110 protein-coding genes (2 of these 110 running past the window's edge) are annotated in these 115,343 nt (G+C 44.5%); 49 read left to right on the top strand and 61 right to left on the bottom strand.

Annotation, left to right across the window (positions count from 1 at the left end):
• Both mlaE and mlaF read right to left on the bottom strand, forming a co-directional pair.
• A protein-coding gene (gene mlaE, locus H0913_RS15600) for a lipid asymmetry maintenance ABC transporter permease subunit MlaE (protein ID WP_036956115.1) crosses the window boundary here: on the bottom strand, positions 1 to 76 show its 5' end (the start). 707 nt of this gene lie to the left of the window's left edge; only the first 76 of its 783 coding nucleotides appear in the window; the start codon lies at positions 74 to 76; its stop codon lies beyond the left edge, outside the window.
• 6 nt (positions 77 to 82) lie between these two features.
• Positions 83 to 886 carry a phospholipid ABC transporter ATP-binding protein MlaF gene (gene mlaF / locus H0913_RS15605; RefSeq protein WP_006659099.1) on the bottom strand — a complete coding sequence of 268 codons (804 nt, stop codon included), beginning with the start codon at positions 884 to 886 and terminating at the stop codon, positions 83 to 85.
• Positions 887 to 1,286: 400 nt separating this feature from the next.
• Here mlaF and kdsD point away from each other — a divergent pair, with 400 nt between their 5' ends.
• The 11 genes from kdsD to rnk all read left to right on the top strand — a co-directional run bounded on the left by kdsD (position 1,287) and on the right by rnk (position 9,052).
• A complete protein-coding gene (kdsD, locus tag H0913_RS15610) occupies positions 1,287 to 2,255 on the top strand; it encodes an arabinose-5-phosphate isomerase KdsD (RefSeq protein WP_269749695.1) in 969 nt (322 codons plus the stop codon).
• Positions 2,256 to 2,283: 28 nt separating this feature from the next.
• Positions 2,284 to 2,844, top strand: a complete 561-nt coding sequence (gene kdsC / locus H0913_RS15615; protein ID WP_036956113.1) for a 3-deoxy-manno-octulosonate-8-phosphatase KdsC — start codon at positions 2,284 to 2,286, stop codon at positions 2,842 to 2,844.
• Between the two features lie 16 nt (positions 2,845 to 2,860).
• Entirely contained in the window at positions 2,861 to 3,454 is a 594-nt protein-coding gene (gene lptC, locus H0913_RS15620) for an LPS export ABC transporter periplasmic protein LptC (RefSeq protein ID WP_154603452.1), read from the top strand.
• Positions 3,438 to 3,995 carry a lipopolysaccharide ABC transporter substrate-binding protein LptA gene (lptA, locus tag H0913_RS15625; RefSeq protein ID WP_154603453.1) on the top strand — a complete coding sequence of 186 codons (558 nt, stop codon included), beginning with the start codon at positions 3,438 to 3,440 and terminating at the stop codon, positions 3,993 to 3,995. Before lptC ends, lptA begins: the two co-directional genes overlap by 17 nt.
• Before the next feature lie 5 nt (positions 3,996 to 4,000).
• Positions 4,001 to 4,726, top strand: a complete 726-nt coding sequence (gene lptB / locus H0913_RS15630) for an LPS export ABC transporter ATP-binding protein (protein ID WP_036956110.1) — start codon at positions 4,001 to 4,003, stop codon at positions 4,724 to 4,726.
• A gap of 84 nt (positions 4,727 to 4,810) precedes the next feature.
• Positions 4,811 to 6,256 (top strand): RNA polymerase factor sigma-54, encoded by a 1,446-nt coding sequence (rpoN, locus tag H0913_RS15635; RefSeq protein ID WP_154603454.1) that lies wholly within the window; start codon positions 4,811 to 4,813, stop codon positions 6,254 to 6,256.
• Between the two features lie 23 nt (positions 6,257 to 6,279).
• Positions 6,280 to 6,567: a ribosome hibernation promoting factor gene (gene hpf / locus H0913_RS15640; protein WP_006659090.1), complete on the top strand. Its 288-nt coding sequence runs from the start codon at positions 6,280 to 6,282 to the stop codon at positions 6,565 to 6,567.
• 103 nt (positions 6,568 to 6,670) lie between these two features.
• Positions 6,671 to 7,138 (top strand): PTS IIA-like nitrogen regulatory protein PtsN, encoded by a 468-nt coding sequence (gene ptsN / locus H0913_RS15645; protein WP_154603455.1) that lies wholly within the window; start codon positions 6,671 to 6,673, stop codon positions 7,136 to 7,138.
• Between the two features lie 180 nt (positions 7,139 to 7,318).
• Entirely contained in the window at positions 7,319 to 8,173 is an 855-nt protein-coding gene (rapZ, locus tag H0913_RS15650) for an RNase adapter RapZ (RefSeq protein WP_036956106.1), read from the top strand.
• Complete coding sequence (gene npr, locus H0913_RS15655; protein WP_036956105.1) at positions 8,170 to 8,442, top strand: PTS phosphocarrier protein NPr; 273 nt, start codon at positions 8,170 to 8,172, stop codon at positions 8,440 to 8,442. The genes rapZ and npr overlap by 4 nt, the downstream gene beginning before the upstream one ends.
• A 199-nt stretch (positions 8,443 to 8,641) precedes the next feature.
• Entirely contained in the window at positions 8,642 to 9,052 is a 411-nt protein-coding gene (gene rnk / locus H0913_RS15660; protein ID WP_006659086.1) for a nucleoside diphosphate kinase regulator, read from the top strand.
• A 134-nt stretch (positions 9,053 to 9,186) separates the two neighbouring features.
• Here rnk and pmbA read toward each other — a convergent pair whose 3' ends face one another.
• Positions 9,187 to 10,527 carry a metalloprotease PmbA gene (gene pmbA, locus H0913_RS15665; RefSeq protein WP_154603456.1) on the bottom strand — a complete coding sequence of 447 codons (1,341 nt, stop codon included), beginning with the start codon at positions 10,525 to 10,527 and terminating at the stop codon, positions 9,187 to 9,189.
• Between the two features lie 183 nt (positions 10,528 to 10,710).
• Here pmbA and yjgA point away from each other — a divergent pair, with 183 nt between their 5' ends.
• From yjgA to H0913_RS15680, 3 genes are all read left to right on the top strand, one after another.
• A complete protein-coding gene (gene yjgA / locus H0913_RS15670) occupies positions 10,711 to 11,256 on the top strand; it encodes a ribosome biogenesis factor YjgA (protein WP_154603457.1) in 546 nt (181 codons plus the stop codon).
• A gap of 156 nt (positions 11,257 to 11,412) precedes the next feature.
• Complete coding sequence (locus H0913_RS18935; RefSeq protein WP_154603458.1) at positions 11,413 to 11,646, top strand: hypothetical protein; 234 nt, start codon at positions 11,413 to 11,415, stop codon at positions 11,644 to 11,646.
• Entirely contained in the window at positions 11,643 to 11,963 is a 321-nt protein-coding gene (locus tag H0913_RS15680; protein WP_181477568.1) for a low molecular weight protein tyrosine phosphatase family protein, read from the top strand. The genes H0913_RS18935 and H0913_RS15680 overlap by 4 nt, the downstream gene beginning before the upstream one ends.
• A 70-nt stretch (positions 11,964 to 12,033) precedes the next feature.
• On the opposite strand, the gene H0913_RS15685 is transcribed toward H0913_RS15680, so the two are convergent.
• The 11 genes from H0913_RS15685 to H0913_RS15735 all read right to left on the bottom strand — a co-directional run bounded on the left by H0913_RS15685 (position 12,034) and on the right by H0913_RS15735 (position 24,447).
• On the bottom strand, positions 12,034 to 12,597 hold the full coding sequence (locus H0913_RS15685) for an RBBP9/YdeN family alpha/beta hydrolase (protein ID WP_181477569.1): 564 nt from the start codon (positions 12,595 to 12,597) through the stop codon (positions 12,034 to 12,036).
• A 62-nt stretch (positions 12,598 to 12,659) separates the two neighbouring features.
• Entirely contained in the window at positions 12,660 to 12,968 is a 309-nt protein-coding gene (locus H0913_RS15690) for a barstar family protein (RefSeq protein WP_181477570.1), read from the bottom strand.
• A gap of 12 nt (positions 12,969 to 12,980) precedes the next feature.
• On the bottom strand, positions 12,981 to 13,493 hold the full coding sequence (locus H0913_RS15695) for a ribonuclease domain-containing protein (RefSeq protein ID WP_154603461.1): 513 nt from the start codon (positions 13,491 to 13,493) through the stop codon (positions 12,981 to 12,983).
• Positions 13,494 to 13,586: 93 nt separating this feature from the next.
• Positions 13,587 to 15,032: a metalloprotease TldD gene (tldD, locus tag H0913_RS15700; protein ID WP_154603462.1), complete on the bottom strand. Its 1,446-nt coding sequence runs from the start codon at positions 15,030 to 15,032 to the stop codon at positions 13,587 to 13,589.
• A gap of 20 nt (positions 15,033 to 15,052) precedes the next feature.
• Complete coding sequence (gene nit1, locus H0913_RS15705; protein WP_154603463.1) at positions 15,053 to 15,892, bottom strand: deaminated glutathione amidase; 840 nt, start codon at positions 15,890 to 15,892, stop codon at positions 15,053 to 15,055.
• Positions 15,892 to 19,689, bottom strand: a complete 3,798-nt coding sequence (gene yhdP / locus H0913_RS15710; RefSeq protein ID WP_181477571.1) for an AsmA2 domain-containing protein YhdP — start codon at positions 19,687 to 19,689, stop codon at positions 15,892 to 15,894. Before yhdP ends, nit1 begins: the two co-directional genes overlap by 1 nt.
• Before the next feature lie 23 nt (positions 19,690 to 19,712).
• A complete protein-coding gene (gene rng / locus H0913_RS15715) occupies positions 19,713 to 21,182 on the bottom strand; it encodes a ribonuclease G (protein WP_154603465.1) in 1,470 nt (489 codons plus the stop codon).
• Positions 21,179 to 21,766 carry a Maf family protein gene (locus H0913_RS15720; protein WP_181477572.1) on the bottom strand — a complete coding sequence of 196 codons (588 nt, stop codon included), beginning with the start codon at positions 21,764 to 21,766 and terminating at the stop codon, positions 21,179 to 21,181. Before H0913_RS15720 ends, rng begins: the two co-directional genes overlap by 4 nt.
• A gap of 36 nt (positions 21,767 to 21,802) precedes the next feature.
• The gene (mreD, locus tag H0913_RS15725) at positions 21,803 to 22,291 is read right to left on the bottom strand and encodes a rod shape-determining protein MreD (protein ID WP_154603467.1); all 489 of its coding nucleotides are present in this window, start codon (positions 22,289 to 22,291) and stop codon (positions 21,803 to 21,805) included.
• A gap of 48 nt (positions 22,292 to 22,339) precedes the next feature.
• Entirely contained in the window at positions 22,340 to 23,317 is a 978-nt protein-coding gene (mreC, locus tag H0913_RS15730; protein ID WP_154603468.1) for a rod shape-determining protein MreC, read from the bottom strand.
• Between the two features lie 86 nt (positions 23,318 to 23,403).
• The gene (locus H0913_RS15735; protein WP_006662897.1) at positions 23,404 to 24,447 is read right to left on the bottom strand and encodes a rod shape-determining protein; all 1,044 of its coding nucleotides are present in this window, start codon (positions 24,445 to 24,447) and stop codon (positions 23,404 to 23,406) included.
• A 614-nt stretch (positions 24,448 to 25,061) separates the two neighbouring features.
• On the opposite strand from H0913_RS15735, the gene H0913_RS15740 reads away from it, so the two are divergent.
• From H0913_RS15740 to fis, 9 genes are all read left to right on the top strand, one after another.
• Positions 25,062 to 26,042, top strand: coding sequence for an oxidoreductase (locus H0913_RS15740; RefSeq protein ID WP_154638803.1), 981 nt, complete (start codon positions 25,062 to 25,064; stop codon positions 26,040 to 26,042).
• Between the two features lie 234 nt (positions 26,043 to 26,276).
• Positions 26,277 to 26,741, top strand: a complete 465-nt coding sequence (gene aroQ, locus H0913_RS15745; protein WP_154603470.1) for a type II 3-dehydroquinate dehydratase — start codon at positions 26,277 to 26,279, stop codon at positions 26,739 to 26,741.
• Between the two features lie 18 nt (positions 26,742 to 26,759).
• Positions 26,760 to 27,230, top strand: coding sequence for an acetyl-CoA carboxylase biotin carboxyl carrier protein (gene accB, locus H0913_RS15750; protein WP_006659070.1), 471 nt, complete (start codon positions 26,760 to 26,762; stop codon positions 27,228 to 27,230).
• A 12-nt stretch (positions 27,231 to 27,242) separates the two neighbouring features.
• Positions 27,243 to 28,589 (top strand): acetyl-CoA carboxylase biotin carboxylase subunit, encoded by a 1,347-nt coding sequence (accC, locus tag H0913_RS15755; protein ID WP_036956076.1) that lies wholly within the window; start codon positions 27,243 to 27,245, stop codon positions 28,587 to 28,589.
• 176 nt (positions 28,590 to 28,765) lie between these two features.
• Complete coding sequence (locus tag H0913_RS15760; protein ID WP_108478429.1) at positions 28,766 to 29,008, top strand: DUF997 family protein; 243 nt, start codon at positions 28,766 to 28,768, stop codon at positions 29,006 to 29,008.
• Positions 28,998 to 30,452: a sodium/pantothenate symporter gene (gene panF, locus H0913_RS15765; RefSeq protein ID WP_181477573.1), complete on the top strand. Its 1,455-nt coding sequence runs from the start codon at positions 28,998 to 29,000 to the stop codon at positions 30,450 to 30,452. Before H0913_RS15760 ends, panF begins: the two co-directional genes overlap by 11 nt.
• Positions 30,453 to 30,475: 23 nt before the next feature.
• Complete coding sequence (prmA, locus tag H0913_RS15770; RefSeq protein ID WP_181477574.1) at positions 30,476 to 31,360, top strand: 50S ribosomal protein L11 methyltransferase; 885 nt, start codon at positions 30,476 to 30,478, stop codon at positions 31,358 to 31,360.
• A 329-nt stretch (positions 31,361 to 31,689) separates the two neighbouring features.
• Complete coding sequence (gene dusB, locus H0913_RS15775) at positions 31,690 to 32,667, top strand: tRNA dihydrouridine synthase DusB (protein WP_036956067.1); 978 nt, start codon at positions 31,690 to 31,692, stop codon at positions 32,665 to 32,667.
• 14 nt (positions 32,668 to 32,681) lie between these two features.
• The gene (gene fis / locus H0913_RS15780; protein WP_004258438.1) at positions 32,682 to 32,978 is read left to right on the top strand and encodes a DNA-binding transcriptional regulator Fis; all 297 of its coding nucleotides are present in this window, start codon (positions 32,682 to 32,684) and stop codon (positions 32,976 to 32,978) included.
• Positions 32,979 to 33,322: 344 nt separating this feature from the next.
• Here the strand turns inward: fis and H0913_RS15785 are convergent, their stop codons facing one another.
• On the bottom strand, positions 33,323 to 34,909 hold the full coding sequence (locus H0913_RS15785; protein ID WP_181477575.1) for a methyl-accepting chemotaxis protein: 1,587 nt from the start codon (positions 34,907 to 34,909) through the stop codon (positions 33,323 to 33,325).
• A 447-nt stretch (positions 34,910 to 35,356) separates the two neighbouring features.
• Here H0913_RS15785 and H0913_RS15790 point away from each other — a divergent pair, with 447 nt between their 5' ends.
• The gene (locus H0913_RS15790) at positions 35,357 to 35,794 is read left to right on the top strand and encodes a DUF411 domain-containing protein (RefSeq protein WP_181477576.1); all 438 of its coding nucleotides are present in this window, start codon (positions 35,357 to 35,359) and stop codon (positions 35,792 to 35,794) included.
• 72 nt (positions 35,795 to 35,866) lie between these two features.
• On the opposite strand, the gene H0913_RS15795 is transcribed toward H0913_RS15790, so the two are convergent.
• The 3 genes from H0913_RS15795 to H0913_RS15805 form a co-directional block, all read right to left on the bottom strand.
• Complete coding sequence (locus tag H0913_RS15795) at positions 35,867 to 37,114, bottom strand: aromatic amino acid transporter (RefSeq protein ID WP_154603474.1); 1,248 nt, start codon at positions 37,112 to 37,114, stop codon at positions 35,867 to 35,869.
• Between the two features lie 64 nt (positions 37,115 to 37,178).
• On the bottom strand, positions 37,179 to 38,582 hold the full coding sequence (locus tag H0913_RS15800; RefSeq protein ID WP_036956054.1) for a tryptophanase: 1,404 nt from the start codon (positions 38,580 to 38,582) through the stop codon (positions 37,179 to 37,181).
• Positions 38,583 to 39,119: 537 nt separating this feature from the next.
• Positions 39,120 to 39,476, bottom strand: coding sequence for a YcgJ family protein (locus tag H0913_RS15805; RefSeq protein ID WP_154603475.1), 357 nt, complete (start codon positions 39,474 to 39,476; stop codon positions 39,120 to 39,122).
• A 257-nt stretch (positions 39,477 to 39,733) separates the two neighbouring features.
• On the opposite strand from H0913_RS15805, the gene H0913_RS15810 reads away from it, so the two are divergent.
• On the top strand, positions 39,734 to 41,026 hold the full coding sequence (locus tag H0913_RS15810; RefSeq protein ID WP_181477577.1) for an MFS transporter: 1,293 nt from the start codon (positions 39,734 to 39,736) through the stop codon (positions 41,024 to 41,026).
• A gap of 84 nt (positions 41,027 to 41,110) precedes the next feature.
• On the opposite strand, the gene H0913_RS15815 is transcribed toward H0913_RS15810, so the two are convergent.
• Both H0913_RS15815 and H0913_RS15820 read right to left on the bottom strand, forming a co-directional pair.
• Positions 41,111 to 42,241 (bottom strand): hypothetical protein, encoded by a 1,131-nt coding sequence (locus tag H0913_RS15815; RefSeq protein WP_181477578.1) that lies wholly within the window; start codon positions 42,239 to 42,241, stop codon positions 41,111 to 41,113.
• Positions 42,241 to 43,344, bottom strand: coding sequence for a hypothetical protein (locus tag H0913_RS15820; RefSeq protein ID WP_232368797.1), 1,104 nt, complete (start codon positions 43,342 to 43,344; stop codon positions 42,241 to 42,243). The genes H0913_RS15815 and H0913_RS15820 overlap by 1 nt, the downstream gene beginning before the upstream one ends.
• 430 nt (positions 43,345 to 43,774) lie before the next feature.
• Here H0913_RS15820 and H0913_RS15825 point away from each other — a divergent pair, with 430 nt between their 5' ends.
• The gene (locus tag H0913_RS15825; RefSeq protein ID WP_154603479.1) at positions 43,775 to 44,488 is read left to right on the top strand and encodes a UTRA domain-containing protein; all 714 of its coding nucleotides are present in this window, start codon (positions 43,775 to 43,777) and stop codon (positions 44,486 to 44,488) included.
• A 189-nt stretch (positions 44,489 to 44,677) separates the two neighbouring features.
• On the opposite strand, the gene H0913_RS15830 is transcribed toward H0913_RS15825, so the two are convergent.
• The 12 genes from H0913_RS15830 to H0913_RS15885 form a co-directional block, all read right to left on the bottom strand.
• Positions 44,678 to 46,360, bottom strand: coding sequence for an electron transfer flavoprotein-ubiquinone oxidoreductase (locus tag H0913_RS15830; protein WP_181477580.1), 1,683 nt, complete (start codon positions 46,358 to 46,360; stop codon positions 44,678 to 44,680).
• A gap of 11 nt (positions 46,361 to 46,371) precedes the next feature.
• On the bottom strand, positions 46,372 to 47,322 hold the full coding sequence (locus tag H0913_RS15835; protein WP_154638810.1) for an electron transfer flavoprotein subunit alpha/FixB family protein: 951 nt from the start codon (positions 47,320 to 47,322) through the stop codon (positions 46,372 to 46,374).
• Positions 47,323 to 47,336: 14 nt separating this feature from the next.
• The gene (locus H0913_RS15840; RefSeq protein WP_181477581.1) at positions 47,337 to 48,092 is read right to left on the bottom strand and encodes an electron transfer flavoprotein subunit beta/FixA family protein; all 756 of its coding nucleotides are present in this window, start codon (positions 48,090 to 48,092) and stop codon (positions 47,337 to 47,339) included.
• A gap of 138 nt (positions 48,093 to 48,230) precedes the next feature.
• Positions 48,231 to 49,670, bottom strand: a complete 1,440-nt coding sequence (locus tag H0913_RS15845) for a purine-cytosine permease family protein (RefSeq protein WP_154603483.1) — start codon at positions 49,668 to 49,670, stop codon at positions 48,231 to 48,233.
• A gap of 282 nt (positions 49,671 to 49,952) precedes the next feature.
• Entirely contained in the window at positions 49,953 to 51,089 is a 1,137-nt protein-coding gene (locus H0913_RS15850; RefSeq protein WP_132496621.1) for an acyl-CoA dehydrogenase family protein, read from the bottom strand.
• Positions 51,086 to 52,276: a CaiB/BaiF CoA transferase family protein gene (locus H0913_RS15855; protein ID WP_181477582.1), complete on the bottom strand. Its 1,191-nt coding sequence runs from the start codon at positions 52,274 to 52,276 to the stop codon at positions 51,086 to 51,088. Before H0913_RS15855 ends, H0913_RS15850 begins: the two co-directional genes overlap by 4 nt.
• A 57-nt stretch (positions 52,277 to 52,333) precedes the next feature.
• On the bottom strand, positions 52,334 to 54,001 hold the full coding sequence (gene hutU / locus H0913_RS15860) for a urocanate hydratase (RefSeq protein ID WP_154599763.1): 1,668 nt from the start codon (positions 53,999 to 54,001) through the stop codon (positions 52,334 to 52,336).
• Between the two features lie 548 nt (positions 54,002 to 54,549).
• Positions 54,550 to 55,251, bottom strand: a complete 702-nt coding sequence (livF, locus tag H0913_RS15865) for a high-affinity branched-chain amino acid ABC transporter ATP-binding protein LivF (protein ID WP_154638812.1) — start codon at positions 55,249 to 55,251, stop codon at positions 54,550 to 54,552.
• Positions 55,251 to 56,027, bottom strand: a complete 777-nt coding sequence (gene livG / locus H0913_RS15870) for a high-affinity branched-chain amino acid ABC transporter ATP-binding protein LivG (protein WP_154638813.1) — start codon at positions 56,025 to 56,027, stop codon at positions 55,251 to 55,253. Before livG ends, livF begins: the two co-directional genes overlap by 1 nt.
• On the bottom strand, positions 56,024 to 57,292 hold the full coding sequence (locus H0913_RS15875) for a high-affinity branched-chain amino acid ABC transporter permease LivM (RefSeq protein WP_154603488.1): 1,269 nt from the start codon (positions 57,290 to 57,292) through the stop codon (positions 56,024 to 56,026). The genes livG and H0913_RS15875 overlap by 4 nt, the downstream gene beginning before the upstream one ends.
• A complete protein-coding gene (gene livH, locus H0913_RS15880) occupies positions 57,289 to 58,215 on the bottom strand; it encodes a high-affinity branched-chain amino acid ABC transporter permease LivH (RefSeq protein WP_036956017.1) in 927 nt (308 codons plus the stop codon). Before livH ends, H0913_RS15875 begins: the two co-directional genes overlap by 4 nt.
• A 107-nt stretch (positions 58,216 to 58,322) precedes the next feature.
• Positions 58,323 to 59,432: a branched-chain amino acid ABC transporter substrate-binding protein gene (locus tag H0913_RS15885; protein WP_132496626.1), complete on the bottom strand. Its 1,110-nt coding sequence runs from the start codon at positions 59,430 to 59,432 to the stop codon at positions 58,323 to 58,325.
• A gap of 390 nt (positions 59,433 to 59,822) precedes the next feature.
• Here H0913_RS15885 and panM point away from each other — a divergent pair, with 390 nt between their 5' ends.
• Together panM and H0913_RS15895 are read left to right on the top strand one after the other, a co-directional pair.
• Complete coding sequence (gene panM, locus H0913_RS15890; RefSeq protein ID WP_154603489.1) at positions 59,823 to 60,239, top strand: aspartate 1-decarboxylase autocleavage activator PanM; 417 nt, start codon at positions 59,823 to 59,825, stop codon at positions 60,237 to 60,239.
• On the top strand, positions 60,236 to 60,622 hold the full coding sequence (locus H0913_RS15895; protein WP_154603490.1) for a VOC family protein: 387 nt from the start codon (positions 60,236 to 60,238) through the stop codon (positions 60,620 to 60,622). Before panM ends, H0913_RS15895 begins: the two co-directional genes overlap by 4 nt.
• An 84-nt stretch (positions 60,623 to 60,706) precedes the next feature.
• Here H0913_RS15895 and rpoH read toward each other — a convergent pair whose 3' ends face one another.
• The 4 genes from rpoH to ftsY all read right to left on the bottom strand — a co-directional run bounded on the left by rpoH (position 60,707) and on the right by ftsY (position 65,475).
• Positions 60,707 to 61,582, bottom strand: coding sequence for an RNA polymerase sigma factor RpoH (gene rpoH, locus H0913_RS15900; protein ID WP_108478418.1), 876 nt, complete (start codon positions 61,580 to 61,582; stop codon positions 60,707 to 60,709).
• A 202-nt stretch (positions 61,583 to 61,784) separates the two neighbouring features.
• Positions 61,785 to 62,762, bottom strand: a complete 978-nt coding sequence (gene ftsX, locus H0913_RS15905) for a permease-like cell division protein FtsX (protein ID WP_132496629.1) — start codon at positions 62,760 to 62,762, stop codon at positions 61,785 to 61,787.
• On the bottom strand, positions 62,755 to 63,420 hold the full coding sequence (gene ftsE, locus H0913_RS15910; protein ID WP_036956008.1) for a cell division ATP-binding protein FtsE: 666 nt from the start codon (positions 63,418 to 63,420) through the stop codon (positions 62,755 to 62,757). Before ftsE ends, ftsX begins: the two co-directional genes overlap by 8 nt.
• 6 nt (positions 63,421 to 63,426) lie before the next feature.
• The gene (ftsY, locus tag H0913_RS15915) at positions 63,427 to 65,475 is read right to left on the bottom strand and encodes a signal recognition particle-docking protein FtsY (RefSeq protein ID WP_181477583.1); all 2,049 of its coding nucleotides are present in this window, start codon (positions 65,473 to 65,475) and stop codon (positions 63,427 to 63,429) included.
• 217 nt (positions 65,476 to 65,692) lie between these two features.
• On the opposite strand from ftsY, the gene rsmD reads away from it, so the two are divergent.
• Both rsmD and H0913_RS15925 read left to right on the top strand, forming a co-directional pair.
• Positions 65,693 to 66,310 (top strand): 16S rRNA (guanine(966)-N(2))-methyltransferase, encoded by a 618-nt coding sequence (gene rsmD / locus H0913_RS15920; protein WP_154603492.1) that lies wholly within the window; start codon positions 65,693 to 65,695, stop codon positions 66,308 to 66,310.
• Positions 66,300 to 66,584, top strand: a complete 285-nt coding sequence (locus H0913_RS15925; protein ID WP_036956002.1) for a DUF1145 family protein — start codon at positions 66,300 to 66,302, stop codon at positions 66,582 to 66,584. Before rsmD ends, H0913_RS15925 begins: the two co-directional genes overlap by 11 nt.
• Before the next feature lie 4 nt (positions 66,585 to 66,588).
• Here the strand turns inward: H0913_RS15925 and H0913_RS15930 are convergent, their stop codons facing one another.
• On the bottom strand, positions 66,589 to 66,942 hold the full coding sequence (locus tag H0913_RS15930; RefSeq protein WP_036956001.1) for a DUF2500 family protein: 354 nt from the start codon (positions 66,940 to 66,942) through the stop codon (positions 66,589 to 66,591).
• A gap of 158 nt (positions 66,943 to 67,100) precedes the next feature.
• On the opposite strand from H0913_RS15930, the gene H0913_RS15935 reads away from it, so the two are divergent.
• The 3 genes from H0913_RS15935 to H0913_RS15945 all read left to right on the top strand — a co-directional run bounded on the left by H0913_RS15935 (position 67,101) and on the right by H0913_RS15945 (position 71,322).
• Positions 67,101 to 67,730: a lysoplasmalogenase gene (locus H0913_RS15935; protein WP_181477584.1), complete on the top strand. Its 630-nt coding sequence runs from the start codon at positions 67,101 to 67,103 to the stop codon at positions 67,728 to 67,730.
• 148 nt (positions 67,731 to 67,878) lie between these two features.
• Complete coding sequence (locus tag H0913_RS15940; protein WP_181477585.1) at positions 67,879 to 70,221, top strand: zinc/cadmium/mercury/lead-transporting ATPase; 2,343 nt, start codon at positions 67,879 to 67,881, stop codon at positions 70,219 to 70,221.
• 198 nt (positions 70,222 to 70,419) lie between these two features.
• Positions 70,420 to 71,322 carry an Rpn family recombination-promoting nuclease/putative transposase gene (locus tag H0913_RS15945; protein ID WP_154603495.1) on the top strand — a complete coding sequence of 301 codons (903 nt, stop codon included), beginning with the start codon at positions 70,420 to 70,422 and terminating at the stop codon, positions 71,320 to 71,322.
• A 68-nt stretch (positions 71,323 to 71,390) separates the two neighbouring features.
• Here H0913_RS15945 and tusA read toward each other — a convergent pair whose 3' ends face one another.
• Complete coding sequence (gene tusA, locus H0913_RS15950) at positions 71,391 to 71,645, bottom strand: sulfurtransferase TusA (protein ID WP_154603496.1); 255 nt, start codon at positions 71,643 to 71,645, stop codon at positions 71,391 to 71,393.
• Between the two features lie 161 nt (positions 71,646 to 71,806).
• Here tusA and H0913_RS15955 point away from each other — a divergent pair, with 161 nt between their 5' ends.
• Entirely contained in the window at positions 71,807 to 72,475 is a 669-nt protein-coding gene (locus H0913_RS15955; protein WP_181477586.1) for a 7-cyano-7-deazaguanine/7-aminomethyl-7-deazaguanine transporter, read from the top strand.
• A 93-nt stretch (positions 72,476 to 72,568) separates the two neighbouring features.
• Here H0913_RS15955 and glpC read toward each other — a convergent pair whose 3' ends face one another.
• Genes glpC through glpA form a run of 3 tightly spaced genes read right to left on the bottom strand, consistent with a single transcriptional unit; the run spans position 72,569 to position 76,702 of the window.
• Complete coding sequence (gene glpC / locus H0913_RS15960; RefSeq protein ID WP_006659019.1) at positions 72,569 to 73,765, bottom strand: anaerobic glycerol-3-phosphate dehydrogenase subunit GlpC; 1,197 nt, start codon at positions 73,763 to 73,765, stop codon at positions 72,569 to 72,571.
• Positions 73,762 to 75,057: a glycerol-3-phosphate dehydrogenase subunit GlpB gene (gene glpB, locus H0913_RS15965; RefSeq protein WP_181477587.1), complete on the bottom strand. Its 1,296-nt coding sequence runs from the start codon at positions 75,055 to 75,057 to the stop codon at positions 73,762 to 73,764. The genes glpC and glpB overlap by 4 nt, the downstream gene beginning before the upstream one ends.
• A complete protein-coding gene (glpA, locus tag H0913_RS15970; protein WP_181477588.1) occupies positions 75,047 to 76,702 on the bottom strand; it encodes an anaerobic glycerol-3-phosphate dehydrogenase subunit A in 1,656 nt (551 codons plus the stop codon). Before glpA ends, glpB begins: the two co-directional genes overlap by 11 nt.
• 434 nt (positions 76,703 to 77,136) lie before the next feature.
• On the opposite strand from glpA, the gene glpT reads away from it, so the two are divergent.
• Both glpT and glpQ read left to right on the top strand, forming a co-directional pair.
• On the top strand, positions 77,137 to 78,486 hold the full coding sequence (gene glpT / locus H0913_RS15975; protein ID WP_006662870.1) for a glycerol-3-phosphate transporter: 1,350 nt from the start codon (positions 77,137 to 77,139) through the stop codon (positions 78,484 to 78,486).
• A 214-nt stretch (positions 78,487 to 78,700) separates the two neighbouring features.
• On the top strand, positions 78,701 to 79,774 hold the full coding sequence (glpQ, locus tag H0913_RS15980) for a glycerophosphodiester phosphodiesterase (RefSeq protein ID WP_006659015.1): 1,074 nt from the start codon (positions 78,701 to 78,703) through the stop codon (positions 79,772 to 79,774).
• 85 nt (positions 79,775 to 79,859) lie between these two features.
• Here glpQ and H0913_RS15985 read toward each other — a convergent pair whose 3' ends face one another.
• From H0913_RS15985 to epmA, 8 genes are all read right to left on the bottom strand, one after another.
• Positions 79,860 to 80,984 carry a hypothetical protein gene (locus H0913_RS15985; RefSeq protein ID WP_154603500.1) on the bottom strand — a complete coding sequence of 375 codons (1,125 nt, stop codon included), beginning with the start codon at positions 80,982 to 80,984 and terminating at the stop codon, positions 79,860 to 79,862.
• Positions 80,981 to 81,244 (bottom strand): PAAR domain-containing protein, encoded by a 264-nt coding sequence (locus H0913_RS15990; protein ID WP_181477589.1) that lies wholly within the window; start codon positions 81,242 to 81,244, stop codon positions 80,981 to 80,983. The genes H0913_RS15985 and H0913_RS15990 overlap by 4 nt, the downstream gene beginning before the upstream one ends.
• Positions 81,245 to 81,267: 23 nt before the next feature.
• On the bottom strand, positions 81,268 to 82,686 hold the full coding sequence (locus H0913_RS15995) for a hypothetical protein (RefSeq protein WP_181477590.1): 1,419 nt from the start codon (positions 82,684 to 82,686) through the stop codon (positions 81,268 to 81,270).
• A 152-nt stretch (positions 82,687 to 82,838) separates the two neighbouring features.
• Positions 82,839 to 83,843 (bottom strand): DUF6396 domain-containing protein, encoded by a 1,005-nt coding sequence (locus tag H0913_RS16000; protein ID WP_232368798.1) that lies wholly within the window; start codon positions 83,841 to 83,843, stop codon positions 82,839 to 82,841.
• A 5-nt stretch (positions 83,844 to 83,848) separates the two neighbouring features.
• Complete coding sequence (locus H0913_RS16005; protein ID WP_154639348.1) at positions 83,849 to 84,811, bottom strand: DUF6396 domain-containing protein; 963 nt, start codon at positions 84,809 to 84,811, stop codon at positions 83,849 to 83,851.
• Positions 84,812 to 84,814: 3 nt separating this feature from the next.
• Positions 84,815 to 86,764 (bottom strand): phospholipase D-like domain-containing protein, encoded by a 1,950-nt coding sequence (locus tag H0913_RS16010; protein WP_181477591.1) that lies wholly within the window; start codon positions 86,762 to 86,764, stop codon positions 84,815 to 84,817.
• A gap of 1 nt (position 86,765) precedes the next feature.
• Positions 86,766 to 89,474 carry a DUF2345 domain-containing protein gene (locus H0913_RS16015; RefSeq protein ID WP_181478819.1) on the bottom strand — a complete coding sequence of 903 codons (2,709 nt, stop codon included), beginning with the start codon at positions 89,472 to 89,474 and terminating at the stop codon, positions 86,766 to 86,768.
• A gap of 280 nt (positions 89,475 to 89,754) precedes the next feature.
• A complete protein-coding gene (gene epmA, locus H0913_RS16020) occupies positions 89,755 to 90,732 on the bottom strand; it encodes an elongation factor P--(R)-beta-lysine ligase (RefSeq protein WP_036955971.1) in 978 nt (325 codons plus the stop codon).
• Between the two features lie 786 nt (positions 90,733 to 91,518).
• On the opposite strand from epmA, the gene frdA reads away from it, so the two are divergent.
• Genes frdA through frdD form a run of 4 tightly spaced genes read left to right on the top strand, consistent with a single transcriptional unit; the run spans position 91,519 to position 94,821 of the window.
• Positions 91,519 to 93,315: a fumarate reductase (quinol) flavoprotein subunit gene (gene frdA, locus H0913_RS16025; RefSeq protein ID WP_036955970.1), complete on the top strand. Its 1,797-nt coding sequence runs from the start codon at positions 91,519 to 91,521 to the stop codon at positions 93,313 to 93,315.
• Entirely contained in the window at positions 93,308 to 94,042 is a 735-nt protein-coding gene (locus H0913_RS16030) for a succinate dehydrogenase/fumarate reductase iron-sulfur subunit (RefSeq protein WP_006659011.1), read from the top strand. The genes frdA and H0913_RS16030 overlap by 8 nt, the downstream gene beginning before the upstream one ends.
• Before the next feature lie 14 nt (positions 94,043 to 94,056).
• On the top strand, positions 94,057 to 94,452 hold the full coding sequence (gene frdC, locus H0913_RS16035; RefSeq protein WP_006659010.1) for a fumarate reductase subunit FrdC: 396 nt from the start codon (positions 94,057 to 94,059) through the stop codon (positions 94,450 to 94,452).
• Positions 94,453 to 94,467: 15 nt separating this feature from the next.
• The gene (frdD, locus tag H0913_RS16040; protein ID WP_006659009.1) at positions 94,468 to 94,821 is read left to right on the top strand and encodes a fumarate reductase subunit FrdD; all 354 of its coding nucleotides are present in this window, start codon (positions 94,468 to 94,470) and stop codon (positions 94,819 to 94,821) included.
• Between the two features lie 71 nt (positions 94,822 to 94,892).
• Here frdD and tetR read toward each other — a convergent pair whose 3' ends face one another.
• A complete protein-coding gene (gene tetR, locus H0913_RS16045; RefSeq protein WP_154639350.1) occupies positions 94,893 to 95,498 on the bottom strand; it encodes a tetracycline resistance transcriptional repressor TetR in 606 nt (201 codons plus the stop codon).
• A gap of 83 nt (positions 95,499 to 95,581) precedes the next feature.
• Between tetR and tet the strand changes: the two genes are divergently transcribed.
• A complete protein-coding gene (gene tet, locus H0913_RS16050; protein WP_181477592.1) occupies positions 95,582 to 96,793 on the top strand; it encodes a Tet(A)/Tet(B)/Tet(C) family tetracycline efflux MFS transporter in 1,212 nt (403 codons plus the stop codon).
• 36 nt (positions 96,794 to 96,829) lie between these two features.
• Positions 96,830 to 97,411 carry a TetR/AcrR family transcriptional regulator gene (locus H0913_RS16055; protein WP_181477593.1) on the top strand — a complete coding sequence of 194 codons (582 nt, stop codon included), beginning with the start codon at positions 96,830 to 96,832 and terminating at the stop codon, positions 97,409 to 97,411.
• A gap of 43 nt (positions 97,412 to 97,454) precedes the next feature.
• Here the strand turns inward: H0913_RS16055 and H0913_RS16060 are convergent, their stop codons facing one another.
• Complete coding sequence (locus tag H0913_RS16060; RefSeq protein ID WP_181477594.1) at positions 97,455 to 97,904, bottom strand: winged helix-turn-helix transcriptional regulator; 450 nt, start codon at positions 97,902 to 97,904, stop codon at positions 97,455 to 97,457.
• 132 nt (positions 97,905 to 98,036) lie between these two features.
• Between H0913_RS16060 and H0913_RS16065 the strand changes: the two genes are divergently transcribed.
• Positions 98,037 to 99,254: an MFS transporter gene (locus H0913_RS16065; protein WP_181477595.1), complete on the top strand. Its 1,218-nt coding sequence runs from the start codon at positions 98,037 to 98,039 to the stop codon at positions 99,252 to 99,254.
• 55 nt (positions 99,255 to 99,309) lie between these two features.
• On the opposite strand, the gene sugE is transcribed toward H0913_RS16065, so the two are convergent.
• Positions 99,310 to 99,624: a quaternary ammonium compound efflux SMR transporter SugE gene (gene sugE / locus H0913_RS16070; protein ID WP_154603508.1), complete on the bottom strand. Its 315-nt coding sequence runs from the start codon at positions 99,622 to 99,624 to the stop codon at positions 99,310 to 99,312.
• A 268-nt stretch (positions 99,625 to 99,892) separates the two neighbouring features.
• Here sugE and H0913_RS16075 point away from each other — a divergent pair, with 268 nt between their 5' ends.
• The 3 genes from H0913_RS16075 (at position 99,893) to H0913_RS16085 (ending at position 103,656) form a co-directional block, all read left to right on the top strand.
• Positions 99,893 to 100,798, top strand: coding sequence for an EamA family transporter (locus tag H0913_RS16075; protein WP_181477596.1), 906 nt, complete (start codon positions 99,893 to 99,895; stop codon positions 100,796 to 100,798).
• A 349-nt stretch (positions 100,799 to 101,147) separates the two neighbouring features.
• Complete coding sequence (gene cstA, locus H0913_RS16080) at positions 101,148 to 103,241, top strand: pyruvate/proton symporter CstA (protein WP_036955955.1); 2,094 nt, start codon at positions 101,148 to 101,150, stop codon at positions 103,239 to 103,241.
• A gap of 211 nt (positions 103,242 to 103,452) precedes the next feature.
• On the top strand, positions 103,453 to 103,656 hold the full coding sequence (locus H0913_RS16085) for a YbdD/YjiX family protein (RefSeq protein ID WP_181477597.1): 204 nt from the start codon (positions 103,453 to 103,455) through the stop codon (positions 103,654 to 103,656).
• A gap of 117 nt (positions 103,657 to 103,773) precedes the next feature.
• On the opposite strand, the gene efp is transcribed toward H0913_RS16085, so the two are convergent.
• On the bottom strand, positions 103,774 to 104,340 hold the full coding sequence (gene efp / locus H0913_RS16090) for an elongation factor P (protein WP_154603511.1): 567 nt from the start codon (positions 104,338 to 104,340) through the stop codon (positions 103,774 to 103,776).
• A 42-nt stretch (positions 104,341 to 104,382) separates the two neighbouring features.
• Here efp and epmB point away from each other — a divergent pair, with 42 nt between their 5' ends.
• On the top strand, positions 104,383 to 105,411 hold the full coding sequence (gene epmB / locus H0913_RS16095; protein ID WP_154639356.1) for an EF-P beta-lysylation protein EpmB: 1,029 nt from the start codon (positions 104,383 to 104,385) through the stop codon (positions 105,409 to 105,411).
• Between the two features lie 78 nt (positions 105,412 to 105,489).
• On the opposite strand, the gene H0913_RS16100 is transcribed toward epmB, so the two are convergent.
• From H0913_RS16100 to H0913_RS16115, 4 genes are all read right to left on the bottom strand, one after another.
• Positions 105,490 to 105,834: a DUF4156 domain-containing protein gene (locus H0913_RS16100; protein WP_036955950.1), complete on the bottom strand. Its 345-nt coding sequence runs from the start codon at positions 105,832 to 105,834 to the stop codon at positions 105,490 to 105,492.
• A 396-nt stretch (positions 105,835 to 106,230) separates the two neighbouring features.
• Complete coding sequence (gene groL / locus H0913_RS16105) at positions 106,231 to 107,874, bottom strand: chaperonin GroEL (protein WP_036955948.1); 1,644 nt, start codon at positions 107,872 to 107,874, stop codon at positions 106,231 to 106,233.
• A gap of 53 nt (positions 107,875 to 107,927) precedes the next feature.
• Entirely contained in the window at positions 107,928 to 108,218 is a 291-nt protein-coding gene (locus H0913_RS16110; RefSeq protein WP_108478399.1) for a co-chaperone GroES, read from the bottom strand.
• A 159-nt stretch (positions 108,219 to 108,377) separates the two neighbouring features.
• A complete protein-coding gene (locus H0913_RS16115) occupies positions 108,378 to 108,938 on the bottom strand; it encodes an FxsA family protein (protein WP_181477598.1) in 561 nt (186 codons plus the stop codon).
• A 402-nt stretch (positions 108,939 to 109,340) separates the two neighbouring features.
• Between H0913_RS16115 and aspA the strand changes: the two genes are divergently transcribed.
• Positions 109,341 to 110,765 carry an aspartate ammonia-lyase gene (gene aspA, locus H0913_RS16120; protein ID WP_154603513.1) on the top strand — a complete coding sequence of 475 codons (1,425 nt, stop codon included), beginning with the start codon at positions 109,341 to 109,343 and terminating at the stop codon, positions 110,763 to 110,765.
• A 140-nt stretch (positions 110,766 to 110,905) separates the two neighbouring features.
• Entirely contained in the window at positions 110,906 to 112,228 is a 1,323-nt protein-coding gene (locus tag H0913_RS16125) for an anaerobic C4-dicarboxylate transporter (RefSeq protein ID WP_181477599.1), read from the top strand.
• A gap of 105 nt (positions 112,229 to 112,333) precedes the next feature.
• On the opposite strand, the gene H0913_RS16130 is transcribed toward H0913_RS16125, so the two are convergent.
• The 4 genes in view from H0913_RS16130 to H0913_RS16145 are tightly spaced (each overlapping or abutting the next) and all read right to left on the bottom strand, a layout consistent with a single transcriptional unit that may run on beyond the window.
• Positions 112,334 to 113,440: a fatty acid desaturase family protein gene (locus H0913_RS16130; RefSeq protein ID WP_154603515.1), complete on the bottom strand. Its 1,107-nt coding sequence runs from the start codon at positions 113,438 to 113,440 to the stop codon at positions 112,334 to 112,336.
• Positions 113,427 to 114,551, bottom strand: coding sequence for a sterol desaturase family protein (locus H0913_RS16135; RefSeq protein WP_154603516.1), 1,125 nt, complete (start codon positions 114,549 to 114,551; stop codon positions 113,427 to 113,429). Before H0913_RS16135 ends, H0913_RS16130 begins: the two co-directional genes overlap by 14 nt.
• Entirely contained in the window at positions 114,548 to 115,177 is a 630-nt protein-coding gene (locus tag H0913_RS16140) for a phosphatase PAP2 family protein (RefSeq protein WP_154603517.1), read from the bottom strand. Before H0913_RS16140 ends, H0913_RS16135 begins: the two co-directional genes overlap by 4 nt.
• Positions 115,174 to 115,343 carry the final stretch of a F390 synthetase-related protein gene (locus tag H0913_RS16145; protein ID WP_181477600.1) on the bottom strand. Its footprint extends 1,108 nt past the window's final position, so the window shows 170 of its 1,278 coding nt (coding positions 1,109–1,278); its start codon lies beyond the right edge, outside the window; it ends in the stop codon at positions 115,174 to 115,176. The genes H0913_RS16140 and H0913_RS16145 overlap by 4 nt, the downstream gene beginning before the upstream one ends.

Consider the following 115,343-nt stretch of genomic DNA (forward strand, 5'->3'; position numbering starts at 1 on the left):
AGTAGCCTGCTCGACCAAAAGCCGCAAATGTTTCAATCCATCGACGTCCGAAGGCAGCAATCGCCTTAATTATCATGTTCATTTACCCTAATAAATCAGCCGAATAGTCATTAGCCGGAAAGCGGAATGGCACAGGACCATCGGCAATACCATCCATAAACTGTCTGACGCGCGGATCTTGGTTTTCGCGTAACTCTTCCCCAGTTCCTTTCGCGATAACATGTTGCTGCGCCACAATATACGCTTTATCGGCAATACTTAGCACTTCAGGAACGTCATGGGAAACCACTACGCAGGTCACCCCTAACGCTTGGTTGAGTTCATCAATCAGTTTGACCAAAACGCCCATCGTGATTGGGTCTTGCCCCACAAAAGGCTCATCAAACATAATCAGGTCAGGATCCAGAGCGATAGCCCTTGCTAACGCCGCACGGCGTGCCATTCCCCCTGAAAGTTCTGATGGCATTAATTTTGCGGCTCCGCGTAACCCCACCGCCTCTAATTTCATCATCACCGTCGTATGAATCAATGACTCCGGTAAATTTGTGTGCTCACGCAAAGGGAAAGCTACATTATTAAAAACGTCCATATCGGTAAACAAGGCACCGGATTGGAATAACATGCTCATTTTTTTACGCGATTGGTATAACTTAGAACGAGACAGCGCAGGAATATTATCGCCATCAAACCAGATTTCTCCTTCTTCTGGGCGCAGTTGTCCGCCAATCAGTCTGAGTAATGTAGTTTTACCAATCCCTGAAGGCCCCATAATCGCAGTAATTTTACCACGAGGCACAGTTAGGTTAATATTTTCAAATATTTTCCTATTTCCCCGTGTAAATGACATGTTTTTGACTTCGATTAAGTTCTCTGTCTGTGCTTGCATCGTTTAATAGCTCGTTATAGGTCAAACTATGATTCTACCTAAATAAATTCAGGGTTTTACAGAAACATAAACCAAATAGTATTAACTAATATTTTACCTAATTAATAGAAGATAGCTCTTAGAAATTTATATATCCAACCATAAGGTTAAGAGAATTAAAAAAATTTTTTTTGGGCATCGGTGCGGTTAAACCCTAAAAGGCGCTTTTGAGCTCAAATCGCTAATAGAGACTCATAACTATCACATTCATAATAACCATGACATTCATAAAAGCTTAGAGACAAAATACTTACTGATACTAAGTATTCGTTATACAATCCGATTTCTCTTTTTTGATCTAACCGAAACTTTGAACCAACCGACACTTTTGATTCACCCGAAAACATCCATGGAATTAGACATGTCAAATATCGATTTTCAGAAAGTAGGTAAAGAAGTTCTCCATATCGAACGCGAAGGTCTGAAAAACCTAGAACAATATATTAATCATGACTTTGACCTTGCTTGTCAGCAAATCTTTTCTTGTCAGGGAAAAGTGGTCGTTATGGGAATGGGGAAATCAGGGCATATTGGACGGAAAATTGCGGCGACGCTTGCCAGCACAGGAACGCCTTCATTTTTCGTGCATCCCGGAGAAGCCAGCCATGGCGATTTAGGGATGATCTCCAATAAAGACGTTGTATTAGCGATTTCGAATTCGGGTGAATCGGGGGAAATTTTAGCCCTACTGCCCGTATTAAAGCGTATCAAAGTCCCACTGATCTGCATGACCAATAATCCAGACAGCAATATGGGCAAATATGCAGATATACACTTATGCATAAAAGTACCGCAAGAAGCCTGCCCGCTTGGTTTGGCACCAACAACAAGTACCACAGCAACATTAGTGATGGGTGATGCGTTAGCCATTGCATTGTTAACCGCCCGCGGCTTCACAGCAGATGATTTTGCGCTGTCTCATCCCGGGGGCGCACTTGGGCGCAAACTTTTACTCTTAGTTCGTGATTTAATGAGTACCGGTGACGATGTTCCTCATATTCCGAAAAGTGCCACTTTACGGGAAGCCCTTGTGGAAATAACCCGTAAAAAACTGGGTATGACCGTCATTTGTGATGACGACATGAATATTCAAGGGATTTTCACGGATGGAGATTTACGCCGCATTTTTGATATGGGCATCGACCTCAACAATGCCAAAATCGCCGATTTAATGACGCCGGGCGGTATTCGAGTCGCACCGGGCATGCTAGCGGTTGAAGCGCTGAACCTGATGCAATCTCGCCATGTCACGTCGTTATTAGTGGCAGATGGCGACCAATTAGTGGGTGTTCTCCATATGCACGACCTACTGCAAGCGGGTGTGGTATAAGTCGAAAAGTATACATAAAGGAAATAGAATGAACCCTAATTATCAGAATACTTGCTATGGGTCTGTAGCGAATTCTGTGATAGAAAAAGCGACCAAAATTAAACTGCTTATCTGTGATGTCGATGGCGTGATGTCCGACGGTTTAATTTACATGGGGAATAACGGCGAAGAATTAAAAGCCTTTAATGTCCGCGATGGGTATGGCATTCGCTGCCTATTAACCTCAGGAATTGAAGTCGCTATTATCACCGGGCGCAAAGCTAAATTGCTGGAAGACAGAGCCCAAACGTTAGGTATTACATATCTTTACCAAGGACAAAGCGATAAGCTTTTGGCGTATCGCGAACTGTTAGATAAACTACAACTAACAGAAGAGCAAACAGCTTACATTGGTGATGACCTCATTGACTGGCCTGTGATGGCAAAAGTTGGGTTATCTGTTGCGGTGGCTGATGCACACCCATTGTTATTACCTAAAGCAGACTATGTAACGCATATTGGTGGCGGAAAAGGTGCAGTACGTGAACTCTGCGACCTTATTCTGTTATCCCAAAATAAACTGGAAGAAGCTAAAGGCTTGTCGATTTAAAGAACAGATATCATTCATGAGCAACGCAAAAAAGTGGTTAATCATTGTTTTATCCCTCATTGTACTGGGGCTAATTGGTTGGAACTTTTCGGTTTACGACGACTCCAAACCATTAACAACAGAAATCAATGATGGGAAACCTAATTATCAAACTGATGATTCGGTAACTTTCGTCTATAATCCTGCGGGCGATTTAGCCTATAAACTCGCCGCGAGCAAAGTTGATAATTATACCGATGGAAAAATCACATGGTTTACCAATCCGGTATTAACCACTTATAACGATGCGGGTACGCCGACTTGGACGGTGAAATCCATTAAAGCAAGATTAACCAAAGAACGCGTGCTCTATCTGTATAGCGATGTTCAAGTTGACAGTTTGACCCCAGAGCCTCAAATCCAGCGTATTACCACAGATAATGCGGTGGTCAATCTAGTCACACAAGATGTTTCATCTGACGATAAAGTTACCATTATCGGACACGGGCTAAATTCAACGGGCTTAAAAATGAAGGGGAACCTTCGTACAAGAACCGCTGAATTAATTGAAGATGTTAAAACTCACTATGAGTTACAACCAAAAGAGCAACACAATGAATCAAGTAACTAAGAAAAGTTTTATTCAAGGGGCTGTTGCAAGTGCAATTTTGGCTCTTAGCCTGCCGGCAATGGCACTGAAAACAGATACTCAACAGCCGATGACCATTAACTCGGTTAAGCAATCTCTTGATTTAGAAAAAAATATCACCACATTTACTGATGACGTTGTTATCAAACAAGGTTCCATTGATATTCGTGCCAACAAAGTTGTTGTGACGCGTCCAAGCAGCGATTCCGATAAAATCGTCATTGAAGCATTTGGTACGCCAGTGACTTTCTTCCAGTTACAAGACGATGGCAAACCAATTAAAGGTCACGCATCCAAAGCACGTTATGAAGTTGATCAGCAGTTGGTTACATTAACTGGTGATGCCTACCTTGAACAGCTCGATAGCAATATCAAAGGCGATAAGATTACTTACGTCGTTCCAACGCAAAAAATGGAAGCGTTCAGTGATAAAGGCAAGCGCGTAACGACTGTCTTATTACCAGCCCAGTTACAAGAGAAAGGCCCAGCAGCGCAGGGTTCATCAACAAGTAAGAGTAAATAATTGTTATGGCAACACTAACCGCAGAGAATCTGGCGAAATCCTATAAAAAACGCAGCGTAGTCACTGACGTCAGCCTTGAAGTGAAATCAGGGGAAATCGTTGGTCTCTTAGGCCCTAACGGTGCGGGTAAAACGACCACTTTTTATATGGTAGTCGGCATTGTTCAGCGGGATGCTGGTAAAATTTTAATTGATGGGGAAGATATTAGCTTACTGCCTCTGCATGAGCGCGCTCGTCGTGGCATTGGCTACCTTCCTCAAGAAGCGTCTATTTTCCGCCGTCTCAGTGTGTATGACAACCTGATGGCGGTGTTAGAAATTCGCCCAGACTTAACCTCAGAACAGCGCAAAGAGCGCGCTGAAGAACTGATGGAAGAGTTCAGTATTACTCACTTGCGTGATAGCGTAGGCCAGTCACTGTCTGGTGGTGAGCGTCGTCGTGTGGAAATTGCACGCGCCCTCGCCGCTAATCCAAAATTTATCCTGTTAGATGAGCCGTTTGCAGGGGTTGACCCGATTTCCGTTTTGGATATCAAAAAAATCATCCAACACTTGCGCGACTACGGGCTCGGCGTGTTAATCACCGACCATAACGTCCGTGAAACTCTCGATGTTTGCGAACGTGCTTACATTGTTAGTCAAGGGCACTTGATTGCTCACGGCTCGCCAGAGATGATCCTTGAAAACGAGCAAGTGAAACGCGTTTATTTGGGTGAAGGCTTTAGACTGTAGTTTGTAAATTGTAGACTGTAGTTTTGCCTTGTTGGTTGTCATGGCATTGGTTGTGTAAGTGGTAATGGAGAATAAAGCACATTCATGAAGCAAAGTTTGCAGCTCAGAATCAGTCAACAACTTGCAATGACGCCTCAATTGCAACAGGCCATCCGCCTGTTGCAATTATCCACACTTGAGCTTCAACAAGAAATTCAACTCGCCCTTGAAACCAACCCTCTGCTCGAACAAGAAGAATCATCCTCTGAGCAAGAAAATTTAGATAGTCTAAGCAACGACACTGACAGCAGCGAAATCGATACTAAAGATGCCCTCGAAAAAGCAGATATGCCCGATGAGCTTCCGCTAGATGCTGATTGGGATGAAATCTATACGGCAGGCACCCCGTCAGGAACGAGCAACGACTATAGCTTCGATGAACTTCCTGTTTACCAAGGGGAAACCACCCAAACACTGCAAGATTATCTAATCTGGCAAGCGGATCTCACCCCGTTTACCGATACCGACCGCGCGATTGCAACCTCGATTATCGATTCGATTGATGATTCAGGCTATCTCACAAGTTCAATCAGTGAGATCCACGAAGGGATTGATGACCCCGATATCACTTTAGAAGAAGTGGTTGCCGTTTTAAAACGCATTCAGCATTTCGACCCATTAGGGGTGGCGGCGCAGGATCTCAAAGAGTGTTTACTGATCCAGCTCTCTTTATACCCCAAAGAGACAATTGGCCTGCAAGAAGCTAGACTGATTATTAGCAATCATATTGATTTACTGGCAAATCGTGACTTTCGTCAACTGAGTAAACTGACCCGTTTAAAAGAAGATGCGCTGAAAACAGCAATTGACCTGATCCTTACGCTGAATCCCAAGCCAGGGCAGTCAATCAATACGGGTGAATCGGAATATGTTATTCCCGATGTGCTGGTGAAAAAAGTCGGTGGACACTGGCAAGTTGAGTTAAATACAGATAGCATCCCTAAGTTAAGCATCAATAATCATTATGCTTCAATGGCAAATAATTCAGCCAGCGAAAGTGACACGCAATATATTCGCAGTCACTTGCAGGATGCGAAATGGCTGATTAAAAGCTTAGAGAGCCGCCATGAAACATTACTGAAAGTGGCGACCTGTATTGTTGAGCAACAACAAGAATTTTTTGAGTTAGGCGAAGAGTATATGAAACCGATGATTTTGGCAGACATTGCCTATCAGGTGGACATGCATGAATCGACTATCTCCCGTGTGACAACCCAAAAATTCCTGCATAGTCCACGAGGCATTTTTGAGTTGAAGTATTTTTTCTCCAGTCACGTCAGTACGGACACCGGAGGAGAAGCCTCCTCCACTGCGATTCGTGCACTGGTGAAGAAGCTGGTTGCTGCGGAAAACCCAGCAAAACCATTGAGTGACAGTAAATTGACGAGTATGCTGGCAGAGCAAGGTATACAAGTTGCTCGTCGAACTGTTGCTAAGTATCGTGAGTCATTATCTATTCCGCCATCAAATCAACGTAAACAGTTGGTTTAACCCAATAATATAAGGAAGATTGTATGGAATTTCAGATTACTGGACACAATATTGAAGTTACACCGGCATTGCGCGAAACGGTTGAGAAAAAACTCAAAAAATTAGAGCAATTGTTTGATCGTATTAACAGTATCCAAGTTGTTCTGAAAGTGGAAAAAGTTCAGCAAATTGCTGAAGCCACCCTGCAACTCAACGGCGCAGAACTTCACGCATCAGCGGAAGACGACGATATGTACGCGGCACTTGATTTACTCCTTGATAAGCTGTCACGCCAATTAACCAAACATAAAGAAAAACTGAGACAACACTAATACATTTAGCCAGTCGTTGACTGATTAGTCTTTGGCTGATGAATGTTCTGAACCAGATGGTGGCATACATCATCTGGTTTTGTAGTCCTAAGTGAATAATAAAATGAATAGTGATATAGAAATCCAATTAAGCGATGTTTTATCTGCCAGTTGCACACGTAATAATTTAGTTTGCACCAGTAAGAAGAGAGCATTAGAAATTATTAGTGAGTTAGCGGCCGCCGAGTTGGGATTACCGGAAAATACGGTATTTGAAGCGTTACTAACCAGAGAAAAAGTGGGTACCACGGGTATTGGTGGTGGAATTGCAATCCCTCATGGCAAACTTAGTGAAGGCGAAAGTGCACGCGCCGCTGGCGTGTTTTTGCATTTAGAAGAGCCCATTGCGTTTGATGCGATTGATAACCAACCTGTTGATCTGCTTTTTGCATTACTTGTTCCATCGGATCAATGTAAAACTCACTTACATACTTTATCTCTTATCGCTAAAAAATTAGCGGATAAAGCATTCTGTAAGCGTCTACGCAGTGCGCAAAGTGACGAAGAGTTATATCAGATCATCATTGAGTAAGTAATAACTAATATGTGTTGATGCCAGCCTAATGATATTGTTATGATTTCTTTCATTCGGCATCGTAAAACACCGCAAAATGCAAAATAGTCAGACGTGTTTGATCAATTAGAAATGTGTGATCAGTCAGAAATCGATCATTAAGATATAAATCCTTAAGAGACAGAAGGGAGTTAGCTCATGGTGCTGATGATTGTCAGCGGCCGTTCCGGTTCGGGAAAATCCGTTGCCCTACGCGCGCTGGAAGATATGGGTTTCTATTGTGTGGATAACCTTCCGGTAGTCTTACTGCCGGAATTAGCTAATTCACTTGCCGATCGCAATATTTCTGCGGCCGTGAGCATTGACGTGCGTAATATGCCCGACAATCCAGAAGTGTTCGAAGAAGCGATTGATAAACTGCCATCAACCTTCTCACCACAACTGCTATTTCTGGATGCGGATCGCAACACATTAATTCGTCGTTATAGTGATACCCGTCGATTACACCCGCTTTCAAGTAAAAACTTGTCCTTAGAAAGTGCCATCGATGAAGAAAACGAGCTATTAGAGCCGCTGCGCTCCCGCGCTGACTTGGTCATTGATACCTCAGAAATGTCAGTGCACGAATTAGCGGAAATGCTCAGAACTCGCTTAATGGGCAAACGCGAGCGTGAACTGACGATGGTGTTTGAGTCCTTCGGTTTCAAACACGGCATCCCTATTGATGCTGACTACGTTTTCGATGTGCGCTTTTTACCAAACCCACACTGGGATCCTAAACTGCGTCCAATGACCGGTTTAGATCGTCCTGTTGCGGCCTTCTTGGACAGACACACAGAGGTTCATAACTTCATTTACCAGACTCGCAGTTACTTAGAGTTATGGTTGCCAATGTTAGAAACCAATAACCGCAGCTATCTCACCGTCGCCATCGGCTGTACGGGAGGAAAACACCGTTCGGTGTATGTGGCAGAACAGCTGGCTGATTATTTCCGCTCCCGTGGGAAAAACGTCCAGTCACGCCACAGAACGTTGGAAAAACGCAAGCAATGACCGTCAAAGCGACGATTACGCTGAAAAACCGTCTTGGTATGCATGCCAGACCAGCAATGCTTCTCTATGATTTAGTTAAACAATTTAACTCTAGAGTCATTTTAAAAAATGACAGTCAAATTGAGGCCGAGGCGGATAGCGTTATTGCGATGTTGATGTTAGACTCGGAACAAGGCAGTAAAATTGATATCGAGGTTAGCGGACCCGATGAAGATTTGGCGTTATCCGCAATCATTAAACTGTTTGAAAGTGGATTTGACGAAGAGTAGCCCAACTCATTGCGTCTTACATCTTAGCGAACAGAGCGATATACACGGTTTTACACGCATAGGCACCGAGTTCGTGATCCCGATCTCTTCCCTTTAACGCCTATAGCGCCTAATATTTTACATAATCTATTTTCTAGCAAACACCCCCTGCCTTCTGGGTGGGGGGTGTTTGCTTTGTACGTCCCTATTGGAGTGTGGTATGACAAAGCCAACAATTATTATCAATGATTTAGATGCAGAACGCTTAGATGCCCTGATGGAGCAAGCCGCTTATGCGGGTACGCCTGTTGCTGAAGCACTAAACGACGAATTAGACCGCGCAGATATCGTCTCTCCACAAGAGATCCCTGCGGATGTGGTCACGATGAACAGTACTGTTCGTTTCTTAGATTTAATCAGTAACGAAGAGCGCACACGCACATTGGTTTACCCTGCCTCTCTTAAAGATAGTGCAGAACAACTGTCCGTAATGGCGCCAATCGGTGCAGCGTTATTAGGTTTGCATGTTAACGACGAAATTAGCTGGGCACTGCCAAACGGCGTAGAAACCCGTGTTCGTGTGTTAGAGATTGTTTATCAACCTGAAGCGGCTGGCGAGTTCCATCGCTAGTGGCGATGCTCAACAAGAGAAAGAAGACTAGCCGAAAAAAGTTTCCATCAAGAAACTGTCGTTAGTCTTCAGGCGGTATTCAGGCACTCATTGAGTGCCTTTTTGCTATTTAGCGCTTATTGAACAATGATAACTTACTGCCCTGCAATACTCATTTCAGGGATCAACACAGAGCCACACTGAATATTACTGCGCGTTTCGATATCATCGGCAATAGTCACCATATTCATCCACATATCCTTTAAATTACCCGCAATAGTAATTTCGCTCACCGGATACTGAATTTCGCCATTTTCTACCCAAAAACCGGATGCACCACGGGAATAATCCCCCGTAATTCCACTCACACCCTGTCCCATCAGCTCAGTGACCACTAAGCCAGTACCCATTTGCTTCAACAAAGCGTCAAATGATAAGCCTTGTCCCTCAATGCGCCAGTTATGGATCCCCCCCGCATGACCCGTGCTTTGCAGACCCAGTTTACGCGCAGAATAACTGGTCATCAGCCAGGTTTGCAGAACGCCATTTTCCACAATATTGCGCTCAGTGGTACGCACACCTTCACTGTCAAATGGGGATGAGGCTAATCCGCCCATTAAATGTGGCTGCTCATTGATAGTTAACCAACTTGGTAAAATTTGTTTGCCAAGGCTATCCATTAAGAATGATGATTTACGATAAATGCTGCTGCCGCTGATAGCACCGACTAAATGACCAAATAACCCCGTCGCCACTTCTGAGGCAAAAATCACTGGGGCTTTCATGGTTGGCAATTTACGCGGCGATAAGCGAGATAATGTACGACGAGCACACTCTTGCCCTACCCACTCAGGGGATTTCAATGCCTGCATGCTGCGTGCGATGGTATACGCATAATCGCGCTCCATTTCGCCATTTTGCTCGGCGATTACGCAGCTCGACATCGAATAACGGCTAGAACTGTAACTCTTTAATAAGCCAAGAGAGTTACCAAAGACACGGATACCATAGTGCCCATTGAAGCTACCGCCTTCCGTATTCACAATGCGTGAATCTGCATTTAATGCGGTCATTTCCGCAATCGAGGCCAGCTTAATGGCTTCCTCGGGGGAAAGCTCTGTAGCTTGGAACAAGTTTAAATCCGGTGCATCGAATGCCAGTAATGATTTTTCAGCAGGACCTGCGCATGGGTCTTCAGAGGTATAATTCGCAATATCAATCGCGGCTTGAACTGTACGCTCAATGGCTTCTTCGCTTAAATCCGTTGAAGATGCACTACCTTTGCGTTGTTTATGGTAAACCGTGATCCCGAGCGCCCCATCACTGTTAAATTCCACATTCTCCACGTCACCTTGGCGAGTGCTCACGCTAATGCCAGTGCTTTTATTGACTGCAACTTCAGCGCCATCACAACGGCTTTTGGCGAATTCCAATGCGTGGGCGACGGCTTGTTCTAATTGTTTACGTTGTTCGGCAACTTGTTCAGTAACACTCATGCATTTTGTCCAATAAAGAGGGGAAAAGTGATTTTCTACCTAGACTCGTCATTGTCAGGTAGTCATAAGGGGGTTTTCCCAGTTACAATAGAGTTAATCTATAAATGTTAACACTCACAACGCCGTAAATCATGCTAATTACTCGTAATTACACGGCGGCGTTTAGTAAAAAGGAAAATCCCTATGGCCAAACAGCCTGAAGATTGGCTGGATGATATCCCAGCGCCCCAAGATGATGAGGACGATGAGATTATTTGGGTCAGCAAAAGCGAAATTAAACGCGATGCCGAGATCCTCAAAAAACTGGGGGCTGAACTTGTTGATTTAAGTAAAAGCGAGCTTGAGCGCATCCCATTAGACACTCAATTACTTGAGGCTATCGAATTAGCGCAAAAAATTAAGCGTGAAGGCCGTCGTCGTCAATTGCAGCTTATTGGTAAACTGCTACGTTCCCGTGAGGTTGAACCAATCACTGACGCCCTCGATAAGCTGAAAAACCGCCATAACCAGCAAGTTGTCATTATGCACAAGCTGGAAGATTTACGTAACCGTTTATTGGCTGATGGCGATGAAGTCATTGAAGAAGTCGTTGCGCTGTTCCCACAAACTGATCGCCAGCAACTGCGTGCATTAGTCCGTAATGCGAAGAAAGAGCGTGATGGAAATAAGCCACCAAAAGCATTCCGCCAGATTTTCCAATATCTGAAAGAGCTTTCTGATAGCAACTAATCATCGATTCCCCTATACCCACAGTGGTTTAGGGGAGTATTCTTAAAAACCCACCGCATTGTTGCTTGCGATACCAAATCGCACTATCATCTTCAACGTCATATTTTGACCCGTATTATCGCGGCTGCTGAACCACGATAAATTAATGAGGCAAATATGGATAACACCCGAAATAGAGCTTGGCGTCGAGCCAAAGATCGTATTAATAAATCACGCGACAATTTAAATTCACAAGAAATCCAATGTTTTACTCCAGAAAAAAACTGGAAGCATTTGTACCTTCGAAGTGAAAAATTGGCTCGTGCCGCACAACTAGGCATTGATTATCCTCAAGTGAGTAACGCACTACTTGCGCGACGTAGCCTTGAAGATATGCAAAATGACAAATGAACCTTTTATTCATCTGCAGTCGAAATCAATGGCGTAGCCCTACCGCTGAACAGATCTGGCGCAATCACCCGCGCTGGGTCACCCGTTCAGCGGGAACTAGCCGTAATGCCAAACGTCCCATCAATGTCGATCTCATTCGCTGGGCGGATGTTATTTTTGTGATGGAGCAGAAACACAAAAATCGGCTGATGGCCGACTTTTCACGTTTGCTCGAATATAAACCCATCCATGTATTGGATATTCCCGATGACTACCTATATATGGATCCTGAGCTGATTCAACTATTTGAATCCTCTGTACCGAATTATCTAAAGTAAGTAAATTCAAAATATTCACATCCCCCTATGCGGTAAAACTCAAGCTAGTTCAAACATAAGGGGGAATATTTTAATACCAAAATCGTAAAAGATTGAGTAACGCAGGAAGTCGCGTATAGCCTTCTCTATCAAGGAAATGTCCCGCACTTTCTACCATCGTGACAGAGGTTTTTAATGCTTTTGCTAACTCAATTGAAGCATCAGGATCCACGACCCAATCATTGGAAGAGATAATCGAAGCTCGCTTATCTGTTATGCCAATCAATTTATTATAATCCAATGAAAACTGAGTATGATCAGTCAACTCAGACAACGAATCCAGCGAGCGGTCAAACCCAGAAACCAGCACATAGCCACCAATTTTAGCCCCTTCCGGCGCATTATTTTCCAGAAAACGTAATGCCGTAATACACCCTAAACTGTGCCCAACTAAAATAGTATTTTCATCAAACTGAATATTGGCATCAAGTAAACATTGCTGCCATTTTTGCGGATCAGGAGAGTTGGATTCCGGTAATGCAGGCACATCAACCGTCGCCCCTACCGCTTCTAATTCATCTTTTAACCAGTTAAACCAATTATCATTCGGTGATGCGGTATAACCATGAACAATGACAACTTTTTTACCGTCCACTTAATCGCCCTCAATATTAATTGCCATAAAAATATGGCTAAACGCAGAATCATTGCGCAAATTTAGCATGGGGTTTGAGAAGCTTCATTCTCATTATTCGTGATATCTATAAGAAAAATAAATGCTTCATCCAGCTCTTCTTCTGCTTCATTCATCAATTCAATCACCGATGAAAATTGCGTACGCTGGGCAGCCTTTAAATGGCTAAAAATCAGCGTCACGGGTAACTCTATTTCCCCAGTAATCACATCCCATAACCCATCGAGATTATGTCCAAACCATTTAGGAAGCGAGAATTTTTGCTGAAATTGCTGATAAAATGCCTCAAGGCTATCTATTTCACGAAAATCAAAAACGACGGTCTTGCTCATCGCTGCCCCCAATTATTTAACTTGTTGGAACGTTTTATAATGGTCTGTACTGACGAAGATCATCCCGTCAGAGGAATAGAGTAGACGGTCTGCACCACGGTGCCCACAACGATAATTTATATCAGCTTCAAACCACTGACGCCCCTGTGCAATAGGCAAACCTTTTTCACGGTTAGAAAAGCGGTCGCCACCGATGGCTCTACCGGGTAAAACTTCACATAAATTCCCTTTTTTAGCATCCCAACCCGCTTCTCTTGCCTGTTTTTTCGTCATATAAAATGCCGGAAGCTTTTGATATTTTTCCATAAAACTGACCACATTGTTCTGAGCGGTCAGTTGGTCAATAGTTTTTGGCGTTTCATGCGGAGTTATCGCTTCGCGGGAAGGCGGTGTACTTGATATAGTTTGCGTGGTTGATGATGTACCAGAAGATGGTTCCGGTGCGCCCTGCTCACCACCTTTAAAATACAGGCTAATCGCAATCAAAATTGCCATTAACACTAAGGAAATAATACGTTTATTCATAACGCCTCAATTATTTTTACTGTGCAGATAAATAATCGCCCCAGTCACATTCGTAACTAGGGCGAATAAATAAAAGACTATCTTAACGTGTGATTACGCGGTGCCACCCACGGTCATTTTATCGAGTTTCAGTGTTGGTTGCCCCACACCCACTGGCACGCTTTGCCCTTCTTTACCACAAACGCCCACGCCTTTATCCAGCGCAAGGTCATTACCTACCATGGAAATCTGCTGCATAGCTTCAACACCAGAACCAATTAAGGTCGCACCCTTCACTGGTGAGGTAATTTTACCATTTTCAATTAAGTAAGCTTCAGAGGTTGAAAACACAAATTTACCCGATGTGATATCCACCTGACCACCACCGAAATTCGGTGCATACAACCCTTTTTCAACACTGGCAATAATCTCTTCCGGTGTTGACTCACCCGCTAACATATAAGTATTTGTCATGCGAGGCATTGGTAAATGAGCGTAAGATTCACGACGCGCATTCCCAGTTGGCGCCACACCCATTAAACGCGCATTATGCTTATCTTGAATGTAATTACGTAGAATTCCATTCTCAATCAACACATTGTATTGGCCCGGAACCCCTTCATCATCAATGGCTAATGAACCGCGACGCCCCGCAATGGTTCCATCATCCACCACCGTACACAGGGAAGATGCGACTTGTTCGCCCATTTTTCCTGAGAAAACGGAGGTACCACGACGGTTAAAGTCACCTTCTAAACCATGGCCCACCGCTTCGTGGAGCAGAACTCCCGGCCAACCGGCACCTAATACTACAGGCATCATGCCTGCAGGAGCGGCAACTGCCGATAAATTCACTAACGCCATGCGTACCGCTTCACGGGCATACTGCTCCGCGACTACTTGCCCTTGATGGATTTCGAGGAAATATTCATAACCATAACGACCGCCGCCACCGCTTGCTCCGCGTTCACGTTTGCCATCATGTTCCACCAGTACACTCACCGATAAACGTACCAAAGGGCGAATATCTGCCGCTAATGTGCCATCGGTTGCAGCAACTAACACTTGTTCGTACACACCAGTTAAGCTGGCATTCACTTCAATCACGCGAGGATCTTCAGCGCGCGCCACTTGGTCAACGCGATGCAGCAATTCAATTTTCTGCTCACGCGGTAAGCTACGCAAAGGATCCGCTTCAGAATAGAGTTTTTTGTAGTCTACGTTGGTTAAAATCTGCGACTTTCCAGCGCCTTGTTCAGTGACGATACTACGGGCAGCTGTGGCACTTTGGGTGAGTGCCAGTAGTGAAATTTGGTCTGCATAGGCAAAACCTGTTTTTTCACCCGTAATCGCTCGAACCCCAACACCTTGGTCAATATTGTAGGAGCCATCTTTAATAATTCGGTCTTCTAAAACCCATGATTCATGGTAGCTAGACTGAAAAAACAGATCCCCATAATCAACACGGCGCTCAGATAGCAGCCCTAAAATATCATACAGATTATCTTGACCAAGACCGTTGGCAGCCAGCAAATGTTCGCTGACAGAAGCTAAACTCATATTCGTTACTCTTATTTAGTTTATTTTTTAATCAATGATGTTAATTGTGGTCTAAAGCGGTTATGTTTCACCACTCGGATCTGTTCACGCATCACTTTTAAGCTGTCTGGCTGGACATTCACAACCAACGCAGAAACAGCATCCACATTCTTTTTCATCACTTTACCCCAGCCATCTACGGCGAGAGTGTGTCCCCATGTACGACGCGTACCATGCACCCCAACTTGCGCTGGTGCTAAAACATAGCACTGATTTTCTATCGCACGGGCTCTTAACAGTGGCTCCCAGTGAGCTTGTCCAGTATAACGAGTAAACGCCGCAGGGACGGAAATAATCTCTGCGCCTTGTTCACGTAAAGCCTGAAATAAACCAGGGAAACGTAAATCATAACAAATGGTCAAACCTAAGCGACCTACTGGTGTATCCACCACAGTGAGGTGCTCACCACGTTGATAAATAACCGATTCGTTATACTCGCCTTGTTCATCTTCGATATTCACATCAAACATATGAATTTTATCGTAACGCGCAGTGATATTTCCTTTCGCATCAAACAGTAAGCTACTGCTGGTAATACGTTCAGGATCTTCACGGCTAATCAATGGCATTGACCCAATCAGGATCCACACATTGTAACGGATAGCCATCGCGCGGATAGCGTCTTGTAATGGGCCACGACCTTCTGTTTCAGCCTGTTTACGATAGGTTGCAGCATCAGCAAATAGCAATGCATTTTCAGGAGTAAGAACTAACTGCACGGTATCAGGCAACTGTTTAATTTGCTGCTCTATCTGTGCCAAGTTGTGTTTTGTATTCTTACCACTACATAACTGCAAAAGTGCAACATTACCCGTTTTCATTACTCTTGAGTCTCCTTAAGCTGACGTAGTACTTCATCAATTTTAGGTTCATCCAGACTACCGCTTACGCGATAGCGAATAACCGAAATTTTACTCCACAACGGACCAAGGACTTTCGATGCCGCAAATACTGCCGCGCCCGCAAAAGGGTTAATCACAAATGCGGTGGCTACACCTACTGTAGCAGAAATTTCAGGGGTAATGACCGCTTCAGCATTAATTTGACGCTTAACCAGGTCAATATCGCCATTCAAGGCAATATCCGCGACTAATCCATCAATATAAAGATCCTTCGAGGTTAGAATACCTTGATTGATGACCGCATTGCCTTTAATCGAATCAAAGTCAAAGTCATTACTGAACGTATCCCGGAAATCTAACTGAAGTTTGCGCAATAATGCATCAAAACTAACTAAACGTAGTAACTGTCCAGCACGACCCCCTCCCATATGGGCAATCGCACCTTTCCCTAATTTTGCTGACATTTTCCCATTCAGTGTGGCGACATCCGGTTCCCAAGGAACCTGCGCCCAATTCAGATCAAATTCAATCGAATATGGGGAGTCGATGATCGGCACCAAGACACCAAAATATGCAGCGGTTTCATCGAACGCCTCGCCGGTAAGCGAGCCTGCAATCTCCGTCTTATTACCATCATTACTGCGCCATAGAGCATCCAGCTTTAACTCACTAGCACTATTTTTCAGTGAACCTGCGGTTAATTTTAAGGTGTGCTGTCCCACCGGCGTGACTTTCGCCGTGATTTCGCCAAGTTTTTGCCCACTCACCCAACATTCGGCGCAATGGATATTCACTTTAGGCCACTGGCTAAAGTTGAATACTTCCGATGACGTGGTCTTTTCACTTGAAACTAGCGAGCCTTCAGGATTGTAATACAGATACTCAATATTCAACGCCCATGGCTGCTGCTTCCAAATCTGTAGCTGTCCTTTTAGGTTTGCGCTTTCTACGTTGATTTGTTGTTCATCACGGTATAAATCGTAAGAGAAGCTCAAATCTTTCCAACGCTGTCCCGCCAAATAAACGGATGGCGCTTTAACTTCAAGGGTATCTGGGTAGCCAATTTGCCCCACATGCTCACTGGCTGAAGACGATAAAAAGCCACTCGCTAATTTCTCCCAATTGACATCTTCTACGGCAGGTAAATCCACCAAGATGGTCGAGCCGTTTGGTAACGCAGGAACCTGATTATTCCATGGGGCAATGTGCGCTTTCTGTAGTTTCAATGGCGAGCTGGTGAGCGACCACTGAGAGTTAAAACCAAGGCGTTGACCAATATCACCACCTACCGTTAATTGCTCCGTCGTGCCTTTCGCTTGAACATTCATCTTGCCAAGCTGTCGCAGTAGTTCAGTATTCAGCGCAGGTAACTGGCTTTTTAGCTTATTTAATCCAGCCGTAATCTCAATCTGTAAGCCTGTCGCTTGCTTGGATGATTCTGGTAACGTGATATGAATTTGGCTTTTCCAATCACTCACACCAGAGACTTTCCCTTTGATATCACTTGGCAGCATAGGAACTTTATTCAGCTCCCAATTTCCACCAAGGTTAATATCCACCAAATAATCTTTCGGCCGTGTAGACGTCGTGAAATCCAAAGAAACTGGCTGTTCTAACCATTGCCCCGTGATGTTATCACTGACTAAATCCCCATTGGTAAACTTGAAGCTTCCTGTCAATCCGTGCAATGTACTATCGATTGGGCGTACAAACACATCATTTTTATTAAGATTAACTTGCCCTTTCGCGACAACGTCTTTTCCAGCCGATAATGGAATAGCGAGATTAAGCTTACCGGTTACGGTACCATCGATTTGTAGCTCATCCAGCGTGTCGCCAAGGGAATGTTTGAGTGGTGTATGGGTGAAATATTGTTGGATCTGTTTGCCCGTTCCACTCACTCCCGCATCGATATATAACATTTCATCGAAGTAATCATGGATCACCGCATCGAGATTTTCTGCCGTTGCATCCCCTAATTTCACCGAGTCCGTATGCATCGCTAAACTTGCACGGCTAAAGTCTAAATCGAGGTTTAAATCCAATAATGCAGGCCATTGGTCATCGTATTCGAATGTACCATCACGCAGCGGCACATACACTTGGAACTGCCCGTCATTTTTATAGTAAGGATAATGTGCGGGGTCGCCTTTATACACCAACGTCGCATTGTCTACATGTCCGGCAATAATCGCTTTGGTCAGATAATCCGCGAGCTCCTGCCCCATGAGTTTTTGCGGGAAATAGCGCCAAGCTTCTCCTGCATCATCGGTGCTGATCCCCGCTAAAATAGCCAAATCGGCAATATCATGCTGTTTCGCTTTTGCGTAGCTAAAATCACCATTGGCTTTGACGGCCTTAGCTTGCAAATTCACACCTGAACTCCACAATTTGAATTCGCTGCTGTTATTGATCCAATTTAATTTGCCGCTGGCGTTACTAATCTCAAAAGGTGCTTTAAATTCATCGCGATAATCCACGATACTATCTTTAAGCGAAAATGAGAGAACGCCTTGTTGAGCTCCGCCAATAAGTACCCCGGAGAAATGGTTTACAGAAGGAAGCTCTTTCCATTTTTTCCAGCTAACATCCTGCCAATCCATGCTGATTTGCGTATGATCTTCAGTGTCTTGCGTTAGATCGAGGGCAAACTCCGAGACTAATCCCGTCGGCTGACGATGCTGCCAATCTTGCACTAATTCTGGCGTAATAAACGAGAATGTCGGCAACACTTCACTTAAACGTTCTAGCTCAATATTTTTAGCACGAATGCGCCAGTGATCTTTATTTTGATATTTTGCCGATGAAGGCAAATACAGAACGGAGACACTCCCTTGCGGCCAGATGTATTCATTGGTTTTCAGAGTATCTAGCTCAGGAATATTAAACAGCCAACCGTTGCCTTGGCGCTTCATTCGCACCAGTAAATCATTCACTTGAAGATTTTGCGTGAGAGGCTCTTCCCCCCAGTTCGCTTCACCTTGGCGTAGCTGGATCAGACCATTATCTATACGATTATTCTTGAGGGTGATCCACGATGATAAACTGAAGTTGGCGTCCCGTAACCCCGTATTATCGCGTAGCCACTTGCTGAGCCAAGGCTGCATATCAATGTTATCGGCCTGCAAATAGAACATGCCGTCACTGAGTACGCCATTTTTATCCGACACATCCAGCTTCACTTGCAGATAACTATTTTGCTTATTTAGCGTTTCAAGGCTAACGAAACCTTGGGCGCGGTGACGGGCATCTTGGTTAAGCCATGAAAGTTCTGGCAGCAGTAACGTCATCTTTTGGTCTGATGGCGTCAAAAATGTCACTTGGCTATCTTTTAAAATAAAATGGTCAAACTGCCTTAAAAACAGGTCATCCACGCCATCATAGTTCGTCGTTTCATCTTCCGTCCCATCAAAACTAAGTGGGACTTTATAATCCACATTCAGTTGATAAAACGTCAAATCACGAAAACGCCAACGCAAAGATAATAGCGAATTCCAAATATCTAATTCGATGGTGACTTTGTTGACTTGTATATCGGTGATTGGGTTTTTGATAACAACATCGGAGATGATAAGCTCGGGGCCATAATAGCGCCAAGCTCCTTCAATCTGACCAATATCCAGTGAGATATCACTGTGACTTTCAACGTAAGTGATAATTTCTTGGCGATAATTATCGATATTGGGTAATAGAAAACGCAAACTGGTGAGTACCAACGCACACAGCAACAATACAGCAGCGGTTGTCACGAGTACGATACGTGGCAGTCGTTTCACCAGTTTCTCCTTCAAGCAGAATGCTACATCATGACAACATCAAAGCGTTCTTGGCTATATAACGGCTCAATCTGCACTTTAACTTGTTTCCCTACAAAGATTTCAACTTCCGCTAATGCGTGAGATTCATCCCCGGTCAACACATCCACTACCGCTTTTGATGCGTAAACTAAGAATCTATCAGCATCGATTGTGCGGTGAACTCTCACGATTTCACGCAAAATTTCATAGCACACAGTTTCAACTGATTTCACCGTACCACGACCTTGGCAAGTTGGGCAGGTATCACACAGCACATGCTCCAAACTTTCACGGGTTCTTTTACGTGTCATCTCAACTAATCCTAGTTGAGAGAACCCATTAATGGTGGTTTTTACCTTATCTTTACTTAAAGCTTGTTCAAGTGAGGCTAACACACGGCGGCGATGTTCAACATCAGACATATCGATAAAGTCGATGATAATAATACCACCGAGATTTCTTAATCGTAATTGGCGCGCAATGGCTTGAGTCGCTTCAACGTTGGTATTAAAGATAGTTTCTTCTAAATTACGGTGACCAACAAATGCGCCCGTGTTGATATCGATGGTGGTCATCGCTTCAGTTTGGTCAATGATCAGATACCCGCCCGACTTCAATTCAACCTTTCTGTCCATCGCACGTTGAATTTCATTTTCCACATCGAACAAGTCAAAAATAGGTTGATTGCCTTGGTAAAGCTCAAGCTTCGCCGTCATTTCCGGCACATATTCCGCAATAAACTCTTCCAACTGCGTGTAGGTTAAACGAGAATCCACACGAATACGGTCGAGGGATGCGCCTGCAAAATCGCGAATAATGCGGTATGCCAGTGAAAGCTCACCGTAAATTTTAGTGCGCGTGACATTACGTTTTTTACGTTCAATCACTTTCGCCCATAAGCGTTTTAAAAATGCGGCATCTTGTTTGACGTCATCTTCAGCCACACCTTCTGCGGCAGTACGAATGATAAACCCGCCGTTTTCATCGCAATATTGTGCGACGCACTCTTTTAAACGCTCTCTTTCTTCTTCACTATCAATACGCTGAGACACGCCAACATGGGAAGCCCCCGGCATGAAAACCAAGTAACGAGAAGGCAGTGTAATGTCTGTGGTGAGCCTTGCGCCTTTGGTGCCTAGTGGGTCTTTAACCACTTGGACAATTAAATCTTGCCCTTGCTTTACCAACTCAGCGATATCTCTGACATGAAAGTTTTTCTGCTCATCACCTGCAATGCATTCAGTGTGAGGCATAATGTCTGAGGCGTGTAAAAAGGCTGCTTTGTCCAGACCAATATCAACAAAGGCCGCCTGCATACCGGGTAAAACGCGGCTCACACGACCTTTGTAGATATTCCCTACTAGCCCTCTTTTCGCCTCTCTTTCAACATGTATTTCTTGTAAGATCCCACCATCAATATAAGCTACGCGCGTTTCAGATGGTGTTACGTTTACTAATAGTTCCGTAGTCATGAATTCCCCTTCCCATCACCTAACGCTAAAAATCGTTGTATTAATTCTTCTGTTTCGACCAATGGTAAGCCCACCACGGCATGATAGCTGCCATTAATGCATCGAATAAAACGTCCACCGAGACCTTGGATACCGTAAGCACCGGCTTTATCCATTGGCTCGCCAGATTGTATATAATCCTGTATTTCCAGCAAAGATAACTCGCGGAATGTCACATCTGTCGTAATCAATGAGGTTAACGTCTCATGGGAGTTTGATACGGCAATGGCGGTCATTACCTGATGTGTTTTACCGGAAAGGTCACTGAGGATTTGCTGAGCATGGGCCGCATCTCGCGGTTTTTCTAATATTTTACCGTCAAGAACCACAATAGTGTCTGCACCCAAAACAGGATGATCCGCAGGGGCAATTGCTACACCTGCACGGGATTTATCTCGAGCCAAGCGCTGTACATACACCTGAGGCGATTCCCCTTCTTGCCATTTTTCTTCCACTTCGGGACGCAAGATTTCAAAGGAATAACCTAGCAGTTGGACTAATTCACGTCGTCTCGGTGAACCTGATGCAAGATAAATTAAGCTCATAAATTGTCATTCCAGTTATCATCAACGGCCACAATCTTAACATACTGAAAATTGACGGCGAATTTTTCGTAACAGTAAAAATAACCATGGCCACAGAATACCATTCACCAAACTATTCCAGAATACTTGCGGGTGGAATAAGACTTGTGATGAAAGAAATTCACCCCAGAAAACGGCAAGGTCTTGCACCACCGTTAATGCAACAATAATCAAAGCTTGCTGCCACAGTGCCATGTTACGTAAAAGCTGATGCTTGTATGCCACGAGATAACAAATGATGCTGAAGGAGAGCGCATGTACGCCCAGCGCTGATCCTTGAATAGAATCGACAATAATTCCTAAGATAAAGCTGGTGCCCACACTGACGCGATGCGGTAATGCCATTACCCAGTATATTAAAATGAGCAGTAACCACGATGGTCGGTAAAATGCCAATTGTTCAGGCCAAGGCATTACCTGCAAAATCAGTGCAATAAAAAAAGATAGCCAGATAATGATGCGCCCATTGCCGCGATACTCATCCATTATGATTTCCTCTCCATCCTTTCATCATACCGTTTCCCTCACTCTATCTTATGGTTGAGGTTGAGGCTGTGCAGGTTGCATGGACGGCGGTAATGGTGGCCCTTGAATTTCGCTCGGCGTTGGTAACACCTGCGGCAACACTTTCATTAAACGCTCATTTGCAGCACGGTAAACATCGGATGGCTGTAATGGGGTTTTCGGATCACTTTCATTGCCCCACAGCAGGAGTAAATAACGTAGACGTTGTAACTCAGCGCTTGGTCTTGCAGAAATAATGGTATAGGCACGTTGAGTATCATGTTTCACTGCTGAAACAACCGCGACAGGATACCCTTCAGGGAATCGTCCACCTAACCCCGAAGTCACTAACACATCACCAACACGAATATCCGTATTTCCAGGAAGTGGCTCTAATTGCAGATCATCCGCACAACCTGAACCCGCAGCAATAACACGAATGTCATTACGCAAGACTTGCACAGGCAATGCATGGGCAGTATCGCAAATTAATAAAACGCGGCTATTAAAATTACTGGTACCAACGACCTGGCCTACCACACCTTTATCACTGATAACTGGCTGGCCTTCATAAACACCGTCATTACTGCCTTTATCGATCACGACTTGGTCGCGATAAGGCGTATTCGCACCTGAAATGACTTGCGTCACCATCATGTGTTCATCTTGGCGTAATGGGGAACCTAACAATTCACGTAAACGGGCATTTTCTTGTTTGAGTTGCTCAAGCAGCAAGTTATCCGCTTTTTTTAATAATAGCTCTTGGCGCAGGGCTTTATTCTCAAACTGGAGTTGATCCCGCGTTGAAAGGGTGTCAGAGATATTATCGAGGAATTGGCGTGGTCCGTTAGCTAAAAAATAGAATGGGCTAACCGCCGTGTCTAAATAATTACGGATTTTATTGAAAGGCTCAAATCGATGGTCAATCACCACCAGCACCAATGCAATTATCACTGCAATAAAAATGCGTAACTGTAGGGAAGGACCTCGCCTAAAAATTGGCTTCATGTATGGCTAAGTTTCGCTAATGGTCGGAGAATAAAAAAATAGTCAAAGCAACTGGAGCTAAAAACTCCAGTTGCTTATGGCGTGATTTAGTCTTCGCTAAACAGGTCACCGCCGTGCATGTCAATCATCTCTAACGCTTTACCGCCGCCACGAGCCACGCAGGTTAAAGGATCTTCAGCAACGATGACCGGAATGCCAGTCTCTTCCATTAATAAACGATCTAAATTACGCAGAAGAGCACCACCACCCGTTAATACCATACCGCGCTCTGAGATATCAGACGCTAATTCTGGTGGGCACTGTTCTAACGCTAACATTACCGCACTTACGATACCGGTCAGTGGCTCTTGTAATGCTTCTAAAATTTCGTTGGAGTTCATTTTGAATCCGCGTGGCACACCTTCCGCCAAGTTACGACCGCGAACTTCAATTTCATAAACTTCATCAGTTGGGAAAGCAGAACCGATACCGTGTTTGATACGCTCAGCCGTTGCTTCACCAATTAAGGAACCATAATTACGACGCACATAGTTGATGATTGACTCGTCAAAACGGTCACCACCAATGCGAACAGAAGAAGAGTAAACCACCCCGTTCAGGGAGATAACAGCCACTTCAGTGGTACCACCACCGATATCGACAACCATAGAACCTGTCGCTTCAGAAACAGGTAAACCAGCACCGATTGCCGCTGCCATTGGCTCTTCAATTAAGAATACTTCGCGGGCACCTGCACTTAATGCAGATTCACGGATAGCTTTACGCTCAACTTGAGTTGCACCAACAGGTACACAGACTAAAACACGAGGGCTTGGACGCAGGAAACTGTTGCTATGAACTTGCTTGATAAAGTGTTGTAACATTTTTTCAGTTAAGAAAAAGTCAGCAATCACGCCATCTTTCATTGGTCGAATTGCAGAAATGTTACCCGGTGTACGCCCCAGCATCTGTTTCGCTTCGCCACCAACCGCTGCCACGCTTTTTGGCGAGCCTGCGCGATCCTGACGAATTGCAACTACAGAGGGTTCATTTAATTTGACGCCTTGTCCTTTGACATAAATGAGGGTATTGGCCGTACCCAAGTCAATTGACAGGTCATTAGAAAACATGCCACGAAATTTTTTAAACATAACGAAAGGATTATCCTGCAAGCTGGGGACGAATAAAAACCCGTCTACTCTACCAACCACTTGAAGCTGCCTCAAGGCGTAAATCAATCACTTCATAAATATGGTTAATTCATCTATTTTCACATACTAAAATCGTACATGCTTCTATAACAAAACGAAGCAGATAAAAACCTCGCAAATTGCCCTTAATTCATATGCATCGAAAATAACCCATCATTCGCGCACAATAAACAGACAACCTCTGGTTGTTATATACTCCATCTTTGCGTTCTTCCCAGTGTGACAAGCGATTATGTCTACAAGTTCAAATAAAATTTTTATATTTTAATTATTGCTATACATCTAGCTTTTTAACAACAAAATAAGTGAACTTAAATTCACCTAATTCTATTATCAACTTAAAATTAAGCCATAACCATGTCGACACGCTGATGTATTAGTCAGAGTAGGACATTTTGCATGATAAAAGACTAGTTATGCCAGAAAAAAATGCATTTTTACAAATTAATTACATAAGTAATAGCGTGAATACCATTCTGGCGTCAATGAAAACGATTTTACCTGTGTGTAAATTAAAAAAAACACTTATTTAATCATAAAATTAGGGGTGGATCATGAAAGCGCTCGTTTTACAGCAACAAGACGATAAAATCGTCCCAGAAATCCTCAATGTACCTACTGAGTCATTACCCGCTGGCGATGTCATCGTCGATATTCATTGGTCGACAATTAACTATAAAGATGCGCTAGCTATTAATGGAAAAGCAGGCGTTGTCCGTCAATATCCAATGGTGCCCGGAATTGACTTCTCAGGCATCGTTCATCACAGTGAAGATCCCCGCTTTCATATTGGCCAACACGTACTATTAACAGGATGGGGAGTTGGCGAAACACATTGGGGTGGACTCGCCACACAAGCAAAAGTCCCCGCCGATTATTTAACCCCTCTTCCTGAAGCATTATCACTGAAGCATGCCATGACCATCGGCACCGCAGGATTTACCGCCATGTTATGCGTAAATGCCCTTGAAGATGCGGGGATCACCCCTGAAAGTGGCGAAATTGTAGTAAGTGGTGCCAGTGGCGGTGTCGGTAGTGTCGCCACCCAATTACTTTCTTTATTAGGCTATCACGTTGTGGCGATCTCAGGTCGCGCAGAAAATCACGATTATTTACTGAAAATTGGCGCGAAAAGCGTGCTACCTCGCAGCGAGTTTACTCATCCAGCCAAACCGCTTGATAAACAACGCTGGGCTGGCGCTATCGACACGGTTGGTGGTGACGTGCTGGCCAATATCTTGGCGCAAGTGAATTATAATGGTGCGGTTGCGGCCTGCGGACTGGCTGGCGGGTTCTCACTGCCAACAACCGTCATGCCATTTATTTTGCGTAATATCCGTCTACAAGGGGTCGATTCTGTTTACTACCCTGCGGCAAAACGCCAAAAAGTGTGGGAACGCTTAGCGCAACTCTTACCTGATGCGTTTTATGAGCAAGTTAGCTGCGAAATTTCATTAGAAGAGTGTGTCGAGCACGCAAAAAAACTCTTAAAAAACGAAGTCACTGGGCGTACCCTAGTAAATCTTCAAAATTAAATCATCAACACTCGTAATTGTGTCGCCACAATGTGGATTACGGCACAATTTATAAAATAAATTCGGGTAATTTCTCTGATAAGACCAGTATTTTGCTGCTATATGCAACGAAATAATTATAATGCTCTTCCTTGTCAGTGGAAAATCTATTTATTTTTATGATAAAAGATGACAAACCGTCGACATCGCGTTATGTTGTCAGATTATTGACATATCGTCGGAGTTAGCAACACAATGACAGAAGATATTCATATTTTGCTCCTGAACGGGCCGAACCTAAACATGCTAGGTTCTAGAGAACCGGATAAATACGGGCCTCGCCCTCTAACTGAAATTGTATCGAACCTGATGCAAGAAGCAGAAAACTTAGGCGTGAAGTTGAGCCATTTTCAGTCAAATGCAGAGCATGAACTTATCGATAGAATTCATGCAGCACAAGGTAACGTTGATTATATAATAATCAACCCAGCCGCATTCACGCATACTAGTGTTGCTTTGCGAGATGCACTATTGGCAGTTTGTATCCCGTTTATCGAGATCCACCTGTCTAATATTTATGCGAGAGAACCCTTTCGTCATCACTCTTATTTCTCCGATATGTCTAATGGAGTTATTTGTGGTCTTGGCGCAGATGGTTACAGTTTTGCATTACAAGCCGCGGTTAACCGTGTGCGACTAATTAATTCAATCCAAATATAAGAGTACGGAATCATATCCATGGATATTCGTAAAATTAAAAAGCTGATCGAGCTTGTTGAAGAGTCTGGCATTTCTGAACTGGAAATTTCTGAAGGTGAAGAGTCAGTACGTATCAGTCGTGTATCACCAGCATCTCAAATGATGGCTGCACCTCAACAGTTCTACTCAGCACCAGTTGCTCAACAACCTGCATTAGCTAACGCAGTTGCTCCAGCACAAGAAGCAGCAGCTCCAGCAGCACCTGCGGCAGTTTCTGGTCACCAAGTTCGCTCACCAATGGTTGGTACTTTCTACCGCTCACCAAGCCCAGAAGCAAAACCATTCGTTGAAGTTGGTCAAACTGTCAAAGTTGGCGATCCTCTTTGCATCGTTGAAGCGATGAAAATGATGAACCAAATCGAAGCAGATAAAGCTGGTGTTGTTAAAGCTATTTTGTTGCAAAACGGTGATGCAATAGAATTTGACGAGCCATTAGTTGTCATCGAATAACGGGGCGTTTCCATGCTGGAAAAAATTGTTATCGCTAACCGTGGGGAAATTGCACTGCGTATTCTGCGTGCATGTAAAGAACTCGGCATCAAAACTGTTGCGGTTCACTCCACGGCAGATAGAGATTTAAAACACGTGTTGCTGGCAGACGAAACTATTTGTATTGGTCCAGCAGCATCGGCAAAAAGCTACTTGAATATCCCTGCAATCATTGCAGCGGCTGAAATCTCAGGCGCACAGGCGATTCACCCAGGATACGGTTTCCTGTCTGAAAACGCTGACTTTGCAGAGCAAGTAGAACAATCAGGCTTCATTTTTATCGGCCCAAAAGCTGAAACCATCCGCCTAATGGGCGACAAGGTTTCTGCGATTAGCGCGATGAAAAAAGCAGGCGTTCCATGTGTACCAGGTTCTGATGGTCCACTGGGTAACGACACTGAAAAGAACAAAGCGATTGCTAAACGCATCGGCTTCCCAGTTATCATCAAAGCATCTGGTGGTGGTGGTGGTCGTGGTATGCGAGTGGTTCGTAATGAGAAAGATTTAGAATCTTCCATTAACCTGACCCGTGCAGAAGCAAAAGCCGCATTCAACAACGACATGGTTTACATGGAGAAATTCCTTGAAAACCCACGTCACGTTGAAATCCAAGTGATGGCAGATGGTCAAGGTCATGCTGTTTATTTAGCTGAACGTGACTGTTCAATGCAGCGCCGCCACCAAAAAGTGGTTGAAGAAGCACCAGCACCGGGGATCACCCCAGAAATTCGTCGTAATATCGGTGAACGCTGTGCGAAAGCCTGTATCGAAATCGGCTATCGTGGCGCAGGTACTTTTGAGTTCTTATTTGAAAACGGCGAATTCTATTTCATCGAAATGAACACCCGTATTCAGGTTGAGCACCCAGTGACCGAAATGATCACCGGCGTTGACTTAATCAAAGAACAGCTGCGTGTCGCTTCTGGTTTACCATTATCTGTGACTCAGGATCAGATCAATGTTCACGGTCATGCGATTGAGTGTCGTATCAACGCAGAAGACCCGCACACATTCCTGCCTAGCCCAGGTAAAATCACTCGTTTCCACTCTCCGGGTGGCTTCGGTGTTCGTTGGGAATCTCATATTTACGCAGGCTACTCTGTTCCTCCGTTCTATGACTCAATGATCGGTAAATTAATCACTTACGGTGAAACTCGTGAAATCGCGATTGCTCGTATGAAGAACGCGCTGAACGAACTGATCATCGATGGGATTAAAACCAACATCGAATTACAACAGATGATCATGAATGATGAAAACTTTGCCAAAGGTGGAACCAACATCCACTATTTGGAGAAAAAACTCGGTATTCAAGAATAATCCCCTGAATAATCGACATTTTCATCATTAAAAACAAATACCGGAAAGCCAATTTCCGGTATTTTTTTGCCTATAAATGGCAGGATTATCGGTTTTATTACGCTATTTTTCACACTCCCCCTTCAGATTGTCGTACAATCCCCGATTATTTTTGTCAACATGAGGAGGAAAAGCGGATGGACAAACGTTTTCTTCAATCAAACAGGGAAGCTCGTTGGGCGCTATATCTGACTATTGCCTACATGATAGGTTGGGTACTTTGTGCTTATCTACCCAGTAACACACTTGGTGTTACCGGATTACCGTTATGGTTTGAATGGTCATGTCTGATTCTCCCTATCATCTTTATTTTGCTATGCATCATGATGGTTAAACTCGTATTCAAAGATATCTCGTTGGAGGAGAAAGATGCAGACTGAAGTTCTTCTGCCCTTAATCGGCTATCTGCTCCTCGTTTTTCTCCTTTCGCTCTACGCTTATAAAAAACGCACGAAAGGCGAATTTCTTAATGAGTATTTTCTAGGTAATCGCTCGATGGGCGGCTTTGTTTTAGCCATGACCATCACCGCAACCTACATCAGCGCCAGCTCCTTCATCGGTGGTCCCGGTGCCGCCTACAAATACGGGTTAGGCTGGGTACTCCTCGCCATGATCCAACTGCCGGCTATCTGGCTCTCTCTGGGCGTACTGGGCAAAAAATTTGCCATCTTAGCTCGCCGCTACAATGCAGTTACCCTTAACGACATGCTCTACGCCCGTTACCAAAGTCGTTTTCTCGTTTGGTTTGCTAGCGTAAGTTTATTAGTCGCTTTCTTTGGGGCGATGACGGTGCAGTTTATCGGTGGTGCGCGACTACTCGAAACGGCGGCCGGCATTCCTTATACCTACGGATTAATGATTTTTGGCGTATCAATCGCGCTGTATACCGCGATTGGAGGCTTCCGAGCCAGTGTCCTTAACGATGCTTTACAAGGGCTGGTCATGTTACTGGGTACGATTATTTTGCTGGTTGCCATTATCTACCATGCAGGTGGTTTACCAGCTGCCGTGGAAAAAATGCACGCCATCGACCCGAAATTAGTCTCTCCTGAAGGTGCCAACGATATCCTCAGCGGACCATTTATGGCTTCATTCTGGGTGTTAGTCTGTTTTGGGGTTATCGGGTTACCACATACCGCAGTGCGTTGTATTTCTTACAAAGACAGTAAAGCCGTCCACAAAGGTATCATTCTGGGTACCATTGTGATGGCAATCTTGATGTTTGGTATGCACTTCGCGGGCGCCTTAGGGCGTGCCATACTGCCGGATTTAACCATTCCAGACCAAGTGATCCCGACTTTGATGGTTCAGGTTCTTCCACCATTTGCCGCAGGGATTTTCCTAGCAGCACCAATGGCCGCAATTATGTCCACCATTAACGCCCAATTACTGCAATCTTCGGCGACGATCGTGAAAGATATCTACCTTAACGCGGCACCTGAACAAATTAAAAATGAGAAAAAACTGGCACGAATCTCCAGCTTCTCAACGTTGATTTTAGGCGCGTTATTGCTGGTTGCAGCATGGAACCCACCTCAAATGATTATCTGGTTGAATTTACTCGCATTTGGTGGATTAGAAGCGGTATTCCTGTGGCCACTGGTTCTTGGATTATATTGGGAAAAAGCCAATGGTACTGGCGCTCTGAGCGGCATGATTGTTGGCGGTGTTTGCTACGCCATTTTCGCCTCATTCAAAATTGAAATTATGGGCTTTCACGCCATTGTGCCATCACTGATCCTGAGCCTGATTGCCTTTTTGATCGGTAATCTTTTTGGCAAAAATCCAGTACAATCGGCACCAAATGAACTATCAACGAATTAGAATTTAAGACAAGAGAAACGAAAATGCCTTGGATACAAATCAGAATAAACTCCACTGGAAAAAACGCAGAAGCCCTTGGCGATGAACTCATGGAAACGGGCTCCGTGTCCGTCACCTTCCAAGACAGCCATGATACCCCTGTTTTCGAGCCGCTTCCGGGAGAAACTCGCCTGTGGGGCGATACCGACGTTATTGGTCTGTATGACGCTGAAACCGATATGAAATGGGTGGTCGCTCAGTTAGAAAATAGCCCATTACTCGGCGCTGGCTTCGTTCATAAAATCGAACAAATCGAAGATAAAGATTGGGAACGTGAATGGATGGATAACTTCCACCCAATGCGCTTTGGCCAACGTTTATGGATCTGCCCTAGCTGGCGCGATGTGCCAGATCCTACCGCGGTTAACGTAATGCTAGATCCCGGCTTAGCATTCGGTACGGGAACCCATCCGACGACTTCATTATGCCTTGAATGGCTCGATGGGTTGGATCTTGAAGGCAAAACCGTTATCGATTTTGGTTGCGGATCAGGGATCTTAGCTATCGCGGCATTGAAACTCGGTGCAGCGCAGGCGATCGGGATCGATATCGATCCACAAGCTATCCTCGCGAGCCGCGATAATGCAGAACGTAATGGCGTCTCAGAGCGTCTGTCGCTCTATTTACCCAAAGACCAACCCCAAGACCTTCAGGCTGATGTCGTTGTCGCTAACATCCTTGCAGGCCCATTGCGTGAGCTTGCACCGATGATCAGTGTACTGCCGCGTGCTGGTGGTCATTTAGGTCTGTCTGGCGTGTTAGCCAGCCAAGCTGAAGGGGTTGCTGATGCTTATCGTGCCGACTTCAATATTGACCCTGTTGCAGAGAAAGATGAGTGGTGCCGTATCACTGGTGTCAAGCATTTTTAATGGGTTTGCGGTAAAAATCAAAGAATAATTTCTTTGAAATTAATTGCAGAATGGATTATCTTACAGCTCAAATATTGCTCAATGACTGATGATAATCTGTTCTGCTCGAGAAGTGAGTCTTGGATATTCAACGTAATCGTTATTTTTAGCTCCTGTTGTTAAAAAACACCTAACAACTTGTTAAATAACACTAATTTTATTATTTTATAAAAAGCAAGATAAAAAAGTTAGTGATAAATAACCGTTTGCTCAAAGTTTGTCCTTTCATATCTCGTAAAAAATGCGTAATATACGCGCCCTTGCAGTCACAGTATGGCCCCCATTTAGTTATGCGAATCGGACAATATCAGTTGAGAAACTGTCTTATTGCTGCCCCCATGGCAGGTATCACAGATAAACCGTTTAGGTCTCTGTGTTATGCGATGGGTGCTGGAATGACGGTATCGGAGATGCTTTCTTCTAACCCACAAGTTTGGAAGACAGATAAATCGAGACTCAGGATGGTTCACCGCGATGAACTCGGGGTACGTTCCGTTCAAATAGCTGGCAATGATCCCGATGAAATGGCCGCAGCAGCTCAAATTAACGTTGAGAGCGGCGCTCAAATCATTGATATCAATATGGGCTGCCCAGCTAAGAAAGTGAATCGTAAGCTTGCAGGCTCAGCCTTACTGCGTTATCCGGAGATTGTAAAATCAATCCTGGAAACCGTTGTAAACGCTGTGGATGTGCCAGTCACACTGAAAATCCGCACAGGCTGGTCACCTGAAGAGCGTAACTGCATAGAGATTGCCCAATTGGCCGAAGATTGTGGTATTCAAGCCCTGACCATTCATGGCAGAACCAGAGCCTGTCTGTTCAACGGTGAAGCTGAATATGACAACATTCGGGCAGTTAAGCAGACTGTTTCCATTCCGGTTATTGCCAATGGCGACATTACTGACCCGCTAAAAGCCAGGGCTGTTTTAGACTACACAGGGGCGGATGCCTTGATGGTAGGACGAGCAGCTCAGGGAAGACCTTGGATCTTTCGGGAAATCCAACATTATCTGGACACAGGTGAGATATTGCCACCGATGCCTATGGCAGACGTGAAAAGCATTATGCTAGGGCATGTACGGGAACTGCACGACTTTTATGGTCAAGGCAAGGGAGCCCGTATAGCGCGCAAACATGTTTCTTGGTATTTACAAGAACATGCACCTGATGACCAGTTTCGGCGCTCCTTCAACGCCATTGAGGATGCCAGCGAACAGCTGGAGGTGTTGGAAGCATTTTTTGAAAATTTTTGCGTAAATAAAAGATAAGAGCTGACAGAACTATGTTCGAACAACGCGTAAATTCTGACGTACTAACCGTTGCAACTGTAAATTCACAAGATCAAGTAACTCAAAAACCGTTACGTGACTCAGTTAAGCAAGCACTGAAGAACTATTTTGCTCAATTAAATAATCAAGATGTTAACGATTTATATGAGCTGGTATTGGCTGAGGTAGAACAGCCTTTGTTGGACATGGTTATGCAATATACCCGTGGAAACCAGACCCGTGCAGCCCTGATGATGGGTATCAACCGCGGAACTCTGCGTAAGAAACTGAAAAAATACGGCATGAACTAATCCTAGTCGGTTAATGCAGTGTTTTTAGAAGCCCTTTCTGATTTTAGAAAGGGCTTTTTTTGTCCCTTTCGATCTGAACACTATCCCCCTCCTTTCTAATACTTAGTTAAGTGCCCCTCTGCTGTTTAATTTTGTTCCCACTCCGGTACATGTTACTACCTTGAAAGATAGCTACAGTCGACTGGGTTACGCGATAACAACCGCATCTGAGTGGCATTTAGCGGGGATGAAAGCCGAGAATTGGCTTAGCCATGTAAAACTTCCTCTATAAATAAAAAAACCCAGTACAAACGCAAATTCATACTGGGTTCAACCTACTAAGTTTTCTTGGTAATTAACATCTATTATGCAATCGCAACCTTGGAATCAGTGAATGTATGTCCATCACTGGTTAACTGAAACTTACTGACCGATTCCTGCAACTCTTCAGTTTGATGTTCTAATGAACTTGCCGCTGTTGCCACTTGCTCAACTAAAGACGCATTTTGCTGTGTCACACTGTCCATTTGGGTGATGGCAACACCCACCTGTGCGATACCTTTACTCTGCTCCTCCGAAGCTGTCGTGATTTGTTTCATAATCGCGGTTACTTCATTGATCCCTTGTAGAATATTGCCCATTGTCGAGCCCATCTCATGCACCAAATGCGTGCCTTTTTCCACACACGAACTCGATTCTGCAATCAGCTTTTCAATTTCCATTGCCGCATCAGCGCTGTGGCTGGCAAGCTTGCGAACTTCGGCAGCAACCACCATAAACCCACGACCATGGACCCCTGCTCGCGCTGCTTCAATGGAAGCATTCAATGCCAAAATATTGGTCTGGAAGCTGATGTCATTCATCATACTGATGATGTCAGAGATTTTTTTGGCACTCTGGGAGATCTCATCCATCGTGCTCACCACTGACTCAACAATCGCATCCCCTTGATTAGCAACTACAAAGGCTTCAGCAGCCAATTGGTTGGCTTGGTGGGTATTTTCCACATTCAACTGCACTGCTGCTGTGATTTGCTCCATGCTGGCCGCGGTTTCTTCCAAGGCTGCGGCTTGCTCTTCCGTTCGTGATGAAAGGTCACTATTGCCGTTAGATATTTCTGTCGCACCGCGATAAATACTTTCGCTACCATTGCGGATCGTCAACACCGCATCACGTAAACTGTTCTGCATCTCTTCTAATAATGGGAAAAGCTTACCGACACAGTTACGACCAAATGGCTCGATTGGCTGGCTTAAATCCCCCTTCGCAATCTTATCGAAATATTGGCGGATCAGCTCCAGCGGTCGTTGCATCATCTTAGCCAAATAGCGGTCAGTGAAGATCAAAATTAGCAAACCAAAAATGGTCGCGATGATAATCACTACTCGCGTCATATTCATGTGCTCATCAACCGCTTCCCGCGTGTGCTCAATCATCACATCCGCAGTTTGGTTAAACTGTGTGATAGCTGCGCCGAATGTGCGGCTCAATGCTGGCGTGACATTATGGGCATGCGCCAAATAAGCCGCCTTATCATCCCCCATGGAAATGGCTAATTGTGGTTTCACGCCTTCATCGAGCAGCGCTTGCCAGCTATTAATCACTTGGTCGGAAATGGCTTTATCCATCGGCCCCGGAGAAATGGACTTCATCTCCTCAAGATAACGCTCCATATTCACGAGTGCGTCTTTGACCAAGGCGTAATCCCCTTCCTTGCCCTCATTTTTGGTTTCCATCACGCGGGTTAAGCGAGTGACAAAACGAAAATACTGGTCATTGCCCTGACTCAGTACCGTCATCTGTTTCACCAGTTGTCGGTCAACATGGATACCGTCAGAAATACGCGATAAGGACCAACCGCTATACAGGCTTATGCCCCCAAGGTTTAGGCATAAAATGCCAAGTAGTACGAGCATCACAGCACGTATTGAATAATTTCGAAGTTTCTGCATGGAATTTCTCTTTTGATAAAATAAAATGATCTTTGTTTAATTTATCGGCGGTAAAAGAGAAAAATTTAATTATTTTCAATTGCTTTCTGACTTTTAGACATCAAAAAAAGCGCAAAATAATCCGATTAAAAATTAGCTTAATGATTGATTTTAGAGACATAATGCCTGTTTTTTATCCACAAACGTTCCATTTTTATACAATCACCCTATCTTCCAGTTTGTGATTGACCTCCCAAAGTATTGCTCTGTTTCTGTAAGAAAACACCATCATCAGGTTCTGTAAATATAAGCAAAAATCTGTTTTATCTCTTGAGCTTCCCCCTACGGGAAGCTTTATGGTTCAGAAGTTCCATAAGAACTCGAATAAGAGAAATACAAACCTGCTTAAATTTCGCACCCTTATTTTTTATTTAAATAACAATATCTTATTTTTGGAGTAATACTGACATGAAAAAATTGTTATTCACTGCACTATTGGTGGCGTCATTTTCCTCTGTTGCAGCAAGCCAAGTTGTTGACCTGTACAAAGAAGAAAGTTGCGGTTGCTGCCATCTTTGGGGCGAAGCAGTAAAAGCAGCAGGTTATGACGTGAAAATTCACGATGTCACCTATCAAGAGATCGATAAAATCAATCAAGAAGCCAATTTACCTAACTCACTACGCAGCTGCCATACCGCCAAAATTAATGGCAAATTGGTTGTTGGTCACGTTCCTCTCGATAGCTTAGCGAAAATCAATACACTACCTGATGACGTTGCAGGTATTGTTGTCGGAGGTATGCCAGCGGGCAGTTTAGGCATGGAGCAACCAAGCGGATTTAAACAAGCCTATTCAGTGATGAGTTTTAAAAAGAATGGTAGCCAATCCGTATTTGCTCGTTATTAGTTTTCTATAAAAAAGGTACAGCAAACCCTCGCTGTACCTTTGGCAGTGATTACTACATCTTAATTTGAAAAATTAACGGTATATCGGTAATACATTAAACTGCGCTAACAACTGACAAATAATACCAACAACACCAAAGGCTATAACTGCATAGATTAGCCCTTTGCCTCCCCACACTTTAAACGTCGAGTTAGGGAAACGCTCTCTCACTTTTAATGCCATGACTGCCGGGCAAATAATTGCCCAGATACACGCCGCCATCCCCGCATAAGCAATCGCAATTAAGAAACCATTTGGGAATAACATACATAAAACTAGAGGAGGTATAAAACATAACAGTGCCGCTTTCATTCTGCCTGAAGAATTATCATTAAAGTTTAGTGACGCCAGAATGTAGTCGAATAAACCAATCGCAACCCCTAAGAATGAACAAAATACAGCACTAATCGAAAACCATAATAAGAATGTCGCAATATGTGGGCTGCTTAATACCGCATACAGTGACTCAATAAACGCATCGAGGTTTCCGCCTTTATTAATTATGGTTAGGAATTCTGTTCGAGGTAAATTCCCCATGGTGCCCAATATCCAAAGGAAATAGAGTATTAAAGCCAGTACACAACCAATCACACAGCTTTTAACCACTTTACGTTCATTTTCATGATACAGCTTATACAAACTACAGACGTTACCGTGATAACCAAACGAAGTGATGGCATAAGGAATAATAATAAAGACAAATGGCAGTAAAGATAACTGACTATCGCCTACTGGAGACGTTAATAATAAGTCAGTTTTGACAATTAAGAATAACCCTGAGAAAGCGAGAATAAATAAAACAATTTTAATAAATAAAAATAATGATGTTAATCGACTTGCCGCAATACCACTCCACCAAATACTTGCACCTAACAGTAAAGTGAAGATAACAAATATCACTCTTAAGTTAACATCAAATCCATATATTGCCGACGCTTCTTTGATAACAGATCCGGCCGCAGAAATATAAGCATATATCAATATATATAAAACAAATATTAATGCTGCATTGGCAATATAACAGGCCCATTTTGGTAATAATTCTTTTGAAATATAAAAATAGTTAGTGCCGGCTCCATATTTGGATATACATTCTAAAATATAGATCCCTGAGTGAAACATAAAGAAACAAACAATCAGTAATATTACTATCGAGTTAATAAACCAAGCTCCAGCCATAATGGTTGGCAAGCTAAACATACCTGCCCCGATCATGGCTCCGCCTAGCACAAAACCCCCTACCATTATGGAGGGTTCTTTCTTGGCTGCCGAATTGTTCATGTTGGTCACCTTAAAAATAAGGGATAAGGTTCCCGCATTGCACGGGAACCCGCAGAACTACCTATTATTTGATGGGTTTTAATCTTGCAGTGAAGTGTCTTAATACTGGTGGCTCATATTCGAAATCTAAACCTTTCAGCGTTGCGAATTTATCTTTCAAGCCAATCAGAGCATCTGCAATGTAATCCATATGGTCGTTGGTATAAACACGTCGTGCAATAGTTAAACGCATGAATTCCATATCAGCATGTTTTTGTTTGCCCGTTTCAGGATCACGACCTAATAGGAATGAACCAATTTCAACAGCACGAACACCTGACTCTAAATACAGCGCGTTAATCACAGCTTGCGCAGGGAATTGGTCACCTGGGATCTGTGGAACCAGTTTTTTACAGTCCACGAACACAGCGTGTCCACCAGTAGGATACTGAATTGGGATACCGCCTTCACGTAAACGGTCACCCAGATATTTCACCTGACCGATACGATAATGCAGGTAATCTTCCCCAGCCCCTTCTTCTAAGCCTTGTACCATTGCAGCCATATCACGACCCGCTAAACCACCGTAAGTCACGAAGCCTTCCATTGGTACGCAGCGCTGTCTTGCCAACGTAAATATTTTCTCGTCATTCTTAATACAGACCAGACCACCAATGTTTAACAGTGGATCTTTTTTCGCTGACATAGTGAGCGCATCAGCGTATTTGTACATATCCAGAATGATTTCTTTAATTGTGGAATTTTTATATTTTGGATCACGCTCTTTGATGAAATATGCGTTTTCACAGAAACGTGCAGAGTCCATTACCACAAAGATATTATGCTGTTTTGCGATTTCATAAACTTCTTTCAAGTTATCCATCGCAACTGGCTGACCACCCGCACTGTTACAGGTGATGGTAGAAACAATCGCTACCACGTTTTCAGCACCATGTTTTGCAATATTATCTTTTAATTTTTGAATATCGAAATTGCCTTTCCAATCATCATAAGTTTCTGAGTCATAGGCTTTTTCGGTAACAATGTTAATCGCTTTACAGCCATTTAATTCAACGTGGGCAGCGGTAGTATCAAAGTGGAAGTTAGAAATAAATACCGGCTTTTTCGCGCCGCCTTGTTCTTGTTTCACTTTCAGTAAAACAGGGAATAACATGTTCTCAGCACCACGACCTTGGTGAGCAGGGATCACATAGTCGTAGTCAAACATCTCTTTAACTTTATCTTTTAAATCATAATAGTTACGAGAACCCGCGTACGCTTCATCACCCGTGATCATCGCGGCCCATTGGTGGTCGCTCATTGCGTTAGTACCGGAGTCCGTTAACAAGTCAATATAAACAGCACTACTCGGTAATAAGAATGGGTTATAACCCGCCTCTTTTAATGCCGCTTCGCGTTCTTCTCTTGATGGAATACGGATATTTTCTACCATTTTAATACGGAACGGTTCAACGATTCTTTTAGCCATGATAATACCTTTAATTTTTCATTAAATAATAAAAACAAAAATTCGAACTTATAAAAATAAGCGAATAGATCTTGAGAGAGAGAAAAAAGAAAGGTTATTTATGCGGAAAGAAAAAGGCCAAAGAAATATCAATATTGAACCATTTCTTCAAATAGAAGAAGCGCCTCGACATTAACAACTCACTTAAAAGAAACATACTATGACTCCCATTTGCAAGGAATTAGTACAACCTTGAGTATGGTATATAACAATTCTTAGATAAAGATAATAGCAATTGTCTATTATTTTTACCTGCATCACAAAAAGCGTTAAATCCCACTCCGCACTATGATTAGGGTCACAATATTATTTATCTTAATAACCATTAAATAAAGGTTAATAAATTGAGGTTATTTTATAATTAAATAATAGATAGTAATTTTAAACTTAATTTTCTAACGTTAAAAAGTCATTTAAAATCGAATTTATTTTAATTAAGTAAAGCCTTATACAAAGGCTTTACTTTTAGTAAGGATTTTAACAATCTAAATATAACTATTATTTTCCAAACAGTTTTTGAGTGTACTCTTTAGATACTGCGCTTCGCTTACCATCCGCCTCAAAGTAACGATCCACATGGCATTTTTGCTCGTTAATATCGCAAAAAATTCCATTGGCAAACGTCATCGCCGTTTTATCAAAATCGCCACCTTGCTCAATTGCTTTCGCGCGTTTATCACCTAAGTATTTTTTCGTTAGTGCAACAGAAACGCCCTCTTTGGCGCTAACGCACACATATTTATCGCATAACACATTCTTTTCTGGGGATTTTAAGGCTGAAGTCGATTTTGCTGACGCCAACATTGGTAATGCCGCGATCGCAAGCCCTACGAGACACACTGCTTTTAAGTTCATATAACGCCTTTTTTTGAGTAATAACACAACTGCAATATCACATTAGAGTTTTATTTTGTGGATAAATTCCCAGTCGTCACCACTATTTAATGTTTACTGCTAACTCTATCCACTTAGTGCATGATTTAAACTTTTCATTAACACTTTCAATTGTTATTTATTGCAGAAAAGATGAGTGTATAAGCGGCAATTTAAATAATAAAAATACCTGCAACTCTGCATTCAACCCAACTAAGCACCCCATAAGAGAGTGATGTATGACAACAGAGACAGTCGCGATTAAATCTTTTGGCACCACAAAAACCACCTCGAAAGTGTTATTTATCTGCTGGATGAGCATTTTATTTGAAGGCTATGATGTTGGCGTGATGGGCGCTGTTCTTCCCACTCTCGCAGAATATAAACAGTGGAATCTCACCCCTTTAGAACTTGGCGCTCTTAGCAGCTACGCTTTAGTCGGCATGTTTTTTGGGGCATTTATTATCGGTACGCTGAGTGAACTCTACGGGCGCCGCCGTATGCTTTTAGCCTGCGTCACGCTCTTTTCATTGACGATGCTTGCCGCTGCCCTTGCCCCAACACCTTGGATGTTTGGGTTGATGCGTTTTATTGGTGGCGTTGGACTCGGGGGTGTTATTCCCGTAGCAGCCGCGTTGACCATCGAATATTCCCCTGCTGAAAAACGTTCTTTTAACTACGGCATTATGTATTCCGGCTACTCATTGGGGATCCTCAGCGCCGCACTGGTCGCTATGTGGTTGCTAGAACAATTTGGATGGCGCAGTGTGATTGGCTTTGGTGCATTACCGCTTTTGTTAATTTGGCCGATGGCACGTATCTTGCCTGAATCCCTTGAATTTCTAACTCACAAAGGGCGCCACACCGAAGCACAATCTCTGGCACAGAAATTAGACGTTGAATATCAAGCTCCACCCGCACAGCAAAAACAGCAACCTCAACGTTTGAAAGAGATAGTCTCCGTGGTTTTTGCGTGGACACATTTGCGCGCAACCGCGTGTTTCTGGATAGCCCTATTCTGCGGCATGTTGCTGGTGTATGGCTTAAATACCTGGCTACCGTCGATTATGCGCAAAGAAGGCTATAACTTAGGTTCCAGCCTAACTTTCCTTGTGGTATTTAGCTTAGCATCCGCATTAGGGGGCTTATTCTTAGGAAAAATTGCAGATAAACGCGGCGTTCGCGGCTCGGTTGCCTTTTTCTTCTTGCTCGGCGCGATAGGCATTGGCTGCATGGTTTTCAAACAAAATATCTATATTAACTATTTACTTGTGGCGTTTGCTGGGGTCGGCAGTATTTCCGCAGCGCTGATTTTAACTGGCTACATCGCCAATTATTACCCATCAAAAGCCCGTGCTTCAGCGACTGGCTGGGCATTAAGTTTCTCACGAATTGGTGCGATGACGGGGCCTATGTTTGGTGCGTATATCGCCAGTTTGGGGATAGCGACCAGCTGGAACTTTATCGCCTTCTCGGTGGTGGCGGTGATAGCGGCAACAGCCGTGATTTTACTACCACGAAAATGCCCATAGATAGCGGGTTAGCCAGTAAATAGAGGTAAATTGGCAAATAGGGGCATATCGCCCCTATTCAATTTTGAAACTAATACTTTGAAATTAATACGCGAGACGATAATGTACCTTCTCACCTGCGGTTAACGCTGGCAAATCACTGTAATTACTTGATAATTCAATAAACCCACGTAATTCAGGAATATATAATTTTTGATACCATTCTAGCTCTGAGCGGCGATGCAATTGATTGCTAGCAAAATCGAGGATCAAACATTTCTGTCCGCTTCTCGCTGATTCCATCACCAACAAGCCATCGTCCCAGATAACCATATCTTGCAGATGGTTATAACCCGCTTCCTTGATTAGCTTAAAATTCCCATCTTGATACTGATAAAGGGAAAATAATCGGCGGGAAGGCTCTTGAGCCGCCAAATAAATATCCCCTTTCTGATTCTGAACCGCCTCATTAATACGAATAGGCAACCATCGATGGCTCACTACGTTTTTCTGCGCGATGTTCACCACCACTTCAAGAGAGCCCATTTCGTTACCGTAGCTGTACCACACAATCACATTGCCATCATGAACCGCATAAGAAAATGTCGAATTATCCGCGATTTCTTCAGGATAAAAACGCTTCACAAGCTCACGTGGATCCATCAAATATTGCCACGTAAGCCCTTTATCCGTGCTGGTGAAGATCTTTTGGTTGTCGATCAAGACATAAGGCTCCCCCTGACCACTTTGGTACATTTTCCCGGTAATTGCCGCATAAATGTATTCACCATACCCATCTTTCCAAGGTGTTAGAGGCGTAATCGAATTATCCGCTAAATTCACAGTACGATACCCATCGCGCACCATTAAAAGGCACTGAGACTCTTCACACACCGCGTTATAAAAACTGTCGCTAAATTGCGTGATAAAACGCACGCCATCTTTATTGGCAAATAACACCTGATAACTATCTTCCTGTGCAGGCGAAAACAAATCTGACCGATTGTAATAGTAGGATGAGCGGCCATTTTTCTGGGCAATGATCAGCGTGCCGTCTTTCGCAGGATACGTTTTGGCATAATCATAATCCGCAATATAAGCATTGCTCTCTTGGCTATTCTCTTTCCACTGCCATGGCGTATCATTCCCACCAAATACCAGTATCAATGTTGATCCAATACACACCAAGAAAACGGCACCCGTCACCAGAAAACGCCAACTTAGAAATGGATTCATTAGCGTACCTCCATAACATAAGTGTCTTTACCTTGTTGGCGTCGTAATGCGCTCAAGACAGCTTGGGTTTGGTAATAGCCATTACCCCGTTTCGAAAATCGATAATAAGCCGCCATACCAAGGGCAATTAAGAAACAGATACCCAATGTTATCGAGCTGGCAAAACCAATAAATATCAGGTCATTATCGAGCAAATACAGCCAATCCCAATAATCCCAGTGATTTCCCCTGTCAACAATATCGCTAATTGCTGTCGCGCCAAAAATCGCCAAGAATAATGCCAAAATAATGCCCGTGATCCCCCATAACGCCAGATACAGTCCGCGTTCTTGCGCCATACCTCGGGCAGACAACGTGTAAGCTAAATTATCTTGGTGGTTATACAGACCAAATACGACGCTATCAGGAAACCCATCTTCGACTTTGGAGTGATAGACTTCTACCTCATCCCCTTGAGCGAGAAAAAAGCTGTGGTTATTAAAGAAGGGTTTTGAGCCATCTAACTTGAGGTTTAAATGGCTTTTATTCACTTGAAGCTCTACTTCATTGCGGGTGTATGTTCCCCCACGATAATAATATTCAATCGTCTTGATACTCTTAATATTCACTTTGCCTTTTGTCACCTGTAACGCGGTTTCAGGGATAGGCTTTTGCTTTCGAGAATTTATTTTGAGTGGTTTGGATTTCGGGTTTTTAATTCCTTCAATCTGAATCAGACTTTCGCCAGAAATTACCTGAAACTTGCCCGCTATCACTAAATCTAATGCGCGTAAGATGGTTTTTCGTTTTCGGCTAAAAATAGTGAAGGTTTGTGAAATGCACATAGACAGCAGAACAGCCCCCACAAAAGCCGCCATGCCTAATAATGACCCTAAAACAATTAACCATGTGCTCTCTTCATCATTAAACACGCAAAAAAATGCGGGGATAAAGAGTGCAGCAAGCCCAAAAGAAAGCAGGTACTGCTTTACTAACCCTTTGTCAAATTTAAGGTTTCTATCAGGTTCCAAACGGCCATGTTCTGGGTGATACACCCAATTGAGCCAATAGCTCCCATCATTCAGTTGTTCAGCAGAAATAATCAACGTGTCGTCTTTATTCAATCGTTCCAAAAATATTTGACTGTTTTCAAAATCTTCAGCATTGAAAAAAAACACTTTATCCGAAGTTATTAGTCTCACCATGCCCTCTGGTGAAACCTGTTTATAATCGCACTGAATTAGCTTAACGTGAAAATATTGAACACCCATCAATGATGCCTATTTGTTATAGTTAATTTAACATTATGATAATAAATAAAGGTATATTGCCCTAGTTAAACTTGCCCTATACTAGAACAATTCAGATAATTACAGGCTCAAAGGCAATCAGTTAAAAGCTGATAAATGCCTGTTTTACTCTTAAAATGCAACCAGACTCTAGTAAAGGAAATAATTACTGCTAGACTGGCGCAGATGAGTTATTTTGAATACATTACATCCCAAGAAACCGTTATTTTATCCCTACCGTTAACGACAAATTTGAATAAACGCGATGACATCAAAACCGGCCTACAAGCAAATTCAATCTTACATCCTACGGAGTATTGATTTAGGGATTTTCAAACCCGAAACTCAGATCCCCACTGAACTTGAGTTATGTGCCCAATTTAATGTTAGCCGTATGACGGTAAATAAAGCGATTTCTGAACTCAGCCAGAAAGGTATCTTAAATCGGATTGCAGGAAAAGGGACTTTTGTTGCTACTCAAAAGCATGAACTCCCCGTCACCAAAGCCTTTGATATTTTTGATGAAATTTCAGTTAGTGGGAATAAATATGCAGGCCACCAGCTACAGCTAAAAATCATCCCTGCCACTGCAGAAATTGCCCTACAACTTGGTGTCACGGAAGGCAGCGATATTGGCTACTGCAAAATGCTGCATTTTGAAAATGACATTCCACTGATGCTAGAGGAACGCTATGTGAATCATAGTATTGCCCCTGAATTTGTTCAGCAGCATTTTGGCAATAGTGAAACTCCAAGCGGCTATTTACAGCGCCATTTCCCTGTCAGTGAAATGGAGCACACCATTGAAGCAATTTTGGCCACTAAGCCTATCGCTCAAGCCTTATCCATCAAAGAACATGCCCCTTGTTTGCAGCTAAGCCGCCGTACATGGACAGGCAGCACGTTGATCAGCTACGTCAATATGATCAGCGCAGGCTCCCGCTATAAATTGAAATTACATTCCCGCATTGAAAGTTAATCTTTGGTAATAAACATTCATCAAATAAAGCTGTTACCAAATAAAACAAGCATAAAAAATGGGGCACTCTGGCCCCAAAACGACTGATAAACAACGAAAATACCGTTCGATAATCTCCACATCACAGACATTACGTCAGGTATCAACACATCAACATCACAACAAATCATTTTCTCACAACAAAGATAACTACATGCCTTGATAAATAGGTCCTTCTCCCCCTTGCGGTGCTGTCCACGTAATATTTTGCAGAGGGTCTTTGATATCACACGCTTTGCAATGCAGGCAGTTCTGCGCATTTATTTGCAGTTTTTCCTGCGCCTGATCATTCACTATTTCATACACACCCGCAGGGCAATATCGCGTTTCCGGTGAAGCATAAGTGGATAAATTCACGCGAATAGGAATTTCATTATCTTTTAAACGTAAGTGGCAAGGCTGCTCTTCTGCATGGTTTGTATTGGATAAAAACACCGATGAGGGTTTATCAAATGACAGTTTGCCATCCGGTTTTGGATAATGGATCGGCTGAAATTCACTGGCAGGCCTAAGCCCTTGGTGATCATCCCGTTTGAGTTTAAGCGTCCAAGGGCTACGCCCCTTTAATAACCATTGCTCAGCCCCGAACATTAACGACCCCATCACTAACCCTTTTTTCATATACGGCTTGAAATTACGGGTCTGATAAAGTTCGTCATACAACCAGCTTTGTTCGAACTTTTGCTGAAATTGGCGGGTAAATTCTGCGTAATCGACGCTATCTTCGACGAACGATTCAAATAAAGCCTCTGCCGCTAACATGCCGCTTTTCACCGCGCAGTGGCTACCTTTAATGCGCGCTGCATTCAAAAAACCTGCATCATCGCCAATTAATGCACCGCCGGGGAAGCTTAGCTCTGGTAATGCGGATAACCCCCCCGCCACCATGGTACGCGCCCCATAACTCACGCGCTCACCTCCTTGCAAAAAAGCACTGAAGGCAGGATGAGTTTTTAAACGCTGAAATTCATCGAATGGGGATAAATAAGGATTTTCATAATTCAGCCCTACCACCAGCCCCACAGCGACTAAGTTTTCCCCATAGTGGTACGCGAATCCGCCCCCATAGGTTTGGTTATCCAACGGCCAGCCGATTGAATGCACCACGAGCCCCGCTTGATGCTGCTCTTTAGGAATTTGCCAAATCTCTTTAAGGCCCAGTCCATAAGTCTGTTTACCGCGGTTTGCCGCTAAATCAAAATGAGCAATTAACTGTTTACCCAGTTGCCCTCGGCACCCTTCAGCGAAAAAAGTCATTTTGGCTAACAGGTTCATACCGGCTTGATACATGGCTGTCGGGTTGCCCTGTTTGTCTAGCCCCATGTCGCCAGTGGTGACGCCAATAACCTGTCCTGCATCATCAAAAAGGATTTCGGTAGCCGCAAACCCCGGGAAAATATCGACACCGAGTTGCTCCGCTTCTACTGCAAGTGCTGCGCTGACTTGCCCAAGGCTGCCAATCACATTACCGTGGTTTTTCAGGCAAGCAGGTAACAAAGATAATGGCAATTTGCTGGCTTTGTTCTCTTTGAGCCATAAAAAACGATCTTCACTGACGGCGGTGAGTGAGGCAGAAATGGTTTGCTGCCAGTCGGGTAATAACTCATTCAGTCCACGCGGATCGATCACTGCGCCCGATAAAATATGAGCCCCAACTTCGGCGCCTTTATCAATTAAGCAGACGCTAAGCTCCCGACCGGTTTGTAACGAGAGCTGTTTAATGCGAATTGCCGCCGATAATCCTGCGGGCCCACCACCGACAATCAGGACATCAAACTCCATGGATTCTCGCGCACAAGACGCCGAAACATTCGCGCTATTGTCGATAGTCATTTTGCTCTCTCCTACGCCAGCGCTTTATCAAATTCAGGTAAGATCTCAAACAGATCCCCCACAATGCCGTAGTCTGCCACTTGGAAAATCGGCGCTTCCGGATCGCTGTTAATCGCCACGATCACTTTGCTCTCTTTCATGCCCGCGATATGTTGAATGGCGCCGGAGATCCCAACTGCAATATACAGATCTGGCGCGACGATCTTGCCCGTTTGTCCGACTTGATAATCATTTGGCACATACCCCGCATCCACTGCCGCACGGGAAGCCCCCACCGCAGCCCCTAATTTGTCGGCAATGGTTTCCAGCAAAGCAAAATTCTCACCGGAACTTAAACCGCGCCCCCCTGAAATCACCACTTTGGCAGAGCTTAATTCCGCACGGCTCATCTGGGTTAATGACTGGCTAGTGAGCGCCGAAAGTTGGGTGAACTGTGCAACAGACACAGGTTCGATTCCTACAGGGGACTGGGTTGCAGCCGCTCCTGAAAATGCTGAGCTGCGTACGGTGATCACCACCTGATTGCCATTGTTTTGCACCGTCGCCAACGCATTTCCGGCATAAATTGGGCGGACAAACGTTTGTGCATCCACCACTTGGGTAATATCCGAAATCTGGGAAATACCCAGCGTGGCAGCGACGCGAGGGGCAATGTTTTTACCAAATGTGGTCGCAGGAAAGATAATGTGGCTATAGCCCTGCGCCACGGCAACCACCGCGCTCGTCATGGATTCCGCCAGCGCATTTTTGAGCGGTTCGGCATCGACGGTTATGACTTTTTCGACGCCGAGAATGGATGCCGCGGATTGTGCCACCGCAGCCACTTGGCTTCCCGACACCAGCACATGCAAGCTTCCGCCCTGTGCAATGATTTCGCGTGCCGCCGTTATGCTGTTATAGGTTGAAGATTTAATGGTTTGGTTATCGTGCTCAACAACGACTAAAACGGATAATTGGCTCATGTTCAGGCTCCCTGTTAAATCACTTCTTTGGCTTGCAGTTCAGTCACTAACGTGGCGGCATCATTCAACATGGTGCACTGCCCAGAACGCTTTTTCGGTTCCATCACGTTGACGATTTTTACTTGCTCTAATGGGCTAAAATTCAGTGTGGAAATATCAATGATGTCTAATGGTTTTTTCTTTGCCTTCATGATGTTAGGCAATGTGGCATAGCGAGGTTCATTTAAACGCAAGTCGGTAGTCACAATCGCAGGCAATCCCATGGATAAGGTTTCTAAGCCGCCATCGATTTCACGCGTGACTTGCAACGTTTCGCCCTCGACCACAATCTGCGAAGCAAATGTCGCTTGTGCACAACCCAATAGCGCCGAAAGCATTTGCCCAGTTTGGTTGCAATCATCATCAATAGCTTGCTTGCCGAGTAAAATTAAATCCGGTTGCTCTTGACTCACCACTTGCTGCAAAAGGCGGGCAATATCCAGCGGCTCTAACACCATTTCTACTGGCTTTTGAATCAAAATGGCTCGGTCAGCCCCAATCGCCATTGCACTACGCAGCGTATCTTGCGCCGTGGCTTCACCAATGGAGACTGCAACTACTTCGGTAGCTTTGCCCGCTTCTTTCAAGCGTACCGCCTCTTCTACCGCAATCTCATCAAACGGGTTCATCGCCATTTTGACATTCGCCAGCTCAACTCCAGAGCCATCGGCTTTAACCCGTACTTTGACGTTATGGTCAATGACCCGTTTTACTGCGACTAAAATTTTCATAACCACTCCTATCGCGCACTTTGTTACTGCTATTTTTGAGTTGAGGGAGCCCATAGCAGTGAATATTTTCACTGCTAGGACGCCGTCACTGACTATTTTTATCGTTGGAAAATTAAGATGTTACCTAAGAAATAAACCTTATTTGGTTTCTGGCAATATCAGGCTTGGCGCCACTGACATTGGCCAAATTTTTACCGCGACATAGTAGATGATACTGGTGGCCACTAAACCGACAATCCACGAAATATCCACGCCGCCTAGGCTATCGACCAACGGGCCTGTATAGAATCCGGTGGCAATAAATGGCATTTGGATCAATACGCCAACCACGTAGGTGATGATCCCCACTTTGTTCCAGCGACCATAACGGCCATTCGGGTTGGATAATTGCGGAACATCGTAGCGACCTTTCGTCACCCAGTAGTAATCCACTAAGTTAATCGCACTCCATGGCGTAAAGAACGCTAATAAAAACAGCAAGAAAGCCGAGAACAGTTTTAAGAATGAATGTTGCCCAGCCAGACCTAAAGCCGTCGAAAAGCTCACCATGAGGATAATAAAGAACAGACGCTGCCCACGGGAAATCTGGTGTTTACCACGGAAACCACACCAAATCGCCGCCATCGACATAAAGCTACCGTAAGCATTCAGCGCGGTAATCGTCACTTTGCCAAAGAAAATGCTGATATACAGCAGCGCTGCAATTAAGCCCGTGCTGCCTAAGCCAACAATGTAGGAAACTTCATGACCCGCAAATTGATTGCCAGCAAGCGCTGCCGCAAACACCCCTAGGATCATCGAGGCTTGAGTCCCGATCACCGTACCTGAACCCACCGCTAAAAACGCTTTAATGGTTGGGGTTTTGGTTGGCAAATAACGGGAGTAATCCGCCACATAAGGGCCAAATGCAATCTGCCAAGAAGCCGATAGCGACATCGCTAATAGGAAATTTGTCCAATCGAAATGACGATTTGATAATAATACCGAGACGTCATTCATATAGAACAGACGGAAGAACAGGTAGAAGAAGGCGATAACGCCGACGACACTCGCCACTTTACCGAGAATGTGGATGATGCGGTAACCGCAGATAGTGATACCGATGATCACAATCCCAAAAATCACGATCCCCATCCAATCACTGACATTCAGTAATTGCCCCACAGCCTGCCCCGCCAATACTGTCCCACTGGCCGAGAATCCGACGTACATCATGCAGACTAATAAAATCGGGATGACCGCACCATAAACCCCAAACTGCACGCGGCTGGAGATCATTTGAGGTAGACCCAGCTTCGGACCTTGTACTGCATGGAGCGCCATAACCGCGCCCCCCAGTAATTGGCCGATAAACAAGCCAATCAACGACCAAAAGACATCGCCCCCCAGTACAACCGCTAGCGCACCGGTGACGATTGCGGTGATTTGTAAGTTAGCCCCAAACCACAGTGTGAATTGGCTCGACAACGTCCCGTGTCTCTCAGATTCAGGAATATAGTCAATGGAACGTGCTTCGATAAGCGGAACATTATCTTGGCGAGACTGCTTTTGCCCGATGATATCGTTGGAAACTGTCATGGTAATTCCTCTTTAAGCAAGGCTGGCTTAAAGAATGAACCAATTAGTCGTCAGTAATGAATTCTCTATGTTGTGAGCACAGACATTTGACGTGATGCAGGTATGTTATTGTTTTATCTACCCGTCATTAATAATTGAAATACATTCTTAAACCTGATTGTTGTTGTGTTTTTAAGTCCATGATCCTGTTGTCAGGGTAGTGCTCCTGTTATTGCTTAGATACTCATAGCTGGAAAAACCCCGATAAGTCCTGTCTTACCTATCGGGTCGATCACATCAAAATTAAGCGTCGAGAACGGCGCGCGAAATAATGATTTTTTGAATTTCTGACGTCCCTTCAAAGATACGCAAAATGCGGGCATCTCGTACATAGCGCTCTAGGGGTAGATCGCGAATATAACCATACCCCCCATGCAATTGCAGCGCGGCATCCGTCACAAAACCGGCGCATTCCGCCGCAAACAGTTTTGCGGTGGCTGATTGCAAACTAAAGCGCTGTCCAGAATCGCGCAGCTCAGCCGCGTTCCATGTCAGCATACGCGCGGCTTCCAGCTGGGTGTGCATATCAGCAAGCTTCCATTGCGTCCCTTGATAGGCTGCCAGGGGCTTCTTACCAATCTGGCGCTCTTTCACCCAGCCTAATGTACTTTCCATGGCTGCACGGGCGATCCCCAATGACGTTGCCGCCACTTCTACACGACCTTTATCCAACACTTCCATCGCCGTATGGAAACCCTTGCCCTCTTCGCCTAGTAATGCCGATTCAGGTAACCAGCAGTTAAGTGCTAACTCATAGATAGTGCTACCACGCAGTCCCATGGTTTTTTCTGGGTGAGAGAACGCGACGCCTTCTGTTCCTTTCGGGATCATAAACGCGCTAATGCCACGAGCTCCGGCTTCAACATCCGTTTTGGCATACAGCACAATAAAATCCGCTTCTTTGGCATTGGTAATATAGTGTTTGTTGCCACGAATGCGCCAACCGCCATTTTCACGGGTTGCTGTGGTACGCATATCCGCGGGGTTTGAACCTGCGGCTGGCTCTGTTAATCCAAACGCACCCAGTAATTCACCGCTTGCGGCTTTAGGTAACCAATAATTTTTTTGCTCTTCTGTTCCGCCAATCAGGATAGAATCAGTCGCTAAGAAATGGGCGGTCAATGCGGATGATGTCGAGGCGCAGGCAGCCGCCACTGCTTCAACAATCATGCTCATGGCAATACTGCCAATCCCAAAGCCGCCATATTGCTCCGGTAAGTTAATTCCCCAACAGCCCATTTCACCCAGCGCGGTTAAGCTTTCCGCACAAAAAATTTCTTCTTCGTCATAGCGTTGAGCGTTCGCTTGCAGGATATCGCGACACACTTTTTCAACGGCCTCTACAATGGCGTACTCGGTTTCATTAATATCAAAACTCATTGCATCGTCTCCGCGCTTTTTATCGTTGTGGTTGTGGCTGCTGATTTATAGCGTTCATTGCCTTCCCCAAGAACAGGGGCTCTTTGGGTGACCTTCGGTTTCACGCCATTAAAGAAAACAGGCTGAGAAATCAGAGGAGTACCGCCATCATTTAAGTGGGTTAATACTTGGCGAACTTCGGCATGCTCACTTTGCGTCGCTTGCTGTAAATTGTGAATCGGTGAGGCAGGAACGCCAGCATTCAGGAGTAAGTCACACACTTCCTCGACACTTTTTGTTCCTGTCCAGCGCTCAATTTCTTCACGTAGCGCCGCTTGGTTTACCGTACGAGTCGGGTCATTCAAGTAACGCGGGTCTTGGGATAGCTCCGGTTTCCCCATACATTCACAGAAACGCTGGAACAGTTTTTCACTGGCAATCGCGATCACCACCAAACCATCTTTTGCTTGGTAAGTATCAAACGGCGTGGAAACAGGGTGACGATTACCCACTAAACTTGGCGCCTTACCATTTGCAAATAAGTTAGATAACCCAGTGAGCTGCATACTGAGCAGCACATCCACCATGGCAACATCCAGATATTGCGCACCTTCACCGTGACGTTCGCGAGCAAACAGTGCGCTGCTAATCGCCCATGAGGCAAATACGCCCGCACAGACATCCCCGATGGATTCTCCACTGCGCGTAGGACCCGACTCTGGGGAGCCTGTCACGCTCATCAACCCAGACATGGCCTGTGCCACAATGTCATACGCTGGATAGCTCGCAAGGGGGCTGTTTTGCCCAAATCCTGAAATGCTGGCGTAGATAATGTTGGGATTAATCTGTTTGACGCTATCGAAATTGATCCCAAGACGCTTGGTGACGCCGGGGCGGAAGTTCTCCACCACCACATCACTCTCTTTGATCAATTGGAATAAAATCTGACGATCGCCATCATCTTTAAGATCTAACTCAATGCTGCGTTTTCCGCGATTGATCAGCCCGTAATAAACACTTTCACCATCAATAAAAGGACCAAGATGACGGCTATCATCACCATGATCAGGCACTTCGATTTTGATCACTTCTGCGCCCAAGTCTGCCATCATGCCAGTGCAGTAAGGCCCTGCTAGCACACGGCTTAAATCAATCACTTTGATCCCAGCCAGAGGCCCGTGTGGTTTTTGAGTCATTGCCGCATTCATCGTGAATTCCTTATGTGAGGCTAAAAGGTGCCGACTCCATGGAGCCGGCATTCGACATTACTTGACCATTGGCAAGTTAAGGCCTTGCTGCTTCGCACAATTAATGGCGATGTCATAACCGGCATCCGCATGACGCATGACGCCAGTTGCTGGGTCGTTGTGCAGCACACGAGCAAGACGTTTATCTGCGGCATCGGTGCCATCACACACAATCACCACACCAGCATGTTGAGAGAAGCCCATTCCCACGCCGCCGCCGTGATGCAAGCTAACCCACGTCGCCCCGCCTGCGGTGTTCAGCAGCGCATTGAGTAATGGCCAGTCAGAGACGGCATCAGAACCATCTTTCATAGATTCCGTTTCGCGATGCGGGCTGGCAACGGAGCCAGAATCAAGATGGTCACGACCGATGACGATAGGGCCTTTTAGCTCCCCATTTTTCACCATCTCGTTAAACGCGCGTCCCAATCTTTCCCTATCTTTCAGCCCCACCCAGCAAATACGCGCCGGTAAACCTTGGAATGCAATACGCTCGCGCGCCATATCCAGCCAGTTATGCAGATGCTTATCATCTGGGATCAGCTCTTTGACTTTTTGGTCGGTTTTGTAGATATCTTCAGGGTCACCCGACAGTGCCACCCAACGGAATGGACCAATCCCTTCGCAGAACAGAGGACGAATATACGCAGGCACAAATCCTGGGAAATCAAAGGCATTATTCACACCTTCATCTTTGGCCATCTGGCGAATATTGTTACCGTAGTCAAACGCTGCCGAGCCACGTTTTTGCATTTGCAGCATGGCATCCACCTGCACCGCCATGCTTTTCTTCGCCGCTTTAGTCACTTCGGCTGGCGCAGTTTGTTGCTTGTCACGCCACTGGGCTAATGTCCAACCTTGTGGCAGATAACCGTGTACTGGGTCATGGGCGCTGGTTTGGTCGGTAACTGAATCCGGCGTGATATTGCGTTTGACTAACTCGCTATACACATCCGCCGCATTGCCTAATAAGCCCACGGAAACTGGCTTACCGCTCGCTTTAGCTTCTTCGATATAGCCCAACGCTTCATCTAGGGAAGTGGCTTTTTTATCTACATAACGGGTTCTTAAACGGAAATCGATACGGCTTTCATCGCACTCAACCGCAATCATGCTAAAGCCAGCCATCGTTGCCGCTAAAGGTTGTGCTCCCCCCATACCGCCTAAGCCGCCAGTTAGGATCCAACGCCCCGCAGGGTTACCATTAAAATGCTGTTTTGCCAGTGAAACGAAAGTTTCGTAAGTGCCTTGTACGATCCCTTGTGAACCGATGTAGATCCATGATCCGGCAGTCATCTGCCCGTACATCATCAAGCCTTTGCGATCTAATTCGTTGAAATGATCCCAATTCGCCCAATGAGGAACAATGTTGGAGTTAGCAATTAAAACGCGTGGTGCGTCTACATGGGTTGGGAAAACCCCGACTGGTTTACCGGATTGCACCAGTAATGTTTGATCGTCTTCAAGGGTTTTTAAGACGTCTAAAATCTTGTCATAACATTCCCAGTCACGGGCTGCACGTCCAATGCCACCATACACCACCAAGCTTTGTGGATGCTCAGCGACATCTGGATCTAAGTTATTTTGGATCATGCGGTAGACGGCTTCAGTCAGCCAGCTTTTGCAGCTCTTTTGGCTACCGTGCGGGGCACGGATCACGCGTGTTGAATCTGTACGGTTTAACATTCTTTTATCCCCTATCCATCCACTTTGTTTAACGCAAAATTAACAATTTCGGTTATTTATCATTGTTGAGTTAGTGGCTGCCAGATCATTCTCACACCGTGGGAATCTTTAAATTTAACATTAAAATCAATTCGTTAAATAAAATCAAAGAACGATTGAGAACAACTCTTTTTGCCCTGTTTGCTTAGTTGATAATTAAATATATATACATTTAATTCACAAAGTATATACATTGAAATTTGAATTTTTGTCGCTACAGTGGAGAAGGGAGATGGAGAAAAGTTAGACAACAATAACTAGGGTGCTGTTTCTACACAAAAACTTGTATATACATTTGATTTTCTATGCAGAAACAAGCAAATAACAAAAATGGGAGAAGCCTCACATTAAGCTGAACGCCGTTACAGGCGATACACGCGTTTCATACTTAACCTTGTGCATTAATCGCCACCAAAGAAAACACCCCATAAATATCCGATATATTTATGGAGTGTTTTTGTTCGATGCTTGTTAACTGACGATGCGGTTAAGTTATTCGCCTAGCTAAGTTATCCACCTAAATAGGCGCTGCGCACCGCTTCATTCGCCAGTAAGGCTTTACCGGTGTCTTCCAAAACAATATGCCCATTTTCTAACACATACCCGCGATCAGCCAGTTTCAGTGCTTGGTTAGCATTTTGCTCCACCAAAAAGATGGTCATTCCCTCTTCCCGTAGCTGCAAAATGGTGTCAAAAATTTGCATAATGATAATTGGCGCCAGCCCCAATGAAGGTTCATCCAACAGCAACAATTCCGGCTGGCTCATTAGCGCCCGCCCAATGGCAAGCATCTGCTGCTCACCGCCGGACATGGTTCCTGAACGCTGGCTACGACGTTCATGCAACCTTGGAAATAACGAATAAACCCGTTCAATACGCTCGTGATATTGATGGCGATCCGCAAAAAAACCGCCCATTGCCAAGTTTTCCTCAACGGTCATACGAGAAAATACCCGCCGACCTTCCGGCACGAGTGCAATGTCTTTACGCATAATTTGCGGTGTCGGTAGCTGAGTAATATCCGCGCCGCGATAAAGTACCTGACCAGAGGATGCGCGAGGGTCTCCACATAATGTACTGAGTAACGTGGTTTTTCCTGCACCATTGGCGCCAATCAGCGTGACAATTTCCCCTTTTTGGATATTTAAGCTGACATCATGCAGCGCCTGAATTTTTCCGTAATGGGTGGAAACTTGTTTAAATTCCAGCATCAGTAAGCTTCTCCCAAATAGGCTTTGATCACATCAGGATGCTGGCGAATTTCGTTCGGTGTTCCATTCGCCAGAGGTGTTCCTTGGTTCACCACATAAATTCGGTCAGAAATGCCCATCACCAGTTTCATATCATGTTCTATCAATAAGATAGAGACATTATGATGGGTTCTCAGCTCCGCAATTAACTCATCTAGATCGTTAGTTTCCTTCGGGTTTAACCCTGCCGCTGGCTCATCCAGCATCAAAATTTCAGGTCGCGTCACCATACAACGGGCAATTTCTAGGCGACGCTGTTGACCATACGCCAGATTCCCCGCTTGGCGGTTAGCAAATTCAGAAAGATTGACCCGCTCTAGCCATTGCACCGCGTTATCTACCGCTTCGGCTTCTGCACGGCGAAATGCAGGCGTTTTCAGTAAGCCTGAGAAAATACCGCTTTTCAGATGTTGGTGCTGAGCCACTAATAAGTTTTCAATCACCGTCATTTCTTTGAATAAGCGAACATGCTGGAACGTACGGATCACCCCAAGGCGAGCAATGGCCTGACCCGGAAGCCCTTCAAGATGCTTATCCCGGTACAAAATTGTCCCGCTGGTTGGCTTATAAAACCCCGTTAGACAGTTAAATATGGTGGTCTTGCCTGCGCCATTAGGGCCAATCAATGAAACAATTTCCCCCTGATTCAAGGTCAGTTCGACATTGTTGACGGCTAGCAAGCCACCAAATCGCATGGTTAAGCCACTGACTTGCAGTAAAGGTGTTGCTGTGATCATGATCCGCCTCCCTGCACATTTTTCAGCTTCATTTGACGGCGCTGCATCGGCAATAAACCTTGTGGCCGCCAGATCATCATCAGCACCATCAACGCCCCTAGCAGCAACATGCTGTATTCATTCAGATCGCGCATCATCTCCCTTGATACCACCAAGATGATCGCGGCTAAAATCACCGACGTTTGCGATCCCATTCCACCAAGCACCACGATCGCCAGTACAAAGGCTGATTCAGCGAAAGTGAAGGATTCAGGGCTGATAAACCCTTGTCGTGCAGCAAATAACGCTCCTGCAAACCCTGCAAATGTTGCACTGATCGTAAAAGCGGTTAATTTAATACGCGTCGGGCTTAAGCCTAATGATCGACACGCAATTTCATCTTCACGTAGCGCTTCCCACGCGCGCCCTAATGGCATCCGTAACAAGCGGCTGATCACGATCAAGGTGATCACCACCAGCAAGAGCGCCACAAAATAGAGGAAAATGATCCGGTCGCCGGGGTTGTAATCTAAGCCGAAGAAGTTATGGAATGTATCCCAACCCTCTTTAGCGGTACGGCTAAACTCTAAGCCAAAGAAGGTCGGTTTTGGCAGCTGGCTGATCCCATTAGGGCCACCGGTGATCTCCGTATTATTTAATAATAAAATACGCACGATCTCCCCAAAACCAAGGGTGACGATCGCCAAATAGTCACCCCGCAACCTCAGCACAGGGAAACCTAATAAGAACCCTGCTAATGCCGCTGTTAAGCCGGCAATCGGTAAGCTTTCCCAGAAACCAAAATCATAATAATGATTGAGTAAGCCAAAGGTGTAAGCGCCGATAGCGTAGAAGCCCGCATAGCCGAGCACCAGTAATCCTGATAACCCAACTACGACATTTAAGCCCAGCCCCAGCATCACGTAGATCAGGGTTAATGTGGCAATATCGACGCTGCCACGAGAGACTAAAAATGGCCAGATAATCGCCCCAATAATAATCGCGATCCCGATAATTTTTTGTCTGAGCGAGCCGCCATCAAAATCCGGTAACGCCCACGATTTTTTGGGTACGCCTTGCCACACTTTGCTTAATGCAGGGCGAATTAATTGATACACAAAGATAATGGCGATGCCGACGAAGATCCAATTCCAACGAACGTCTCCCCCAGACTCCACTATCAGCTTAGTCCCATCGAGGCCTAATTTTAGCCCCATCATAAACACGGCTAAAATAAAGAAGGTGACGGAGGCAATAATGGCACTGATCCAGTTTTCTTTTCTCATACTTTTTCGACCTCCGGGCGACCCAGAATGCCAGTTGGCATGATCAACAGAACACCAATCAATAAACCAAATGAGACGACATCTTTATATTCCGTGCTTAAATACGCCGAGGTCATGGCTTCCGCAACACCGAGGATCAAGCCGCCCAGCATCGCACCGGGGATGCTACCAATTCCACCTAATACAGCTGCGGTGAAAGCTTTCATTCCCGCCATAAAGCCAATATACGGGTTAATTACGCCGTAGAATTGCCCTAATAACACGCCTGCAACCGCCGCCATCGTCGCACCGATCACGAAGGTCAAAGAGATCACGCGGTCAGTGTTGATACCCAGCAGACTTGCCATTTTTAAATCTTCCGCACACGCACGGCAGGCACGCCCCATACGGGAATAGCGGATAAACAGCGTTAATGCCAGCATCGCAAGGAAGGTCACAATCCAGATAGTCAGCTGCATTTTGGTGACAATGGCAGAGAAGCCATCACTTTCACCTAAGACCCACTGCCCAGTAATCAGGCTTGGCAACGCCAGATCGCGGGATCCTTGAGACAGACTGACGTAGTTTTGTAAGAAGATGGACATCCCGATCGCCGAGATCAGCGCAATCAGGCGCTTAGAGTGACGAACGGGACGGTAAGCAACGCGCTCGATACTCCAACCATAGGAGCTTGATACCACAATGGCCGCCACAAACGCCGCCGCAATGAGGATCCAGCCCACATCGATACCGAGCATCATTAAGCCCGCAATGACAATGAACGAAACGTAGCTACCAATCATATACACTTCGCCGTGGGCGAAGTTGATCATCCCGATGATGCCGTACACCATGGTATAGCCGATAGCGATCAGCGCGTAAGTGCTTCCTAACGTTAAGCCATTGAGGAATTGCTGAATAAAATACAGAATTTGGTCTGACATAAGATTATCCTTTCAAACTACTGTCCCTCTATGGAGAGCAGAAGCTGGAAGCCCGTTACCAAGCTTCCAGCTCATCACTGAATATCATTTCTCAATACAGATGAGAGTTACTCTTGTGCAGTAGAGGTTCCGTCTTTGTGCCATTCAAACACACCGAATTCGAAACCTTTCAGGTCACCATTTGGCTTCCAGCTTAATTGCCCCATAACGGTATCCACAGGGTTAGCTTTCAGATCTTTCGCCAGCACATCAGGTTCTGTGCTGCCTGTACGCTGCATCGCCGTGGTTAAGCCTTGAATTGCGGCGTAAGTTGTCCATACAAATGGTCCTGTTGGATCTTCTTTTTTCTTTTTAATCGCATCGACGATGGATTGGTTAGCTGGAAGTTGGTCATAACGTTTCGGTAATGTCACCAACATACCTTCTGAGGCGTCTCCCGCAATATTCGACAGTGAAGAGTTACCCACACCTTCAGGCCCCATAAAGCGAATGTTCAGACCAGATTGCTTCGCTTGGCGTAAGATTTGCCCCATTTCTGGGTAGTAGCCACCGAAATAGACAAAATCGACGTTCTCTTTTTTCAGTTTAGCGACCAGTGCAGAGAAATCTTTATCACCCGCAGTGACACCTTCAAACATGACTTCTTTCACACCCGCTTTGTTCAAGCTTTCACGTACTGAGCGAGCCAAACCTTCGCCGTATTGCTGCTTATCGTGGACGACAGCAATGCGCTTCGGTTTAATTTTTTCGATAATGTATTTCGCCGCTGTTGGGCCTTGGTCAGAATCCAAACCTGTTGTACGCATGATCAACTGGTAGCCACGGGTGGTTAAATCCGCATTGGTCGCCGCAGGAGTGATCATCAAAACGCCTTCGTCTTCATAAATATCTGAAGCCGGTTGAGTGGAGGAGGAGCAGAGGTGGCCAATAACATGTTTGATGCCATCGTTAATCACTTTGTTGGCGACCGCAACGGCTTGTTTTGGGTCACACGCATCGTCGTATTCAACGGCAACCAGTGTATCGCCGTTAATTCCACCCTTCGCATTAATATCCGCAATAGCTTGGCGAGCTCCCGTAAATTCCATATCACCATACTGAGCAACGGGGCCTGACATAGCGCCGACAACTGCGATTTTAATCTCTTTCGCCCATCCAGCTGGACTTAATGCCATTGCGATACAACCCGCTAATAATGCTTTATTAATATTCTTCATTCGTGCGTCCCCGCCATCAATATTGTGTATGATTGTGAGTGTTTGTGATTGATTTATAATCAATTATTATAGGTGACAGGTTCAATGCCTGATATTTCAAAATACGGCCAATAAGGCTATATATTTCAGACCATTAAACAAGATAATTATGCTAAATAGCAAATGAATGAGGCAGATATTTACATCAATTGCAGAATAAAAAGCTAATTATAAAACGTGTATTTTTTGTAAATGCTAGTGTTATATTCCGGTTAAATTTGGCTTAATCCGAGGGAAACTCGGAAAATTCATCAATACCAAATTTTTCTCTTTGAAATTAAAAAATCGGTTACAGATCACTCTGCTGTTAGAATAGCGTGCAACATGCACCATGAAATGGATCAAAACAACATGAGACTTACCATCATCCCTCTGGTCAATCCTACTGAGCAACAATACATCGACTTATCGAAGATCTGGCTAGACCAGAATCGAACACAACTCGAACAAAGCCTTGAGTCTGGTATACGTTTTTATGGGGCGCGTTTTAATGAGCGATTATTAGCGGCGGCTAAAGTGGTTATTTATCAACAACAAGGTACGATCTGTGATTTTAATGTCCGTGAAATCACTCGACGCCGCGGCGTTGGATCGTATCTTTTACAGGAAATTTGCCGTCAACAACCTGAAATTCGCCATTGGATCTTTGACTTGCAGGGCGTGAAACCGCAAAACAAAATTGCTTTGGAGAAATTTCTTGTCGCTTGTGGTTTTCAACCCACCGAAGAAACCCATCATTGGCAGCTAAACATCGAGCCATCAGTATGAAACTTAATAAAATTCATCACGTTGCTATTATTTGCTCCGACTTTGCTAAGAGTAAGCATTTTTACTGCCAGATCCTTGGATTACAGCTTCTCTCAGAATATTACCGTCCAGAGAATGACTCATGGAAAGCAGATTTAGCTTTTGGAGAGCATTATCAGATTGAGCTGTTTAGTTTCGCCAATCCGCCCAAAAGACTCAGTTACCCTGAAGCGACTGGATTACGTCATTTAGCGTTTGAGGTGGATAATATCGAGGAATGGATTGCCTATTTGGCACAAAATCAGGTGGTGTGTGAGGGGGTAAGAATCGACCCGTATACTCAGAAGCGTTTTACCTTCTTTACGGATCCAGATGGACTGCCTTTAGAACTTTATTCCCGTTAATTACTAGGGGAAAGGAATAAGTTATCTGCATCTATTTTCCAATCAAAGGAAATAAATGCAGATAACGTAGACGGGCAAGAAACATTACATCTCGTCGTCTTCATCTTCCATCGCAAGACGTAGCTTTTTCATGGCATTCTTTTCAAGCTGGCGAACACGCTCAGCGGAAACGCCATATTTGTCGGCCAGTTCTTGCAGCGTCGTTTTGTTGTCATCATCCAACCAACGAGCACGAATGATATCTTGGCTGCGCTCATCTAATGACGCTAATGCATCTGCTAAGCGGTCAGTCGCGTGGCTTTCCCAGTTATCATCTTCAATGGTATTAGCAAAATCAGAAGACTTATCTTGGAGAAAAAGCACCGGCGCAACAGGGCCACCGAAATCACCGCTATCATCGTCGTCAGACATATCAAATGCCATGTCTTGCGCCGCCATACGTGATTCCATTTCCAGCACATCTTTGGTGCTCACACCTAGCTCTTGCGCAACCATATCCACCTCTTCTTGGTTAAACCAACCAAGGCGTTTTTTATTCTTTCTTAAGTTGAAGAATAACTTACGCTGGGATTTTGTTGTTGCGACTTTAACGATACGCCAGTTACGTAAAACGTATTCATGAATTTCCGCTTTGATCCAATGCACTGCGAAAGACACCAAACGCACACCCACTTCAGGATTAAAGCGACGCACAGCCTTCATCAGGCCGATGTTGCCTTCCTGAATTAAGTCAGCTTGTGGTAAACCATAGCCTGCATAGCTACGCGCGATGTGAATAACAAAGCGCAAATGGGATAAAATCAGTTGCTTAGCAGCTTCGAGGTCACCATCGTAATGCAGCCTTTCTGCCAGTTCCTTTTCTTCCTCTGCGGTCAGCATCGGGTAAGCATTGGCAGCTCGCATATAAGCTTCAATACTTCCTTGTGGAACAAGCGCTAATGATTGCATGTCTTTGGTCATTAAGATCCTCTATGAATTGTACTGAAATGGGAGAGAGTCGATACAGACAAACCGTAGTCTATCAGCTTAGCCGCGTTAAATAAATTATATACAAGAATAGTTAACCGCAGGTCAATATCTGACACATAATTAGAAAAGAAGTTCGCAGAAATTTATTTTTCCCATCAGTGCCAATAAGTTAGCACCGATGGGAACAACTAAATTATTCTGGTCTGAAATGGCGTAAATGTTGTAATGTTGCCAGCCATGCCGCTACCCAGCCCACAATTGCAGACATTAAAATAATCAACAGAGCCTCTTCCCACAGTAGCCCTTCAATGTGGAATTGCGTACCAAATACGCTGGCTACTTGTGCGACTAAATCGGACAGCTGCCACACCAGTAAGAATGTCATAATGAGGGCGATCACCGCACCCAAGGCACCTAACACAACTCCGCCATTTAAGAACGGTCGCATGATAAAGCCATCGGTAGCCCCAATCAGTTTCATCACATTGATGGTATCGCGACGGGCAAAGATATTTAGCCGCACACTATTACCAATCACTAAGAACAATGAAACAATCATCAAAATGCCAATCACCGATGCCACTTGCCCCACCAACCGCGTTAATGCCGCTAGGCGTGAGAACCAGCTATCATCCATTCGAACTTCTTCAATGCCGTTAACTTGACTGACACGGTCGCGCAGTGTGGCTAAGGCATTCGAACCTTCAAAATCCAGTTTCGGGGTGATAATTGCCACTGCTGGTAGTGGATTCTCTTCTAGCATATCTAATGCGGTACTAAAGCCAGACCAGCTACGGAATTCCGATATCGCTTGATCGCGAGATAAGTAATTCACATGAGCAACGCCATCAAGGGCTTCAAGCTGGGTCACCACATTTTGTCCCCCTTGTTCATCGAGAGACTTATCCAGATAGACCGTCAACTGAGGCGTCGGATACCACTGTTCAGCCGCTTGAGAAACATTCTTCCAAACGATATAACACAGACTTGGCAGCGCTAATGAAATGGCAATGACCATCACGGTTAAAAAGGTTGCCAGCGGTTGACGTAGCATATCAGCCAGCGCATTTAACCAAGAGTAGCGCCACTGCTCACGCCAGCCACCTTTGAGTGCTTTGCTTTTTGATTGCATGGCACGTTCTGGCTTCGCTTTGCGGACATTCTTAGCCATGTTGACCTCCAAGCATCCGACCTTCGCTTAAGGTCAATACACGCAAATTACGGCGTTCAATCAACGCAATATCGTGGGTTGCCATTAATACGGTCACACCCACGCGGTTAAACTCTTCAAATAAACGCATAATGCCTTCAGATAACTCATTATCAAGGTTACCTGTCGGCTCATCCGCGAGAAGCATCGTTGGCTTATTCACCACTGCGCGTGCGATTCCCACGCGCTGCTGTTCACCACCAGACAGTTGGATTGGGAAGTTTCTCGCTTTATCCAACAAACCGACTTTATCCAATGCTGCGCTCACGCGTCGGCGAATATCTTCGCTACTTGCACCAGAAATAATCAGCGGCATCGCCACGTTGTCATAAACTGTGCGGTCAAATAACAGATGGTGATCTTGGAAAATCATGCCGATCTGTCTGCGCAGAAAAGGGATCTCTCTGTCTTTTAGTCGGCTGATATCGTGACCATTAAACAGAATATGACCCGCACTTGGGCGCTCAATACCACAAATCAGTTTAAGTAATGTACTTTTACCTGCGCCTGAGTGACCCGTTAAAAATGCCATTTCCCCAGGGCGTAGATGGAAATCTACCCCTTGGAGCGCTTGGCGGCCACCGCGATAAGCTTTACTCACATGTTCAAAGCGGATCATCGAAAATTATTCCTCTCGGGCAAATAGAGCCTCGATAAAGTCATCGGCTTTAAATGGGCGTAAATCTTCAATACCTTCACCAATCCCGATATAACGAATTGGAATACCGAATTGATCAGCGATTGAGAAGATTACGCCACCTTTTGCTGTACCATCGAGTTTTGTCAGTGTAATACCGGTTAAACCTACGGCGTCATTGAAAATTTTAGCCTGACTAACCGCATTTTGTCCGGTGCTCGCATCGAGGGTCAACATAATTTCATGAGGGGCTGACTCATCAAGCTTCTTCATCACGCGGACAATTTTCTTCAATTCTTCCATTAAGTGCGCTTTATTTTGTAAGCGCCCTGCGGTATCGGCGATCAACACATCGACACCTTTTGCTTGAGCAGATTGAATCGCATCAAAAATCACGGAAGCAGGATCCGCACCAGTATGCTGAGCGACAACTGAAATATTGTTACGATCGCCCCACACTTGCAGTTGTTCAACTGCCGCGGCACGGAATGTATCACCCGCCGCCAGCATGACGGACTTACCTTCTGATTGATACTGACGTGCTAATTTACCAATCGTGGTAGTTTTACCTACACCGTTAACACCAACCATCAGAATAACATAAGGTTTTTTACCTTCGATCTCTAATGGTTTGTCTACGGTGGCTAAAATATCAGACATTTCTTCACGCAGCTTGCCGTACAACGCTTCGGCATCTTTTAGCTCTTTACGGGAAGCGTGCTGCGTTAAGTTATCAATGATTTTACGGGTAGTTTCAACACCGACATCCGCAATTAATAACTGCTCTTCTAGCTCTTCAAAAAGGTCGTCATCGATTTTTTTGCCCTTGAATAGACCAAGGAAACCCGAACCTAAATTTTGACGAGTTTTTAATAAGCCTTTCTTCAGTCGGCTGAAAAAGCCTTCTTTTTTCGGTTTTTCCTGCTCAACTGGCTGAGTTTTCGCAGCATCTTCTTCCGCTTGCTTTTGCGCTTCTTCCTCGGCTAAACGTGCCGCTTCGGCCTCTTCCTCTGCAATACGAGCTGCTTCTGCCTCTTGGCGTTCGCGTTCGGCTTTTTCTTCGGCTTCTTTGATAGCAGCAAGTTCAGCTTGGCGCTGACGCTCCGCTTCTTCTTCCGCCAAGCGAGCTGCTTCTGCCTCTTGGCGTTCGCGTTCGGCTTTTTCTTCGGCTTCTTTGATAGCAGCGAGTTCAGCTTGGCGCTGACGCTCCGCTTCTTCTTCCGCTAAGCGAGCTGCTTCTGCCTCTTGGCGTTCGCGTTCGGCTTTTTCTTCGGCTTCTTTGATAGCAGCAAGTTCAGCTTGGCGCTGACGCTCCGCTTCTTCTTCCGCTAAGCGAGCCGCTTCCGCCTCTTGGCGTTCGCGTTCGGCTTTCTCTTCCGCTTCTTTGATAGCAGCGAGTTCAGCTTGGCGTTGGCGCTCCGCTTCTTCTTCCGCTAAGCGAGTGATTTCCGCCTCTTGACGCTCGCGATCAGCTTGCTCTTGCGCTAGACGAGCGGCTTCCGCTGCTTGGTATTCACCTTCCGCTTTTTCTTCTGCGGCTTTGATAACAGCTAACTCAGCTTGATGCTGGCGTTCCGCTTCTTCTTCGGCAGCTTTAATCGCAGCCTGCTCGATTTGATGTTGGCGCTCCGCGGCTTCTTCAGCTTGGCGTAAAGCCTGCGCTTCTAACGCTTCTCTCGCCGCTTTTTCTTCTGCTATACGCTTTTCTTCTGCCGCTTGGCGCGCTTGCTCTGCATTTTCTGCCGCAATGCGCATCGCCTCTAATTGTGCTTTATGCTGGCGTTCTGCTTCTTCCGCGGCAGCCGTGATCGCATCTTGTTCTGCTTGATATTGGCGCTCCGCTTCATCTTCAGCCGCTTTAATTGCATCAAGCTCTGCCTGATGTTGACGCTCAGCTTCTGCTGTAGCGGCATCCTGTTGCTCTGTATCATGAACAACATCATTTTTCAGTTCGACATCCGATTGCTGGGTTTCTTCTTCATTCTTACGACCAAATCCCAACCATGAGAAAAAGCCTTTTTTCTTATCTTTAGCCATCAGCCACTACACTCCTCGCGGTAAAAACATGGCGTTTAAAAATTAAATCGCAATAAAATTACATGCAGTCTATCATTTCATCGCGCAGCAACACATATCTGAAAGAAAAATCCTGACAATTTATTCTTATTTTTCTGTTAAAACCGTGAAACCGAAGCGCTACAATAGTCCCCAATAATTTATACATTCCTCAATGAACTAAGCAACTATACATATTATGGCAAAAAAACCACAAACAGCCTCCCTGGGGCAAATTCGTGTCATTGGTGGTAAGTGGCGTGGGCGAAAACTGCCTGTACGCGATAGTGAGGGCTTACGTCCCACCACTGATCGCATCAAAGAAACGCTCTTTAACTGGCTCATGCCAGTGATCCGTGATGCTCGCTGTCTTGATTGCTTCGCAGGTAGCGGCGCTTTAGGTTTTGAAGCCTTATCTCGCTTTGCCGAGCACGTCACGTTTATTGAACTTGATAAACAAAATGCCAAGCTTCTTAGTGAGAACAAAGTTCGCTTAGACGCTGATAATGCGACCGTTATTAATAACAGCAGCCTCACCGTTCTCAGCCAAGTAGGAACGCCTTGTGATGTGGTGTTTATCGACCCACCTTTTCGTAAAGGGCTACTTGGAGAAACCATCACGCTACTGGAAAAAAATCAGTGGTTAGCTGATGAAAGTTGGATTTATGTAGAGTCAGAAGCGGAGTTACCACTTACTGACATTCCCGCAAACTGGCAGCTACACCGTGAAAAGGTCGCTGGCCAAGTTGCGTATCGTCTGTTTATTCGTCAATCTGTTAATTCATCAAGTATGCAGGGAGAAAAAGATGCTGATTAATATCGGACGTCTGCTCATGATTTGTGTTTGGGGCTTTATGATCTTTAATATTGTGCATCCATTTCCTAAGCCATTGAAATATTTCATGGATGTTGCAATGGTATTTATGATTTTCATGCACGCATTGCAGACTATCTTCCTGAAAGCCAGCTTACCAAAAGATCAAAAGCTAACAGGGCTCCAGCAGACAAAAATTTTCTTTTTTGGCGTGTTTGAAATGCTTGCCATGCATAAGAAAACAAAAGCGGCTATTGAAGCCGCTAAAAAGAAATAATCGTTTATTCAGAGGGTTCGAAGCGAATAAATCGCGTACCTTGTAGGGTTAGCTTACCTTTAGCGCCCAACTCAACACCTTGGTACTGCTCTTCGCTGACGATCACTTTAATCGTTTCTCCTGAAGCTTGAGTCTGAAAATAAAGTTCATAGCGAAAAGTTTCAGGAGATACCACATCGCGTTCCCGGGAACGCATATTTGGATAAGGGTAATCCTTTTTCTCTTTAACGAGCACTAACTGACTGACAGGCAATGAATTATCATTAATTTCATTCTGTTTCTTTTGGTCAAAAAAACGCTTAGTGGCTAACACGGCGATAATCGCGAGAACAATAATTAAGAGAATTGGCTTATTCATAATTTATATATTTAGCTTAGAATTATCATAAGTATATACCCTCTATCGCTCAAATTGCAGATAAACGCCATACAATTTATGCGAGACGCGGTATAGTTCATTTATATTTAATCGCTCTTGGTGATTTCTCTTTTCCAGAAACTCTTAAGGATATGTGTATGATTAGTTGGCCATTCCTCGCTGTTTTATTTTCTGGCTGGCTGTACGTTGATGCAGCCTATCGTGGTCCTGAGTGGCAACGTTGGTTATTCCGCCCTATTACTTTGCTTCTTCTACTAATCTGGGGATGGAGTTCTGACGACTTAAATGCGCAAACCTACCTGATTTTAGGCGGTTTAGTGCTTTCCTTAGTTGCCGACCTTTCGAGAATGTTTTCTAGTGAGCACTTGCTTACTTCTTTAGGGCTGATGTTCTTAAGTTATCTGGTCTACACCATTAGCTTTGGAATGCAATTCAACTTTGGTCTGTATCTGCCTTGGCTCATCGTCCCTATCGCTATCGCAGCCGTCACCTTGGTGCTGATTTGGGGAAAACTGGAAAGCCAACAGCCTGTTGTTTTCGCCTCTATTATTATGAGCATGATTATGATGTGGGTGGCAGGAGACCAATACTTTGGCTTAGGTCGAGAATTTAATTTCTCGATTATGGTGGGCGCTTCTATGCTGTTTTTATCTCACTGCATCTGGCTAATTGCCCATTTCCGTTTCCCATTCAAAGCCTCGAAAGCAGTCGTAGCCGCATTCTACTTCCTCGGCCAGTTCTTTATTGTTCGCGCCATTTATTTATAATCCCCCGCCAATTGATAAAACGTGCTATTTGAAAATTTTATCAATTGGCTTCCCCTTTTTCGTTTGACTCTAGAGTCTACTCCAAAGTGTAGACTTAACCTTAATTAGAGAACATGGTTAAAAACGCATCTAGAAAAAGGGGGCGCTTATGCACTCACACTCTCATAAAGATACCCATGCACACAGCACGTCTTGCTGCTCAGGAAACACTTGCTCATCCGCAGCTGTAGAGACTAGCAAAGCTGTGAGCCATGACGCATCATCCCATGAACATCATCATGGCGATGACAAAAATCATGCTCATGATGATGACGATGAAAAATCCCATCAACATGGTAACTGCTGTAGCTCAGCATCCGCTGCAAATGATGATGTAGAGCCTACCCAAACTGCTAAACAGCGCTTTAGCTGGATTGTACGTGGAATGGACTGCCCAAGCTGCGCGGCTAAAATCGAAAACGCGATTTCCCAAATTCGCGAAGTCGCTCAAGCCAAAGTCCTCTTTGCCACTGAAAAACTCGTCGTGGACGCTGACAAAGACGTCACTGCTGTCGTTCGTTCAACGGTCGAAGCTGCGGGTTACGAGCTCCATGATGTAGGAAGCGCGAGTGCAGCATCAGCACCGCCACCAAGTTTACTGAGTGAAGCAAAACCCGTCATTATTTTAGCGATCCTCATGGCAATCAGCTGGGGATTGGAGTTTGTTAACCCACAACTGGGTAACATGGCGTTTATCCTAACCACGTTATTTGGGTTATACCCTATCGCGCGTAAATCATTACGTTTGATCCGTACTGGTACGCCATTTGCGATTGAAACCTTGATGACCGTTGCTGCTGTAGGGGCAATTTTCATCCAAGCAACAGAAGAGGCCGCCATGGTTATCTTACTGTTTATGCTGGGTGAAATGCTTGAGTCCTACTCTGCGGGACGCGCTCGCCGAGGTGTTAGCGCACTCATGGCTTTAGTGCCTGAAGATGCCGTACTTATCAAGGATGGACAAAAAACGTCGGTTCCTGTCGCACAGTTACGCCCTGGTGACATCATTGAAATTGCACCTGGCGGCCGATTACCAACCGATGCGGTTCTGGTTGCAGGGTTTGCGAGTTTTGATGAAAGCGCATTAACCGGTGAATCCGTTCCTGTAGAACGCAGTGCTGGGGAAAAAGTGGCTGCGGGCTGTTTGTCCGTCGACAAAGCAGTACAAATGGAAGTGGTATCAGAGCAAGGCCAAAATGCTATCGACCGTATCTTGCAACTGATTGAAGAAGCCGAAGAGCGTCGTGCGCCGATTGAGCGATTCATCGACCGTTTCAGCCGCATCTATACCCCAATTATCATGCTGATTTCAGCTTTGGTGATAGTGATCCCGCCAATGTTCTTCGGCGCAGCATGGGACACTTGGATTTACCGCGGTCTGACTTTGTTATTAATTGGTTGCCCTTGTGCGCTGGTTATCTCAACCCCTGCGGCAATTACCTCGGCACTGGCAACGGCGACTCGACGTGGCGCTTTAATTAAAGGCGGTGCAGCATTAGAACAGTTGGGTACAGTCACCACGATTGCACTGGATAAAACGGGCACCCTGACAGAAGGTAAACCGCACGTCACCGATGTTGTTCCTGTTGAAGGTCTGGGTGAAAGCGAATTAATTCGTATCACCGCCTCGGTTGAAGTTGGCTCTCACCATCCACTGGCTAAAGCTATCGTCAACAAAGCTGAAGAATTATCTATCACTGTTGAGGAAGCGTTAGAGCGTAAAGCACTAGCGGGTAAAGGGGTCGAAGGTTCTTTTAACGGTAAGCAAGTGTTAGTTAGTGCGCCATCAAGGGTTGAACCACCATTAAGCAGCCAGTGGCAAGCAAAAGTGGAAGAGTTAGAAGCACAAGGTAAAACGGTTGTCGTCACGTTAGAAGATGGACAAGTTATCGGCTTAACCGCTCTGCAAGATACCTTACGTAGCGATGCCGCTGATGCGATGGCGATGTTGAAATCACTGAATGTTAATGCCGTGATGCTAACAGGGGATAACCCGCGTGCCGCCAGCGCCATTGCAAATCAGTTGGGTATGGAGTTCCGTGCTGGATTATTGCCAGAAGATAAAGTGACCGCCGTGATGGAGCTTAATCGCGACCACAACACTATGATGGTGGGTGACGGTATTAATGATGCCCCAGCTATGAAAGCGTCAAGTATTGGTGTCGCAATGGGTGGCGGTACTGACGTTGCTTTAGAAACTGCGGATGCCGCTTTAACTCATAACCGTTTGACTGGATTACCTGAAATCGTGGCATTATCCAGAGCCACACGGAAGATCATCCGCGAGAACATCACTATCGCCTTGGGCTTAAAAGCGGTTTTCTTAGTCACCAGTCTATTAGGTATTACAGGTTTATGGGTGGCGGTATTAGCAGATTCTGGTGCTACCGCATTAGTCACCGCCAACGCGGTTCGCTTACTGCGCGTTAAGCTACCCGAAGTCAAAAAATAGCCTTCTGTTAGTTTGATATATCAACGCCGTAATGATCATCATTACGGCGTTTTTTTATGCGTGGAAAATTTAAAATCATCAATTACAGCAAAGAGTTATATTAACCATTCACCGCCTGAATTTAGGACTAACTTTTCTCCCGCACACAGAAATATTGGGTAATATCTCGGTCATCGACAACATTTGCTGAGCGTGGATATGGCTAATAATGCAAGTTCAATACCTCATGATGCCGCCTTTAAAGGCTTTATGACAAAGCAGGGTAATGCCCGAGATTTCTTTGAGCTTCATTTACCTGAGCAAATTAAACGCTTGTGCGATTTCGATACGCTTACCCTCATTAATTCAGCCTTTATTGATAGCAAACTGAGAACTCGGTTTTCCGATGTGCTCTATTCTGTACAAACAAAAATGGGAGATAGCTATATCTATTTGTTAGTCGAGCATCAGTCGACACCTGACAAGTTGATGGGTTGGCGTTTAATGCACTACGCATTTATGGCGATGAATCAACATCTACAGCAAGGGCATAAAACCTTACCGCTCGTTGTTCCCATTCTGTTTTATCACGGGGAAACATCCCCCTATCCTTATGAAGGTACATGGACACAATGCTTGCCCCACGCTGAAATAGCTCATGATCTATATAGCAGCCCTTTCCCGTTGGTGGACATCACCGTAGTTGAGGATACCGAAATAGTTAGTCACCGCAAAATCGCTGTGATGGAACTCGCAATGAAACACAAAAAACTACGAAATGACCACCAGAGAGTCACTGAGCACTTCGTTCAAATATTAAACAGCCACTATAATGACAAAGATGATGTGGTCACTATCTTGAATTACTTATTTATCATCATGGATTCACCTTATTACACCCATATCGTTAAGACGTTAGTCGATCAAGCCGAAAACCATCGAGGAGCTATTATGAATATTGCACAACGGTTAAAAAATGAAGGTAAAGTTGAGGGAAGAGTTGAGGGAAAGGAAGAAACCCTACAAGAAATTGCTTTAAAAAGTTTACAACTAGGTTTAAAAATCGACATTATTAGCAAACTCACTGGGTTATCAGACAGTGAAATTCAAGCGCTTAACTAAATCGTCCATCAACAATAGCCTCCTGCGAAGCAAAAAGGCTATCTATCATCAATGCCGCTGGCTAGGTATTACAAGCCGCTGGATTTTTTGCGCAATAAATAACGATACGGCGCATTCTCCACTTCAATCGCCAGCAGCTCGTGCTCCATAAAACGGCAAAAACCGGGAATATCGCGGGTGGTGGCAGGGTCATCTGCAATAATTAACAAAGTATCACCGTCCGCCATATTGCGAACGGTTTTACGTACCAGCATCACAGGTTCTGGGCAGCGCAGCCCTAGCGTATCAAGGGTTTTCGTTGGATTAGAAAATAAGTCAGACATAACACCACATTCTCTTGGTCATCAATGCGCTTATTGTAAAGCCACGCGCAGTGGATGAACAGTTTTGATTTTGTTGCGCAACGAGAGTATGATGCGCTCTTCCCAATTTAGGGATGTTATTCATGGGTTCCCTCACCCCATTGCGACTAAAAAGGTACAATATGTTTACGTTTACTCCGCAGCAAAAAGCCACTGCGTTAATTTGGCTATCGTTATTTCATATTTTAATTATTACATCCAGCAACTACTTGGTGCAGTTACCCATTAATATTTTTGGGTTTCATACTACCTGGGGTGCGTTTACCTTTCCCTTTATTTTCCTTGCTACGGACTTAACAGTTCGCATCTATGGTGCGCCATTAGCTCGTCGAATTATCACTGCGGTCATGCTACCGGCATTATTAATTTCGTATGTAATTTCTGCTCTGTTCTTCCAAGGAGAATGGCAAGGTTTTGCGGCTATCATGACATTTAACCTGCTTGTTGCGCGTATCGCGGCGGCAAGTTTTATGGCATATGTCCTCGGTCAAATCTTGGATGTCAGCGTGTTTAACCGCCTGCGCCAAAACAAACGTTGGTTTGTGGCTCCCGCCTGCGCCATGTTTTTTGGTAACTTGATTGATACCATCGCGTTCTTCTTTATCGCGTTTTATCAAAGCAGCGACCCGTTTATGGCAGCGAATTGGATGGAAATCGCCCTTGTTGATTACGTCTTCAAGTTATTAATTTGTATGTTGTTCTTCTTGCCAGCTTACGGTTTATTACTGAACTTTATTTTGAAGACTTTCTTCGCTACCGCCAGCAAGAAACAATTATCCCCACAGCACTGAGATAAAAAAGGGAGATAAGCCATCACTTATCTCCCAAAGGGTTAACTTGATTAATACCTAACGACTTTTCACATTGCTCAACACAACCATTGATTATTCGAGTGCGCGAGCTAGCAGCGAAATTGGGTGTTCACATTTCTTACTGGTGGACATTTCAATTTGCCATTTACAGGTTTCACAGTCGGTGATCACCATATCCGCGCCACTCTCTTCAATTTGACGGAACAGCCCAGCTCCAATACCTTGGGAAACTTCGTAGTTCTCTTTTTTGAACCCGTAAGTTCCTGCGATACCGCAGCATTGTGAATCTAAGACAATCAGTTCAACACCCGGTACGCGCTTGATCAGTTCAAGGGTGTAGGATGTCCAACCCATTTTTTCCATATGGCACGGCGTGTGATAAGCCACTTTTAATGGAGTGTGCTTCAGTTTCAGTTCGCGCCCTTCTTCCAGCAGACGATAAATATAGCGGGTCGCTAATTCAATGTTATCACGCATCTCAGAGGTATCAACATCCAGCACATGGGTATACTCATCACGAATGGTAAATGTACAAGTCGATGAGGTCGCCACGACGGGAATATGTTTCTCCAGAATCGTCTCTTGGAGTGATTCCAAATTCACATTCGCTTGGCGTTTCGCTTGCTTCATAAATCCGTTTGCGATCAGTGCCACACCACAACATTTTTCACGTTTTAACAGCTGAACACCAATATTCATACCATTGAAAACTTTGATTAAATCTTTACCCAGTTGCGGATGGTTATAGTTCACATAGCAGCCATGGAAGAATGCCACTTGCTCTTCAAACTTCGCCTGCTCTGCGGCTTGTTTACCGTACCAACGACGGAAAGTCCCGAATGAATATTTCGGCAGCTCACGACGATGGTCAATTTTCAGGGCTTTATCCAGAATTTGGCGAACGGGTTTTAAACCCGTAATAGTATTGACTACAGGGGCAAATGGGGTCGATAAGGAGCCCATGATATCTGTATGGCTTAAAATCGCATCACGCAGTTTCGGTTTCTGCTGGCTATAGGTATTACGAGCGCGGGCGATAATATCCCCAATCTTCACATCAGACGGGCACGCCACTTCACAACGCTTACAGTTAGTACAGAATTTCAATGCATCATCGTACATCATCGGATCTTTTAAGCGTAAACGCTCACCATCAGGACCCGCTTGTTTTGGCCCTGGATACAGTGGGTTCGCCTTTGCCACTGGGCAATAGGTGGTACAAACAGTACATTTTATACAGCTTTCAAAGCTTGCATCTTGAATACTCATTGTGCCACCTCCGCCTGCATGGCTTGATCTTTAGCAAATTCATTCACGATTTCATTCGCAGCATATAAGCCCGTGACCAGCGAAACCCCTGCACCGCAGCCTTGAGTTAGTGGATCAAACCCGCTTAAGACCGCACCTGCGATATACAGGTTTTCGATGGTTTCACCGTGTTTTTTACCGCGTAAATTTCCGTCGGTTTGTACACCAAACGCCATGTATGGCTGAGATGCGAAGAACTCTTTGTTCGTCCATTTGGCGCGGTCGCCGATTTCGCCTAAATCCAAATTCATCAAAGGTTCATACACTTGGTCAAATTTCGCGACCAAGCCGTTATTAAAGAAACTTCCCGTCGCCAACACAAAATGTTTAGCTTTCAATGAAATATTGCCGTGATTACGGGTTTGCACAGATTCAATACGTGACCCCACGAAATTGACGGAAGTGACTTTATCACCCGGCATCATGATCCCGCCTTGACGGCGGAACTGGCGTAATAGCATTTCATGAAGGCGAATACCTAATAAAGATGGCGGTAATGTTGGCAGTAAAAATAGCGGCTTACCTAAGCGTTTCTGCAACTCTAACATTGGCTCTTCACTGTCAAGACCAATACACGCAGGCATAAACACCGCATCCGCATTAGCAACTAACGGTGCAATTTCTTCCACAATTTGCGCCATATTTTCAGGTCTATCTAACCAGCGCGCTACGTTAATCGCTCGGAACTCGCTTGGGTTTTCTCTTAAGCGGTCAAGTAACGGTAAGTGGACATAGCACGCCTCAGCTTCTAATCCTTGGCGATCCAACTCATCCGCCACCATTTGCGGTTGAAAATCGAGGAAACCTTCAATGCCCACAACGGCAATTTTGCCTAATTCCATCGGTTGATGGAGCGCAGTTGTTGGTACCGACTCTGGGCTAAGCCATGTCATTCGCTTATGACCTAACGGCGTAATACGGTAATGGTTTTCTTCGCAAGAACCTTTTAGATGTAGCCCTGCTTGCTGTAGTGTAGTCTGTGCCAATTTAGCCAGCTCAGCGACTTTTTCTGTCCCAATCAAACTGTACGGATGACTCGGTGCTTGTTGTTTTAGCGCTTCCAACATGGACAGCGGTTGCTCAACTTGAGTGCCATCAGGAAGATGCGTTAATAAATCCAATGAGCCCGACGAGAAATGCAGTGCGTTCTGCCCTGCACTCACGATGGCACAAGAAAGTCCTGATTGAGTCAGACGAATTCCACAGATAAGACCGGCAAGGCCTCCGCCCATCACTACTGCATCATATTTCATTCTCTGCCTCCTTCTGAGCAGGCTGGCTCAATGTACTTTCATTCATGCCACATAATCCGTGATACACCCAACTGGTAAACTCGCTTTCACGCAAAGCATCCCCCCAAGCAATCGGTCTCACCCCTTTCCAACGCTCATTTAAGAAGTGCCCCAGTTGCTGCTCGGTTTCATGTGGTGTAGTGACGTTAAAACGATTGAGTAATCCCGCCGCGCGGCAAGCACAAAGTTCACCTTGGCACGTCCCCATACCCACACGGGTACGACGGCGTAAATCAAGCAAGTTATTGACGGTTAAAGATTCCACTGCATAACGAACCTCACCCGCCGTCACCGCTTCACACTCACACACTAAGCTTTTATCTAAACGATTAGCGCTGAGGATCGCAGACGCCCTATCACCATGACGATAAACCGCCGAACCGCGAATAGGTGCAGGGATAGAAACCACATTGCGCAGCGCTTCTTCTGCACTGTGTTGAGAACCTGGCAGTGGTGCTTCAGCAGTTGTACATGGGGTCGTAACACCCAATTTTTCACAAACTTTATTGGTCGCCCATTCTGCCATTAAGCGATAAGTCATTAACTTACCGCCCGTAATGGTAATGAAACCATCTAAACCATCGCGTTTTGCGTGGTCGAGTAACACGATACCGCGGCTTACGTTACGACCAGAAGGGTCATCATCACTCGCCACTAATGGGCGAACACCTGCATACGCGCGTAAGATGCGCGTTGTCGCTAATGCTGGTGACAACATAGAACCTTCGCGGATCAAAATATCCACTTCTTCTGGTGTCACATACATATTATCGATTTGGTCATATTCGATATGCGTTGACGTAGTACCAATCAAAGAAATGGTATCCCCCGGAACCAGAATGTCCGCATCTGCCGGTTTACGGCAACGGTTGATCACCATATTGTTAAGACGGTGACCTAAAATAAGTAATGCCCCTTTCGCTGGGAACATTTTGATTTTCAGATCGGCGTATTCGGCAATTTTCTGTCCCCAAATTCCGCCAGCATTCACCACGATTTGCGCATGAATATCATATTGGCGTTTAGCTTGATGGTCATAAACCGTCACGCCGCGAACTTTATCCCCTTGGCGGATCAAGCCAATCACTTCATGGTAAGTCAGCACTTTAGCGCCATGTTCGCGCGCATCGAGCATATTGGCAGCGGTTAAGCGGAATGGATCAACAGTACCATCAGGCACGCGAACCGCACCAATTAAACGCGGGTTAACTGAAGGTTCTAAGCGAATAGCTTCTGCGGGATCAATCGCTTGAGCATCAATGCCAGCGGATTGGCAAGCGGTGATAAATTGCTGCTGATATTCGAGGCTATCTTCAGGTAGGGTAATAAAGAGTCCATCGGTTTTTTCAACACAATGATGGGCAATACGCTTAAGAATTTTGTTTTCTTCTATACACTCTCTTGCCGATTCACTATCTGTCACAGCATAACGAGCACCACTGTGTAGCAAGCCATGGTTACGCCCTGTTGCACCTGTCGCAATATCATGCCGTTCTAGCAAAACTGCTTTTAATCCACGGCGAGCGCAGTCACGAGCGACACCTGCACCTGTTGCGCCACCACCGATAATGATGACATCCGTTTCAGTCACAGATGAGCCATTCATGTCGCATTCCTCACGTTAATCAATCTTCACTATTCGATAAGTATAGTTTCTATTTTTATAGTCTATAGTTAATATAAGCTCAAAAAAGCGCTCAATGTTTGATAAGGAACAAAAACGAAAGTCAAAAGTACAAATTAGGTACATCAAAGCGCGGAAGCGTGATAACCCTCACAAAATAATTCACAATTTTAGTTCCATTCCATTCACAAATCGCATTAACTATGCAGCCAGATAAACAAAATCAATAATTGTGCGTTAGATTACAGATAAAATGTTTTTTAACGATTAAGATTTAGCGCAATTAGAAAATAAAAGCGCTTAAAGAAACTCGATTGTTTTCGTTTTTGTTACTTCTCCCATAATAAACGCTCAACAACTTCACAACATATGTGAAATGAAGAGCATATAACTACTGACATGCCATCGGAGGCTTTATGTTACGCATGTTTAAACCCGCCGCTCATATCGAGAGGCTGCCAGCGGATAAAATAGACCCCGTCTATCGTAAATTACGTTGGCAGATTTTCCTGGGGATTTTCTTCGGTTACGCAGCATACTACTTAGTTAGAAAGAACTTCGCCCTTGCAATGCCTTATCTTGTTGAACAAGGTTTCTCTAAAGGTGACCTTGGTTTCGCATTATCTGGGATTTCAATCGCCTATGGTTTCTCCAAATTTATCATGGGCTCATTTTCCGACCGTGCTAACCCTCGGTACTTCTTACCGGCAGGTTTGATCCTCGCTTCACTTGTCATGATATTCATGGGCTTCGTGCCATGGGCAACGTCTAGCATCATGGTTATGTTCGTGTTGTTATTCTTATGTGGTTGGTTCCAAGGTATGGGTTGGCCTCCTTGCGGACGTACCATGGTTCACTGGTGGTCACAAAAAGAACGTGGCGGTATCGTCTCCGTTTGGAACTGTGCGCATAACGTCGGCGGTGGTCTGCCTCCATTACTGTTCCTGTTAGGTATGGCATGGTTTAACGACTGGAAAGCTGCGCTATATATGCCAGCATTCGCGGCTATTTTAGTGGCAATGATTGCCTTCGCATTAATGCGTGATACCCCGCAATCTTGTGGTCTGCCACCAATTGAAGAGTACAAAAACGACTATCCAACAGACTATAAAGCCTCTGATGAAGAAGAATTAACCGCTAAAGCTATCTTCATGAAGTATGTATTCCCTAACAAACTTCTGTGGATGATTGCTATCGCTAACGTGTTCGTATACTTACTACGTTACGGTGTTCTGGACTGGTCACCAACTTACCTGCGCGAAGTTAAACACTTCACAATGGATAAATCTTCATGGGCTTACTTCCTGTATGAATATGCGGGTATTCCAGGAACGCTGCTGTGCGGTTGGATGTCGGATAAAGTCTTCCGTGGTAACCGTGGCGCGACAGGCGTGTTCTTCATGACCTTAGTGACCATTGCAACTATCGTCTTCTGGATGAACCCAGCGGGTAACCCAGGCGTTGATATGGCATGTATGTTGATTATCGGTTTCTTAATCTATGGCCCTGTCATGCTGATTGGTCTACACGCTCTTGAGCTTGCACCTAAGAAAGCAGCGGGTACCGCCGCAGGCTTCACCGGTTTATTCGGTTATCTTGGTGGTTCTGTTGCCGCAAGTGCTATCGTCGGTTATACCGTTGACTACTTCGGTTGGAACGGCGGTTTTGCTGTGATGATCGGTGGTTCCGCACTGGCCGTTGTTTTACTGTTCATCGTTATGCTGAGCGAAAGTAAACATAAACGTGAACTTGCTAAAAACCAATAAGCGACCGCTTATGTTGAGTTGATTAGCTAGATTGATGGGTTATATCAAGAAAAGGATATAACCCATTTTTTTACCCAAAATTTGTTATCGGCACTATTTTATATCTGCAAAAGTATTTATCTATAAATTTATCTACCTATAAAACTGTTTACCTACAAGCTTTTTACTTACAAATTTTTTTCTTACAAACAATGAGTACCAAGGAGATTTACTGATGAATTTTCAATTAAAAACATTAGTCGCAAGTATGGTCTTAGTGATGTCAGTCTCTGCTGCTGCCGAAACGGCTGGTAAAGTGGTAATTGCGCATCGTGGTGCAAGTGGTTATTTACCTGAACATACCCTTCCAGCGAAAGCGATGGCGTATGCGCAAGGCGCGGATTTCCTAGAACAAGATTTAGTGATGACCAAAGATAATGAGCTGGTTGTTCTTCATGACCACTATCTGGATCGTGTCACTGATGTAGCGGATAAGTTTCCAAATCGCGCACGTAAAGATGGTCGCTACTATGCCATCGACTTTACCCTGCCAGAAATTAAATCCCTGAAATTCACGGAAGGTTTCGACATTGTTGACGGCAAAAAAGTCCAAAGCTATCCAAACCGTTTCCCAATGGGTAAATCTGATTTCCGTGTTCACACCTTCCAAGAAGAGATTGAATTTATTCAAGGTTTGAACAAATCTACGGGTAAAAATATCGGTATCTACCCTGAAATTAAAGCCCCTTGGTTCCATCAACAAGAAGGCAAGGATATCACCAAGAAAACCTTAGAAGTCCTGAAAGAGTATGGCTATACCAACAAAGATTCTAACGTTTATCTGCAATCTTTCGACCCAATTGATCTAAAACGCATCAAAACGAAACTGATGCCAGAAATGGGAATGGATTTAAAACTGATCCAATTAATCGCTTATACCGATTGGGAAGAAACACAAGAGCAGAAGCCAGATGGAACATGGGTGAACTATAACTATGATTGGATGATGAAGCCGGGTGCGATGAAAGAGATTGCAACCTACGCAGATGGTATTGGCCCTGACTATCATATGCTCATTAGCGAAGATTCTACGCCAACCAATATCAAAGTGAACGGTATGGTGAAGGAAGCTCACGCGAACCATATGGCGGTGCATCCATTTACTATCCGTGTGGACAAACTGCCTAAGTACGCAAAAGATGGTCAGCAGTTATATGACATTATTTATAACCAAGCTGATGTTGATGGTGCCTTTACAGATTTCCCAGATTTAGGGGTTAAGTTCTTAGAGCAGCAAAAGCAGAAGTAACTCTCCCTCACTCTCTCGAGTCAATTGCAAGTCAATGACTCGAGAGAGTCTTTTCAATCAGAATAACGACTCTCTTACTTAGACTTTAAGCCTGAATTTGCTGCAATAAAAGTTGCGTTTCATGTTGCTGAGCGATCAGACTGTGGTGCGAATATTCACACGCTAGTGACAGCGCCACAACATGGCGAGCTATAGCGCCTTTCCCTAAAAGGGCATCAATATCATAAAGATGCTCTGATAAATTAGGTACTTTCTGTCGTGCATAGCTCTCGATGCACTTTCCTTTATCATTTTCTTTCACGCCACTGTGCCAAACCCTATCCAATTGCTCCCCTGAATACTGAAATTCACACTGTGTTTTCAGTGCATTTGCGAAAGATTCTTTATCTGTAGATATCGGACGCAGGAGCTTTGCTTTGATAGGTGCTCTTAAACGTTCGTAAAATCCTTGAGGTGCAAGCAATAGGCTCGCGGCTTCTTCACTCGCCGTCGAATCTAACTGAAACGCCAAAATGGCGTATAGCTTGGGTTCAAAGGCATTTTCATACAATGCTAATAACCATTGACTGAACGACTCGGAGGGTAATATCTCAACGGATTCCAGCGTCAATGACAAACGCGCAGCTTCCCGCTCAATCAGTTCCTGCCAGTTAGATTCATTATCTTCAGTTTGCCAATATAGGGTAATAGGCTGGGAGAGAGAATGTTGATGGTAATACTCGGCAATGGGCGCAAGTAATTTTCGCACCACTATTTCTTGTTTTTCCCATGACGAAAGCGATTTCAATGAGCTTAGCGTCAATACATTATCTTTATTGGGTGGCAATGAAGATAAAGAAATACCGTTTTGTTGCTCTTCATCGATTTGCGTTAATCGAGTATGCGTTAACACCCCAAGGTGCTTGCCTGCCCAATAACGCCATTCTCTGCGAGCATCATCTAACATATTGGTAAAAAGTTGATGGCGATAAGCAGCGATTGAGTAGATAAAAAATCGAATAAAACCCACCAACAGCGCGGGGCAAATAACGAATACAATCATCAGCGTGGTGTTGCTGGTAGTTGGCGATAGCATTTCATTTGTGGATAAATAGAGGCTCAGCCCAAATCCAAGAGCACCTACAATCAGCATAATCAAAAACCAAAGCATCCAACGGGGTACTTTAGGCGCTAGAGGGTGATCTAATGAAGGTGTTTTCCAACTCATCATGATTGTTCGCCCGACGATGACAAACTAGCAATAAGCGTACAGCCACATTCAGTTTGAAAACCATTCAGTGCCGCCTGACGACCGGATATTAAAATGCGCGTTGAACCGGGTAAAATGGCATTAACGCCGTGCCCTTTTTTAGGGCAATTGACTTTGTCACCCACTAAAGCGATGGGTTTACCATACATAACAAAGCCAGATGCAGTAATCACTTCACCGCCATGAGTGGTTTTGTCACCTAATCGAACAAGTGCGCGCATGTTAAGATCCTTTTATTAATGAGCTATTGTGCCATACGTTGAAGTGGAATAAGGAAAGAAGCCCCGCCGATACCCGGTTCACTAATAGTACGCCCATAAAGATAATGTATATTTCTTAGATCATCTTCTGACGGCGTTAGCCCCCAAATCCGGCCTAAGTATTGTCGCAGTTCTTCAAAATTATTTGGTGACATTTGAGTGTAATCCATTAGATAAACATAAGAACTATCACCATCAGAGCCAATATTTGCATAGCAATAAGGCTTACCTTCCATTAAGGAGTCAATAATCCCTCTATCACTACTATTTCCTTTGGTTATGACTATCTTGCTGACAGAACCACTTTTCATTCCTTTACGATAAAAAACACCTGATTCTGAATAAAGTTTAAACGCGGCATCACCTGCTAATGTTTTATTTGAGAAATAAAACTCATGGGCAATATCCATAATATGACTTTCTGGTAAATTAGCTGGAATACCAAAAATACTGATTAGGTCAGCTGGACATTCGCCAGTTGGCGTGATCCCCCCTTTACCAGAGAAACGTTTATTCCCAGAAAGATAACTTTGTTCTTTTAAATTTTGGTGTTTTTCCGCAGAAATTCTTTCGGCTTCGTATTTTGCTTCAATAATTTGTTTACGCTGTTCTCCTGATTTATAAGGAACAATACCAATACTTAAAAATGGCTTATTTTGATTATACTCAGAGTTTGTTGATGCCATATTAAATTGCCAACTTTTTTTCAATTGGCATTGTTGCTTCATTGCTTCAGTTAACTTAATTTCCCCTGAATTATCATAGGTAATATCAAAGTAATTAGTCAGAGCGTAAAGACTTTCAGATTTATTTTTTCTCTCAACTGAAAACACAGTATTTGAACATGTTAATATTTTAAAGGAGTTTATTACTGTAGGGACTGTTAATATCTCAGAAACTCCACCGTTATTTTCATGAGCAGTGACACCACTATCGATTAATTTATTATTATGATAAATCCAATAAGGTTCTGATTCATAATGACTTGAATTTTTGCCAAAAAAAGTGAACGCTACATAATTATTTTTTGAAGGTGGATTATCAACTTCTTCCATATCAAAATACGTATGAGGCGAATAAAATGCATAAAGTTCACCTTGTTTACTTTTATTCGGTAAATATGCACCATAAACCCCCGTTGATGTACGGATCAACCAAGATTCACTTTTATTGTCATCATGTGAATTTGTGAATATTTGTCCTTTATAATCAGTCTTCCCTGATTCGATAATATGACCATTTTTCATTAGTTGATATGGAATATTCTCACTTCTATCAATAGATACAAGTAAGAAAGGGGCGTCTTTTTCTTTTGCTTGTGAAGAGAAAATACTTAGCAAAGAAAGTAACAGAATACCGATAGGTTTAAGCAATAATTTAAATAATTTCGTTTTGTATTTCATATAGTTCCTTTATATTCAATGTAATATTTCTATTGATAGATTAGAAATCTCTTTTATCTACCTGTTGATCAATAATAAACCGTATACCTCTTCAGCAATTTTAAATTCGGTAAGATTTTTACCGTGAAATAAAAAGGAAAGATTCATCTTGATTATTGCCCCTCTGCCTGTTTTTTATATTCAAACGTGCCATCCCATTCAGGGAGTTCGGCAGGGGGAAGAGGAACGATTTTATCAATATCGGGGAATTTGGCTGTTTCATCAGAGGCATCCATTTCTTTGACTATTGCATAATAACGTAATGAACGCTCTTTATCAGGCTTTACATTGAGATAATAAACACGTTCTAATGCTGTCTTTGGATCAAAAGCACCAGTTAAAGTTGCTGCTGCATGTCGATACCCATTTTTCGTTGATAGTTGATAATACTTTAAAGCACTATTAAAATTTTGATCAACAACTCGTAAGTAAAAAGCAAGATTATATGCAGCTTCTCCGTTTCCTTGATTAGCCGCACATTCGAGCATTTTTTTACCAATTTCAGGGCGATAAGCCGGATTGTCCTTATCGGATAATCGCATTGATATCAGAATGTCACCAATCACACTTTGTGCCTCAGGACTGCCTAAATCCGCTGCTTGGCGAAAATAGGCTAAAGCTTTAGTACGATCAGCGACGACTCCATAGCCCGTATCGAGGTAGTGTCCCATTTGGTAATAACCGTAGCTGATATTCAACTTTGCCATTTTTTGGATAATGTCCCACACCTCTTGAGCTGGACCTTTACCTTCAATTGGGGAGACCTTGCCATAACTGATTAAGTTACTTAAGTTAAGCATGGCTTTGGGGTGATTACGCTCTGCCGCTTTACGGTAGAGAGCACTAATTTGAGCATAATCCCGTTGAGATTTATTGACCTTTTCAAGTTCTCGCGCCTGTTTAAACCAAATGTCGGCTTCTGGATCAACGGGAGGTAAGGTATCTTTTTCATACACGCAAGTGAACGTTAAGTCGGGTTCTGTTTTTTGAGCTAGTAACTCATCCTTTTTATCCGCAGGGTTGCAAGCACTGAGTATCAACAAACTACATAGCACTGCACTGTATTTAACGGTGCCACAAGCCACAGATGGCATATGAGATAAAAAGGAAATAGGCATAGTGATTATTGCCCCTCTGCCTGTTTTTTATATTCAAAGGTGCCATCCCATTCAGGGAGCTCAGCAGGTGGGAGCGGGACTATTTTATCGATATCGGGAAAGCGTGCCTCGGGGTTATTTCTAATTTCTTTTGTAATAGCTTCATAACGAGCAGAGCGTTCAGGATCGGGTTTTACACCTAAATAGTAATAATCCTTTGGAGTTGTGTTTGTTTTAAAAGTGTCGGCTAGCATTATAACAGATATGTTATTACCATTTTGAACGGCTAATTGATAATACTTTAAAGCTATGCTTAGATTATTTTCAACATTAACAGAGTAAGTAGCTAATCTGCGAGCAGCTTCTCCATTACCTTGATTTGCTGCACAATCTAACATCTTTTTCCCAATTTCAGGGCGATAGGCAGGATTATTTCTATCAGATAGACGTTTAGCAATAAAAATTTTCCCAATTACATATTGAGCTTCAGGGCTGCCTAAATCTGCTGCTTGGCGAAAATACGCTAAGGCTTTTGTACGGTCTGCAATGACACCATAGCCTGTATCAAGATAGTGCCCCATTTGGTAATAACCGTAACTGATATTCAATTTAGCCATTTTTTGAATAATATCCCATACCTCCTGGGCTGGGCCTTTACCTTCAATGGGGAGGACCTTGCCATAACTGATTAAATTGCTTAAGTTAAGCATGGCTTTAGGGTGATTCCGCTCGGCGGCTTTGCGGTAGAGCTCACCAATTTGCTTATAATCTCGTTGAGATTTATTCACCTTTTCAAGTTCACGGGCTTGTTTAAACCAAATGTCGGCTTCAGGATCAACGGGAGGTAATGTGTCTTTTTCATACACACAGGTAAAGGTTAAATCGGATTCTATTTTTTGAGTCATCGCTTTCTCTTTTTCTTCTACAGGTTTGCAACTAGCAAGTAGCACTAGAGCACACAGTAATAAACAAGGTTTAATTAGTGACATAATTTAATCCGAATTTTCTAAGCCAATCGTTTTATCCTCAAAGGGAATGAGCGAACTTATTGGTTGTTTTTCATCATCTTTTTTTTCTTTATTTTGAATAACAATACTATTCCAACTATCAAATTCCGTCGTTAAATCATCAGAGACACTCCCCGTTCCTTTATGGATTCCCCACAATTTTTCCCGTAACGGTTTAACAATAGGAAAAATATCCGTATCTTGCAGTATCACCGCAATTTCAGTATCAAATGCCATACTGCGTAAATTGATATTGGCAGAGCCTTGGATTAAAAAGGTGTCATCCACTAACGTTAACTTGCTGTGGACATACACCGACTGCCAGAGATTAGAATCCGAGGAAACTAACGTGCAAATCACGCTCTTAAACCCGTCAATCTCTTCTTCTTGAATATCATCAGGGTTAACGACATCAATTGGGGCTAACACCTGACCGTTTCGGATCGATGCCATGACATTATTTACCGTATCTCGATACGCAGCATGCTCCCGCATCAAATCACGGCGCCCTAAGGTTTCCAGCATCTTGTAAGTTTGATATCCACCGACTTCATTCGAGTCACCCACCTCTGCTTTTGTGGTTGAGTTTGTCACCACAAATAAATAGAACGGTGGCAGTTTCGCACCTTGCAGTTTAGAGTCGATTGCAGCGGCTTCGGCAAAGCGCTTATTTCGCTCTTCGACCATATTGCGCACATCTTTAGCAATGGACGATAAGCGGAAATATTGGTTTTCAAAATAAAGGTAGTTACGTGCATGTTTAACACCGTGATCGTAGGACTTTAAAATATCATATTCATCATATTCGGGATGAGTGCGACAAATTTTTCCCGCCGTTGGTGTTAATGGGTTTCGAGCTAAAAATGTGTAACGCTTATTTAAGTCTTCAACATGCTCTAAAGTCGGTGTGTACTGGCTACGAGAAAGCGCTTTACGCTGCTCTGTCAATTGGACGCCTTCACTGCCGTGTGTAAACAAGCCTTCGGTTTCTTTCCATGCCGTGACAAAGTTGTCGCTTAAATCACACAATACTTCGCCATACACACAGTTAGAGGTATCTTGCCATGCGGTGGGGCCATCACGTCCTAACCATGACATCTCTTTATGTCGGAGAATCGAATGTTTGTCATCATCCCAATACTGCGAGTGCATGTTGTGCCCCATCACAAAGCCAATCGCGAGTGTGGGTTCTTCATAATCAATCAACACCGCTTTTTGGTGATGGGTGGGAACCATCGCCAGAGCCGCCAAACGTAAACTGAGTTCGACATCATCACTGCCAAACTGGTGTTTGGTTAACTTCGCCACCTGACTCAAACGAGATGAGGGGCTATTTATTGCCATTGAGCGTGTACGAACCGATAAATTTTTAATTTGATTGGTTTTCGCACGATGTAGCCACTCTTTATCAAATTGATATTGTTTATCCGACTCGTAGTCTAATTTAGACCCTGCCGCGATAGCCTTTTCCATCGGAAGTTCAATTTTTTGCCTCGACGTGTAATGGGTTGATAATCGCCAACCTGGCAAACTGGTTTCACCGAATTTAGCTAGTTCATCAAACCACACTAGAATACGAACTTTCACCCCTTCTTTGGCTTTCTGTTCAAGAAGCTCTGCAATCGTCGGAAATGTTCCTTCATTAATGCCGCTTGAGCGCTCAAAATACATGGAGGGCTGGAAACCCCATGTAATAATTTCAATGCTGTGCTTAGCATGCCGAATTGCCTCCGCAACCGCCGCAAAAGTTTGTTTTCCATTCACGAGTGGGGCATACACAAATAAGCTCATCGGATATTTGGTACTCTCAGGGATCCAACTGGGCGTCATTTGCAGCACCATACACGTCGAGACGGGTAAGCGTATTTTCTGCTCGGTTGCTGGTATGGGTAACTGCACAGAAGCGGGGAATCCCCCAGATTGATTTCCTGACATATTATTTTCTCTTATTCCATTCAGTAATAAACTGGGAAAGCCCTTCCCCCCACGCTTGGCCTATTCGCGAGCTTTCTCGCTCTTGGCTTGGCGCACTGGTTCGAAAACCGACATTAACGGGTTCGACGCTTTCTGCATCTTGCTCTTCAGTAGGAGGAACATCGATATCGTAACGATCCCCATTCAGTAAATGTAGTTGATAGCTATCCGTCGGAATATCATGGTCAATTTGGATATTTCCTTGCGCATCACTCATGCCTTTTAGGATAAGCGCCCCATTGGCATACAATTCATACGGCTCAAACGCACGCGCCTTCATTGGGCTTTGCGGTGACGAGCTCAGTTGAAAACGTAGAGTTTGTTTCGGTATAGACTGTGGAAATTGTGGGTGAGTGACATCCATAGACGCCGGTCCTTTAACCACCCAATTAGTCGCTTTTACCGTTTGATTGCTGGGGCTGCCGTACTCAATTTGCCCGCCTTTTAAGCGAATATAGGCGCCACCACAGGTCAATAGCAGTTCATCTTTGGCTGCAACCACGGTTTTACCACCGGTACTGGTGACGGTCATGTCCTTAAGTGAGGTAAGGTGCATTTCATCGCTTTGGGCTTGAATTTCGACTTTGCCTTTAGCCGCAAAAGCTTTAATTCCTAGGGTGTGAGCAAACAAGCTGATTGCCTTACCTGCCGCTAAGGTAATTTTTTTACCGACTGAGATATCCGCCTGTTTATTAGCGGTTAGGGTGATATTTTCACCGCTGTGAGCCTGTACGGTTTTGGGTGAAGTTAATGCGATACCCGCAGGGGAACTGAGTAACATTACCGCTTGTTGCAGTTCATTAATCGATTGGGTGAGTAAGGTTTGTTGGGCGTTTAAATCGGCCAGTTCGGCTTTCGCCACTTCGGCAGCCTCCCGTAAAGAATTCACCAAACTCAGCGCATCATCCAATTGCTGCTTGGCTTCGCGCATATCCAGTTGTTCAGAAGCGGCTTTCGTGCGTAAGTCGGTGCTGATAAACAGCCCTTTACCTGCGCGTATTGCGCCCCAACTGTCAGTGCGCAGTTCAAAACCGTCACCGCGTTTTTCACGCCCTTGATTAACCAAATGCCCTAAATTAAGTTGGGATTTTCCGCCGTATTCGGTGCTGAGCTTGATATGCTCTTCCCCGCGCTTATCTTCCATACGCAGTTTATTATTCGCCGGAGTACGAATGACGTTGCGGGTATTATTTTTGTCAGTGATGTGGTCGGTGCGATGGGAGTCATGCAAGGCATGGGCGATATACGGTCTATCTGGGTCGCCTTCATGGAAGGCAATCGCCACTTCTGTTCCTTGGATTAACGGGAAGTGTATTCCGTAGGTATCCCCCGCATAGGGTTTGGCCAGCCGCACAGGCATACTTTCATATCCCGTCGGTTTTTCATCTCGGTCGGCATCGAATTTCACCCAGTAAAAGCCGTGTTCATTTTGATGGGCGTAAATATCGTGGGATTTGGCGCTGGTAATACGCGCCATTAATGTGCCTGCTATCACAGGGCGAGTCTTTAGAACAGGTCGCCAGCACAGTGCTTCGGTGTACGGCGCCGCATCAAATTGAATCACTAATGCACGGCTACGACTGCCTGAAAATCGTAATCGAGTGATTAAAATTTCGGATTGAAAATCCGTGGGTAAGGTGGATGGTAATTGGCTATCGATGACTTTAAAAATCATCAACGGCGTTAAGCGCGGTGAATTGCTTTTGCCTCGTAGCAGCGTTTGGCGGGCAAGAAAGCGTTCATGGTCTAGCCGTGACCAAAAATGGGCGGTTTCCGTTTCAGGTTGGTATTTCTCTCCACGCTCAAGATGGCGGGCTTTGTAGTGGTAAACATCGCCATAGTTTATATCGTCCCCATCTCCGCGAGTCATATCCGTTTCAATGGATAGCAACGTTTGCATCGCTTGCCGGTGATTATAATCTTTAGTCACGACACTGCGCTCCACCACTTGGTGACGTAGCGATAGCCCCCACACGCTTTCAACGCCATTGTCATTCATGCCTGAAGGGCTATTGAGTGGCAGCTGTAAATCGTACACATAAGCGCGTTGGCTATCGCCAAAGTGAATAATTTCCGTCTTCGTGTCGGTCTGGAGACTAAAGGAATAGAAAATGCCCACTTCACTGAGCAACCGCTCAATAAATTGCCAGTCATTTTCATTGATTTGGTTGATTTGCTCCCGCTTGGGATATTGTCGTTGCAGGTGAAACTCAAACTCCCAGCCCTGAATTTTGTGTTCACGCAAGATAAACTCAATCACTTCCGGTACAGATTTATTGAGGAAAAAGCGATAGGAACGCATCTGATGGCGCAGCAATGAGACAAACGGCTCAATCACAATTTGGTACTGGGCTTCATCTGCTGAACCAGATAACCGTTTAAAATGTGTGACGACCCCATGAATTCGCTTTTGCGGTTCACTCAGTGAATCTAATGCCGCCAGCGGAATAGTGGGAGATGAAAAGGTAAAATGGGCGGTACGACGAAGAAACTGTTGAGCTGGTAGGTTTTGAGCTGGGGAGGTGAATGTTATCTGATAGCGATAGGTTTCACTAATGGCTTCTCGCCCAATGAAAGATTCAACATCCAATGGAACACTACAACCTTGAACGCCCAATTGATAGCGATTATGGAGTGGAGCGATTTTTAAAGCGAGATCCTGTAAGCCCATTCTATTCATGCTCCTTTTCTGCTTGTTCCGTGGCAACCAGTAATAGAAGCAAAGGTAGAAAGGTCACCAACTCAAATTCATTTTATTTAGCTTAAGTCAAACAAAAGACCAGCAAATGAACTTGAAATCAACCATAATTTTCAGGAATGGGACTTATAGAAGAATTATCCGAAAGCATTTAATTCGTTTTTGGTAGAACGGGCTGGAAAGAAAAAGCACCTTCGTCAATCAATGATCAACGTTCAAGGTGCTTTTTAATGTCATAGATAGAAACTGAGTTTTAAGCAATCGTCACTGGGAACGCAATCACATCGCTAATTCTTTCGGCATTCAGTGCCAGCATGATTAAGCGATCAACACCAACAGCCACACCGGAACATGCCGGTAAACCGTGCTCAAGCGCTGCAAGCAAGTTTTCATCAATCGGTTGAACGGGTAAACCCATTGCAGCACGCTTGCGGTTATCTTGCTCGAAACGTTGGCGCTGTTCGCCCACATCGGTCAGTTCATGGAAGCCATTTGCCAGCTCCATGCCCTTAAAATAGACTTCAAAACGCTCAGCTACACGGTGATCTTCTGTGCTAATCACCGCTAATGACGCTTGCGTTGCAGGGAAGTGGTAAACCACCGCTGGCTTCTCTTTACCAATGTGTGGCTCCACGCCCATGGTAAACAGTAGTTGCAACAAGGTGTCGCGGTCTTCTTCATTGTCCGCCACATTACTTAAATCTAAGCGGGCTGCCACTTCACGTAACTCGCTTTTTTCCGCAGAGAGCGGGTCAATATCTAGGTGGCGTAAAAATGCTTGCTGATAAGAGAGTAGCTCAGCACTTTCGCATTCCAGCACTTGTTGCAGAAGATCATCCACTTCATTGATTAAGCGATACATATCAAAGTGTGGGCGGTACCATTCCAGCATCGTAAATTCAGGGTTATGGTGCCTTCCTGCTTCTTCATTACGGAAACTACGGCACATTTGATAGATAGGCCCACTTCCCGCTGCCAGTAAGCGCTTCATATGGTATTCAGGGCTAGTCATCAAATATAAATTGATACCCTGAGCCGCGCCGGGTCCCACAAAGCGAGTTTCAAATGGAACAAGATGAATGTCAGTCACTGTCGCCTGACTCATTGCGGGTGTGTCTACCTCAAGTACACAGCGATCAGCGAAAAAACGTCTGATTTCCGCAACAATTTTTGCGCGCTGTAACAGGTTAGCGATGGGGGCTGTAGGCAGCCAATTCGCTACTTCACTCATTAAAATAACTCCAAAATAAACTTAGTCGTGCAGTGTACTCACCTCCCCCTTAACACACAATGGAATATTGTGGATATTATGCGCTATCTGAGTATCGATAGGGGATATGATTCAAGGTGAGAAAAGATGACGTGATTATCCCCTGCTTTATACGATTAGGCAAAAAAGCTTTATTATGAACTTTTAACATTTGGTTAAAAAAAAACAAAAACATGATTTTTTCTTATCGCTTGTGATGCAAATGTTAAAACCAAACTGCACCACTCACCTTATTGATACAATTTAAATCTGTTTTTTAGCATTAAAAATTAAGCGACTTTCTAAACAGTGAACTCTTTCGCAATTTTATCTTCGATATGATTCTAGAATTTCCGCGAGGAACACCAGATTATCCACTGTTAGAAAGAAAAACCTGACGATTTTAGTTGGTTTTAAATGCTAGGAATTCCGTTAAATTTAATGATAATTATTTGAAATTCCTTTTTATTATTTTCGGTTTATCTACAATTTCTTCACACCCAAAAACAATTTACAAAAAGAAGACGCAGATCACACTTTAGGGGTAATATCACCCAAAACACCTTTCTATATCAAATTTATCCCCGCCACTATTCGTTATAATTCCCAACATAATAAGTCGTTATTAGCTATTATATATTTACGATTAAAAAAAGATTCTTTGCAGATTTGCCTAAAGGCAAACCGAAACTGAAATAGCTAAGCACTAAAAGTATTTAAAAGAATTTATTAATTTAACACTTTACACTTGAACAATGGAGAAGCGCAGTGCAAACCTTCAATGCCGATTTAGCGATTATCGGGGCCGGGGGCGCAGGCTTACGTGCAGCAATTGCTGCTGCTGAAGCAAATCCCAATATCAAGATTGCTCTGGTCTCAAAAGTTTACCCAATGCGTAGCCACACCGTGGCCGCAGAGGGGGGATCAGCAGCAGTTACTCAAGCCCATGATTCCTATGACTATCATTTTAATGATACCGTTTCTGGTGGTGACTGGCTGTGTGAGCAAGATGTCGTCGATTATTTCGTCGAACACTGCCCAACAGAAATGACCCAGCTGGAACAATGGGGATGCCCTTGGAGCCGTAAACCAGATGGTTCAGTTAACGTTCGCCGTTTCGGTGGGATGAAAATTGAACGTACTTGGTTCGCAGCCGATAAGACTGGCTTCCACATGCTGCATACCCTGTTCCAAACTTCATTAAAATATCCTCAAATCCAACGTTTCGACGAGCACTTTGTTCTCGACATCATTGTGGACGAAGGTCAGGCGCGTGGTCTGGTTGCTCTGAACATGATGGAAGGTACGAAAGTTCAAATTCGTGCCAATGCTATCGTTATGGCTACGGGTGGTGCGGGTCGTGTTTACCGCTATAACACCAACGGCGGTATCGTAACCGGTGACGGTATGGGTATGGCGCTGCGTCATGGTGTGCCATTACGTGATATGGAATTCGTTCAGTATCACCCTACTGGTCTGCCAGGTTCCGGTATCCTGATGACTGAAGGTTGTCGTGGTGAAGGCGGTATCTTAGTCAACAAAGATGGCTATCGCTATCTGCAAGACTACGGTATGGGTCCTGAAACGCCACTGGGCAAACCAGAAAACAAATATATGGAACTGGGTCCTCGTGACAAAGTTTCACAAGCATTCTGGCACGAATGGCGTGCAGGTCGCACTATCAGTACTCACCGTGGTGATGTTGTGTATCTGGATCTACGTCACTTAGGTGCTGAAAAACTGCATGAACGTCTACCATTTATCTGTGAGCTGGCAAAAGCTTACGTGGGTGTTGACCCTGTAAACGAACCAATTCCTGTTCGTCCAACAGCTCACTACACCATGGGTGGTATTGAAACTGACCAACGCACCGAAACTCGTATTAAAGGTCTGTTCGCGGTGGGTGAATGTTCATCTGTTGGCTTACACGGCGCAAACCGTTTAGGTTCTAACTCACTGGCAGAATTAGTGGTATTTGGTCGCTTAGCGGGTGAAGAAGCGGCGCGTCATGCTGCTGAAGCTACCCCTGCAAATGCAAGCGCTATCGAAGCACGTACTCGTGACATCGAAAATGACCTGCAAAAACTTCTGAACCAAAAAGGTAAAGAAAGCTGGTCGAAAATCCGTGATGAAATGGGTATTTCGATGGAAGAAGGTTGCGGTATCTACCGTACACCTGAATTAATGCAGAAAACTGTTGATAAACTGGCAGAGCTGAAAGAGCGCTTCAAGCATGTTGAAATCACTGACCATAGCAGCGTCTTCAACACTGACTTACTGTACACCATCGAATTAGGCTTTGGCTTAGACGTGGCGGAATGTATGGCTCACTCTGCGATTAACCGTAAAGAGTCTCGCGGTGCGCACCAACGTCTTGACGAAGGTTGCACTGAGCGTGATGACGTCAACTTCCTGAAACATACTCTGGCGTTCTATAACCCAGAAGGTGCACCACGCCTTGAGTACTCTGATGTGAAAATCACTAAATCACAACCAGCGAAACGTGTGTATGGTGCTGAAGGGGCAGCTCAAGATAAGGCGAATAAGGAGCAAGCTAATGGATGATATGAAACACTTAAAAATGGAGATCATGCGTTTCAACCCAGAAACGGATAATGAACCCCATTTAGTGACTTATGATGTCCCTTATGACGAGCAAACCTCTTTGTTAGATGCTTTGGGCTACATCAAAGATAACCTCGCGCCAGACCTGTCTTACCGTTGGTCTTGCCGTATGGCTATCTGCGGCTCTTGCGGCATGATGGTGGACAATGTTCCTAAACTGGCTTGTAAAACATTCCTGCGTGACTATCCGCAAGGAATTAAAATTGAGCCACTGGGTAACTTCCCTATCGAGCGTGACCTTGTTGTTGATATGACAAGCTTTATCGAGCGTTTAGAAGCTATCAAACCTTACATTATTGGTAATGATCGCAAACCTTCTGACGGCCCGAACAAGCAAACTCCAGCTCAGATGGAGAAATATCATCAGTTCTCTGGCTGTATTAACTGCGGTCTGTGCTATGCAGCGTGTCCACAGTTTGGTCTGAACCCTGAGTTCTTAGGCCCTGCGGCAATCACCTTAGCAGAGCGCTACAACCTCGATAACCGTGACCACGGCGCGAAAGAGCGTATGCCATTATTAAATGGTGACAACGGTGTATGGAGCTGTACGTTTGTAGGTTACTGCTCTGAAGTCTGTCCTAAGCATGTCGACCCGGCGGCGGCTATCCAACAAGGTAAAGTTGCGAGTGCGCAAGACTTTGTTATCGCCATGCTGAAGCCACGATAAGGAGAATTGAAGTCATGACAACTAAACGTAAACCCTATGTCAGGGAAATGAAAGGCGACTGGTGGCAAAAGCTGGGTTTCTACCGCTTTTACATCATGCGTGAAAGTACTTCCGTGCTTCAGGTTTGGTTCAGTATTCTAGTCCTGTACGGAGTATTCGCTCTGAAAAATGGACCTGAATCATGGGCGGGCTTTGTTGGGTTCTTAAGTAACCCAATCATTCTGATCATTAACATTGTGACACTGGCTGCGACGCTGCTGCATACCACAACGTGGTTCAAACTGGCGCCAAAAGCTGTCGCTATCATTGTTAAAGATAAGAAACTGCCAGATGAGCCAATCGTGAAAGGCTTCTGGGCACTCACTATAGTCGTGACTGCGGCTATTTTAGCAATCGCATTACTATTTTAATCGAAGGAGAATCTGATGAATCTAACGCCTAAACGTTCCGATGAGCCGATTTTCTGGGGATTATTTGGTGCAGGTGGTATGTGGAGCGCCGTTATTGGCCCTGCAATCATTCTCTTACTGGGTATTTTAATCCCATTAGGTGTCGCACCAGAAATGCTGAGCTATGAGCGCATCATGGCATTTAGCCAAAGCTTTATTGGACGCATTTTCTTATTACTGATGATTATTCTGCCAGTATGGTGTGGTATGCACCGTATTCACCACACCCTGCACGATTTTAAAGTGCATGTTCCAGCAACAAAATGGGTGTTCTACGGCAGCTCAGCAATCATTAGCGTTATCGCAATCATCGGTGTATTCACACTGTAATTGTTGATTAACTAAGTAAGTTGATACCAAGTACCCCATCAATGCACTGCATGATGGGGTATTTTTTTGCATTACTTATGGCTTTCTAGCCCGGATATAAGCGCGGTTAAACCGTATAAAAATGCCGATTCCCCCTCATCCCCATCCATAATGTCTAATGCATCTTTCAATAATGGCGGCATATTTTCTTCGGCATTAGGTTCGACATCACGTTGAGCGGCTACATGCTCTTGCTGCTCAAGCACCGCCCCTAGCGTAAAATGCCCTACTGCACTTAGCGCATACAATCCTGCTTTTAGCGAAAAACCATTGTCCAACATAAACTGTAATTGGGTTTCGATGGTGGTGTATTGGCTTTGTGTTGGGCGAGTTCCTAGATGCACTTTTGCACCATCTCGATGGCTTAGTAACGCTCGACGAAAGCTCAGCGCGTTATTGCGTAAAAACTGCTGCCATGTTTCCCCTTCTCGCGGTAATCCATGATCATGATGACGAACGAGCATTTCCACCGCCAGCGCATCCAATAACGCACGTTTATTTTTCACATGCCAATATAACGTTGGTTGTTCAACCCCCAACTTTTGCGCGAGTTTGCGCGTGGTCAGCCCTTCCATGCCCACTTCATTCAACAAATCCAGGGCGGCGCTAATAATGGTGTCTCTGTCTAATCGAGCCATTAAGTTCTCCTCATCATTTCTGTTGACACTCTATCACTGATAGGGATATATTCCAACTCTATCATCGATAGAGAAAATGCATTATGAACAAAACCGCTGTTATTGCTTTAGTCATCACCGCCCTCGACGCTATGGGCATTGGGCTAATCATGCCTGTATTACCGACACTTTTACGGGAATATGTCACGCTGGAACAGCTCGCTAACCACTACGGTGTATTGCTGGCGCTGTATGCCGTGATGCAGGTCTTTTTTGCGCCACTGTTAGGAAAATGGTCGGATAAATGGGGACGCCGCCCAATTTTGCTGCTCTCTCTTGCCGGTGCTGCAATGGATTACACCTTACTCGCACTTTCTAGCACACTTTGGATGCTCTATTTGGGGCGCTTAATTTCAGGGATCACCGGAGCAACGGGGGCAGTGGCCGCTTCGGTTATCGCCGATTCCACAAAACCGGAAGAGCGCACGGCGTGGTTTGGTCGCTTAGGCGGCGCGTTTGGTATTGGCTTAATTGCAGGCCCTGTGATTGGCGGATTTGCGGGGGATTATTCCGCACATTTGCCGTTTATTATTGCGGCGATATTGAACGCGTTTACTTTTCTCATGGTTTTCGTTCTGTTTAAAGAGCCACAAAAAACAGTACAGCCAGAAAATCATGTAGATGCTCCACAAAACAGCCTCTCATTTATGCAGGTTGCTAAGCCGATTTTTCTGTTACTTACGGTCTTCTTCACTGCGCAGTTGATTGGGCAGATCCCTGCAACGACGTGGGTATTGTTTACCGAAAGCCGCTTTCAGTGGAATAGTGTTGAAGTCGGTATGTCCCTTGCTGGGTTGGGCTTGATGCACGCCATTTTTCAAGCGTTTATTGCAGGAACTATCGCCAAACGGTTCAGTGAAAAAATCACCATCATTGTGGGTTTTATTGCGGATGGCTGCGCATTTATGGTGCTGGCATTTATCACCCAAGGATGGATGATTTACCCGACATTGATTTTACTGGCCGGTGGCAGCATCGCCCTTCCAGCTTTGCAGGGGTTAATGTCTTCCCAAGTTAGCCAAGAAAATCAGGGTAAGCTGCAAGGAATGTTAGTCAGCTTAACCAATGCCACGGGGGTTATTGGTCCGCTGATGTTCAGCGTTATTTTCGGTCAAACACTCGGTATTTGGGATGGCTGGGTCTGGATGATTGGCACACTGCTTTATCTCGCCTTGATTTCCTGTTTTTTACTGTTTTATCGCCCTCACCACATATTGAAAGGACATTCTGGTATTTCGGACGTAAAATGTTATTAAGTCTTCTATGAAAATAACGCGATAAGAGCCCTATTTATGTTAACGCCTTTGAAAAAGCCAAGAACCAAGCCAGCAGAAGAACGTTTGAACGACCTGATGAATGCCGCGGAAAACCTCTTTCTTTCCAAAGGATTTATCGCCACAACGGTGAGTGAAATTGTGGCTGTGGCGGATGTGGCAAAAGGGACTTTCTATCATTATTTTCAATCAAAAAACGAAATTATGGATGCCCTACGTACCCGCTATATGGATTGGTATTTAGGGCATATTGCAGATGCGCTTTCACAGCATCCATCGGCGTCTTCACAATTAAAATTATGGTGCGAAAACAGCGTTAAATACTATGTTGAAAAGCAGACTCTACACGACATGCTCTTTCACGATGAATATCACGGACACACTAACAGCCATGAACAGCGCGCCGTTGAGCAAATTAAGCAGATTTTAGCCCTTGGTGAACAGCAACAAGCTTGGCACGCTGCACCACCAGAGCTTATCGCTACGATGATCTATCATGCAATGCATGCGGCGGTAGATAACCTCTCTACAACCCGTGAATATAATCAAAGCAATTTGGGTGAATTACTGTATGGGCGTTTTTTACGTCTCTTAGCGTAATAAATTAAAGTCGCTTGACTCGCTCCCTCGATTCAATGGCGCTTTACGACTTAATTTTGATCACTTCAGTCTCATTTGGCGATAACGTTTTTCCATCATGTGAAAGCGGGTACATCGCCGGAATGGGGCTTTGAGTCTGTTTATCAATCAAAATAGAGTGTGGTTCTCCCTCTCGAAATAGATTCACTTCCCCCCATTGCCTTAATGCAACCACGATAGGAAAAAGACTTTCCCCCGCCTCGGTCAACACATATTCTTGATAAGCAGTACCATCTGACGCATCCTTTAATTCAAGAATATTTGCATCAAGTAATTTACGTAATCTGTCTGACAAAATATTACGCGCCACCCCTAAACTTCGTTGAAAATCACCAAAACGTCGTACTCCATCAAAAGCATCACGCACAATTAACAACGACCAGCGATCCCCAATTAAATTTACGCTTCTAGCCACAGGGCACGGGGATCCTTCCATTACTGTATTCGACGACATGACTCCCCCTCTATTTAATACCAAAGAATTAACACCCAAAAAATCTAGTTGCATTTTAAAACCAACTAACCTAGCATTCAACTGGTTTCAAATTAAAACCAATCTTAAATTAAAACTAGATGAGTGTGCAAAATGAAAAACTCCCTTTCATTACCCCATTCGGCTATTGAGCAAAATAGCCTTCAAAATTCATTACCGAAAGGGTTAGTTTATCTCTTCGCGGTTGCCAGTGGATTAAGTGTCGCCAATGTTTACTATGCGCAACCCTTGCTAGATTCGCTTTCTCGTGACTTTCATATTAGTGATGCCGCTATTGGTGGCGTTATCACCGCCACTCAAGTTGGCAGTATTCTCGCTCTGTTATTGTTAGTCCCTTTGGGCGATAAAATGAAACGTCGCCACTTGATAGGATGGCAGCTCAGCGCGCTTGTTCTGTCTTTACTCATCGTTGCGATAGCAGAAACACCCGCAATGCTGCTCATAGGAATGCTGGCAGTGGGTATGCTTGGAACCGCCATGACACAAGGATTGATTTCCTATGCTGCGAGTTCAGCAGGAACGCATGAGCAAGGACACGTGATTGGTACTGCACAAAGTGGTGTATTTATTAGGCTTTTACTTGCAAGAGTCTTTTCTGGTGCAATAAGCGATTTGACTAGTTGGCGAGGAGTTTATCTCTCTTCTGCACTACTAATGCTCGCTATTGCCTACCCGCTTTGGCGATATCTGCCCCAGATCGATCCGCCAAAGAATTCCATGAATTACTCAACACTGCTGCGCTCAATGGCAACGTTATTTAAACACCAAAAAGTCTTACAGGTTCGCGGCTTCTTAGCATTACTGATGTTTGCTGCATTTAATATTTTCTGGAGTGCATTGGTTATTCCCTTAAGTGATGCGCCCCATTATTTTTCTCACACTCAGATTGGTGCTCTTGGCCTTGTCGGTGTAGTGGGTGCGTTGATTGCCTCAAGAGCTGGGCGTTTAGCGGATTACGGATACGGGCAAATAGCCAGTTTTATTGCACTGCTATTATTAACGCTATCTTGGTTACCCATTGCGTTTATGGATAGCTCATTATGGGCGTTGATCATTGGGATTATTTTGCTCGATGTGGGCGGGCAATCGCTACATGTGACAAACCAAAGCATGATTTATTGCTCAGAGCCTGAAGCACATAGCCGTCTAGTGGGGCTGTATATGATGTTTTATGCGGTCGGGAGTGGTTTTGGTGCGGTCAGTTCAACGTGGATTTATGCCCATGCGGGCTGGAATGGTGTTTGTCTATTAGGGGTCGGTGTGAGTGCTTTTGCGCTTATTTTCTGGTGGCTAACTCGTCATGTTAGATAAGTAATTTAAAATGAAACGGGTGAACATTCGCTCACCCGTTCTTATTCTCAGTGGCTTAACTAGAAAGTTTTAATCCAATTAGCCCCATCACGATCAAGCCAAGGCTCAATAAGCGAAACATATTGGCGGATTCGCCAAGGAAAATAATCCCGAAAATCGCGGTACCAACTGCGCCAATTCCTGTCCAAATCGCATAAGCGGTTCCGGCAGGCAAGTCACGCATCGCATAAGCGAGTAAGCCCATGCTGGCGATAATGGCGGTGATAGTGATAACACTAGGAGTTAGGCGCGTAAATCCATGGGTGTATTTTAAACCCACCGCCCAAACAATTTCTAATAAACCTGCGAATAATAAGATGATCCAAGCCATGGTGGATGTACTCCGTCAACTTCTCGGGGTCGTCCCCATTACTTAAACGTGATGATTTCAGGTCGTCCTGAACACGCGAAATGAAACCGTATTATAAACGTTCAATTTCAGAGACTCAAGTCACTTAAAATAATAATTAACACTAAATTAACACCCATATTTATCCTATTCATGCTGAATTTGAGTCCTTACATGCAATATCGTCGCACAAATCCCAAAGCACAGGTAAAGTAGAGATCCTCCGCCAATTCTGTACCGAGAAAACACCATGCGTATCAAAGATATATTACTTGCCCTGTGTGTCGTAATTATTTGGGGCGTCAACTTTGTGATCATCAAACTTGGCGTAACCGCCTTACCCCCACTACTCCTCGGTGCCTTACGTTTTGTGTTTGTGGCCTTCCCTGCTATTTTCCTATTCAAGCGTCCCAAAATTCCGCTGAAATTGTTGCTGATTTACGGGCTAACCATTAGCTTTGGGCAATTTGCATTTCTATTCTGCGCCTTACGCGTAGGTATGCCAGCAGGTATTGCCTCGGTGATTTTACAGTCACAAGCTTTCTTCACTATCTTGCTCGGTGCCGTGATCCTTAAAGAATCCCTACAGCCAACCCACTTTCTTGGCATGTTTATCGCCATCGCGGGGCTGGGAATTTTAGCCAATGGCGCAACCTCTGGCGGAATTGATGATATTCCTCTGTTAGGCTTGATCTTTATTTTGGTTGCGGGGCTCTCTTGGGCGTTTGGTAATATCACCAATCGCATCATTATGCAGCATCAAGGCGAAGAAAAATGCAGCGCTCTTTCCTTGGTCAGTTGGAGCGCCCTAATTCCGATTATTCCTTTCATATTAAGTTCGTGGATCTTCGAAGGTGAAGAGGCAATTGTTCAAGGCTTAGCGGGGTTTGATTGGTCTGTACTCGGCGTGATTTTGTATCTTGCCTACCTTTCCACTTTTGTCGGTTATGGGTTGTGGGGCGTGCTGCTCGGACATTATGAGGCTTGGCGCGTCGCACCGTTCTCTTTATTGGTGCCCGTTTTTGGGTTAAGCAGCAGCGCGTTATTCCTTGGGGAGCATATTAACGGCATACAAATCGCTGGATTAATTTTGATTATGTTCGGGCTTATCACGACATTGTTTGGTAAAAAAATCATTCAGATGATCCGAAAGTAATCGCCAACATCTTCAAATACCGGAAATTTTCTTCCGGTATTTTTTTGTCTATCTTAATATCCTAAGCAAGAATTTCAGCGCATCCATTCAGAACTATAATCTTAAATTAAAAAATTTATTGGAATATAAACCCAGCCAATGAATTAACGCTAGACCAAAACAAGATAAAATCCAATATTAACTTCGATTTTAGTGATACTAATTCCAATATTGGAATTTATCTACAATTTCAATTAAGTGTCTCGATTTAGCTACTTTTCCTTTCCCACAACTCTCGCTATATCTGTTTGAGTTTTTACTTACATAAATAACTAATAAAGCTCGTTAACGAAATGGATGGGGAAAGGCTATGGGTAAACAATTGATTTGGATTGTTCTCGCTCTGCTCGGCGCGTTTTCACTCGGTTATATTGCATTAAACCGAGGTGAACAGATCAACGCCCTGTGGATCGTGGTCGCCGCGGTCTGTATTTATTTGATCGCATATCGTTACTATGGACTGTTTATTGCGAAAAAAGTCCTGCAAGTAGACTCTACACGTATGACACCAGCCATTCGTCACAACGATGGTCTGGATTATGTACCAACCGACAAAAAAGTGTTATTTGGTCACCACTTTGCCGCCATTGCTGGCGCAGGTCCATTAGTCGGTCCTGTACTTGCAGCACAAATGGGTTATTTACCGGGTATGCTGTGGCTGCTCGCAGGGGTAGTGCTGGCAGGGGCGGTACAAGATTTTATGGTGCTATTCGTATCTACTCGCCGCGATGGTCGCTCTTTGGGTGAACTCGTGAAAGAAGAAATGGGCAATACTGCTGGGGTCATTGCGCTGATTGCTTGCTTTATGATCATGGTGATCATCCTTGCTGTACTCGCGATGATTGTCGTGAAAGCATTAACACACAGCCCATGGGGAACTTATACCGTTGCCTTCACCATCCCACTGGCTATTTTTATGGGGATTTATACCCGCTATATTCGTCCGGGTCGTATTGGTGAAGTCTCAGTTATCGGTCTGATTTTCTTAGTTTTTGCGATTATTTCAGGTGGCTGGGTCGCAGAGAGTGAAACATGGGCGCCTTACTTTGACTACACTGGCGTGCAGTTAACGTGGATGCTGGTCGGCTATGGTTTTGTGGCTGCCGTTCTACCTGTGTGGTTGCTATTAGCTCCACGTGATTATCTTTCAACATTCTTGAAAATCGGGACAATTATTGGTTTGGCGATTGGTATTTTGATTTTAAATCCCAATCTACAAATGCCGTCATTAACTAAGTATATTGATGGAACTGGCCCTGTGTGGGCGGGGGATTTATTCCCATTCTTATTTATTACTATCGCTTGTGGCGCCGTTTCTGGTTTTCACGCCTTAATCTCTTCTGGTACCACACCGAAAATGCTCGCCAACGAAAACCAAGCTTGTTTTATCGGTTATGGTGGGATGTTGATGGAATCTTTCGTCGCTATCATGGCGTTAGTCGCAGCTTGTGTGATTGACCCAGGCGTTTATTTTGCGATGAACAGCCCAATGGCCATGTTAGCACCAGCAGGAACGACGGATGTTGTGGCTTCTGCGGCACAAGTTGTCAGCGGCTGGGGCTTCCAAATTACACCTGAACAATTAACGCAAATTGCCAACGAAGTCGGTGAAACCAGCATTATTTCCCGTGCAGGGGGTGCTCCAACACTGGCAGTCGGTATGGCGTATATTCTTCATGGCGCACTAGGCGGGTTGATGAATGTGGCATTCTGGTACCACTTCGCCATACTGTTTGAAGCGCTGTTTATCCTGACTGCGGTGGATGCCGGAACCCGTGCGGCACGCTTTATGCTGCAAGATTTGCTGGGTGTGGTTTCACCATCATTGAAAAGGACGGATTCTCTACCCGCTAACCTGATAGCCACTGCATTGTGTGTGCTGGCTTGGGGTTATTTCTTACATCAAGGCGTTGTTGACCCACTCGGTGGTATTAACACCTTATGGCCGCTGTTTGGTATCGCCAACCAAATGCTGGCAGGTATGGCGTTGATGCTGTGCGCGGTCGTTCTGTTCAAGATGAAGCGCCAAGCCTACGCATGGGTCGCGCTATTACCAACAGCATGGTTATTGGTGTGTACGATGACCGCCGGCTGGGAAAAGACCTTCAGTGAAGATGCTCGCGTTGGTTTCTTAGCGGTCGCGAATAAGTTCCAAGCGATGTTAGATAGCGGCAACTTGCCACCGCAATATACGGAATCACAGTTAACTCAGTTGGTTTTCAATAACCGTTTAGATGCTGGCTTAACGATTTTCTTTATGATTGTAGTTGTGGTTCTCGCCCTATTCTCTATCCGTACCGCGTTGAAAGCATTGAAATCCAAGGAACCAACCGCCAACGAAGTTCCTTACGAACCAATGCCAGCCAACTACGAAGAGATTGTGGCAAACACCCGCCATCACTAATACACCGGAGATTGAGAGCTGAGCTTAAACATTGATTTTTTAACTATTTGTTTATTTAAATATTTTTCAAAACTCACTCTCTTTCTCCAAAATAGTTCGTGTTACAGCTAGGCGACAAACGAGGATATCCCTAGGAGCATAGATAACTATGTGACTAGGGTAGCCGAGAGCAGTCAACAACGCTGTAGCGCGAAATATGAAGGAGAAAAAAATGTTTGGAAACTTAGGGAAAGCAGCCCGTTATCTAGGCCAAGCCGCCAAAATGATGGTCGGCGTCCCCGACTACGACAACTACGTCACCCACATGCAACGTACCCATCCTGACCAAACGCCGATGACTTATGAGGAGTTTTTCAAAGAGCGGCAGGATGCTCGCTACGGCGGTAAAGGTAAAGGCGGGTTTAAATGTTGTTAATCATTACTCTGGCTGAGCACCATCAATAAAAAAGCCGAATACAGTACGAAACTGCATTCGGCTCTTCTTGATCTCACTTCGCCACTCACTATAATGGCTGGCTTGATCTATCGGCGATTATTTCACGCGTGAAACGTATTCGCCTGAACGAGTGTCAACTTTGATCACTTCGCCAATCTGAACGAACAGAGGAACTTTAACCACTGCACCAGTGCTTAACGTTGCTGGTTTACCACCAGTACCTGCTGTATCGCCTTTCAGACCTGGATCTGTTTCAACAACTTCTAACTCAACGAAGTTCGGTGGAGTAACTGCGATTGGACGACCATCCCACAGAGTTAAAATACACTCAGCTTGGTCAATCAGCCATTTGTCGTTATCACCGATAGCTTTAGCATCTGCTGCCAGCTGTTCGAAAGTTTCGTTGTTCATGAAGTGCCAGAACTCACCGTCGTTGTACAGGTAAGTTAAGTTCATATCCATGACATCTGCGCCTTCGCAAGAGTCAGTAGATTTAAAGGTTTTTTCCAACAACTTGTTAGAAAGCAGTTTACGCAGACGAACGCGTGCGAATGCTTGACCTTTACCCGGTTTAACGAATTCACTTTCAAGAATTGCACACGGCTCACCATCTAACATGATTTTAAGACCTGAGCGGAATTCATTGGTACTATAAGTAGCCATGGAGATCCTCTATTTATAAACTAAAAATGGCATAGCCAAAAAATGGTCGATATTATAACTCAAAATACCTCATCCAGAGAAGTCTGGATACAACAACTTGCTGAAGCAGTCACTAATCCGGATGAATTGCTGCAATTACTAAACTTAGAAGACCATCAGCCATCGCGAGAAGGTCATGAAGCACGTAAGTTATTCCCCTTACGCGTTCCGCGCCCTTTTATTTCGCGAATGAAAAAAGGTGATCCACTAGACCCTCTGTTATTGCAGGTATTAACCGCAAAAGCAGAGTTCGATATACATCCAGGTTTTTCTACTGATCCACTAGAAGAGCAGGATAACGCGATCCCGAGTTTACTCCACAAGTACCGTAACCGCGCACTAATGCTGGTTAAGGGGGGTTGTGCAGTGAACTGTCGATACTGCTTTCGCCGGCATTTTCCTTATGAAGATAACAAAGGAAATAAAAATAACTGGTTGATGGCTGTGGATTATATAAAAAACCACAGTGAACTCAATGAAATCATCTTCTCTGGCGGTGATCCATTAATGGCAAAAGACCACGAACTTGACTGGTTAATTAGCCAACTTGAGGAAATTCCACACATTACGCGCTTGCGAATTCATTCTCGCTTACCGGTGGTGATCCCTGAAAGAATTACAGATACCCTATGCCAGCGCTTATCCCAGTCACGTTTGCAGGTCATTATGGTAACCCACGTTAACCACGCTAACGAGATTGATGATGAATTTACAAAAGCGATGCAGAGATTAAAACGTGCAGGCGTCACATTGCTCAACCAAAGCGTATTGCTCCGCCAAGTTAATGACAATGTCACTGCTTTGGCAAACCTGAGCAATGCCCTATTTGATGCAGGAATTTTACCGTATTACTTGCATGTGCTCGATAAAGTCCAAGGTGCTGCCCACTTCTTAGTGAGTGATATTGAAGCTCGACAATTAATTCGTGAATTGTTAAGTCAGGTCTCGGGGTATTTAGTACCGAAGTTAGCGAGAGAAATTGGCGGGGAGCCAAGCAAAACCTTACTCGATTTAAACTTGCGCCAAAGCTAGTCTGAGTTAATAAACATCAAAACTAATAGGCATAAAAAAACCCGCTTAACTGATTAAGCGGGTCTTATTGATACATGATTATTGGCACTTATAAACTTGGCCAACCATTTTGCTATCAACAGGAACAAAGCTAGATAGGACAGTTTCGCTTGGGCTTGAAGCACCAAAAATCACGTTACCACCCATTGCTGCAGCTTTGTTACGTAAATCATTTGCTGCGCCGCGCATGGAGCTAGACTCGTTATTAACGCCGCTCAACCAGTTGCTTTGAGTTCCAGTGACTTGACCAAGAAGTTGGCATTCGCTTCCAGGTTGATTTTCAACAAAACGAACTTGTGAGCCTGCCGCAGTCAGATCATTGGTTGATGTACAACCTGCTAAAGTTAGTAATGCAGCAGCACCAAGCAAGACTTTAATTCGCATGTTTTCCCTCATTTTTTATTGTGTTTTTGCAGCTGGTTGTTGAACCTTTATAGCTCCAATCACTCAAAATTCTGTTTTATGGCAGTAAATTAGCTTACTCGATGTACTTATAAACTTTTCAATTATTGCCAATCGCTCAGAGTTTATCACAAAACCATCAAGACGCTCGTGATGTTCTTTACTTATTTAAACTATTTTTTACCTTGGATTAAATATAACCCGATGAGTCACCTTAACGCAAAAATAAGTAATAAACCTCATAAATGCAAAGCACAAAAGCATTAATTTGATTGCCTATAAAAAAACCGGCACCACTCGATAACTCATGGTGCCGGTCGTATTTTGGCTTGTAGCCACTAGTTAGTGGCTACTGGCGCACAATGTTTGCCTGTTGGCTTACATCATTCCGCCCATTCCGCCCATGCCACCCATACCCGCTGCGCCTAAATCAGGAGCGTCAGATGCTGGCATATCAGTGATCATCGCTTCAGTCGTGATCATCAGACCCGCGATTGATGCTGCGAATTGCAGAGCAGAACGCGTTACTTTAGTTGGATCCAGAATACCCATTTCGATCATGTCGCCATAAGTATCTGTTGCTGCGTTGTAACCGTCGTTGCCAGTTGCTGCTTTAACGTTGTTAACAACAACAGAAGCTTCTTCACCTGCGTTAGTCACGATTTGACGCATTGGCGCTTCCATCGCACGCAGAGCAACACGGATACCTACGTTTTGTTCTTCGTTATCGCCTTTCAGTGCTTCCAGTTTAGCTGCAACGCGAACTAACGCAGTACCACCACCAGCAACAACACCTTCTTCTACCGCTGCACGAGTTGCATGCAGAGCATCGTCAACGCGAGCGCGTTTTTCTTTCATTTCAACTTCAGTTGCTGCGCCCACTTTAATTACCGCAACACCGCCAGCTAATTTCGCTACGCGCTCTTGCAGTTTTTCACGGTCGTAATCAGAAGAAGACTCTTCGATTTGTTGACGAATTTGAGTCACACGACCTGCGATTGCAGTTTCGTCACCGATACCATCGATGATGATAGTGGTGTCTTTGTTGATAACGATACGTTTAGCTTGACCTAAATCTTCTAACGTTGCTTTTTCCAGCTCCATACCGATCTCTTCAGAGATAACAGTACCGTTAGTCAGGATAGCGATATCTTGCAGCATTGCTTTACGACGGTCACCGAAACCAGGTGCTTTAACCGCAGCCACTTTCACGATACCACGCATGGTGTTCACGACTAATGTAGCCAGTGCTTCACCTTCAACATCTTCAGCAATGATCAGCAGTGGTTTGTTCGCTTTAGCAACGCCTTCTAATACTGGCAGTAATTCACGAATGTTAGACACTTTTTTGTCGACTAACAGGATGAATGGGTTTTCCAGTTCAACAACGCCAGTTTCTGGTTTGTTGATGAAGTAAGGAGATAAATAACCGCGGTCAAACTGCATACCTTCAACCACGTCTAATTCATCTTCCAGACCAGTACCTTCTTCAACGGTGATAACGCCTTCTTTACCGACTTTCTCCATTGCTTCTGCAATTAATTTACCAACAGTTTCGTCGGAGTTTGCAGAAATAGTACCAACCTGTGCGATTGATTTAGTATCTGAACATGGAACTGACAGGGTTTTCAGCTCTTCAACAGCAGCAACAACTGCTTTATCGATACCACGTTTCAGATCCATTGGGTTCATACCCGCAGCAACTGCTTTCAGACCTTCGGTGATAATTGCTTGAGCTAAAACGGTAGCGGTTGTTGTACCGTCACCCGCTGCATCGTTAGCTTTAGACGCAACTTCTTTCACCATTTGTGCACCCATGTTTTCGAATTTGTCTTCTAATTCGATTTCACGAGCAACAGAAACACCATCTTTAGTGATAACTGGTGATCCAAAAGATTTGTCTAAAACAACGTTACGGCCTTTAGGACCTAAAGTTACTTTAACTGCATCAGCAAGAACATTGACACCACGAAGCATTTTTGTACGAGCGTCATTACCAAATCTAACGTCTTTAGCTGCCATTATCTCTTTCCTTTAAATTCTTTTCGTTTGATGAAAGTTTTAAGTGAAAATTCTTATTCAACGATTGCTAAGATGTCGCTCTCGGACATGATTAACACTTCTTCGTTGTCGATTTTTTCAGCTTTTACGCCATAACCGTCGTTAAAAATTACGATATCGCCAACTTTCACATCCAGCGCTTTAACGTCGCCATTTTCGAGGATGCGGCCTTGGCCCACAGCGATAACTTCACCACGAGTTGATTTGCCCGCAGCACTGCCAGTTAACACGATACCACCAGCAGATTTAGATTCGATTTCTTTACGTTTAACGATAACACGGTCATGCAATGGACGAATTTTCATTAATAGTTCTCCTACAAATAAAGTCCATACGGGTAAAAGGTCGATACCAAGGTGATCTTCACCAGTACCATGATTCAGGAGATTGGGATGAATAACTAAGACTTCAAGGGGTGGGAGATAAATTTTTTTATTATTTATCTCCCTACAGTTCAAAGGGAATTAAGGTTTAGGCGGGTTATCTTGGTTGGAATCTGAAGATTTATCGTCAGGAACACGATGGCTTTCACCATCAATAGTACTTTTACGATCAATAGTACTTTCACGATCAATAGTATAAGAAGGGTCATCTTGCTTGCGTTGGTACTCACCTTCAAAGGTATTGCCGTTTTGATAACCTCCACCCTGAAAACCATTTCCAGGTTGGTAAAACTTGATGTGCGGGATTAAACGCATCACAAATAATTTTTGTACTGGTGGTAGTAATAAAAGTAGTCCAATAAAGTCCGTAAAGAATCCAGGAACAATAAGTAAAAATCCTGCTAACACTAACGCCACACTTTTAATCATTTCAGCGGCAGGACTTTCACCACTCATTAATTTTTGTTGTATTTGCATGACATTTTTCATCCCTTGGTTCTTCACAAGTGAAACCCCCAAACAGGATGTGAGCACCACTAAAATTAATGTCATCAACACACCAATTTCAGCCGCAACTCGGACAAAAATGACCGACTCTATATACACCAAAATACATATCAGAATTAGTGGTAACCAGCGCACAAGTACTCCTTAATATCAATAAGCTACTGCATTTTTCGGGGCTAAATGAAAACCTTTGTGAACTATCTCTAAGAGACTACTATTCATATTCGCTTTTTTCATCAGTATAGCCATAATAATTGGGTCTCTGATCGTGATTTTCAACTCATGGACTAAGATCATTAACAAGGCTTATCTGTGATTTAAATCACACAATATAAATTCTATTGCACTAATCAATCCATAAAATGATCTAGGTTCAAGGTATGGGGTGATAAAGGGCATATGATCACCCCATAAGTCAGTAGAACATAATACTGATAAAGGAGTAATAGGTGGTAATCACCTAGAAGTTTAGTTTTAGGATATATTTTTAAAAGCGCATAAACGGACAGTAACTGTAATCTAATTAAGAAGGTTCTCATGTCAAACAATACTCGTATCGAAGAAGACCTGTTAGGTAAAAAAGAAGTTCCAGCTGATGCCTATTATGGTGTTCATACTCTGCGTGCGATTGAAAACTTTTATATCAGCGACCGCACCATTAACGATGTCCCAGAATTTATTCGCGGCATGGTAATGGTAAAAAAAGCAGCCGCACTAGCTAACAAAGAACTGCACACTATTCCTCGTAATATCGCAGATACCATCATCAAAGCGTGTGACGTTGTTTTGAATGAAGGCAAATGCATGGATCAGTTCCCAGTTGACGTATTCCAAGGTGGTGCGGGCACATCACTGAACATGAATACCAACGAAGTTCTGGCAAACATCGGTCTTGAACTGATGGGTCATAAAAAAGGTGAATATGAATTCTTAAACCCAAATGACCATCTGAACAAAAGCCAATCAACCAACGATGCATACCCTACCGGTTTCCGTATCGCGGTTTATAACTCTGTTCTGAAGTTAATCGATTCTGTTACTTACCTGAAAAAAGGTTTTGAAAGTAAAGCAGAAGAGTACAAAGACATCCTGAAAATGGGTCGTACTCAATTACAAGACGCAGTACCAATGACTGTTGGTCAGGAATTCCATGCTTTCGCAACTCTTCTTAAAGAAGAAGAGAAAAATCTGAAACGTAGCATCGATTTACTGCTCGAAGTTAACTTAGGTGCAACTGCTATCGGTACTGGCCTGAACACAGCCCCTGGTTACCAAGAACTGGCTGTTAAAAAATTAGCAGAAGTAACAGGTTTAGCCTGTGTACCATCAGAAGACTTAATCGAAGCAACGTCTGACTGTGGTGCTTACATCACTGTTCACGCTAGCCTGAAACGTTTAGCAGTTAAACTGTCTAAAATCTGTAACGACTTACGTTTACTTTCCTCTGGTCCTCGTGCGGCACTGAAAGAAATTAATCTGCCAGAATTACAAGCAGGTTCTTCTATCATGCCAGCAAAAGTTAACCCAGTAATCCCTGAAGTTGTTAACCAAGCATGTTTCAAAGTTATGGGTAACGACATCTGCGTAACGATGGCTGCTGAAGCAGGTCAATTACAATTAAACGTAATGGAACCAGCAATTGGTCAAGCGATGTTCGAATCCATTTCTCTGATGAGCAATGCATGCCGCAACTTAGTCGAAAAATGCGTTAACGGCATTACTGTTAACAAAGAAATCTGCGAAGCGTTTGTATTCAACTCTATCGGTATCGTAACTTACCTGAACCCATTCATCGGTCACCACAACGGTGATATCGTGGGTAAAATCTGTGCTGAAACAGGTAAGAGCGTACGTGAAGTTGTCCTAGAACGCGGACTGCTGACCGAAGCGCAACTGGATGATATCTTCTCTGTTGAGAACCTAAAACATCCAGCATATAAAGCAAAAAGATTTGACGACTAATTATTTATGTTTAGCATAAATAATTCTTAAGAATAAGGGCACGACTTTCCACCGGATAGCGTGCCTTTTTTCATGAATGCACACACAAATAATTAACATAACAGTTTCATAATTTTCATTTTTGTCGAGGAGTAAACACTATGTTAGCCGTAGAATTTGTCATTGTTCTGCTGGCCATTTTTTTAGGGGCCCGTCTTGGAGGGATAGGTATCGGTTTTGCCGGTGGCCTTGGTGTTCTGGTACTCGCTGCAATTGGCGTGAAACCGGGAACCATTCCTTTTGACGTAATCTCTATCATCATGGCAGTTATTGCCGCCATCTCTGCAATGCAAATTGCGGGTGGTTTGGATTACTTGGTTGCTCAAACAGAAAAATTACTGCGTCGCAATCCAAAATACATCACTATCCTTGCCCCTATCGTGACCTATTTCCTGACTCTGTTCGCAGGTACAGGTAATATCTCATTAGCCACTCTGCCAGTTATCGCAGAAGTTGCGAAAGAGCAAGGCGTGAAACCATGTCGTCCACTGTCTACGGCGGTTGTTGCAGCTCAAATTGGTATCACAGCATCACCAATCTCTGCGGCAGTTGTTTACATGGCATCGGTCATGGAAAACCCAGCAATGGTTGGCGCTGGTAACACCGTTAGCTACATCACGCTGTTAGGTATTTTATTACCAGCAACGTTCTTAGCTATCATCCTGATGTCTTTCATTATCTCTTGGACATTTAACTCTAAACTGTCTGATGACCCAATCTACCAAAAACGTTTAGCTGAAGGCTTAGTTGAACTGCGCGGTAGCCAAGTTAAAGAGATCAAACCAGGTGCTAAAGCGTCTGTTCTGCTGTTCTTACTTGGCGTTGTTGGTGTAGTTTGCTACGCAATCATCAACAGCCCAAGTTTAGGCATTGTAGCAACCCCACTGATGAACACCACTAACGCTATCCTGATCATCATGCTGACTGTGGCTACGTTAATCACTGTTCTGTGCCGTGTAAACACTGATGCAATCCTGAACTCAAGTACCTTCAAAGCAGGTATGAGCGCATGTATCTGTATCTTAGGTGTTGCGTGGTTAGGTGATACTTTCGTACAACACAACATTGATTGGATTAAAGAAACTGCAGGTGACTTAATCCACGAACACTCATGGATGTTAGCAGTTATCTTCTTCTTCTGTTCTGCGCTTCTGTACTCTCAAGCAGCAACAGCGAAAGCACTGATGCCTATGGCTCTGGCTCTGAACGTTAGCCCATTAACCGCTATCGCTTCATTCTCAGCAGTATCCGGTCTGTTCATTCTGCCTACTTACCCAACTCTGGTTGCGGCGGTACAAATGGATGACACCGGTACAACTCGCATCGGTAAATTCGTCTTTAACCACCCATTCTTTATTCCGGGTACTATCGCTGTGGCACTGGCCGTTACCTTCGGCTTCCTGTTCGGCGGTATGATGCTGTAGTCATCAATACAATGACTTAGAAACAGAGAAACCGTGGCTTTCGAGTCACGGTTTTTTTATGTCTGCACTAATCACCTCTGTGCTGACATATTTATACTGGCCAAATTACCTAACCCCTTCCCCTGTTCCCATTCGCTTTAAAAACCGTTGCTGATAACGCCACAAGGTTTTGGCATCAACACAGTGATAATCCATGCCAAATTGCGCGGCAGTTTGCTGAATAATACGAGCAAGCGCTGGATAATGCCGATGGTGCCAATTGGGGAATAAATGGTGCGTCAGATGCAAATTCAATCCGCCGAGCCAGTAAGTCAGGCACTTCGGCGTGGTTTGCCAATCATAGGTGGTGGAGAACGTATGAGTGTAAAATCCTTGCTCCATGCGCCCTGAATCCGGTGCTGTATAAAAGGTGGCTTTCGCCCAATGAGTGCCCAAAATCAGCACCACAAAAATAAATGACGCGAACATTTGGCTAAGCAGATAAACACCCAATAACGTGCCAATGCCGATGCCATAAGGGGATAAAACCCAATACGGTAATAATATGGCTAAGAAAAGATGCAGGATTTTACTCAGCAAAAATACCCCAATACCTTTCGCGCCCTGATGGCGCATTTTTGGGGCAACGCGCGTAAAATGAAAACGGTCAAACCAATCGTAACCCCAAATAAGTGCAGGAAATGTCATTGCTGCGATCAGCGGCCAATACAAATGCTGCCAACGCATAAACGGATACCAGCGCTGGTATGGGGTTTGGCGTAGTAAAAAATTTTCTTCAATATCCAGATCATAATGGCGAACATTGGTATGGGAATGGTGAAAAACAATGTGCCGCACGCGCCAACAATCGGGGTCTAACCCTAAAGGAATAGTCACCCAAAAGTTCACAATCCGGTTAAGCGCCCCTCGCTGAAAAACGGCGTTATGGGAGGCATCGTGCACCATATTAATCGCCAGCAATAAGGCGAAGAAAATAAACAGCGGATAGCCCACAAAAAACAGAATTCCACCTTGAGAACTTAGCATCAGCCAGTAGCTGCCTAGGCACACCAAAATCAGAGCCAAACTCTTGAGATAAACCCTGCCATCGGCAAAGCGGTGATCGCTTTTTTCTTGCAGATACCCCTTCGCGGCTTGCTGCAATGCACGGTGAAAAGCCAAGTCATCCCGTTGGCGAAAAGCGAGGGGCGGTAATGGCTTAGGCTTGTACATCACGGCCATCCACAGGTGTTGTTCCTACGCCCATTAGCACAGCAAGGCTGTGCAACCATAATAGCGCCCCCATCACCAGCCAGAATGGCGTCAACCAGCCTGCAATGATGATCAATAACAGCATCAGGCTAGCCACCGCAAACCAGCTCCATTTTCCCCAACCATAACCGCTCGATAAGCCAGACAACGCAACAGTCCCCGCCGCCAGCAGCAGAAATAACCCAACTTGCTCAAGGGTCGTTCCATTAAAACCGTACCCATAGCGATACACATAGCCAATCACCAACGTGAACAGCAGCAATGTCCCGCCCACAAGTCCCATTTTTCCGATGTGATAACGAGGTGAATGCGTTGGTTTATTCACTTTTTTCACACCCAAGATACGCAAAAATGGACGATTACTATCTATCAGCGGATTTTCGGTAGCAACCTCACCGCCAATACCGTATTGATGGGGCGTTTCAGGAGATTCAGAAAACGTCCCAAATAGCTTGTCCCAAATAATAAAGCTGCCGCCAAAGTTACGATTAGCGTACCCGCCCGTTTTTATATGGTGAACCCGATGATGATGCGGCGTCACCATCCACGATTCCAACCATTTAAACCGAGGAATTAATCCACTATGGTTAAAAAATTGAATCGTATAATGAAGCACGGATACCGTCATAAAGACGGTGAGCGGCACGCCCATTAACGCCAATAACAGAAAGAAAGGAATAGACGTGAGTGAGGAATACCACGAATTACGTACCCCTAACGAGAGATTAAAATGCTCCCCTTGATGGTGCACCACATGCACAGCCCACAAAAGGCGGTAACGATGGTGCAAACGATGCAGCCAATAAAACCCTAAATCCCAAGCAATTAACGTAAACAACCACACCAACCACGTTGGCCAGCTATCGGTAAGGCCAAAAGAAAAATGCGTGACCACAAAACCGTAGCAAAATAGTTCTAACCCACGGAACAGCCACAGCATGATATGCCCAGAATTAAGGTTAAAAACCACATCTTGCCAACTGAATGAAACGCGCTTTTGACAGGCAATAATCAGCGCTTCCACCATCACAATCAACACCATAAAGATAATGGGAAATGTCAGTTCATTCATCGCACTCTCCGTGACGGATTAGCCGCCAATAAGCGAAACGTCAGTAAACGAACAACCGTTATCGCTATCCACGCACAAGCCGCGCCGCCAACCACATCAATAAACAGGTGCCGCTTCAGTATTAAGACTGAAAAAATAATCATCAACGCCCACAATAGCCACAAGAGGTTTCTCAAAAATTGACCTTTTCGACACAAAGCCCCCCATGCAATTAACGTCAATGACACGTGGAGCGAAGGCAGCATATTTTGCGACGTATCCACCTGCAATAACCCGGCAAGTGCCTGTTGAGTCAACCCACTCCCTATATTTTGAGGAAACTCGGCTGTGGTTGGATAAATCAGATATACCGTGCCAGATAGCACCGCACAGAGGATCATCTGCCACATTAACGGCTTCACTTTTTCTGCGTGACTCAGCAGATAACCGCAGGGAATAAATAGGAAAAATGAGAGATAGAGCCATACCGCATTTGGCGAATAACCGATGGCATCATCAATTATCGTGGGGGAAATAACGTGTGCAGAAGAATAAATATGCCCCGTCAATGAGTAGATAAACCCAACACATCCCCAACCTAATAGTAAATACCCCACGCGCTGCCACACTGACATCGACGTTATCATGATGCCTCCCGCGTGATCCGCCGACGCTTAATTGCCATTACGGTCACGGGCAGGTTGGTGTTGAGTTGCCATTGAAGATGCTCAGTCACCGCGCCTTGCAATTCAAAGTAGTCAGTTAGTGCTTGCTTACATGCTAATAGCACCGTTTCCTCACAATCCGCGGATA

It is taken from the genome of Providencia rettgeri (assembly GCF_013702265.1).
Taxonomy (GTDB): domain Bacteria; phylum Pseudomonadota; class Gammaproteobacteria; order Enterobacterales; family Enterobacteriaceae; genus Providencia; species Providencia zhijiangensis.

Bases quoted from the DNA above. Each gene is read 5' to 3' on its own strand.
- mlaF (WP_006659099.1), bottom strand. From the start codon at position 886: ATGCAAGCACAGACAGAGAACTTAATCGAAGTCAAAAACATGTCATTT.
- kdsD (WP_269749695.1), top strand. From the start codon at position 1,287: ATGTCAAATATCGATTTTCAGAAAGTAGGTAAAGAAGTTCTCCATATC.
- kdsC (WP_036956113.1), top strand. From the start codon at position 2,284: ATGAACCCTAATTATCAGAATACTTGCTATGGGTCTGTAGCGAATTCT.
- lptC (WP_154603452.1), top strand. From the start codon at position 2,861: ATGAGCAACGCAAAAAAGTGGTTAATCATTGTTTTATCCCTCATTGTA.
- lptA (WP_154603453.1), top strand. From the start codon at position 3,438: ATGAATCAAGTAACTAAGAAAAGTTTTATTCAAGGGGCTGTTGCAAGT.
- lptB (WP_036956110.1), top strand. From the start codon at position 4,001: ATGGCAACACTAACCGCAGAGAATCTGGCGAAATCCTATAAAAAACGC.
- rpoN (WP_154603454.1), top strand. From the start codon at position 4,811: ATGAAGCAAAGTTTGCAGCTCAGAATCAGTCAACAACTTGCAATGACG.
- hpf (WP_006659090.1), top strand. From the start codon at position 6,280: ATGGAATTTCAGATTACTGGACACAATATTGAAGTTACACCGGCATTG.
- ptsN (WP_154603455.1), top strand. From the start codon at position 6,671: ATGAATAGTGATATAGAAATCCAATTAAGCGATGTTTTATCTGCCAGT.
- rapZ (WP_036956106.1), top strand. From the start codon at position 7,319: ATGGTGCTGATGATTGTCAGCGGCCGTTCCGGTTCGGGAAAATCCGTT.
- npr (WP_036956105.1), top strand. From the start codon at position 8,170: ATGACCGTCAAAGCGACGATTACGCTGAAAAACCGTCTTGGTATGCAT.
- rnk (WP_006659086.1), top strand. From the start codon at position 8,642: ATGACAAAGCCAACAATTATTATCAATGATTTAGATGCAGAACGCTTA.
- pmbA (WP_154603456.1), bottom strand. From the start codon at position 10,527: ATGAGTGTTACTGAACAAGTTGCCGAACAACGTAAACAATTAGAACAA.
- yjgA (WP_154603457.1), top strand. From the start codon at position 10,711: ATGGCCAAACAGCCTGAAGATTGGCTGGATGATATCCCAGCGCCCCAA.
- H0913_RS18935 (WP_154603458.1), top strand. From the start codon at position 11,413: ATGGATAACACCCGAAATAGAGCTTGGCGTCGAGCCAAAGATCGTATT.
- H0913_RS15680 (WP_181477568.1), top strand. From the start codon at position 11,643: ATGAACCTTTTATTCATCTGCAGTCGAAATCAATGGCGTAGCCCTACC.
- H0913_RS15690 (WP_181477570.1), bottom strand. From the start codon at position 12,968: ATGAGCAAGACCGTCGTTTTTGATTTTCGTGAAATAGATAGCCTTGAG.
- H0913_RS15695 (WP_154603461.1), bottom strand. From the start codon at position 13,493: ATGAATAAACGTATTATTTCCTTAGTGTTAATGGCAATTTTGATTGCG.
- tldD (WP_154603462.1), bottom strand. From the start codon at position 15,032: ATGAGTTTAGCTTCTGTCAGCGAACATTTGCTGGCTGCCAACGGTCTT.
- nit1 (WP_154603463.1), bottom strand. From the start codon at position 15,892: ATGAAAACGGGTAATGTTGCACTTTTGCAGTTATGTAGTGGTAAGAAT.
- rng (WP_154603465.1), bottom strand. From the start codon at position 21,182: ATGACTACGGAACTATTAGTAAACGTAACACCATCTGAAACGCGCGTA.
- H0913_RS15720 (WP_181477572.1), bottom strand. From the start codon at position 21,766: ATGAGCTTAATTTATCTTGCATCAGGTTCACCGAGACGACGTGAATTA.
- mreD (WP_154603467.1), bottom strand. From the start codon at position 22,291: ATGGATGAGTATCGCGGCAATGGGCGCATCATTATCTGGCTATCTTTT.
- mreC (WP_154603468.1), bottom strand. From the start codon at position 23,317: ATGAAGCCAATTTTTAGGCGAGGTCCTTCCCTACAGTTACGCATTTTT.
- H0913_RS15735 (WP_006662897.1), bottom strand. From the start codon at position 24,447: ATGTTTAAAAAATTTCGTGGCATGTTTTCTAATGACCTGTCAATTGAC.
- H0913_RS15740 (WP_154638803.1), top strand. From the start codon at position 25,062: ATGAAAGCGCTCGTTTTACAGCAACAAGACGATAAAATCGTCCCAGAA.
- aroQ (WP_154603470.1), top strand. From the start codon at position 26,277: ATGACAGAAGATATTCATATTTTGCTCCTGAACGGGCCGAACCTAAAC.
- accB (WP_006659070.1), top strand. From the start codon at position 26,760: ATGGATATTCGTAAAATTAAAAAGCTGATCGAGCTTGTTGAAGAGTCT.
- accC (WP_036956076.1), top strand. From the start codon at position 27,243: ATGCTGGAAAAAATTGTTATCGCTAACCGTGGGGAAATTGCACTGCGT.
- H0913_RS15760 (WP_108478429.1), top strand. From the start codon at position 28,766: ATGGACAAACGTTTTCTTCAATCAAACAGGGAAGCTCGTTGGGCGCTA.
- panF (WP_181477573.1), top strand. From the start codon at position 28,998: ATGCAGACTGAAGTTCTTCTGCCCTTAATCGGCTATCTGCTCCTCGTT.
- prmA (WP_181477574.1), top strand. From the start codon at position 30,476: ATGCCTTGGATACAAATCAGAATAAACTCCACTGGAAAAAACGCAGAA.
- dusB (WP_036956067.1), top strand. From the start codon at position 31,690: ATGCGAATCGGACAATATCAGTTGAGAAACTGTCTTATTGCTGCCCCC.
- fis (WP_004258438.1), top strand. From the start codon at position 32,682: ATGTTCGAACAACGCGTAAATTCTGACGTACTAACCGTTGCAACTGTA.
- H0913_RS15785 (WP_181477575.1), bottom strand. From the start codon at position 34,909: ATGCAGAAACTTCGAAATTATTCAATACGTGCTGTGATGCTCGTACTA.
- H0913_RS15790 (WP_181477576.1), top strand. From the start codon at position 35,357: ATGAAAAAATTGTTATTCACTGCACTATTGGTGGCGTCATTTTCCTCT.
- H0913_RS15795 (WP_154603474.1), bottom strand. From the start codon at position 37,114: ATGAACAATTCGGCAGCCAAGAAAGAACCCTCCATAATGGTAGGGGGT.
- H0913_RS15800 (WP_036956054.1), bottom strand. From the start codon at position 38,582: ATGGCTAAAAGAATCGTTGAACCGTTCCGTATTAAAATGGTAGAAAAT.
- H0913_RS15805 (WP_154603475.1), bottom strand. From the start codon at position 39,476: ATGAACTTAAAAGCAGTGTGTCTCGTAGGGCTTGCGATCGCGGCATTA.
- H0913_RS15810 (WP_181477577.1), top strand. From the start codon at position 39,734: ATGACAACAGAGACAGTCGCGATTAAATCTTTTGGCACCACAAAAACC.
- H0913_RS15815 (WP_181477578.1), bottom strand. From the start codon at position 42,241: ATGAATCCATTTCTAAGTTGGCGTTTTCTGGTGACGGGTGCCGTTTTC.
- H0913_RS15825 (WP_154603479.1), top strand. From the start codon at position 43,775: ATGACATCAAAACCGGCCTACAAGCAAATTCAATCTTACATCCTACGG.
- H0913_RS15830 (WP_181477580.1), bottom strand. From the start codon at position 46,360: ATGACTATCGACAATAGCGCGAATGTTTCGGCGTCTTGTGCGCGAGAA.
- H0913_RS15835 (WP_154638810.1), bottom strand. From the start codon at position 47,322: ATGAGCCAATTATCCGTTTTAGTCGTTGTTGAGCACGATAACCAAACC.
- H0913_RS15840 (WP_181477581.1), bottom strand. From the start codon at position 48,092: ATGAAAATTTTAGTCGCAGTAAAACGGGTCATTGACCATAACGTCAAA.
- H0913_RS15845 (WP_154603483.1), bottom strand. From the start codon at position 49,670: ATGACAGTTTCCAACGATATCATCGGGCAAAAGCAGTCTCGCCAAGAT.
- H0913_RS15850 (WP_132496621.1), bottom strand. From the start codon at position 51,089: ATGAGTTTTGATATTAATGAAACCGAGTACGCCATTGTAGAGGCCGTT.
- H0913_RS15855 (WP_181477582.1), bottom strand. From the start codon at position 52,276: ATGAATGCGGCAATGACTCAAAAACCACACGGGCCTCTGGCTGGGATC.
- hutU (WP_154599763.1), bottom strand. From the start codon at position 54,001: ATGTTAAACCGTACAGATTCAACACGCGTGATCCGTGCCCCGCACGGT.
- livF (WP_154638812.1), bottom strand. From the start codon at position 55,251: ATGCTGGAATTTAAACAAGTTTCCACCCATTACGGAAAAATTCAGGCG.
- livG (WP_154638813.1), bottom strand. From the start codon at position 56,027: ATGATCACAGCAACACCTTTACTGCAAGTCAGTGGCTTAACCATGCGA.
- H0913_RS15875 (WP_154603488.1), bottom strand. From the start codon at position 57,292: ATGAGAAAAGAAAACTGGATCAGTGCCATTATTGCCTCCGTCACCTTC.
- livH (WP_036956017.1), bottom strand. From the start codon at position 58,215: ATGTCAGACCAAATTCTGTATTTTATTCAGCAATTCCTCAATGGCTTA.
- H0913_RS15885 (WP_132496626.1), bottom strand. From the start codon at position 59,432: ATGAAGAATATTAATAAAGCATTATTAGCGGGTTGTATCGCAATGGCA.
- panM (WP_154603489.1), top strand. From the start codon at position 59,823: ATGAGACTTACCATCATCCCTCTGGTCAATCCTACTGAGCAACAATAC.
- H0913_RS15895 (WP_154603490.1), top strand. From the start codon at position 60,236: ATGAAACTTAATAAAATTCATCACGTTGCTATTATTTGCTCCGACTTT.
- rpoH (WP_108478418.1), bottom strand. From the start codon at position 61,582: ATGACCAAAGACATGCAATCATTAGCGCTTGTTCCACAAGGAAGTATT.
- ftsX (WP_132496629.1), bottom strand. From the start codon at position 62,762: ATGGCTAAGAATGTCCGCAAAGCGAAGCCAGAACGTGCCATGCAATCA.
- ftsE (WP_036956008.1), bottom strand. From the start codon at position 63,420: ATGATCCGCTTTGAACATGTGAGTAAAGCTTATCGCGGTGGCCGCCAA.
- ftsY (WP_181477583.1), bottom strand. From the start codon at position 65,475: ATGGCTAAAGATAAGAAAAAAGGCTTTTTCTCATGGTTGGGATTTGGT.
- rsmD (WP_154603492.1), top strand. From the start codon at position 65,693: ATGGCAAAAAAACCACAAACAGCCTCCCTGGGGCAAATTCGTGTCATT.
- H0913_RS15925 (WP_036956002.1), top strand. From the start codon at position 66,300: ATGCTGATTAATATCGGACGTCTGCTCATGATTTGTGTTTGGGGCTTT.
- H0913_RS15930 (WP_036956001.1), bottom strand. From the start codon at position 66,942: ATGAATAAGCCAATTCTCTTAATTATTGTTCTCGCGATTATCGCCGTG.
- H0913_RS15935 (WP_181477584.1), top strand. From the start codon at position 67,101: ATGATTAGTTGGCCATTCCTCGCTGTTTTATTTTCTGGCTGGCTGTAC.
- H0913_RS15940 (WP_181477585.1), top strand. From the start codon at position 67,879: ATGCACTCACACTCTCATAAAGATACCCATGCACACAGCACGTCTTGC.
- H0913_RS15945 (WP_154603495.1), top strand. From the start codon at position 70,420: ATGGCTAATAATGCAAGTTCAATACCTCATGATGCCGCCTTTAAAGGC.
- tusA (WP_154603496.1), bottom strand. From the start codon at position 71,645: ATGTCTGACTTATTTTCTAATCCAACGAAAACCCTTGATACGCTAGGG.
- H0913_RS15955 (WP_181477586.1), top strand. From the start codon at position 71,807: ATGTTTACGTTTACTCCGCAGCAAAAAGCCACTGCGTTAATTTGGCTA.
- glpC (WP_006659019.1), bottom strand. From the start codon at position 73,765: ATGAGTATTCAAGATGCAAGCTTTGAAAGCTGTATAAAATGTACTGTT.
- glpB (WP_181477587.1), bottom strand. From the start codon at position 75,057: ATGAAATATGATGCAGTAGTGATGGGCGGAGGCCTTGCCGGTCTTATC.
- glpA (WP_181477588.1), bottom strand. From the start codon at position 76,702: ATGAATGGCTCATCTGTGACTGAAACGGATGTCATCATTATCGGTGGT.
- glpT (WP_006662870.1), top strand. From the start codon at position 77,137: ATGTTACGCATGTTTAAACCCGCCGCTCATATCGAGAGGCTGCCAGCG.
- glpQ (WP_006659015.1), top strand. From the start codon at position 78,701: ATGAATTTTCAATTAAAAACATTAGTCGCAAGTATGGTCTTAGTGATG.
- H0913_RS15985 (WP_154603500.1), bottom strand. From the start codon at position 80,984: ATGATGAGTTGGAAAACACCTTCATTAGATCACCCTCTAGCGCCTAAA.
- H0913_RS15990 (WP_181477589.1), bottom strand. From the start codon at position 81,244: ATGCGCGCACTTGTTCGATTAGGTGACAAAACCACTCATGGCGGTGAA.
- H0913_RS15995 (WP_181477590.1), bottom strand. From the start codon at position 82,686: ATGAAATACAAAACGAAATTATTTAAATTATTGCTTAAACCTATCGGT.
- H0913_RS16000 (WP_232368798.1), bottom strand. From the start codon at position 83,843: ATGCCTATTTCCTTTTTATCTCATATGCCATCTGTGGCTTGTGGCACC.
- H0913_RS16005 (WP_154639348.1), bottom strand. From the start codon at position 84,811: ATGTCACTAATTAAACCTTGTTTATTACTGTGTGCTCTAGTGCTACTT.
- H0913_RS16010 (WP_181477591.1), bottom strand. From the start codon at position 86,764: ATGTCAGGAAATCAATCTGGGGGATTCCCCGCTTCTGTGCAGTTACCC.
- H0913_RS16015 (WP_181478819.1), bottom strand. From the start codon at position 89,474: ATGGGCTTACAGGATCTCGCTTTAAAAATCGCTCCACTCCATAATCGC.
- epmA (WP_036955971.1), bottom strand. From the start codon at position 90,732: ATGAGTGAAGTAGCGAATTGGCTGCCTACAGCCCCCATCGCTAACCTG.
- H0913_RS16030 (WP_006659011.1), top strand. From the start codon at position 93,308: ATGGATGATATGAAACACTTAAAAATGGAGATCATGCGTTTCAACCCA.
- frdC (WP_006659010.1), top strand. From the start codon at position 94,057: ATGACAACTAAACGTAAACCCTATGTCAGGGAAATGAAAGGCGACTGG.
- frdD (WP_006659009.1), top strand. From the start codon at position 94,468: ATGAATCTAACGCCTAAACGTTCCGATGAGCCGATTTTCTGGGGATTA.
- tetR (WP_154639350.1), bottom strand. From the start codon at position 95,498: ATGGCTCGATTAGACAGAGACACCATTATTAGCGCCGCCCTGGATTTG.
- tet (WP_181477592.1), top strand. From the start codon at position 95,582: ATGAACAAAACCGCTGTTATTGCTTTAGTCATCACCGCCCTCGACGCT.
- H0913_RS16055 (WP_181477593.1), top strand. From the start codon at position 96,830: ATGTTAACGCCTTTGAAAAAGCCAAGAACCAAGCCAGCAGAAGAACGT.
- H0913_RS16060 (WP_181477594.1), bottom strand. From the start codon at position 97,904: ATGTCGTCGAATACAGTAATGGAAGGATCCCCGTGCCCTGTGGCTAGA.
- H0913_RS16065 (WP_181477595.1), top strand. From the start codon at position 98,037: ATGAAAAACTCCCTTTCATTACCCCATTCGGCTATTGAGCAAAATAGC.
- sugE (WP_154603508.1), bottom strand. From the start codon at position 99,624: ATGGCTTGGATCATCTTATTATTCGCAGGTTTATTAGAAATTGTTTGG.
- H0913_RS16075 (WP_181477596.1), top strand. From the start codon at position 99,893: ATGCGTATCAAAGATATATTACTTGCCCTGTGTGTCGTAATTATTTGG.
- cstA (WP_036955955.1), top strand. From the start codon at position 101,148: ATGGGTAAACAATTGATTTGGATTGTTCTCGCTCTGCTCGGCGCGTTT.
- H0913_RS16085 (WP_181477597.1), top strand. From the start codon at position 103,453: ATGTTTGGAAACTTAGGGAAAGCAGCCCGTTATCTAGGCCAAGCCGCC.
- efp (WP_154603511.1), bottom strand. From the start codon at position 104,340: ATGGCTACTTATAGTACCAATGAATTCCGCTCAGGTCTTAAAATCATG.
- epmB (WP_154639356.1), top strand. From the start codon at position 104,383: ATGGTCGATATTATAACTCAAAATACCTCATCCAGAGAAGTCTGGATA.
- H0913_RS16100 (WP_036955950.1), bottom strand. From the start codon at position 105,834: ATGCGAATTAAAGTCTTGCTTGGTGCTGCTGCATTACTAACTTTAGCA.
- groL (WP_036955948.1), bottom strand. From the start codon at position 107,874: ATGGCAGCTAAAGACGTTAGATTTGGTAATGACGCTCGTACAAAAATG.
- H0913_RS16110 (WP_108478399.1), bottom strand. From the start codon at position 108,218: ATGAAAATTCGTCCATTGCATGACCGTGTTATCGTTAAACGTAAAGAA.
- aspA (WP_154603513.1), top strand. From the start codon at position 109,341: ATGTCAAACAATACTCGTATCGAAGAAGACCTGTTAGGTAAAAAAGAA.
- H0913_RS16125 (WP_181477599.1), top strand. From the start codon at position 110,906: ATGTTAGCCGTAGAATTTGTCATTGTTCTGCTGGCCATTTTTTTAGGG.
- H0913_RS16130 (WP_154603515.1), bottom strand. From the start codon at position 113,440: ATGTACAAGCCTAAGCCATTACCGCCCCTCGCTTTTCGCCAACGGGAT.
- H0913_RS16135 (WP_154603516.1), bottom strand. From the start codon at position 114,551: ATGAATGAACTGACATTTCCCATTATCTTTATGGTGTTGATTGTGATG.
- H0913_RS16140 (WP_154603517.1), bottom strand. From the start codon at position 115,177: ATGATAACGTCGATGTCAGTGTGGCAGCGCGTGGGGTATTTACTATTA.